At 69.8% G+C, this 111473-nt stretch carries 100 protein-coding genes (1 of these 100 running past the window's edge); 37 read left to right on the top strand and 63 right to left on the bottom strand.

From position 1 onward, the window contains the following. A protein-coding gene (locus RCO38_RS22615; protein WP_308330756.1) for an MFS transporter crosses the window boundary here: on the bottom strand, positions 1–576 show its 5' end (the start). It extends 651 nt beyond the left edge of the window; 576 of the gene's 1227 nt are visible here — the first part of the coding sequence; it begins with the start codon at positions 574–576; its stop codon lies beyond the left edge, outside the window. Between the two features lie 43 nt (positions 577–619). Here RCO38_RS22615 and RCO38_RS22610 point away from each other — a divergent pair, with 43 nt between their 5' ends. Beyond that, positions 620–1888, top strand: a complete 1269-nt coding sequence (locus RCO38_RS22610; RefSeq protein WP_308330755.1) for a patatin-like phospholipase family protein — start codon at positions 620–622, stop codon at positions 1886–1888. A 176-nt stretch (positions 1889–2064) separates the two neighbouring features. After that, entirely contained in the window at positions 2065–3051 is a 987-nt protein-coding gene (gene corA, locus RCO38_RS22605; RefSeq protein ID WP_308330754.1) for a magnesium/cobalt transporter CorA, read from the top strand. A 24-nt stretch (positions 3052–3075) separates the two neighbouring features. On the opposite strand, the gene RCO38_RS22600 is transcribed toward corA, so the two are convergent. From RCO38_RS22600 to RCO38_RS22575, 6 genes are all read right to left on the bottom strand, one after another. Next, positions 3076–3747 (bottom strand): dihydrodipicolinate reductase, encoded by a 672-nt coding sequence (locus RCO38_RS22600; RefSeq protein WP_308330753.1) that lies wholly within the window; start codon positions 3745–3747, stop codon positions 3076–3078. Then, the gene (locus tag RCO38_RS22595) at positions 3744–4493 is read right to left on the bottom strand and encodes a 5'-methylthioadenosine/adenosylhomocysteine nucleosidase (protein WP_308330752.1); all 750 of its coding nucleotides are present in this window, start codon (positions 4491–4493) and stop codon (positions 3744–3746) included. The genes RCO38_RS22600 and RCO38_RS22595 overlap by 4 nt, the downstream gene beginning before the upstream one ends. 64 nt (positions 4494–4557) lie before the next feature. After that, entirely contained in the window at positions 4558–6255 is a 1698-nt protein-coding gene (locus RCO38_RS22590) for a long-chain-fatty-acid--CoA ligase (RefSeq protein WP_308330751.1), read from the bottom strand. Positions 6256–6469: 214 nt separating this feature from the next. Next, entirely contained in the window at positions 6470–7888 is a 1419-nt protein-coding gene (gene pntB / locus RCO38_RS22585; protein WP_308330750.1) for a Re/Si-specific NAD(P)(+) transhydrogenase subunit beta, read from the bottom strand. A gap of 21 nt (positions 7889–7909) precedes the next feature. Next, positions 7910–9532 carry a Re/Si-specific NAD(P)(+) transhydrogenase subunit alpha gene (locus RCO38_RS22580; protein WP_308330749.1) on the bottom strand — a complete coding sequence of 541 codons (1623 nt, stop codon included), beginning with the start codon at positions 9530–9532 and terminating at the stop codon, positions 7910–7912. Positions 9533–9581: 49 nt separating this feature from the next. Further along, a complete protein-coding gene (locus RCO38_RS22575; protein ID WP_308330748.1) occupies positions 9582–10265 on the bottom strand; it encodes a hypothetical protein in 684 nt (227 codons plus the stop codon). Positions 10266–10607: 342 nt separating this feature from the next. Between RCO38_RS22575 and RCO38_RS22570 the strand changes: the two genes are divergently transcribed. From RCO38_RS22570 to RCO38_RS22560, 3 genes are all read left to right on the top strand, one after another. Then, complete coding sequence (locus RCO38_RS22570; RefSeq protein WP_308330747.1) at positions 10608–11090, top strand: NUDIX hydrolase; 483 nt, start codon at positions 10608–10610, stop codon at positions 11088–11090. Positions 11091–11178: 88 nt separating this feature from the next. Continuing rightward, positions 11179–11679 (top strand): hypothetical protein, encoded by a 501-nt coding sequence (locus tag RCO38_RS22565; protein WP_308330745.1) that lies wholly within the window; start codon positions 11179–11181, stop codon positions 11677–11679. Further along, the gene (locus RCO38_RS22560; RefSeq protein ID WP_308330744.1) at positions 11676–13031 is read left to right on the top strand and encodes a GAF domain-containing protein; all 1356 of its coding nucleotides are present in this window, start codon (positions 11676–11678) and stop codon (positions 13029–13031) included. The genes RCO38_RS22565 and RCO38_RS22560 overlap by 4 nt, the downstream gene beginning before the upstream one ends. A 15-nt stretch (positions 13032–13046) precedes the next feature. On the opposite strand, the gene RCO38_RS22555 is transcribed toward RCO38_RS22560, so the two are convergent. The 11 genes from RCO38_RS22555 to RCO38_RS22505 all read right to left on the bottom strand — a co-directional run bounded on the left by RCO38_RS22555 (position 13047) and on the right by RCO38_RS22505 (position 21343). After that, positions 13047–13790: a hemerythrin domain-containing protein gene (locus tag RCO38_RS22555; protein WP_308330743.1), complete on the bottom strand. Its 744-nt coding sequence runs from the start codon at positions 13788–13790 to the stop codon at positions 13047–13049. A 154-nt stretch (positions 13791–13944) separates the two neighbouring features. Next, positions 13945–14346 (bottom strand): alternative ribosome rescue aminoacyl-tRNA hydrolase ArfB, encoded by a 402-nt coding sequence (gene arfB, locus RCO38_RS22550; RefSeq protein WP_308330741.1) that lies wholly within the window; start codon positions 14344–14346, stop codon positions 13945–13947. A 29-nt stretch (positions 14347–14375) separates the two neighbouring features. Next, positions 14376–14915 carry a cytochrome b/b6 domain-containing protein gene (locus RCO38_RS22545; RefSeq protein WP_308330740.1) on the bottom strand — a complete coding sequence of 180 codons (540 nt, stop codon included), beginning with the start codon at positions 14913–14915 and terminating at the stop codon, positions 14376–14378. 13 nt (positions 14916–14928) lie between these two features. After that, positions 14929–15186, bottom strand: coding sequence for a PepSY domain-containing protein (locus RCO38_RS22540; RefSeq protein ID WP_308330739.1), 258 nt, complete (start codon positions 15184–15186; stop codon positions 14929–14931). Positions 15187–15326: 140 nt separating this feature from the next. Next, positions 15327–16196: an ABC transporter permease gene (locus tag RCO38_RS22535; protein WP_308330738.1), complete on the bottom strand. Its 870-nt coding sequence runs from the start codon at positions 16194–16196 to the stop codon at positions 15327–15329. 1 nt (position 16197) lies between these two features. After that, the gene (locus tag RCO38_RS22530) at positions 16198–17067 is read right to left on the bottom strand and encodes an ABC transporter permease (RefSeq protein ID WP_308330737.1); all 870 of its coding nucleotides are present in this window, start codon (positions 17065–17067) and stop codon (positions 16198–16200) included. 5 nt (positions 17068–17072) lie between these two features. Continuing rightward, positions 17073–18206, bottom strand: a complete 1134-nt coding sequence (locus tag RCO38_RS22525) for an ABC transporter ATP-binding protein (RefSeq protein ID WP_308330736.1) — start codon at positions 18204–18206, stop codon at positions 17073–17075. A 4-nt stretch (positions 18207–18210) separates the two neighbouring features. Continuing rightward, complete coding sequence (locus RCO38_RS22520; RefSeq protein ID WP_308330735.1) at positions 18211–19275, bottom strand: extracellular solute-binding protein; 1065 nt, start codon at positions 19273–19275, stop codon at positions 18211–18213. A 153-nt stretch (positions 19276–19428) separates the two neighbouring features. Next, the gene (locus tag RCO38_RS22515; RefSeq protein WP_308330734.1) at positions 19429–19893 is read right to left on the bottom strand and encodes a hypothetical protein; all 465 of its coding nucleotides are present in this window, start codon (positions 19891–19893) and stop codon (positions 19429–19431) included. Continuing rightward, positions 19890–20534 (bottom strand): esterase, encoded by a 645-nt coding sequence (gene ypfH, locus RCO38_RS22510; RefSeq protein WP_308330733.1) that lies wholly within the window; start codon positions 20532–20534, stop codon positions 19890–19892. The genes RCO38_RS22515 and ypfH overlap by 4 nt, the downstream gene beginning before the upstream one ends. Before the next feature lie 2 nt (positions 20535–20536). Continuing rightward, on the bottom strand, positions 20537–21343 hold the full coding sequence (locus RCO38_RS22505) for a dioxygenase family protein (protein WP_308330731.1): 807 nt from the start codon (positions 21341–21343) through the stop codon (positions 20537–20539). A gap of 150 nt (positions 21344–21493) precedes the next feature. Between RCO38_RS22505 and mnmA the strand changes: the two genes are divergently transcribed. Continuing rightward, positions 21494–22615, top strand: a complete 1122-nt coding sequence (gene mnmA, locus RCO38_RS22500) for a tRNA 2-thiouridine(34) synthase MnmA (protein WP_308330729.1) — start codon at positions 21494–21496, stop codon at positions 22613–22615. A gap of 18 nt (positions 22616–22633) precedes the next feature. On the opposite strand, the gene RCO38_RS22495 is transcribed toward mnmA, so the two are convergent. The 4 genes from RCO38_RS22495 to RCO38_RS22480 all read right to left on the bottom strand — a co-directional run bounded on the left by RCO38_RS22495 (position 22634) and on the right by RCO38_RS22480 (position 27348). Then, positions 22634–23623 carry a Bug family tripartite tricarboxylate transporter substrate binding protein gene (locus RCO38_RS22495; protein WP_308330728.1) on the bottom strand — a complete coding sequence of 330 codons (990 nt, stop codon included), beginning with the start codon at positions 23621–23623 and terminating at the stop codon, positions 22634–22636. 58 nt (positions 23624–23681) lie between these two features. Further along, positions 23682–24869 carry a tricarballylate utilization 4Fe-4S protein TcuB gene (gene tcuB, locus RCO38_RS22490; RefSeq protein WP_308330726.1) on the bottom strand — a complete coding sequence of 396 codons (1188 nt, stop codon included), beginning with the start codon at positions 24867–24869 and terminating at the stop codon, positions 23682–23684. Next, the gene (tcuA, locus tag RCO38_RS22485) at positions 24856–26268 is read right to left on the bottom strand and encodes an FAD-dependent tricarballylate dehydrogenase TcuA (RefSeq protein ID WP_308330725.1); all 1413 of its coding nucleotides are present in this window, start codon (positions 26266–26268) and stop codon (positions 24856–24858) included. Before tcuA ends, tcuB begins: the two co-directional genes overlap by 14 nt. Positions 26269–26373: 105 nt before the next feature. Further along, the gene (locus RCO38_RS22480; protein WP_308330723.1) at positions 26374–27348 is read right to left on the bottom strand and encodes a LysR family transcriptional regulator; all 975 of its coding nucleotides are present in this window, start codon (positions 27346–27348) and stop codon (positions 26374–26376) included. A gap of 114 nt (positions 27349–27462) precedes the next feature. Between RCO38_RS22480 and RCO38_RS22475 the strand changes: the two genes are divergently transcribed. From RCO38_RS22475 to pbpC, 4 genes are all read left to right on the top strand, one after another. Then, a complete protein-coding gene (locus tag RCO38_RS22475; RefSeq protein WP_308330721.1) occupies positions 27463–29211 on the top strand; it encodes a SulP family inorganic anion transporter in 1749 nt (582 codons plus the stop codon). 17 nt (positions 29212–29228) lie between these two features. Beyond that, the gene (locus tag RCO38_RS22470) at positions 29229–30539 is read left to right on the top strand and encodes a sigma-54 interaction domain-containing protein (RefSeq protein WP_308330720.1); all 1311 of its coding nucleotides are present in this window, start codon (positions 29229–29231) and stop codon (positions 30537–30539) included. Between the two features lie 86 nt (positions 30540–30625). Further along, the gene (locus RCO38_RS22465) at positions 30626–36601 is read left to right on the top strand and encodes an alpha-2-macroglobulin family protein (RefSeq protein ID WP_308330718.1); all 5976 of its coding nucleotides are present in this window, start codon (positions 30626–30628) and stop codon (positions 36599–36601) included. Then, positions 36598–38856 carry a penicillin-binding protein 1C gene (gene pbpC, locus RCO38_RS22460; protein WP_308330717.1) on the top strand — a complete coding sequence of 753 codons (2259 nt, stop codon included), beginning with the start codon at positions 36598–36600 and terminating at the stop codon, positions 38854–38856. Before RCO38_RS22465 ends, pbpC begins: the two co-directional genes overlap by 4 nt. Here the strand turns inward: pbpC and RCO38_RS22455 are convergent. Further along, the gene (locus tag RCO38_RS22455) at positions 38756–40072 is read right to left on the bottom strand and encodes a DUF3422 family protein (RefSeq protein ID WP_308330715.1); all 1317 of its coding nucleotides are present in this window, start codon (positions 40070–40072) and stop codon (positions 38756–38758) included. The genes pbpC and RCO38_RS22455 overlap by 101 nt on opposite strands. A 145-nt stretch (positions 40073–40217) precedes the next feature. Continuing rightward, positions 40218–40718, bottom strand: coding sequence for a single-stranded DNA-binding protein (gene ssb, locus RCO38_RS22450; RefSeq protein ID WP_308330714.1), 501 nt, complete (start codon positions 40716–40718; stop codon positions 40218–40220). Between the two features lie 141 nt (positions 40719–40859). On the opposite strand from ssb, the gene RCO38_RS22445 reads away from it, so the two are divergent. Next, complete coding sequence (locus tag RCO38_RS22445) at positions 40860–42179, top strand: chloride channel protein (RefSeq protein ID WP_308330713.1); 1320 nt, start codon at positions 40860–40862, stop codon at positions 42177–42179. Positions 42180–42257: 78 nt separating this feature from the next. Here the strand turns inward: RCO38_RS22445 and RCO38_RS22440 are convergent, their stop codons facing one another. Continuing rightward, positions 42258–43448 carry an MFS transporter gene (locus tag RCO38_RS22440; protein ID WP_308330863.1) on the bottom strand — a complete coding sequence of 397 codons (1191 nt, stop codon included), beginning with the start codon at positions 43446–43448 and terminating at the stop codon, positions 42258–42260. Between the two features lie 187 nt (positions 43449–43635). Here RCO38_RS22440 and uvrA point away from each other — a divergent pair, with 187 nt between their 5' ends. Beyond that, positions 43636–46680 (top strand): excinuclease ABC subunit UvrA, encoded by a 3045-nt coding sequence (gene uvrA, locus RCO38_RS22435; RefSeq protein WP_308330712.1) that lies wholly within the window; start codon positions 43636–43638, stop codon positions 46678–46680. A 3-nt stretch (positions 46681–46683) separates the two neighbouring features. Here the strand turns inward: uvrA and RCO38_RS22430 are convergent, their stop codons facing one another. From RCO38_RS22430 to RCO38_RS22405, 6 genes are all read right to left on the bottom strand, one after another. After that, entirely contained in the window at positions 46684–47523 is an 840-nt protein-coding gene (locus RCO38_RS22430; RefSeq protein WP_308330711.1) for a MipA/OmpV family protein, read from the bottom strand. A gap of 69 nt (positions 47524–47592) precedes the next feature. After that, on the bottom strand, positions 47593–48222 hold the full coding sequence (locus tag RCO38_RS22425) for a glutathione S-transferase family protein (protein ID WP_308330861.1): 630 nt from the start codon (positions 48220–48222) through the stop codon (positions 47593–47595). A gap of 11 nt (positions 48223–48233) precedes the next feature. Further along, the gene (gene pyrF / locus RCO38_RS22420) at positions 48234–49073 is read right to left on the bottom strand and encodes an orotidine-5'-phosphate decarboxylase (RefSeq protein ID WP_308330710.1); all 840 of its coding nucleotides are present in this window, start codon (positions 49071–49073) and stop codon (positions 48234–48236) included. Between the two features lie 9 nt (positions 49074–49082). Beyond that, a complete protein-coding gene (locus RCO38_RS22415) occupies positions 49083–51278 on the bottom strand; it encodes a CotH kinase family protein (protein ID WP_308330709.1) in 2196 nt (731 codons plus the stop codon). Next, positions 51266–52099 carry a polyphosphate polymerase domain-containing protein gene (locus RCO38_RS22410; protein ID WP_308330708.1) on the bottom strand — a complete coding sequence of 278 codons (834 nt, stop codon included), beginning with the start codon at positions 52097–52099 and terminating at the stop codon, positions 51266–51268. Before RCO38_RS22410 ends, RCO38_RS22415 begins: the two co-directional genes overlap by 13 nt. Next, the gene (locus RCO38_RS22405; protein ID WP_308330707.1) at positions 52089–52652 is read right to left on the bottom strand and encodes a DUF4956 domain-containing protein; all 564 of its coding nucleotides are present in this window, start codon (positions 52650–52652) and stop codon (positions 52089–52091) included. Before RCO38_RS22405 ends, RCO38_RS22410 begins: the two co-directional genes overlap by 11 nt. 227 nt (positions 52653–52879) lie before the next feature. Between RCO38_RS22405 and RCO38_RS22400 the strand changes: the two genes are divergently transcribed. Together RCO38_RS22400 and RCO38_RS22395 are read left to right on the top strand one after the other, a co-directional pair. Continuing rightward, the gene (locus RCO38_RS22400; protein ID WP_308330706.1) at positions 52880–53305 is read left to right on the top strand and encodes an Ig-like domain-containing protein; all 426 of its coding nucleotides are present in this window, start codon (positions 52880–52882) and stop codon (positions 53303–53305) included. 33 nt (positions 53306–53338) lie between these two features. After that, positions 53339–54226: a DMT family transporter gene (locus RCO38_RS22395; protein ID WP_308330704.1), complete on the top strand. Its 888-nt coding sequence runs from the start codon at positions 53339–53341 to the stop codon at positions 54224–54226. Position 54227: 1 nt separating this feature from the next. Here RCO38_RS22395 and RCO38_RS22390 read toward each other — a convergent pair whose 3' ends face one another. From RCO38_RS22390 to tsaB, 4 genes are all read right to left on the bottom strand, one after another. Beyond that, the gene (locus tag RCO38_RS22390; RefSeq protein ID WP_308330702.1) at positions 54228–54995 is read right to left on the bottom strand and encodes an alpha/beta fold hydrolase; all 768 of its coding nucleotides are present in this window, start codon (positions 54993–54995) and stop codon (positions 54228–54230) included. An 82-nt stretch (positions 54996–55077) separates the two neighbouring features. Next, positions 55078–55875: a uracil-DNA glycosylase gene (locus RCO38_RS22385; protein WP_445297935.1), complete on the bottom strand. Its 798-nt coding sequence runs from the start codon at positions 55873–55875 to the stop codon at positions 55078–55080. Between the two features lie 136 nt (positions 55876–56011). Next, positions 56012–56581, bottom strand: a complete 570-nt coding sequence (gene rimI / locus RCO38_RS22380; protein ID WP_308330700.1) for a ribosomal protein S18-alanine N-acetyltransferase — start codon at positions 56579–56581, stop codon at positions 56012–56014. Further along, positions 56578–57330, bottom strand: a complete 753-nt coding sequence (gene tsaB / locus RCO38_RS22375; protein WP_308330698.1) for a tRNA (adenosine(37)-N6)-threonylcarbamoyltransferase complex dimerization subunit type 1 TsaB — start codon at positions 57328–57330, stop codon at positions 56578–56580. Before tsaB ends, rimI begins: the two co-directional genes overlap by 4 nt. A 45-nt stretch (positions 57331–57375) precedes the next feature. Between tsaB and dacB the strand changes: the two genes are divergently transcribed. Next, positions 57376–58998 (top strand): D-alanyl-D-alanine carboxypeptidase/D-alanyl-D-alanine endopeptidase, encoded by a 1623-nt coding sequence (gene dacB, locus RCO38_RS22370; protein WP_308330696.1) that lies wholly within the window; start codon positions 57376–57378, stop codon positions 58996–58998. Between the two features lie 19 nt (positions 58999–59017). Here the strand turns inward: dacB and RCO38_RS22365 are convergent, their stop codons facing one another. From RCO38_RS22365 to purE, 4 genes are all read right to left on the bottom strand, one after another. Continuing rightward, the gene (locus tag RCO38_RS22365) at positions 59018–59263 is read right to left on the bottom strand and encodes a hypothetical protein (protein WP_308330694.1); all 246 of its coding nucleotides are present in this window, start codon (positions 59261–59263) and stop codon (positions 59018–59020) included. Between the two features lie 100 nt (positions 59264–59363). Beyond that, positions 59364–60368, bottom strand: coding sequence for an L-threonylcarbamoyladenylate synthase (locus RCO38_RS22360; RefSeq protein ID WP_308330858.1), 1005 nt, complete (start codon positions 60366–60368; stop codon positions 59364–59366). A gap of 10 nt (positions 60369–60378) precedes the next feature. Next, positions 60379–61623, bottom strand: a complete 1245-nt coding sequence (locus tag RCO38_RS22355) for a 5-(carboxyamino)imidazole ribonucleotide synthase (protein WP_308330692.1) — start codon at positions 61621–61623, stop codon at positions 60379–60381. Positions 61624–61627: 4 nt separating this feature from the next. Further along, positions 61628–62116 carry a 5-(carboxyamino)imidazole ribonucleotide mutase gene (purE, locus tag RCO38_RS22350; RefSeq protein WP_066259437.1) on the bottom strand — a complete coding sequence of 163 codons (489 nt, stop codon included), beginning with the start codon at positions 62114–62116 and terminating at the stop codon, positions 61628–61630. A 153-nt stretch (positions 62117–62269) separates the two neighbouring features. Here purE and trxA point away from each other — a divergent pair, with 153 nt between their 5' ends. After that, complete coding sequence (gene trxA, locus RCO38_RS22345) at positions 62270–63244, top strand: thioredoxin (protein WP_308330688.1); 975 nt, start codon at positions 62270–62272, stop codon at positions 63242–63244. Between the two features lie 112 nt (positions 63245–63356). Here the strand turns inward: trxA and RCO38_RS22340 are convergent, their stop codons facing one another. Next, positions 63357–64325: a Bug family tripartite tricarboxylate transporter substrate binding protein gene (locus RCO38_RS22340; protein ID WP_308330686.1), complete on the bottom strand. Its 969-nt coding sequence runs from the start codon at positions 64323–64325 to the stop codon at positions 63357–63359. 64 nt (positions 64326–64389) lie between these two features. After that, positions 64390–65313 carry a dihydrodipicolinate synthase family protein gene (locus RCO38_RS22335; protein WP_308330685.1) on the bottom strand — a complete coding sequence of 308 codons (924 nt, stop codon included), beginning with the start codon at positions 65311–65313 and terminating at the stop codon, positions 64390–64392. 179 nt (positions 65314–65492) lie between these two features. Here RCO38_RS22335 and RCO38_RS22330 point away from each other — a divergent pair, with 179 nt between their 5' ends. Next, positions 65493–66452 (top strand): LysR family transcriptional regulator, encoded by a 960-nt coding sequence (locus RCO38_RS22330; protein WP_308330684.1) that lies wholly within the window; start codon positions 65493–65495, stop codon positions 66450–66452. Here RCO38_RS22330 and mgrA read toward each other — a convergent pair. After that, positions 66412–67419 carry an L-glyceraldehyde 3-phosphate reductase gene (gene mgrA / locus RCO38_RS22325; RefSeq protein WP_308330857.1) on the bottom strand — a complete coding sequence of 336 codons (1008 nt, stop codon included), beginning with the start codon at positions 67417–67419 and terminating at the stop codon, positions 66412–66414. The two genes, RCO38_RS22330 and mgrA, sit on opposite strands and share 41 nt — an antisense overlap. 273 nt (positions 67420–67692) lie before the next feature. Between mgrA and RCO38_RS22320 the strand changes: the two genes are divergently transcribed. After that, positions 67693–68079: a DUF4189 domain-containing protein gene (locus RCO38_RS22320; RefSeq protein ID WP_308330682.1), complete on the top strand. Its 387-nt coding sequence runs from the start codon at positions 67693–67695 to the stop codon at positions 68077–68079. Positions 68080–68113: 34 nt separating this feature from the next. Here the strand turns inward: RCO38_RS22320 and RCO38_RS22315 are convergent, their stop codons facing one another. Continuing rightward, positions 68114–69022, bottom strand: a complete 909-nt coding sequence (locus RCO38_RS22315; protein WP_308330681.1) for a phosphoribosylaminoimidazolesuccinocarboxamide synthase — start codon at positions 69020–69022, stop codon at positions 68114–68116. 110 nt (positions 69023–69132) lie between these two features. Further along, positions 69133–70197: a class II fructose-bisphosphate aldolase gene (fba, locus tag RCO38_RS22310; protein WP_308330679.1), complete on the bottom strand. Its 1065-nt coding sequence runs from the start codon at positions 70195–70197 to the stop codon at positions 69133–69135. Between the two features lie 320 nt (positions 70198–70517). Here fba and RCO38_RS22305 point away from each other — a divergent pair, with 320 nt between their 5' ends. After that, on the top strand, positions 70518–72185 hold the full coding sequence (locus RCO38_RS22305; RefSeq protein WP_308330677.1) for an ethylbenzene dehydrogenase-related protein: 1668 nt from the start codon (positions 70518–70520) through the stop codon (positions 72183–72185). Between the two features lie 4 nt (positions 72186–72189). Next, complete coding sequence (locus RCO38_RS22300) at positions 72190–73290, top strand: 2Fe-2S iron-sulfur cluster-binding protein (protein WP_308330675.1); 1101 nt, start codon at positions 72190–72192, stop codon at positions 73288–73290. Between the two features lie 39 nt (positions 73291–73329). On the opposite strand, the gene pyk is transcribed toward RCO38_RS22300, so the two are convergent. The 7 genes from pyk to RCO38_RS22265 all read right to left on the bottom strand — a co-directional run bounded on the left by pyk (position 73330) and on the right by RCO38_RS22265 (position 84604). Continuing rightward, entirely contained in the window at positions 73330–74763 is a 1434-nt protein-coding gene (gene pyk / locus RCO38_RS22295; RefSeq protein WP_308330674.1) for a pyruvate kinase, read from the bottom strand. Positions 74764–74810: 47 nt separating this feature from the next. Continuing rightward, a complete protein-coding gene (locus tag RCO38_RS22290) occupies positions 74811–76031 on the bottom strand; it encodes a hypothetical protein (RefSeq protein WP_308330672.1) in 1221 nt (406 codons plus the stop codon). A 2-nt stretch (positions 76032–76033) separates the two neighbouring features. Beyond that, a complete protein-coding gene (locus RCO38_RS22285) occupies positions 76034–77437 on the bottom strand; it encodes an MBOAT family O-acyltransferase (protein WP_308330671.1) in 1404 nt (467 codons plus the stop codon). Next, complete coding sequence (locus RCO38_RS22280; RefSeq protein ID WP_308330670.1) at positions 77434–81861, bottom strand: class I SAM-dependent methyltransferase; 4428 nt, start codon at positions 81859–81861, stop codon at positions 77434–77436. Before RCO38_RS22280 ends, RCO38_RS22285 begins: the two co-directional genes overlap by 4 nt. A 31-nt stretch (positions 81862–81892) precedes the next feature. Continuing rightward, entirely contained in the window at positions 81893–83287 is a 1395-nt protein-coding gene (locus RCO38_RS22275) for a methyltransferase domain-containing protein (RefSeq protein ID WP_308330669.1), read from the bottom strand. A 4-nt stretch (positions 83288–83291) separates the two neighbouring features. Further along, on the bottom strand, positions 83292–84074 hold the full coding sequence (locus tag RCO38_RS22270) for a CmcI family methyltransferase (protein ID WP_308330667.1): 783 nt from the start codon (positions 84072–84074) through the stop codon (positions 83292–83294). A gap of 77 nt (positions 84075–84151) precedes the next feature. Beyond that, positions 84152–84604 carry a MarR family winged helix-turn-helix transcriptional regulator gene (locus RCO38_RS22265; RefSeq protein ID WP_308330665.1) on the bottom strand — a complete coding sequence of 151 codons (453 nt, stop codon included), beginning with the start codon at positions 84602–84604 and terminating at the stop codon, positions 84152–84154. A gap of 50 nt (positions 84605–84654) precedes the next feature. On the opposite strand from RCO38_RS22265, the gene RCO38_RS22260 reads away from it, so the two are divergent. Further along, positions 84655–85404 (top strand): siderophore-interacting protein, encoded by a 750-nt coding sequence (locus RCO38_RS22260; protein ID WP_308330664.1) that lies wholly within the window; start codon positions 84655–84657, stop codon positions 85402–85404. 15 nt (positions 85405–85419) lie between these two features. Here RCO38_RS22260 and RCO38_RS22255 read toward each other — a convergent pair whose 3' ends face one another. Beyond that, positions 85420–85893, bottom strand: a complete 474-nt coding sequence (locus RCO38_RS22255; RefSeq protein WP_308330662.1) for a MarR family winged helix-turn-helix transcriptional regulator — start codon at positions 85891–85893, stop codon at positions 85420–85422. Between the two features lie 125 nt (positions 85894–86018). On the opposite strand from RCO38_RS22255, the gene RCO38_RS22250 reads away from it, so the two are divergent. Next, complete coding sequence (locus RCO38_RS22250) at positions 86019–87056, top strand: cupin domain-containing protein (protein ID WP_308330660.1); 1038 nt, start codon at positions 86019–86021, stop codon at positions 87054–87056. A gap of 17 nt (positions 87057–87073) precedes the next feature. Next, positions 87074–87775 carry a fumarylacetoacetate hydrolase family protein gene (locus RCO38_RS22245; RefSeq protein ID WP_308330659.1) on the top strand — a complete coding sequence of 234 codons (702 nt, stop codon included), beginning with the start codon at positions 87074–87076 and terminating at the stop codon, positions 87773–87775. On the opposite strand, the gene RCO38_RS22240 is transcribed toward RCO38_RS22245, so the two are convergent. From RCO38_RS22240 to RCO38_RS22210, 7 genes are read right to left on the bottom strand one after another with little or no spacing between them, the layout of a single operon-like run. Continuing rightward, positions 87667–88206 (bottom strand): bacteriohemerythrin, encoded by a 540-nt coding sequence (locus tag RCO38_RS22240; protein ID WP_308330657.1) that lies wholly within the window; start codon positions 88204–88206, stop codon positions 87667–87669. The genes RCO38_RS22245 and RCO38_RS22240 overlap by 109 nt on opposite strands. A gap of 42 nt (positions 88207–88248) precedes the next feature. Then, positions 88249–88869: a hemerythrin domain-containing protein gene (locus RCO38_RS22235; RefSeq protein WP_308330656.1), complete on the bottom strand. Its 621-nt coding sequence runs from the start codon at positions 88867–88869 to the stop codon at positions 88249–88251. Positions 88870–88873: 4 nt separating this feature from the next. After that, positions 88874–89278, bottom strand: coding sequence for a ribonucleotide reductase subunit alpha (locus tag RCO38_RS22230; RefSeq protein ID WP_308330654.1), 405 nt, complete (start codon positions 89276–89278; stop codon positions 88874–88876). Between the two features lie 25 nt (positions 89279–89303). Beyond that, complete coding sequence (locus RCO38_RS22225; protein ID WP_308330653.1) at positions 89304–89930, bottom strand: nitroreductase family protein; 627 nt, start codon at positions 89928–89930, stop codon at positions 89304–89306. Between the two features lie 3 nt (positions 89931–89933). After that, the gene (locus RCO38_RS22220) at positions 89934–91226 is read right to left on the bottom strand and encodes an NnrS family protein (protein ID WP_308330652.1); all 1293 of its coding nucleotides are present in this window, start codon (positions 91224–91226) and stop codon (positions 89934–89936) included. Then, on the bottom strand, positions 91223–93670 hold the full coding sequence (locus tag RCO38_RS22215; RefSeq protein WP_308330651.1) for an adenosylcobalamin-dependent ribonucleoside-diphosphate reductase: 2448 nt from the start codon (positions 93668–93670) through the stop codon (positions 91223–91225). The genes RCO38_RS22220 and RCO38_RS22215 overlap by 4 nt, the downstream gene beginning before the upstream one ends. Continuing rightward, positions 93667–94863, bottom strand: a complete 1197-nt coding sequence (locus RCO38_RS22210) for an NAD(P)H-dependent flavin oxidoreductase (protein ID WP_308330856.1) — start codon at positions 94861–94863, stop codon at positions 93667–93669. The genes RCO38_RS22215 and RCO38_RS22210 overlap by 4 nt, the downstream gene beginning before the upstream one ends. A gap of 358 nt (positions 94864–95221) precedes the next feature. Here RCO38_RS22210 and ubiU point away from each other — a divergent pair, with 358 nt between their 5' ends. From ubiU to RCO38_RS22170, 8 genes are read left to right on the top strand one after another with little or no spacing between them, the layout of a single operon-like run. Further along, the gene (gene ubiU, locus RCO38_RS22205) at positions 95222–96220 is read left to right on the top strand and encodes a ubiquinone anaerobic biosynthesis protein UbiU (protein ID WP_308330650.1); all 999 of its coding nucleotides are present in this window, start codon (positions 95222–95224) and stop codon (positions 96218–96220) included. Between the two features lie 2 nt (positions 96221–96222). Next, entirely contained in the window at positions 96223–97146 is a 924-nt protein-coding gene (gene ubiV / locus RCO38_RS22200; protein WP_308330649.1) for a ubiquinone anaerobic biosynthesis protein UbiV, read from the top strand. After that, positions 97143–97661 (top strand): ubiquinone anaerobic biosynthesis accessory factor UbiT, encoded by a 519-nt coding sequence (ubiT, locus tag RCO38_RS22195; protein ID WP_308330648.1) that lies wholly within the window; start codon positions 97143–97145, stop codon positions 97659–97661. The genes ubiV and ubiT overlap by 4 nt, the downstream gene beginning before the upstream one ends. Then, complete coding sequence (locus RCO38_RS22190; protein ID WP_308330647.1) at positions 97648–98049, top strand: putative zinc-binding protein; 402 nt, start codon at positions 97648–97650, stop codon at positions 98047–98049. The genes ubiT and RCO38_RS22190 overlap by 14 nt, the downstream gene beginning before the upstream one ends. Continuing rightward, positions 98039–98629, top strand: a complete 591-nt coding sequence (locus tag RCO38_RS22185; protein WP_308330646.1) for a UbiX family flavin prenyltransferase — start codon at positions 98039–98041, stop codon at positions 98627–98629. Before RCO38_RS22190 ends, RCO38_RS22185 begins: the two co-directional genes overlap by 11 nt. Then, positions 98626–100110, top strand: a complete 1485-nt coding sequence (ubiD, locus tag RCO38_RS22180; protein WP_308330645.1) for a 4-hydroxy-3-polyprenylbenzoate decarboxylase — start codon at positions 98626–98628, stop codon at positions 100108–100110. Before RCO38_RS22185 ends, ubiD begins: the two co-directional genes overlap by 4 nt. Positions 100111–100146: 36 nt before the next feature. Continuing rightward, a complete protein-coding gene (locus tag RCO38_RS22175) occupies positions 100147–100950 on the top strand; it encodes a type IV pili methyl-accepting chemotaxis transducer N-terminal domain-containing protein (RefSeq protein WP_308330644.1) in 804 nt (267 codons plus the stop codon). Between the two features lie 49 nt (positions 100951–100999). Continuing rightward, on the top strand, positions 101000–102286 hold the full coding sequence (locus RCO38_RS22170; protein WP_308330643.1) for an acyl-CoA dehydrogenase family protein: 1287 nt from the start codon (positions 101000–101002) through the stop codon (positions 102284–102286). Here RCO38_RS22170 and RCO38_RS22165 read toward each other — a convergent pair. Beyond that, entirely contained in the window at positions 102274–103035 is a 762-nt protein-coding gene (locus RCO38_RS22165; protein ID WP_308330642.1) for a hypothetical protein, read from the bottom strand. The genes RCO38_RS22170 and RCO38_RS22165 overlap by 13 nt on opposite strands. A 130-nt stretch (positions 103036–103165) precedes the next feature. Between RCO38_RS22165 and RCO38_RS22160 the strand changes: the two genes are divergently transcribed. After that, complete coding sequence (locus tag RCO38_RS22160; RefSeq protein WP_308330641.1) at positions 103166–104059, top strand: AraC family transcriptional regulator; 894 nt, start codon at positions 103166–103168, stop codon at positions 104057–104059. Here RCO38_RS22160 and RCO38_RS22155 read toward each other — a convergent pair. Then, on the bottom strand, positions 104013–105056 hold the full coding sequence (locus RCO38_RS22155; protein WP_308330640.1) for an LLM class flavin-dependent oxidoreductase: 1044 nt from the start codon (positions 105054–105056) through the stop codon (positions 104013–104015). The genes RCO38_RS22160 and RCO38_RS22155 overlap by 47 nt on opposite strands. A 141-nt stretch (positions 105057–105197) precedes the next feature. On the opposite strand from RCO38_RS22155, the gene RCO38_RS22150 reads away from it, so the two are divergent. From RCO38_RS22150 to RCO38_RS22140, 3 genes are read left to right on the top strand one after another with little or no spacing between them, the layout of a single operon-like run. Then, the gene (locus tag RCO38_RS22150; protein ID WP_308330637.1) at positions 105198–106301 is read left to right on the top strand and encodes an alkene reductase; all 1104 of its coding nucleotides are present in this window, start codon (positions 105198–105200) and stop codon (positions 106299–106301) included. 35 nt (positions 106302–106336) lie between these two features. Continuing rightward, entirely contained in the window at positions 106337–106747 is a 411-nt protein-coding gene (locus RCO38_RS22145) for a SirB2 family protein (RefSeq protein ID WP_308330635.1), read from the top strand. After that, positions 106744–107154, top strand: coding sequence for a YbaN family protein (locus RCO38_RS22140; protein WP_308330634.1), 411 nt, complete (start codon positions 106744–106746; stop codon positions 107152–107154). Before RCO38_RS22145 ends, RCO38_RS22140 begins: the two co-directional genes overlap by 4 nt. Positions 107155–107160: 6 nt before the next feature. Here the strand turns inward: RCO38_RS22140 and RCO38_RS22135 are convergent, their stop codons facing one another. Beyond that, complete coding sequence (locus RCO38_RS22135) at positions 107161–108090, bottom strand: LysR family transcriptional regulator (protein WP_308330633.1); 930 nt, start codon at positions 108088–108090, stop codon at positions 107161–107163. 126 nt (positions 108091–108216) lie between these two features. On the opposite strand from RCO38_RS22135, the gene RCO38_RS22130 reads away from it, so the two are divergent. Continuing rightward, complete coding sequence (locus tag RCO38_RS22130) at positions 108217–109173, top strand: Bug family tripartite tricarboxylate transporter substrate binding protein (RefSeq protein ID WP_308330632.1); 957 nt, start codon at positions 108217–108219, stop codon at positions 109171–109173. Between the two features lie 34 nt (positions 109174–109207). Beyond that, entirely contained in the window at positions 109208–111244 is a 2037-nt protein-coding gene (locus RCO38_RS22125; RefSeq protein ID WP_308330631.1) for a 4-oxalomesaconate tautomerase, read from the top strand. 10 nt (positions 111245–111254) lie between these two features. Here the strand turns inward: RCO38_RS22125 and pgk are convergent. Further along, positions 111255–111473, bottom strand: a 219-nt coding sequence (pgk, locus tag RCO38_RS22120) for a phosphoglycerate kinase (protein WP_308330630.1), incomplete at its 5' end; no start/stop codon positions are given.

The raw sequence follows: 111473 nt of genomic DNA, 5'->3' as shown, positions 1-111473 counted from the left end.
GCGCAGTGGCGGCAACGTGAGCGCCGCTGCGACCGCCAGCACGCCGCTGAGGCCGGCAATGGCGAGGAAAGGCAGTTGCCAGCCCCAGTGCGAGGCCAGGAACAGGCCGATCGGCACACCGGCCACGGTGGAGAACGAGAACGACGACATCACGATGCCCATGGCGCGTCCGCGCCGCTCGAACGGCACCACGTCGGCCACGATGGTCTGCGACAGCGCCGAGAGCACACCACCGAACAGCCCCGCGGCCACACGCGCCGCCATCAGAAAGCCATAGCCCGGCGCCAGGCCACAGGCCAGCGTGGCCAGCGCGAACAGCGCATACAGCACCAGCAGCAGGCGCTTGCGGTCGAAGCGGTCGACGTAGGTCGCAGCCGCCAGCCCGGAAAACCCGGCCGAGAAGGTGTAGGCCGAGACCAGCAGGCCGAACTGGGCGTCGCTGATGCCGAACAGCCGCGTGAACTGCGGCCCAAGCGGCATCATGATCATGAAATCGAGGATATGCGTGAACTGGATGCCGGCAATGGTCAGCAGCAGCCAGCGCTCGCGGCCGGGGGCAAGGGAATGTTGTGTCATGATTTTCGAAACAGCCCGCCACTGTAAGCGCAGGCCCCTTTCTGTGTCCCTCGATACGCTCATCACCTACAACCTGCTGAGCCCGGCCCCTGCACCGGCAGACGACGGCGCCTGCGCACTGGTCCTGATGGGCGGCGGCGCGCGCACCGCCTACCAGGCCGGGGTGCTCAAGGCCATCGCCGTGATGCACGGCCATTGGCGCAGCGCCGGCACGGTGCCCGACCGTGGCTTTCCCTTCCGCTGGCTCTTCGGCACCTCGGCCGGCGCGCTCAACGCCGCCTTTCTGGCCAGCCGCGCGGCGCTCGACCTGCAGGCCTTCCACGAACTGGCCGCGTTCTGGAGCACTCTGCGTTCGGAACGTGTCTACCATCTGCAAGCGCCGACCTGGGTTCGCGCCAACCGCGTCGTCGCCGGACTCACGCTGGCGCGCCAGGTGCGCCGCCACCGCGCCCTGCTCGACACGCTTCCGCTGGTGGACACCCTGCACCGGGCCATCGATCTGCGCAGCCTGGAACTCGGGCTGGCCGACGGCCACCTGGAGGTCCTGGGCGTGACCGCCTCCAGCTACTCCACCGGCGAACACTGGACCTTCTGCCAGACCCGGCCGAAACATCCGGTATCGCCCTGGCACCGGCCCGGTCGGCGCGCCGACTTCCAGCCCGTCACGGTCGAACACCTGATGGCCTCCAGCGCCATCCCCTTCCTCTTCCCCGCGGTGCCGCTGTGGGTCGACGGTCACCGCGAGCACTTCGGCGACGGATCCATGCGGCAACTGTCTCCGCTGTCGCCTGCCATCCACTTCGGCGCACGGCGCATCCTGGCCATCGGTGCCGGCCAGCCGCAGCGTTCGGGACTGGCGGCCCGCGTGGCCGACGAGCCCACTGCGGGCACCATCGCCGGTCATGCCATGGCCAGCGTGTTCCACGACACCCTGCAGGCCGATGTCGAGCAGGCCCAGCGCGTGAGCCAGACCCTCGCGCAACTGCCCCAGGGACTCGCCGCGGCCCTGCCCTACCACCCGGTGCGCGTGCTCGCCCTGCAACCCAGCTTTTCGCTGGACGAGCTGACCCACAAACACATCGCCAGCCTGCCCGCGGCGACCCGCAACACGCTGATCGGCCTGGGCGCCCTGGACACCGGACGCGGCGCGGCCGGCAGCGCGGCCTCGCTGGCCAGCTACCTGATGTTCGAGCCATCCTTCGTCAATGCATTGATGGAGCTGGGCGAACACGATGCCTGGCGACGCCAGGCCGAAATCAAGGCCTTTTTCGCGCATTCCATCCACCCGTCGCCCGATGCGGCGATGCCATAATCCAGTCTTCCCGTTTCCGAAAGAGCCCCATGGAAAGCACACCGCCCAGTTGTGTGCTTTCAGCCCTCCCCGCGACCGTCTGATGCGCAGGCGGCCGGTCGGCTGAAAGCGCCGCCCCGAACCGCCCGCCGGCGCACCCGCGCCCGGCTTTGCCAGACATCCGCCCGGGAGCCCCCATGCTCAACGTCTTCACCCTGGCCAATGGCCGCCTGTTCCAGGAAGAAATCGAGTCGCTCGAAGAGCTGACCCGCTTCAAGCCGATCTGGGTCGACCTGGAGAACCCCACGCCCGAGGAGCGGCGCTGGGTCAAGCAGCACTTCGGCCTGTCCATCCCCGAAGACGCGATGGACGACGACATCGAGGAATCGGCCCGCTTCTTCGAGGAGGACAACGGCGAGCTGCACATCCGCTCCGACTTCCTGATCGACGACGAGGAGAACCCGCGCGCCATCCGTGTGGCCTTCATCCTGAACCAGCACAACGCCGAGCTCAAGAGCCAGGGCGTGCTGTTCTCTATCCACGACGAAGACGTGCCGGTGTTCCGCCTGCTGCGCATGCGCGCGCGCCGCATGCCCGGCCTGATCGAGGACGCCAAGGACGTGCTGCTGATGCTGTTCGACGCCGACGCCGAGTACTGCGCCGACACGCTCGAAGACATCTACGACGACCTCGAACAGGTCAGCCGCCAGGTGCTCGCCGGCGACGTGACGGACAACAAGGCCGGCGAAGTGCTGGCTGCCATCGCGCGCCACGAGGACATGAGCGGGCGCATCCGCCGCAACGTGATGGACACGCGCCGCGCGGTCAGCTTCCTGATGCGCAGCCGCATGCTCAACGCCGAGCAGTTCGAGGACGCGCGCCAGATCCTGCGAGACCTGGACTCGCTGGACGGCCACACCGCCTTCCTGTTCGACAAGATCAACTTCCTGATGGATGCGACCGTCGGTTTCATCAACATCAACCAGAACAAGATCATCAAGATCTTCTCGGTGGCCAGCGTCGCGCTGCTGCCGCCGACGCTGATCGCCAGCCTGTACGGCATGAACTTCCAGTACATGCCCGAGCTGAGCCAGAAGTGGGGCTACCCGTTCGCCCTGGGCCTGATGGTGCTGTCGGCGGTGGTGCCGATGCTGTACTTCCGCAAGCGCGGCTGGCTCAAGTGAGTCGGGGATGTGGGCCGGAGCGGCTCAGAGCCAGCCTTTGTCGATGAACTCGACCACGTCGTGGCAGCGCGGCTCCAGCGGATGGGCCAGCGCCGCGTCGACGATGCGCCGCACGCCCGCGGCGTAGGGCGCTTCGCCCGTCACCAGGGTCTCCAGCCGCAGCCGGCACTCGCCCTCGCCGATCTCGATGCGGTGGAAGGCATGGCGCCCCAGGTCGGCGCCCGGGATGCCCAGCCCGCCCGCCTGCTGTGCCGGGTCGCGCACCGAGGCGATGGCCTGCGGCGCCAGCCCCAGCGACGCGGCCAGGGCCACCGCCGTGCCCGGCACCGAGGTCTTGCCGGCCTGGTGCGATTCGGTCAGGCGAACGGACTCACCGCGGAACCAGGGCCCGCAACGGGCGAGCATCGCCATGAACTTGAGCATCAGCAGGTTGGCGTTGGCGCACACCACCACCGGCACGCCGTCCGCCAGGTCCGCAACCCCGGTACCCGTGGACAGCTCGATCAGCGGCACCGAGTGCTCGCGGCAGAAGCGCAGGATCTCCGGCAGTTCACGGCCCGAGCCGGCGTGCACCACGGCCCGCACCCGAGCGACGCCCGCCCGGTCGCACCAGGGCGCGGCGTCGGGCTCGAGGCCGGTGAGCAGTTCGCGCGCCAGCTTGCCGGAGCCGGCGATCAGGAGAGTGGGTGGGTTCATGTGCGCAGCAAGTGGTCGATCAGCGCGGCACTGTAACGGGACGCCACCTCGCGCAGGAAGCGCGGGAAGTCCACGTGGGCCGCGTCGTCGGCGCGGTCGGAGATGGTGCGCACCACGGCCAGCGGCACGCCGAAGTCGTGGCAGACCTGTGCAAAGGCCGCGCCCTCCATCTCCACCGCCAGCGCATCGGGCAGTTCACCTTGCAGCGCCTGGCTTTCGGCCGTGGTGGCCACGAAGCGGTCGCCGCTGATCAGCAGGCCCTGGTGCAGGTGCGGCGCCTGCAGGCCGAACGCCTCCGCCGTGGCGGCCCCCAGCTGCTGCGGCAGGCTGTGCAGCATGCGCTCGCAGGCCAGCTCCAGCGCGTCCGCCAGGGCGGCGTCGGTGTCGAAGCGGGCCCGGCCGTAGAACGGCACCTCGTGGCGCGGGAACAGCGGCGAGGCGTCCATGTCGTGCTGCAGGAAGGACCGCGCCAGCACCACGTCACCGACCTTCACGCCCGGCCCCAGGCCGCCGGCCACGCCGGTGAACACGATGCGCTGCACCTTGAAGCGGTCGATCAGCAGCGTGGCGGTCGTGGCCGCGGCCACCTTGCCGATGCCCGACAGCACAGCGACCACGTCCTGCCCGTGCAGGTGCCCGACCCAGAACTCGCGCCCGCCGACCACCTCCTTGTGCTCGTCGGGCATCAGCGCCAGCACGCTGGCAAGTTCGTCGTGCAGGGCGGCGACGATGGCGGTTCTGGTCATGCAGGGCCTCCGGAAATGACAAAGGCGGCCGAAGCCGCCCTGTGATTGTGTCGCAGGCGCTGCGTCACTTCTTGTCGCGCAACTCCCTGCGGAGGATCTTGCCCACCGGCGTCTTGGGCATCTCCGTGCGGAACTCGACCACCTTGGGCTGCTTGTAGCCGGTGAGGTTGGCCTTGCAGAACTCGCGCACCTGCGCCTCGGTCAGGGCCGGGTCTTTCCTGACGATCACCAGCTTGACGGCCTCGCCCGACTTCTCGTCGGGCACGCCGACCACGGCGCACTCCATCACGCCCGGCAGCTGGGCCACCACGTCCTCGACCTCGTTGGGATAGACGTTGAAACCGCTGACCAGCACCATGTCCTTCTTGCGGTCCACGATCTTGAAGTAGCCCTTGGCGTCCATGATGCCGACGTCGCCGGTCTTGAAGAAGCCGTCGGCGGTCATGACCTTGGCCGTCTCGTCGGGCCGCTGCCAGTAGCCCGCCATGACCTGCGGACCCTTGATCGCGATCTCGCCGGGCTGGCCCTGCGGCACCTCGTTCCCGTCGTCGTCCAGGCACTTGAGCCAGGTGTTGGGCAGGGGCACGCCGATGGTGCCGGTGAACTCGGTGTTGGTCACCGGGTTGCAGGTGGCCGAGGGGCTGGTCTCCGACAGGCCATAACCCTCGCAGATCGGACAGCCGGTCTTCTCCAGCCAGAGTTTGGCGACCGCGCCCTGCACCGCCATGCCGCCGCCGACCGAGACCTTGAGGCTGCGCCAGTTGACGGTGCTGAAGTCGGGGTGGTTGGCCAGGCCGTTGAACAGCGTGTTGACCGCCGGGAAGCTGTGGAAGGTGTGCTTGCCCAGTTCCTTGAGCACCGCCGGCAGGTCGCGCGGGTTGGGGATCAGGATCACTTTGCCGCCGGTGCGCATGCCCAGCATCATGTTCACGGTGAACGCGAAGATGTGGTACAGCGGCAGGGCGCAGACGCTGGTCGGTTGTTCGCCGGCGGGCACCTTGCTCATGACCGGCGCGTTCCAGGCCTCGGACTGCAGCACGTTGGCCAGCACGTTGCGGTGCAGCAGCACCGCACCCTTGGAAACGCCGGTGGTGCCGCCGGTGTACTGCAGCACCGCCACGTCGTCGGGGCGGATGTCGGGGCGCTTGAGCGTGCCGCGGGTGCCCCGCGCAATCGCCTCGTTGAAACGCACCGCCTGCGGCAGGTCGAAGGGTGGCACCATCTTCTTGACGTTGCGCACCACGTAGTTGACGATGCCGCCTTTGATCAGGCCCAACAGGTCGCCCATGGCCGCCAGCACCACGTGTTTGACCGGCGTGGCGGCAATGCACTGCTCCAGCGTGGCCGCAAAGTTCTCGATGATGACGATGGCCTTGGCGCCCGAGTCCTTGAGCTGGTGCTCCAGCTCGCGCGCGGTGTAGAGCGGGTTGACGTTGACCACCACGAAGCCCGCGCGCAGGATGCCGGCCACCGCCACCGGGTACTGCGGCACGTTGGGCATCATGATCGCCACCCGGTCACCCTTGACCAGCCCCAGGCCCTGCAGGTAGGCCGCGAACGCCTGCGACAGACTGTCGACCTGGGCATAACCCACGTCCTTGCCCATGAAGCTGTAAGCGGTGCTGGCGGCGTGTTTCTGGAAGCTCTCTTCCAGCAGATGCACCAGCGAGGGGTATTGCTCGACGTCGATGTCGGCCGGCACACCGTCCGGATACGCACCCAGCCAGGGGCGGGCGGCGGACGCCTGCGTCGGTTCAGTCATGAAAGGGTCTCCAGGATCGGTGTTGTTGTGCAGCATGCATTCTCCCGTTCCGGCCCGGAACCCCGAGCGCGTGTTTTCCCTGACGCGATTCTGACGCATCCCTCACGGGCGGCAGTTCCTGCGCAGTTCACGCTATCAAAAGTGAACGCCCGCCAGGCGCGCCCCCGGAAAGCACAAGGCCCGGACGCGCCGGGCCTTGGGGATGTGGGCGGGATCAGCCCCGCAGCGCAGCCAGCACCTCGTCCAGCATCTTCTTGGCGTCGCCGAACAGCATGCGGTTGTTGTCCTTGTAGAAGAGCGGGTTGTCCACGCCCGCGTAGCCACTGGCCATGGAGCGCTTCATCACGATGGAGGTGCGCGCCTTCCACACCTCCAGCACCGGCATGCCGGCAATGGGGCTGGTCGGGTCGTCCTGGGCGGCGGGGTTCACGATGTCGTTGGCACCGATGACCATGGTGACGTCGGTGTCGGGAAAGTCCTCGTTGATCTCGTCCATTTCCAGCACGATGTCGTAGGGCACCTTGGCCTCGGCCAGCAGCACGTTCATGTGGCCCGGCATGCGGCCGGCCACCGGGTGGATGCCGAAGCGCACGTTCACGCCCTTCTCGCGCAGCAGCTTGGTGATCTCGAACACCGTGTGCTGGGCCTGGGCCACCGCCATGCCGTAGCCGGGCACGATGATCACGTTCTTGGCTTCGCGCAGCAGCTCGGCGGTCTCGGTCGCACTGACCGGCGTCACCTCACCCTGCGGTACGGCCGCGGCACCGGCGGCGGCCTTGGGTGTGGGCGCTCCGCCACCGAAGCCCCCGGCGATCACACTGATGAAGTTGCGGTTCATCGCGCGGCACATGATGTAGCTGAGGATGGCACCCGAGGAGCCCACCAGCGCGCCGACCACGATCAGCAGGTCGTTGCTGAGCATGAAGCCGGTGGCCGCCGCCGCCCAGCCCGAATAGCTGTTGAGCATGGACACCACCACCGGCATGTCGGCACCGCCGATGGCCATCACCATGTGGATGCCGAACAGCAGCGCGATCACGGTCATCACCAGCAGCGGCGTCATGCCGGACTGGATGTCGTGTGCATTCAGGAAGGCGCGGCCGAACCAGATCACGACCAGCAGGCCGATCAGGTTGAGCCAGTGGCGGGCCGGCAGCAGCAGCGGCTTGCCACCGATGCGCCCGCTGAGCTTGCCGAAGGCGATCAGCGAACCCGAGAAGGTGATGGCACCGATCAGGATGCCGATGTAGATCTCCATCTCGTGGATGGCTTTTTCGGCCGGAGTGGCGAACACCGTGGACGTGTCCACGTAGCTGGCAAAGCCCACCAGGCAGGCCGCCAGGCCCACCAGGCTGTGCATGAGCGCGACCAACTCGGGCATCTGCGTCATCTGCACCTTCTTGGCGGCGATCAGGCCGATGGCACCGCCGACGACGAGCGCGCCAACGATGTATGGGATGCCGGCCGCGGTGACGCGCGGGCCGAGCACGGTGGCCAGCACGGCGATGGCCATGCCGACCATGCCGAACAGGTTGCCACGGCGCGCGGTCTCAGGATTTGACAGGCCACCCAGGCTGAGGATGAACAGGATGGTGGCGCCGATGTAGGCCATGGTGGCCAGACTGGAGGTCATGGGAGTCGTCCTCTTCTTTTCTTATTTGCGGAACATCGCCAGCATGCGGCGCGTGACGGCGAAACCGCCGAACATGTTGACGGCGGTGAGCACCAGCGCGAGCACGGCGCAGCCCAGGATCAGGGTGTTGGGCCGGTCGGCGGCACCGGCCGCGTCCAGCGGCGGCGCGACCTGGATCAGCGCGCCGATGGCGATGATCGAGCTGATGGCGTTGGTCACGCTCATCAGCGGCGTGTGCAGCGAAGGCGTGACGTTCCACACCACCATGTAGCCCACGAAGCAGGCCAGCACGAACACCGTGAAGTGCGACAGGAACGAGGCCGGCGCGTAAAGGCCGACCAGCGCGAACAGCACGGCGCCCAAGCCGAACACGATGGCCAGGGTCTGGGCCGACATCGGCTCGCCGGGGCCGTGGCCATGGGCCGGCGCCTTGGGCGCGGCCGCCGCGGGCTTGGCCGGCGGTTTGGGCGCCGCAGCGATGGGCGGCGCGGGCCAGGTGATCTCGCCCTCCTTGACCACGGTCAGGCCGCGGATCGCGTCGTCCTGCATGTTGACGTTGATCACGCCATCCTTGGTCTTGCACAGTTCCTCGGTCAGGCGGAACAGGTTGGTGCCGTACAGCGTGGAGGACTGGCGCGCCATGCGCGAGGCCAGGTCGGTGTAACCGACGATGGTCACGCCGTGCTTGACGACCGCCTTGCCGGGTTCGGTGAGTTCGCAGTTGCCGCCTTGCTCGGCCGCCATGTCCACGATCACGCTGCCGGGCTTCATGCTGCGCACCATCTCGGCCGTGATCAGGCGCGGCGCCGGTTTGCCCGGGATCAGCGCGGTGGTGATGATGATGTCGCACTCCTGGGCCTGCTGCGCGTACATGGCGCGCTGCGCGGCCTGGAAGCCCTCGCTCATGACCTTGGCGTAGCCGCCGCCGCCCGAGCCCTCTTCCTCGTAGTCCACCTTGACGAACTCGCCGCCCAGCGAAACCACCTGGTCGGCCACCTCGGCGCGCGTGTCGTTGGCGCGCACGATGGCGCCCAGGCTGGCGGCCGCGCCGATGGCGGCGAGACCCGCCACACCGGCGCCGGCGATGAACACCTTGGCCGGTGGCACCTTGCCTGCGGCGGTGATCTGGCCGTTGAAGAAGCGGCCGAAGGCGTTGGCCGCCTCGACCACCGCGCGATAGCCGCTGACGCCGGCCATGGAAGTCAGCGCATCCATCTTCTGCGCGCGGCTGAGCGTGCGCGGCAGGCAATCGATGGCCAGCACCGTCACCTTTTTCGCGGCCAGCTGCTGCATCAGATCCGGGTTCTGCGCCGGCCAGACGAAGCCGATCAGGGTCTGGCCCTCGCGCATCAGCGCCACCTCGTCGGGCGTGGGCGGACGCACCTTGAACACGATGTCGGCGCCGGCCCAGAGCTCGGCGGCCGAACCGGCGATGCCGGCGCCCGCTTCGCGGTAGGCGTCGTCGGACAGGTCGGCCAGCGCGCCCGCACCGGTTTCCACCACCACGCCGAAGCCCAGCTTGGCGAGCTTGGCGACGACGTCGGGCACGGTGGCCACGCGTTTTTCGCCAGGGAAGGTTTCACGGGGGATGCCGATGCGCTGCGGCGTGGCAGCGGCGGTGTCGGTCGGGGCGCCAGAAGTCATGGGCAGGTCCTCAATGCTGGGAGTTCAGAAAACAGTGCAGGGTGTGCGCTCAGCCGCCGTTGGCCACGGCGGGTGGGGGCGGCGGTGGCGCGACCACCTGGAGGGACGGCATGTCCAGTCGGCCGGAGAGCGAATAGACGCTGCTCTTGACCGCGTCCTTGAGCTGGCGCCCCCACGCCACGTGGGAGGGCGGCACGTCCTTGGGCAGTGCGTCCGCGGCGGCCGTGCCGTCGGCGCTGATCGGAAACACCGTGAAGACGCGCACGTCCACGAACGACCCCGTGGAGATCGCATGCCGGCTCCACACGGTGTAGAACGGTGGCAGCTTGGCGCCTTCTGTCAGCAGCTCGCCTTCCAGCTGGGGCGCCAGCGCCTTGATCACACTGGCGCCGTTGTACCGCGGCATCACGGTGAGGCACTGCGCGAAGCTGGCCCGGAAACCCTCGTTGCCTTCGCGGTAGTTGCGGTCGTCGGACTTGCAATTGGGCGAGTACGACATGTAGCCGCCCCGTCCACCGCCCATGCCGGCCGAGTTGGTGCTCACCAGGACCAGCAAAGGCGCTTCGCGGACGGACTCGGCGCGGACAAAGAGCTTGGCCTGCACCTCCAGCGCACCTGATTTTTCACCCCCGTAGGCCTGCGCCGCATCGGGCAGGGGCACTTCCTTCCAGCCCTCGTCGGTGAACCGGATGTCCACTCGCCCGACCGAGAACTCGGCCGCGTGGCCGGTCACCGCTGCCCACAGTGCGCACCCGACAACCGCTGACTTCCACATTCCTCTGGACATCTTGTTGCTTCCCCTCATGTGTGCCAGGCCCTCCGCCCGGTGTGTTGTTCGTCGTGCCGATCACGCGCCGTCCCTGGTCGGCGCCAGCGCCCGTCCCTGGGCACGTCCGGCAGCGCGCCAGCTTAACCGACGCGTTTCGGGTCTTCGCCGCCGGCAAGCCCTTGTCGCACAAGGGTTTGTACCAAGCGCCCGGGTCGCGCAGGTGCCCGAGCCCGCCGGGCATTTCATGATGCGGCAGAAGGTCCCGTTGAAAGGAACACCCGAACGGTCGGTCGGGATAATGCGGCCATGAACACCCGATGGAAACCCAGCGTCACCGTGGCCGCGATCATCGAGCGCGAGGGCCGCTACCTGCTGGTGGAGGAAGAGACGCCCGAAGGCCTTCGCCTGAACAACCCGGCCGGTCACCTGGACCCCGGCGAGAGCCCCGAACAGGGCGTGGCGCGCGAGGCGCTGGAGGAGACCGCCTTTGTCTTCCGGCCCACCGCCCTGGTCGGCATCTACCTCTCGCGCTTCCAGCGCGAGCGCACGGGCGAAGACATCACTTACCTGCGCTTTGCGTACTGCGGCGACCTGGGCGACTTCGATGCGCAACGCCCGCTCGACACCGGCATCGTGCGCTCCCTGTGGATGACGCCCGACGAGGTGCGCGCCAGCACGGACCGCCACCGCAGCCCGCTGGTGCTGCGCTGCATCGAGGACCACCGGGCGGGCCAGCGCTTCGCGCTGGAGGCGGTGCACACCGACCTGTCGGTGTTCAAGGCGCGCTGACCCCCGCACCGGCCTTGGCCGTCTGCGGACGGCTCACTATCATCAGCGGCTCCCACCCACGGTTTTCCCGACACCGGCGCTGCACCCCTTGGAAACCCCAGGCACCCCCCCGCTGCTGCCCCCTGAACTGCTGGCCATGATGGCGCGCGGCGTCTCGGTCATCGTGAGTTCCTGCGGGGCCGACCTCACCCCCAGCCTGATGCGCGCGGTGGGCAGCCAGGTGGCACCGCAGGGCGAGCAGATCACGGTGTTTCTCAACCGCCAGCAGTCGGCGCAGCTGCTGCGCGACGTGGCCCGCAGCGGTCGGGTCGCGGTGGTGTTCAGCGAACCCCACAGCCACCGGACGGTGCAACTCAAATCCAGTCGCGCGCGCCTGCGCGAGGTCACGCCCGACGACGTGCCCGCCCTGCAGCGCTACCTGCAGGCCATGCAGGGCGAGCTGGGCCGCATCGGCTTCGCCCCCGACTTCGCCGCCGCCATGCTGGCCCACCGGCTGGAGGACCTGAGCGCCGTCAGCTTCGCGCCGGAACAGGCCTTCGACCAGACCCCGGGCCCCCGGGCGGGGCAGCCGCTCCAGGGGCCGGCATGAACAGCCCGGTCACGCTGGGCGAGGTGCGGCCCTGCTTCGAAGGGGCCATCCCGGCCATCATGGCCACCACGGCGGCCGACGGCACGCCCAACGTGGCCTACATCTCGCAGGTGTTCCATGTGGACGAGCGGCATGTGGCGCTGTCCTTCCAGTTCTTCAACAAGACGCGCCGCAACATCCTGGAGCACCCGCTGGCCACGGTGTTGCTGCTGCACCCGGTGACGGCGCAGTTCTACCGGCTGCACCTGCGCTACCTGCGCACCGAAACCGGCGGCCCGGTGTTCGAGAGCATGAAGGCCCAGCTCGCCGGCATCGCCTCGCACAGCGGCATGGCCAGCGTCTTCGTGCTGCGCGGCTCCGACATCTACGAGGTGCTCGACACCGAACGGGTGGCCGGCGAGCCGCTGCCCGGCAGCGCGCCGCGCTGCAGCCTGCTGGGCGCGCTGCGCCGCGGCAGCGAGCGGCTGGCCCGCGCCACCACGCTGGACGAGGCGCTGGAGGCCACGCTGCAGACGCTGGAACACGACATGGACATCGCCCATGCGATGGTCCTGATCGCCGACCCCGTCACGCTGCGCCTCTACACCGTGGCCAGCCACGGCTACGCCACCTCGGGCGTGGGCTCCGAGATTGCGCTGGGCGACGGCGTGATCGGCGTGGCCGCCCGCGAAGGCACGCCGGTGCGCATCATGCACATGACCAGCGCCTACCTCTACAGCCAGGCGGTGCGCAGCGGCCTGCAGGACCGGGGCCTGGCGCCGGCCGACATGACCGAGATCCCCTACCCCGGACTGCCCGAGCCCCACAGCCAGCTGGCGGTGCCGCTGCGCGCGGGCGACCGGGTGCTGGGCGTGCTGTTCGTCGAGAGCCCGCAGGACCTGCGCTTCGGCTTCGAGGACGAAGACCTGCTGGTCACGCTGGCGGGCCAGCTGGCCGCGGCCATCGACCGGCTGCAGGAAACGCCGGAGCTGGGTGATCACCCCGGGGGCGGCGACCCCGCGCCAGCGGCGGCGCCCCCGCGGGGCCCCGCCCTGCAGGTGCGCTACTACCCGGCCAACCACAGCGTCTTCATCAACAACACCTACCTCATCAAGGGTGTGGCCGGCGCCATCCTCTGGAAGCTGCTGCAGGTGCACCGCCGCGAGGGCCGCCAGGAGTTCTGCAACCGCGAGCTGCGGCTCGACCCCGGGCTGGGTCTGCCCGACGTGGTGGACAACCTGGAGGCGCGGCTGCTGCTGCTCGCGCGCCGCCTGCAGGAGCAGTGTCCGGCGCTGCGCATCGAGAAGACCGGCCGCGGGCGCTTCCGCCTGCAGGTCGGCGCCGCGGTCGACCTGCAGGCCGTGCAGGCCTGAAGATCGGCCGGCGGCTCAGCCCGCGTCCACCAGCCCCGGCACGGCCGGCAGGCCCAGACCCCGGGTCAGCTTGGCCCAGTCGCGCGCCGCCAGATACGGCTGCACGACATCGAGCACCGCACGGAACACCGGCTCCGGCGCCTCCTGGCGCATGCCGCCCAGCACCGCCAGCCGCTCGGGCGCGTTCATCTGCGGCAGCATCCAGCGCATCACCAGCATCATCTCGCCCGGCGGGATGGTCGCCACCAGCGCGCCATGGATCGCGCGCAGCTCCTCGTCGGTGTAGGCGCACCACAGTGCGGCGTTGTGCTCGGTTTCCTCCACATGCATGTGCCGCAGGTTCTCGGCCACAAAGAGCGAAAGGTCCAGGTACAGCGTGTGCAGGGCACCCGCCAGTGCCGTGCCGTCCAGCGTGTCCAGTTGCCGCGCCGCCGCCCGCAGACGGGCGATCTGCTCCAGGTGGCCCAGGTGCTCGTGTGCCACGTCGGCGCTCAGGCCGGGCGTGCGCGCCTCGATGGCGGGGTGCACGAAGTTGTTCTCGTGGTGCACGTGGGACACGCACAGGTCCATCAGCGCGCAGACACGGGCCCCGGCGTCGGTCACGTCCTGCCGGTCGGTCGGATCGGCGCGGCCGACCGCCAGCAGGCACTCGGCCATGACGGCGCGCAGCGCCTTGTGGATGCCGGCGTACAGGTCCTCGCGACCGGCGGCCTGGCTGGCCTCGGCCAGCTGTTTCATTTCCTGTTGGGTGATTTTCATGAAGACTTCCTCGTGCGGAGCGGGTCCGCTTTTGCTGTCTGGCGACAGCGCCCCATGCGTTGCCTGCCATGGGAAGAAAGTCTAGGAATCGGTGTCCGGGCGCGCTGCTAAATAGCGCTTAAGAACATCCTAAAAACACCTTAAGCGCGCCGATTCACTCAGAACCGCTCACCCGGCCGCGCCCCTGCTTGATCTGGGACCGGCTGGCCTTGCCCGCCAGGCGGCGCTGCTTGGAGGCCAGCGTGGGCCGTGTGGCCTTGCGCGCCTTGGGCACATGGGCGGCGGCGTTCACCAGCGCCTGCAGCCGTGCCAGCGCGTCGGCCTTGTTCTGCTCCAGGCTGCGGCTGGTCTGGGCCTTGATGACGATCACGCCCTGCTCGCTGATGCGCTGGTCGCCGTGCGCCAGCAGCCGCGCCTTCACCGCTTCGGGCAGCGACGAAGCGGCCACGTCGAAGCGCAGGTGCACGGCGTTGGAGACCTTGTTGACGTTCTGCCCGCCCGCACCTTGCGCGCGGATGGCGGTGAACTCCACTTCGGAAGGATCGATGCGCAGCATGGTGCGTGGCAGTGTGCCACGCGCGGCCTTCAATAACGTTCTTTCACACCCGTCACCATGGCCTTGACCAGCCGCGTGCGTTCGACGCGCCCCATCACGATGGCCGAGGCGGCGTGCACGCCGGCCGACAGCAGCAGGGCGTGGGCCAGCAGCTCGTGCAGATCCTGCAGCCACTCCTCGGCCCAGAAAGCGTCCAGCCCCTGCATCCAGCCGGTGACGCCCAGGGCCAGCACCAGGCCCATGAGCAGGAACATCATCAGGGCGCCCAGCGGGTTGTGGCCCCAGTGGTGCTCCGGGTGTCCCGAACGCATGGCGCGGACATGCCGCAGCAGGCGCGCAGGCGTCGGGAAAAAGTCGGCGAAGCGCGCATGGCGCGAACCGATGAAGCCCCAGACGATGCGCGCCACCACGAGCGCGGCGGCCAGGTAGCCGGCCCACTCGTGGAGCGTTTCGCCCTCTTCGAGCACGAACTGGTTGAGCAGCACCGTGCCGACCAGCGTCCAGTGAAAGACTCGGACAAACAGGTCCCAGACCGGGCGGCTGGGCTCGGAGAGCGCAGGGGTCTTCATCGCGCCGCAGCGATCACTTGGTTTCGAGCACGGCGGCGGTCACGGGGTCGAAGTAGATCTCGACCTTCTTGCCGGCCTTGTCGAAGCCATAGATTTCGTAGCACTCACCCTTGGAGACCTTGAAGGTCTTGATCTGGTAGCCCTTCTCTTCCAGGCCCTTCTTGAACTGGGCTTCGGGCATCCACTTTTCCTTGGGTTGTTCGCACTTGGGACCGGCCAGAGCAACACCGGAAACGGCGACCAGGAGGGCGGCGACAGCAATCGATTTCATCGGGAACATCCTTTTCAATAGCACCCCAGCACGTGCTGGTATGGGTATTGAAGCGATGCCGGATTAGCCCGACCTTAAATGGGCTGTGTGATTGTGTGACCGTCTGTGTGACCGCTGTTGAGTGCGGTCACCGCCCCGTCTCAGGCGGATGCGGGGCGCTGCTCGCGGCCGCTGCGCCACATCAGCAGCACCGCCAGAAGCGCCGAGGCCACCATGAGGAACAGGCTGACGGCGTTGAGCACGGGCGTCGCGCCCTCGCGCATGCGGCCGTACATCAGCACGGTCAGTGGCGCGTCCGAGCCCACCAGCATCAGCGTGGTGTTGAAGTTCTCGAACGACATCAGGAAGGCCATGGCCGCGGCGCCGATCATGCTCGGGCGCAGGTAGGGCAGCGTGATGGTCCACAGCACCGCGGCGGGGCTGGCGCCGAGGTTGAGCGCGGCCTCTTCGAGCGTGCGGTCGAAGCGGCGCAGGCTGGCCGAGATGGTCAGCGTGGCGATGGTGACGATGTAGCTGAACTGGCCAAGGATCACCAGCGGCAGGCCCGGCCGCAGGAACTCCAGCTCGAGCCCCCAGGTGGCGTCGGCGAAGTTGGCGATGCGGCTGGCGAAGGCGAGGATGGAGATGCCCAGGATCACGCCCGGGATCACCAGCGGCACCATGGAAAGCAGCGCCACCGCGCTTTTGCCCGGAAACTCGAAGCGCTCCAGCAGGAAGGCGTTGCAGGTGCCCACCACCACCGACAGCACCGTCACCCACAGCGCCACCCAGGCGCTCACACCGATGGCCTTGAGCAGCTCGGCGTCGTGCAGCAGGCCGGTGCGGCGCTCGCTGTCGGCAAAGAACCAGTCCAGCGTGAAACCCATCCACGGGGGCGTCGGGTAGTCGGCGTTGTTGAACGCGAACACCGCCACCACCACCAGGGGCACGAACAGGAAGATGAAGAAGGCGCCGACGAAAGCGGCAAGGCCGAAGCGTTGGGATGCAGGGCGGGGCAGGCTCGGAATCATGTCAGCTGGCCTTCATCACGGCGCCAAACCGCTGACCCGTCAGTTTCAACCCGGCCCACACCAGCAGGCTGGAGAGGAACAGCAGCAGGAAACCGAAGGCCGCGCCCTGGTTCCAGTTGAAGCGGGTGATGAACTGGGTGTAGATCTGCTCGGTGAACCAGAGCGAGTCCTTGCCGCCCAGCAGCGTGGGCGTGAGGTAGTTGCCCAGGCAGAGCATGAAGACCACGATGGAGCCGGCGGCGATGCCCGGCGCAGCGTGCGGAATGACGATGCGGCGCACGATGTTGGCCGTGCTGCCGCCCAGGTCGTAGGCAGCCTCGATCAGGCTGTCGTCCAGGCTCTCCAGGCTGTTGACCAGCGGGATCACCATGAACAGCAGCGAGGCGTACACCAGGCCCACGAGGATGGTCGCGTCGTGGTAGAGCAGTTCCACCGGCTGGTTCGCCAGCCCCGTGGCCTGCAGCAGCCGCGAGACCACGCCGGTTTCGCGCAGCAGGATCAGCCAGCCCAGGGTGCGCACCATCTCGCTGACCCAGAACGGCAGCAGGCACAGCACCAGCAGCACCATCTTGAGCCGCCCCTGGGCGACCTTGGCGATGTACCAGGCGGCGGGAAAGGCCAGCAGCAGCGTGCACAGCGTCGCCAGCACCGACATCACCGCGGTGCGCACAAAGGTGTTCCAGTACAGCGGCTCGTCGACGAAGGTGCGGTACTGGGCCAGGCTGGGCGCGTACTCGCCCGGGCCCACGCGCGCCTGCAGCGACAGCAGGGCCAGCTCGACGTGCGGCAGCACCACCAGCCCGCCCAGCCAGAGCAGGGCCGGCGCGAGCAGGACGAGCAGCATCCAGCGGCGGTGCGTGGCGACGTCCATCGTGCTCAGGCCGCGAAGCACCAGGCCTGCGATGGCTGGTAGGAAAAATGGACCGTCTCGCCGGCGCGCAGGTCGGCCAGGCGGCCGGTCAGCGGCAGCGCGATCTGCAGCGGCGTGCCGGTGCGCGCTTCCTGCACCTGCACGGTCGAATTGCCACCGTCGAACAGCACGGCCATCACGGTCGCGCTCCACGCCGGCTCGCCGGCGGGCAGCTCGCGCGGGCTGCGGCCGATCTCGATGGCTTCGGGCCGGATGAACAGGCTGGCGGTCTGGCCCTGGTCCACCGCGCCCACGCGCTGCGCCCACAGCCCCAGGCCACCGCCGGTGCGCAGCAGCACCTGGTCGCCGTTGCGGGTTTCGATCTGGCCCTCGACGCGGTTGTTGTGGCCCACGAAGCCGGCGACGAAGGCCGTCTGCGGCTGGTAGTACAGGTCCTGCGGCGAACCGAGCTGCTCGAAGCGCCCGTGGTTCATCACCGCGACCTGGTCGGACATGACCAGGGCTTCGCTCTGGTCGTGCGTGATGTAGACGAAGGTGGTGCCGACTTCGGCCTGCAGCTGCTTGAGTTCGACCTTCATGTGCTCGCGCAGCTTGAGGTCCAGCGCGCCCAGCGGCTCGTCCAGCAGCAGCAGCGCGGGTTCGAGCACCAGCGATCGCGCGATGGCCACGCGCTGCTTCTGGCCGCCCGAGAGCTGGTCGATGCGCTTGCCCTCGCTGCCGGGCAGGCCGACGCGCCGCAGCATGTCGGTGACCTTGCCTTTGGCCACACCGCTGCGGACGCCGCGCCGCTCCAGCCCGTAGGCGATGTTCTCGCCCACCGTCATCATCGGGAACAGCGCCAGGTGCTGGAACACCATGTTCACCGGCCGCCGGTTGGGCGGCACGCCGTGCATGGACTGGCCCTTGATCACGATGTCGCCCGCGTCGGGGGCGATGAAGCCCGCGATCATGCGCAGCAGCGTGGTCTTGCCGCAGCCCGAGGGACCGAGGATGGAGAAGAAGGAACCGGAACGGACGCCGAAGCTCAGGTCGTCGACCGCCGCAAACGCGCCGTAGCGCTTGCGGACGGCCTGGATCTGAAGGTCGAAGGCGCCCGCGCGGTCCGCGGCGTGCGCGGTCACGGCGGGGGCGGCGGGCATCGGCTTACTTGGCGGCCTTGATGCGGTCGAGCACGCGGCCTTCGATGTCCTCGATGCCGGCGGGCACGGCGGGGTACCACCTGATGTTCTTCAGCGCGGCCTCGGGGAAGCTGTCGGCGAACTGCTTCTTGAGCACCGGGTCCATGCCGGCGTCGCCGCCCTTGGCGGCGGTGAAGTTGCCGGCCGAGGTGGCGACCTTGGCGGCGATCTCGGGGCGCATGTTGAAGTTGATCCAGGCGTAGGCGGCCTCGTCGTTCTTGCCCTTGGCCGGCAGGGCGAAGGTGTCGACCCAGCCCAGCGCGCCGGACTTGGGCGCAACGTACTTGATGTCGGGGTTGGTCTTGTTCAGGCCCCAGCCACCGGTGTCCCACATCATGGCGGTGGTCAGTTCGCCCGAGCGCATGCCGGCCAGCAGCTGGTCCTTGCCGTCCCAGAAGAATTTCACGTTCTTCTTGCACTCGGTCAGCGCCTTGCCCACATCGTCCATCAGCGCGCCGTAGGCCTTGGCGTCGCTGTAGAGCGCGAAGGGGTTCTTGCCGGACGCGAAGGCGAAGGCGATCAGCGTGGGGCGCTTCAGGCGCATGCTGACCTTGCCGGCGTTCTCGGCGGCGCACAGATCGGTGTAATCGGCGGCCTTGCTGATCTTGGTGTTGACCACGAGACCGTCGGTGCCCCAGATGTGCGGCACGGCGTAGACCTTGCCGCCCACGGTGGTGTTCAGGCGCGTGGCTTCGAGCATCGAGGGAATGAACTGCTCGGACTTGATCTTGGAGAGGTCCATCGGCTTGTAGATGCCGAACTCGGCCTGCGGGCCTGCGATGCGGTCCTGGCTGGGCTGGGCCAGGTCGAAGCCGGCACCGGCGGTGGCGCGCAGCTTGGAGATCATTTCCTCGTTGTTCGAGAGCGTGACCTCGACCTTGATGCCGGTCTCCTTGGTGAACTGCTCCATCACGTCCTTGGGCACGTAGTCGGCCCAGGTGATCAGGCGGAGGGTCTTGTCCTGGGCATGGGCGGCGCCAACGGTCAGCAGCAGCGCGGCCAGGGCCACGCGGGAGATCTTGCTCTTCATGGGTGTGCTTTCAGGGTGGATGACGACAACATGGACCGCCGCCGCGGGATTGCGGCGGGCGTGGCGGAAACAGCGCAACGCAGAATCCGGCAAAGCCCAGCGTATGTCAAGCACGTGAAAGTCCCGTGACAGCGCGCCACGGTGCGCGCCGGTTCAGCCCGGTCCGTGCAGCGACCGCAGCCCCAGGTGGTGCATCAGTTCGCGCAGGATCAGCAGCACCGCGTCTCCTGCCGCATCGTCGAAAGCCGTGCCACGCGCCGAGGGTGCGCCGACCGCCCGGGCCGCCAGCAACTGGTACTCGCGCTCAATGCCGTCCAGGCCAATGGACCCCTGCGCCAGCGCTGCAATGGCACCGCCGCGATGCAGCGGCGCCAGACTGCGCGCACTCAATACCATGTGCGCCCCGCGCGGAACCTCGGACGCCACGCGCTCGATCGCGTCCTCCACGGTCTGGATGCCGTTTTCCACCGCCAGCGCCGATGGCCCCGACGGCGTCAATGGCCACAGCGAGGCCGAACCCACGGGCAGGGTCCAGGTGGTGCCAGTGGGGGTGTTGATCACGGTCTCGCGTGCCCCGATGTCCAGCGCGAGCCGCGGGCCGGTGCCGCAGGTGTTCACGGCGCCACCTCGTCCAGCGCACGGGCCAGCAGCGCCAGGGCGCGCGGGTCGATGCCGTGCGCGAGGCCGGGCAGCAGGTCGGCCCGCGCATCGGCGCCCAGGGCCTGCAGCTGCTGCGCGCCCTGCACACTGAACGCCGCCGGAATCACCGGGTCCTGCTCGCCGTGGATGAAGCGGAAGGCCACGCCCGCCGGCGCGGTCTGCGGCGGCGCGGCGAAGCGCCCGGACATCGCCACCACCCGCGCGGCCAGCGGCTCGCCGGCCCGCGTCGATTCGAGCGACATGATCGCCCCCTGCGAGAAGCCCGCCAGCACGGTCTGTGCCGCGCCCAGCCCGGTGTGGGCCTGCCAGCGCCGCACGGTCTCGGCAAAGCGCGGCATCACCGCCGCGATGCGCTCGCTGCGGTTGGCCTCGGTCACGCCCTGCACGGAAAACCACTGCCAGCCGCCGCCCAGGTCGGACGCGAAGGGCGACCGCACCGCCACGACCCAACGGTCCTCGCGGGCCAGCGCGGAACCCAGCGGCTCGAAGCCTTCGGGGCTCGCGCCCACACCGTGGAACAGCAGCACCAGCTGGCGCGCGGGCGCCGTGGGACGGTGCAGGACAAGGTCGCCCGCGGGTGCTTCGGTTCGTGCGTCCATGTTCAGGCCTCCACCGACGCGGGCACGTCACCGAAGCGGAACGCGTCCATGACCAGCACGCCGTGCGTGACGCCCCCGTCGATGCGCGTGGCCGGCACCTCGGCGCCAGCGGCACCGGCGGCCACCATCAGCGGCCACAGGTGTTCGGCCGTGGGATGGGCGCGCTGGGCGTGCGGCGCCATCGCCATGGTCTGCTGCAGGCGCGCGTGGTCGCGGCCGGTCACGACACCGTTGATCCAGTGCGCGAACTCGACCGCGTAGGTTTCGGCCTTGGCGTCGGGCGCGTCGAAGCGCACCTCGTAGAGGTTGTGCGTCAGGCTGCCGGAGCCGATCACCAGCACGCCCTCCTCGGCCAGCGGCGCCAGCGCCTGGCCGTAGGCGTAGGCGCGCTCGCCGTCCAGCCGCGCGGGCAGCGAGACCTGGAACACCGGCACGTCGGCATCGGGCAGCAGGTGCATCAGTGGCACCCAGGCGCCGTGGTCCAGGCCCCACTGCGTGTCGGCCTCGGCCGCGTAGCCGGCGGCGCGCAGCAGCTCGATGGCGCGCTGCGCCACGTCGGGCGCGCCGGGCGCGGGGTACTGCAGCTGGTAGAGCGCGGGCGGGAAGCCGCCGAAGTCGTGGATGGTCTGCGGCCGCGGCGTGGTGGCCACACGCGGCTCGCGCGTGGTCCAGTGCGGCGAGACGACGAGGATGGCCCTGGGCCGCGGCAGGGTGTGGCCCAGCGCGGTGAGCGCAGGGCCGGCCTGGCCAGGATCGATGGCGAAGGTGGGCGAACCGTGGGAGATGAAGAGCGTGGGCAGGCGGGACATCGCGGATTCCTGGTGGGTGGCGCCGGGTGTGGCGGCATGGGACTCACTGTAGGACCGGCACCCGCCGCCATCGTTCGAAGCCCTCGCCGGTCACGTTCCAATTTTTTGAAGCCGGGGTCGGCCGGAACACCGGCTGGGATAATCCACCCCATGGCAAACAAGCAACGTGTGGTGGTCGGATTGAGCGGGGGCGTGGACTCCGCGGTGAGCGCGCACCTGCTCAAGGAGCAGGGCTACGAGGTCATCGGCATCTTCATGAAGAACTGGGAGGACGACGACAACAGCGAATACTGCTCGTCCAACATCGACTTCGTGGACGCCGCCTCGGTGGCCGACGTGCTGGGAATCGAGATCGAGCACGTCAACTTCGCGGCCGAGTACAAGGACCGGGTGTTCGCCGAGTTCCTGCGCGAGTACTCGGCCGGCCGCACGCCCAACCCCGACATCCTCTGCAACGCCGAGATCAAGTTCAAGGCCTTCCTGGACCACGCCATGCGCCTGGGGGCCGAGAAGATCGCCACCGGCCACTACGCCCGCGTGCGCCTGAACGAGCAGACCGGCAAACATGAGCTGCTCAAAGGCCTGGACCCGCTGAAGGACCAGAGCTACTTCCTGCACCGCCTCAACCAGGCGCAACTCTCCAAGACCCTGTTCCCGGTCGGCGAGCTGCCCAAGACCGAGGTGCGCCGCATCGCCGCCGAGATCGGCCTGCCCAACGCGAAGAAGAAGGACAGCACCGGCATCTGCTTCATCGGCGAACGGCCGTTCCGCGACTTCCTCAACCGCTACATCGCCAAAGAACCCGGGCCGATCAAGGACCCGACGGGCCGCACGATTGGCCAGCACGTGGGCCTGAGCTTCTACACCCTGGGCCAGCGCCAGGGCCTGGGCATCGGCGGCATCCGCGAGAAGGGTGCGCAGAAAGGCGGCAACGAACACGAGCCCTGGTTCGTCGCGCGCAAGGATGTGGAGAAAAACATCCTGTGGGTGGTGCAGGGCCACGACCACCCCTGGCTGCTGGCGCCCAGCCTGCGCGCCGAGGATCTGAGCTGGGTGGCGGGCGAGGCGCCGACGGTGTCGGCCATCGCCGCCAAGACGCGCTACCGCCAGAGCGACGCGGCCTGCTCGCTGGCCGTGGACGACACCGGCTTCACGCTGCGTTTTGCCGAGCCGCAGTGGGCGGTGACGCCGGGCCAGAGCGCCGTGCTGTACGACGGCGAGGTCTGCCTGGGTGGCGGCGTGATCCACACCGAGGCCGCGAACGCGCCCTGAGGCGCGCCGCCCGCGGAGTCATTCCGCCGTGATCTTGCGGGCCTGTATGGTGGCGGCCCACTGGGCCGATTCCTTCTTCATGAAGGCCGCGAAGTCGGCGCGCGTGGTGGGCTGGGGCGTCAGGCCGTGGTGCATCAGGGCCTCCTTCACGCCCGGGTCGTTCAGCACCTTCACGATCTCCTGGTTCCAGCGGTCCAGCAGCGGCACCGGTGTCTTGCCCGGGGCCACGAAGGCGTACCAGTTCAGCGCCTCGAAGCCCGGGTAGCCGGCTTCGGCCACGGTGGGGATGTGGGGCAGGTAGGCCGGGCGCGTGAGGCCGGTCGTGGCCAGGGGCACCAGCTTGCCGCTCTCGATGTGGGGCATGGCCGTGGGCGGCGCCGAGAAGTAGGCGGCGATGCGCTCGCCCAGCAGGTCCTGCAGCGCGGGCGCGCCGCCTTTGTAGGGTACGTGGACCATGTCGATGCCGGCGCGCTGGTTGAACAGCTCACCCGCCAGGTGCGAGGCCGAGCCGGGGCCGGTGGAAGCGAAGTCCAGGCTGCCGGGCTTCTTCTTTTCGCGCTGCACGAATTCGGCCAGGGTCTTCACGCCCACGCCCTTGTGCACCACCAGCACGTTGGGGAAGTTGACGCCGCCCGAAATGGGCGCCAGATCGGTGAAGGGGTCGTAGGCCAGCTTCATCAAATGGGGCGCGATGGTCAGCGGACCCACCGAGCCGAACAGCAGCACCGAACCGTCGGGCGCCGCCTTGGCGACGAACTGGTGCGCGATGTTGCCGCCCGCACCGCCCTTGTTCTCCACGATCACCGACTGTCCGATGTTCTCGCCCAGCTTCTTGGCGATCAGGCGCGCGGCCGAGTCGGCCGCGCCGCCGGCCGCGAAGCCCACCACCAGCGTGACCGGCTTCTTGGGCGGGAAGTCCTGGGCCTGGGCCGACGTGTGAACAAGGCCTGCCAGCGACAGGGTGGACAGGGCGAGCGCGGTGGCGCGCAGGAAGGCTCGTTTGGGCATGGCAAGGTCTCCTCGGTGAGGTTCGTGGGGGGGAACAAGGGATGCGGGCGCAGGCCGCTCAGTCGGCGCCCAGGCCGATGGGGTTGGGCTGGCGCTTCTCCACCGCGTGGCGCAGCAGGGCGGCGGTGCGGAAGATGCCGTGGCCGAACTTGCCGTAGGGCAGCGTGGCGAACAGGGCCATCACCGCGCCCAGGTGCAGGCACAGCGTGAGCGCCAGGGCGGGGGTGCCGCGCGCCGCCCACAGGGCCAGGCCGCTGGTGGCGGTGAGGAACAGCAGGGCGATGAAGCCGCGGTCCATGGGCTTCTGCGCGGCGTCGCCGTGCAGCGGGTGGCGCCGCAGGTTCAGCCGCCACAGGCCCGCGGTGCCGATGGCCAGGCTCACACCGCCCGCCGCGCCCAGCAGCTTGGGCAGGCTGGGCAGGTCGTAGGGCGCGGGCAGGTCCAGCAGGTAGTGGTAGAGCGTGGCCACGCTGGTGGCCGCGAAACACAGCAGGAAGCCGTAGAAGGTGAGGTGGTGGTAACGCCGGCGCGCCAGCGTGTGGGCGTCGTCCTCGTTGTGGCAGCCGTCGCCGTGGCCTCCGTCCAGGTACTTCAGGCGCAGCACGGCACCGGTCGCCTCGGTGGTGGCCGGGGCCGACAGCGGCGCGCCGCTGGTGGCGGGCGTGATCTCGCGCCAGAAGCGGCGCACGCCCAGGCCCAGCGCCAGCGTGGCGAACCCGAACACCGGCGCGAACAGGCCCACCAGCAGGTTGTGCGGGAACAGGCCGTAGAAGTCGCTGCCCGGCGCGCTCCACAGCGCGCCCAGGCCCTGCCCCTGCAGCACCACGGCCAGCACCAGCACCAGGAACAGCGCCAGCCCGGCGGCCAGCGCCAGCGACAGCGTGAGCCCCTGGCGCTGGTAGAGCCGGCCCAGCGCGGGCGGCCAGGCGTAGTCCGCATAGGTCTGGCCGCGCACCTGCGCCATGGCCTGCGGCACGTTCACCGCAAACTCGTGCGGCGGCGCGTACTGGCAGGCGTGCAGGCAGGCGCCGCAGTTGTGGCAGAGGTTGGCCAGGAAGTGGATGTCGGCCTGGCCGAAGGCGAGCCGGCGCGTCATGGCCGGGAACACGGCGCAGAAGCCTTCGCAGTAGCGGCAGGCGTTGCAGATCTGCATCTGGCGCGCGACCTCGGTTTCGGGCGCGGACAGCACGACCTCGCCGTTCGCCAGGGCGCGGGCGTCGCGGGCCAGGGCTTCAAGCGTGTGCATGGCGCGCTCCTTTCCGCACGGCCTGCGCGGCCTGGGTGCCCGCGATGCGGCCGAAGGCGGTGCCGATGCTCATGCCCACGCCCGCGGTGTAGCCCTGGCCCAGCACGTTGCCGGCCATCATTTCGCCGGCCACGAAGAGGTTGTCGCTCGGCCGGCCGCCGAAGTGCACCGCGGCGGTCTCGTCGGTCTTGAGTCCGAGGTAGGTGAAGGTGACACCGGGCTTGAGCATGTAGCCGTAGAAGGGCGCGGTGTCGATGGGCCGGGCCCAGTGGGTCTTGGCGGGCGCCACGCCTTCGGTGTGGCAGTCGTCCAGCGCGGTGTGGTCGAAGGTGCCGACGCGGCAGGCGGCGTTGTAGTGATTCAGGGTCTGCATGAAGGTGGCCTGATCGAGGCCGAGCTTCTGCGCCAGCTCGGGCAGGGTGTCGGCCTTCACGCCGTCGAACACCGGCGGCATGAAGCGGCCGATGGCCTTGGCGTCGATGATGGAAAAACCCACCTGACCGGGCTGCTGCGCCACCAGGCGGCCCCAGATGGCGTAGCGCTTGGGCCAGAAGTCCTCGCCCTCGTCGTAGAAGCGGCGCGCCTCGCGGTTGACCACCACGCCCAGCGACACGCAGTCGATGCGGGTGCAGATGCCGCCGTCGTAGAGCGGCGCGCGCGCGTCGATGGCCACCATGTGCGCCTGCGTCGGGTCACCGATGGCGTCGGCGCCGAGGGCCAGCAGCTGCCTGAGCAGCACGCCCTGGTTGAAGCGCGTGCCGCGGATCAGGAAGTTGTCCGACGGCCATTCGCCCCGGGCGTTCTGGCCCCAGGCCTCGCGCAGCCAGTCGCGGTTCGACTCGAAGCCGCCGGCCGCCAGCACGCAGCTGCGCGCGGTGATGCGCTCGCCCTTCACCCAGGCGGCCACGAAGCGGTCTCCGTCCAGCTCAATGCGGTCCACCGGCGACCCGTAGCGCACCTGCACGCCCAGGCGCTCGGCGCTGCGGAAGTAGGCGTTGACCAGGGCCTTGCCACCGCCCATGAAGAAGGCGTTGGTGCGCGCCGTGTGCAGCGCGCCCGAGAGCGAGGGCTGAAAGCGCACGCCGTGGCGCACCATCCAGGGCCGGCAGGAGGCCGAGGCGCGGATCACCAGCCGGGCCAGCGCTTCGTCGGTCTTGCCGCCGGTGACCTTGAGCAGGTCCTGCCAGAACTCTTCCTCGGGATAGGCGTCGACCAGCACGTCCTGCGGCGCGTCGTGCATGCAGCGCAGGTTGCGGGTGTGGGCGGAATTGCCGCCGCGCCATTCGCGCGGCGCGGCTTCGAGCAGCAGCACGCAGGCCCCGGCCTCGCGCGCCATCAGCGCGGCGCACAGGGCGGCGTTGCCGCCACCGATCACCAGGACATCGGGGTCCGTTGACATGGGTCTCCTTCGTGTTCTCTCGTGGGGCGCCGGACCACATCCGGCACACGAAGAACTGTAGGAAGACCGCCGCCCGCTGTGCAGCGGGCCTGGGTCATGGGGGTATCACGGGTTGTGATGGGTGTCGGGCAGTGCCGCCAGCGCCGTGGCGCCGGCCCAGCGGCCCTCGCCCAGTAGCGTGCGCACACAGTCCTTGAGCACCACGCGCGCGGCCAGCGCGGCCGGCGAGAGCTCGTCTTCCGACAGGCTGCACAGCAGGTTCACGCGGCGCGCCGGCGCGTCGGCGACGCGCGCGCACTGGAAGCGCTGCGCCGCGTCCGGGTAGCGGCCCAGCGCCGCCCAGGGCTGCAGCGTGGCGCCCAGGCCGGCATCCACCGCGGCCATCACCATGGCCAGCGAATCCACCTCCAGCACCACGCGCGGCGAAATCCCCGCGCCCGCGAAGGCCGTGTCCAGCGTGCTGCGCAGACCGTGCGGCCCGGTGGGCAGGATCAGCGGCACCTCGGCCAGTCCGGCGATGGCGATCTCGGCCGGCAGGCGCGGCGCGCCCGCGCGCTGCACCAGGAACAGGTCTTCCTCCAGCAGCGGCATCACGCTCCAGCCGCGCCCGCCGCCGTCCTGCCGGGTCTGGTGCAGGCGGGTGTCGAACAGCACCGCCAGATCGAGCTGGCGGGCATTGAGCATGGCCGTGAGGTGGCCCGACATGCTCTCGACCATGTGCAGGCGCACGTCGGGGTAGCGCTCGCGCATGGCCTGCATCAGCGGAAGGCCCAGCACGGCCGAGGTGGTGGGCGCCAGCCCCACCGACACCGAGCCCGACAGGCGCGCCTGCTGTGCGGCCCGCATCGCCTGCTCGGCGTGGCGCAGGGTCAGCTGGGCCTCGCGAAAGAACGCCACGCCCGCCTCGGTGGGCGCCACGCCGCGCGGTGTGCGATGCAGCAGGCGGGTGGCGAGTTCGCTCTCCAGCCGGGTGATCTGCTGGCTCAGCGCCGACTGCACCAGGTCCAGCTCGATCGCGGCGCGGCTCATCGAGCCCAGCTCGACGATGCGCACGAAGTACCGCAGCTGACGCAGTTCCATGGGGTGGCCTGTGGTGGTGGTCCGCCCGCCGTGGCGGCGCGGGGTTCGGGGTGGCCGCCAGTTTATCGGCCGTCCGTGAAAATACCGCCACCACCACCCGCAACGCCTGCCCGCATGCACCTGCCCCTGACCGACTGGTTTCCCATCCTGCGCTGGGCGCGCGGTTACGGCCGCGCCACCGCCGTGGGCGACCTGACCGCGGCGGCCGTGGTGACGCTGCTGCTGATTCCCCAGAGCCTGGCCTACGCCCTGCTGGCCGGCATGCCCGCCGTGACCGGCCTGTACGCCAGCATGCTGCCGCTGGTGGTCTACGCCCTCATGGGCACCAGCCCGGTGCTGGCCGCGGGTCCGGCCGCGCTGCGCTCGATCATGTCGCTCGCAGCGGTGGGGGCGGTGGCCAGCGCCGGCGGTGCCGACTTCATCGCCGCCTCGCTGCTGCTGGCGGTGCTGGTCGGTGCCATGCTGCTGGTGATGGGGGCGCTGCGCATGGGCTTCATCGCGGGCTTTCTCAGCGCGCCGGTGCTCTCGGGCTTCGTCACCGCGTCGGGCCTGCTGATCGCCATGAGCCAGCTGCCCCACATGCTGGGCACCCCGCTGCGCAGCAGCAACCTGCTGCTGTTCGGACAAAGCCTGTGGCAGCACGCGGGCGACCTGCACCCCCTGACGGTGGCGGTGGGCCTGGCGGCGCTGCTGGTCCTGGCGGCGGCACGGCGCTGGCTCAAGCCGGGCCTGCTGCGCGCCGGTCTGTCCGCCGGAGGCGCCGACCTCGCGGCCAAGGCCGCGCCGCTGCTCATCCTGGCCGGGTTCATCGCGCTGTCCTGGTGGCAGGACTGGTCGGCACGGGGCGTGGCCGTGGTGGGCGAGGTGCCGCGGGGACTGCCCTCGCTGAGCGCCGGGGTCTTGCTGGGCGTGGACCCGTCCGTCCTGCGCGCACTGTTCCTGCCCGCGCTGCTGATCGCCATGCTCACCTTCGTGGAACAGATTTCCATCACCCAGGCGTTTGCCGCGCGACGGCGCGAGCGGGTGGACAGCGACGCCGAGATGCGGGCCATGGGCGCCGCGAACATCGCCGCAGGCCTGACCGGCGCCCACGCGGTGGGCGCCAGCTTCTCACGCACGGCGGTGATGCACGAGGCCGGCGCGCGCACCCCGGCGGTGGGACTGATCACTGCGCTGCTGCTGGGCGTCACGGCCCTGTTTTTCACGCCCTGGCTGCACCACCTTCCGCTGTCGGTGCTGGCGGCCACCATCGTCATGGCGGTGGGCAGCCTCGTCGACGGGCGCAGCTTCGCGCGCACCTGGCGCTTCTCGCGCGCCGACTTCGCTGCCCAGGCGCTGACCTTCGCCGTCACGCTGCTGGTGGACCTGGTCAGCGGGCTGGCGGTGGGCGTGCTGGCCTCGCTCACGCTGCACATCTGGCGCAGCAGCCGCCCGCACATCGCCGTGGTGGGCCGGGTGCCCGGCACCGAGCACTACCGCAACGTGCTGCGACACGAGGTGGTGACGCAGCCGCACATCCTGGGCCTGAGGGTGGACGAGAGCCTGTTCTTTGCCAATGCGCGCTACCTGGAGGACCGGGTCTCGGCCGAACTGACCGCCCATCCCGACGTGCGCCACGTGGTGCTGCAGTGCACCGCGGTGAACGACATCGACGCGAGCGCGCTGGAGAGCCTGCGCAACATCCACCGGACCCTGCAGGACGCCGGCATCTGCCTGCACCTGAGCGAAGTCAAAGGCCCGGTGATGGACCGCCTGCGCCGCAGCGACTTCCTGGAGCGGCTGTCGGGGCGCGTGTTCCTCACGCACCACCAGGCCATCAGCGCGCTGGACGAGCCCGCGCAGGACCCCGCGGCCCAGATCTGAATCCCGCAGGTACCCCCATGAAACCCCTGCCCGAACTCACCGCCTTCCTCGAAGGCCTGCCCGAGCCGCACATCCTGTTCGACGCGCAGTACCGCATCCTGGCGGCCAACGCCGCCTACCGGCGCCAGTTCAGCCCCGAGCGCAGCGTGGTCGGCCGGCGCTGCTACGAGGTCTCGCACCACTTCGCCGTGCCCTGCGACCAGGCCGGCGAGTCCTGCCCGCTGGCGCAGTCGAAGCTCTCGGGCCAGCGCGAGCGCGTGCTGCACCTGCACCACACGCACCGCGGCGAGGAGTACGTGAACATCGAGCTCTCGCCCCTGCCGGGCGCGGACGGGCAGCCGGCCTTTTTCGTGGAGAAGATGGAGCCGCTGCGGGTGGCCCAGGGCCAGCCGGCGGCGCAGGGCCTGATCGGCCGCTCGCCCGCCTTCCAGCGCATGCTGGGCCTGGTGGCGCGCGTCGCGCCCGCGCCGGCCACCGTGCTGCTGCTGGGCGAATCGGGCACCGGCAAGGAGCTGGTGGCGCGCGCCATCCACGAGGCCAGCCCGCGCGCCAGCAAGCCGCTGGTGCCGGTGGACTGCTCCAGCCTGCCCGAGACCCTGTTCGAGTCCGAGCTCTTCGGCCACGAGCGCGGCGCCTTCACCGGCGCGACCACCGCCAGGGGCGGCCTGGTCGAGGCGGCCAGCGGCGGCACGCTGTTCCTCGACGAGGTGGGCGACATCCCGCTGGCGATGCAGGTCAAGCTGCTGCGCCTGCTGGAGACCGGCATGTACCGGCGCGTGGGCAGCACCGAGCCGCGGCACGCCGACATCCGCGTGGTCTCGGCCACCCACCGCGACCTCGACCGCATGATGGCCGAGGGGCGCTTCCGCGAAGACCTCTACTACCGGCTCTCGACTTTCCCGATTCCGCTGCCGCCGCTGCGCGAGCGCGCGGGCGACCTGGCCCTGCTGGCCGAGGCGCTGCTGGAGCGGGTGGCGGCCCCGCGCCGCCTGCGCCTCGCGCCGGCCGCCCTGCGGCTGCTGGAGGCCCAGCCCTTCCCGGGCAACGTGCGCGAGCTGCGCAACCTGCTGGAGCGCACCGCCCTGCTGTGCGACGGCGAGGTGATCGAGGCGGCGCATGTCGAGGAGGCCATCGCGACCGGCCGGCGGCCGGGCCGAGCCACGACCGGGCCGTCGGCACCGGCCACGGCCGGCGACACGGTGCTTGCCGCGAGTCGCGAGACGCTGCGCGCCATCGTCGCTGGGCACCGGGGCAACCGCGCCGCGCTGGCGGCCAAGCTGGGCATCAGCGAACGCTCGCTCTACCGCAAGCTCAAGTCCCTCGAATGAGCGCCGAGGGTGGTCCATCGAGACTGCCCACGCCGGGGCATCTGCGTTAGGCTCCCACCCATTCCAACAAGGGTCGGGGTGGCAGCATGGTGTTCCGTGTGCGTGGTGCGCTGGTGGGTCTGGGTCTGGCGGCGGCCGGCGGTGCGTGGGCGGTGCAGATCACCGGCCTGAGCCCGCAGGGGGAGGTGTCCCGGGTGCGGCAGGTGGTGGCGAATTTCGACGCGCCCGCGGTGGCCTTCGGCAACCCGAACGCGGCGGCGCCGCTGCAGCTCAGTTGCAACGAGCCCCAGGCCTCGGCGGGCACCGGCCGCTGGGTCAACGAGCGCCGCTGGGTGTACGACTTCCAGCAGATGCTGCCGCCGGGCGTGAAGTGCACGCTGCAGGTGGCGCCGGGCTTCGCGGCGCTGGGTGGCCAGCCGCTGTCCGGCCCGCAGCGCTTCGCCTTCGAGACCGGCGGCCCCGTGGTGCGCCAGAGCGCGCCATCCGACGGCCAGACCATCGAAGAAGGCCAGTACTTTCTGCTGCGCTTCAACGGCGCGGTGTCGCCCGAGAGCGTGCAGGCGCACGCCTGGTGCGGTATGGACGGACTGGGCGAGCGCATTGCGGTGAAGCTGATCACCGGCGCCGAGCGCGAGCAGCTGGTGCAGGCGCGCGGCTGGAACCGCCAGGACATCCCCGCCGACCAGGTGGTGGCCCTGGCCTGCCAGCGCCAGCTCACGCCCGCCGCCAAGGTGAAGCTGGTGCTGGGCAAGGGCGTGGCCACGCCGGGCGGTGTCGCGACCCGGCAGGACCAGCGCCTGAACTTCGCCGTACGCGAACCGTTCAGGGTGACGTTCAGCTGCGAGCGCGAGAACGCGCAGTCGCCCTGCCTGCCACTGCGCGGCATGTCGCTGCGCTTCAACGCGCCGGTCACGGCGCAGCAGGCGCTGGAGATCCGGCTGCGGCCTGCGGCAGGCGGCGAGGCGCTGCAACCCAAGCTGGAAGACGGCGCGCAGGGCGACGACGCGGTCGACGGCGTGGACTTCGCGCCCACGCTGACCGAGAAGGCCAGCTACACGGTCGAGCTGCCCCAGGGCCTGGTCGACGCCTCGGGCCGCGCGCCCGCCAACGCGAACCAGTTCCCGCTCAAGGTGTCGACCGGCCTGATGCCACCGCTGGTGAAGTTCGCGGCCGCGCCCTTTGGCGTGGTCGAGCGTCTGGCCGAACCCGGCGGCGCGGCGCTGCTGCCGATCACGGTGCGCAACGTCGAGCCCGAGCTCAAAGCGCTGGGCCTGAGCGTGAGCGGCAGCCAGGTCAGCGACCTCAGGCTGTCCACCGACGCGGAGATCATTGCCTGGTACCAGCGGGTCGCCACCTTCCACGAAGGCTCGGTCGAACGCCAGCTGGCGGCCCAATGGGCGAAGACGCCGCTGCCCAAGGTGATCGACAAGGACAACGGGGACTGGGTCGAGTCGCGCATGCTCGGCCTGCTGCAGGGCCTGCAAGGCGTGAAGCCGCTGGGCCTGCCCCGGGCGGCGGCGGGCGACCCGCGCCCGATGGAGGTGGTGGGCATTCCGCTGCAGCCGGGTTTCCACGTGGTCGAGATTGCCTCGCCGCGACTGGGCCGCTCGCTGCTGGACGAGCGCCATGGCGAGGGCCGCACGATGTACGTGCGCAGCTCGGCCCTGGTGACCAACCTGGGCGTGCACTTCAAGCTCGGGCGCGAGAACGCGCTGGCCTGGGTGACGACGCTCGACAAGGGAAAGCCGGTGGCGGGCGCGGCGGTGCAGGTCTCCGACTGTCGCGGCAAGCCGGTCGCCAAAGGCCAGACCGATGCGCAGGGCGTGGTGAAGCTCGACGGCATCCCGGGCCGTGCGCCGGTGTGCCAGAACGGCGAGGCCGAGGACGGCGACTACGGCGGCGCCTGGTTCGTCAGCGCGCGCGCGAAGTCGGCCGACGGCGTGGACGACCTGGCCTTCACCTGGAGCGACTGGAACCGCGGCATCGAGGCCTGGCGCTTCGACCTGCCCACCGGCGACCTCGCCAGCGCCACGCAGCGCGCCCACACCGTGCTGGATCGCGCCCTGCTGCGCGCGGGCGAAACGCTGTCGATGAAGCACTTCCTGCGCACCGAGGACATGAAGGGCTTCCACGTGCCCGACCTGAAAAGCGGCGAACTCATCATCACCCACCAGGGCAGCGGCCAGGAGTTCCGCCAGCCCGTGGCCTGGCGCAAGACACCGACCGGCGGCCTGAGCGCCACCAGCGAATTCGCCATTCCGCCCTCGGCGCGGCTGGGCGTCTACACGGTGCAGCTTGCGCAGTCGCTGGGCCGCCAGGGCACCGAGATCCTGGACAGCGCGCAGTTCCGCGTCGAGGAATTCCGCCTGCCGGTGTTGCAGGGCCAGCTCAGCGCCAACGACAAGAAGCCCCTGGTGGCGGCCATCAGCACGCCGGTGGACCTGCAGGTGAGCTACCTCTCGGGTGGCGGCGCGGGCCACCTCGCGACCCAGGTCTCGGCGCTGATGCGCCGCAAGTCGCTGTCGTTCCCCGGCTACGAGGGTTTCAGCTTCGAGCCGCCGCGCGCGGCCGGCCGCGCGCAGGGCAGTCCCGACGAGGGTGAAGACGGCGCCGACGCGGCGCAGAAGCTGGTGGCGGACAAGCTGCCGCTGACGCTGGACAGGAACGGCCGCGGCCGCACCGACCTCAAGGACCTGCCGGCGGTGACATCGCCGCAGCAGCTGCTGATCGAGGCCAGCTACGCCGACCCCAACGGCGAGACCCAGACCCTGCGCCACGTCACCACGCTCTGGCCCGCCGCCGTGGTCGCCGGCATCAGGACCGAAGGCTGGGTCTCGACCCGCCAGCAGGCGCGTTTCCAGGCGCTGGCGCTCACGCTGGAGGGCAAGCCGGCGGCCAATGTGGCGCTGGAGGTGCGCGCTTCGGTCAAGACCACGACCACCACACGCAAGCGCATGGTCGGCGGCTTCTACACCTACGACAACAAGACCGAGTCGAAAGACCTGGGCAGCATCTGCTCGGGCCAGAGCGATGCGCGCGGCCTGCTGCTGTGCGAAGCGAAACTCGACGACGCGGGCGAGGTCGAACTGACCGTGTTCGCCAAAGACAGCGAGGGCCACACGCACCAGAGCGCCGCCTCGGTCTACGTCACGCGCCAGGGTGAACTCTGGTTCGGCGGCGAGGACCACGACCGCATGGACGTGGTGCCCGAGAAGAAGCGTTACGAGCCCGGCGAAACCGCGCGGCTGCAGGTGCGCATGCCGTTCCGCTTCGCGACCGCGCTGGTCAGCATCGAGCGCGAAGGCATCATCGACACGCGCGTGGTCCAACTCAACGGCGAAGACCCGACCATCGACCTCCAGGTGGAGCCCGGCTGGGGGCCGAACGTGTACGTGAGCGTCATGGCCCTGCGCGGTCGGCTGCGCGAGGTGCCCTGGTACAGCTTCTTCACCTGGGGCTACCAGGCGCCGCGCGAGTGGTGGACGGCGTTCTGGTACGAGGGCAAGGAATACGTGGCGCCGACCGCGATGGTCGACCTGAGCAAGCCGGCCTACCGGCTGGGCGTGGCAGAACTCAAGGTCGGCACCGCCGCCCACGAGATCCAGGTCAGCGTGAGCACCGACCGCGAGGCCTACCCGGTGCGCGGCCAGGCGCAGGTCACGATCCTGGCCAAGCTGCCCAACGGGCAGCCCGCGGCCAACGCCGAGGTGGCGCTCGCCGTCGTCGACCAGGCCCTGCTCGAACTCGGCCCCAACCCGACCTGGGACCTGCTGGCCGGCCTATGGCAGCGGCGGAACTGGAGCGTCGAGACGGCGACCGCGCAGATGGAGATCATCGGCCGGCGCCACTACGGCCGCAAGGCGATCTCGGCCGGCGGTGGTGGCGGCCACAGCCCGACGCGCGAACTGTTCGACACCCTGCTGCTGTGGAAGCCGTCGGTGGTGCTGGATGCCCAGGGCCGCGCCACGGTGAGCGTGCCGCTGAACGACGCGATCAGCAGCTTCCAGGTGGTCGCCGTGGCCGACTCGGGCCCGGGCCTGTTCGGCAGCGGCCAGACCAAGTTCCGCGCCACCCAGGACCTGCAGATCATCAGCGGCCTGCCGCCGCTGGTGCGCGAGGGCGACCGCTTCATGGCGCAGTTCAGCCTGCGCAACACGACGGCGCAGCCAATGAAGGTCAACGTCAGCGCACGCGCGACCCTGGTCGAGACGCCGGCGCAGACGGTCGAGATTCCCGCCGGTGAAACCCGCGAGGTGAGCTGGGACGTGACCGCCCCAGTGCCGCTGGGCCTGGGCCGCTTCGAGGCGCTGCTGTGGGAGGTGACGGCGCAGGACCAGAACGGCCAGGCGCGCGACGCGGTCAAGCTCAGCCAGCGCGTGCTGCCGGCCGTGCCGCTGACCGTGCGGCAGGCCACGCTGGCGCAGATCGACGGACCGCTGACGGTGCCGGTGGCCGCCCCGGCGGACGCCCTGACCGACGCCCAGGGCACGCTGCGCGGCGGCGTCCGCATGAGCCTGCAACCCACGCTGACCGAGGGCCTGCCGGCGGTGCGCGAGTGGTTCGTGAACTACCCGTTTGCCTGCCTGGAACAGAAAACCTCCAAGGCCATCGGCCTGCGCGATCCCAGGCTCTGGCAGACCGTGCTGGCGCAGTTGCCGACCTACCTCGACAGCGACGGCCTGGCGAACTACTTCCCGCCGCGCGACGGCGACCGCCCCGCGGGCAGCGACACCCTGACCGCCCACCTGCTCGCGGCCACGCACGAGGCGGCGTCGCTCGACCCGGCCTGGGCCCTGCCCGACGCATCACGCGCGGCCATGCTGCGCGGGCTGGAGAACTTCGTCACCGGCAAGATCGAACGCAGCGTCTGGAGCCCGCGCCAGGACCTGGACCTGCGCAAGCTCGCCGCGGTGGAAGCGCTCTCGCGCCACGGCCGGGCGAATCCGCGCCTGCTGCAGAGCATCGAGATCGCGCCCAACCAGTGGCCCACCCACGCCGTGATCGACTGGCTCCATGTGCTGCGCCGCGTGAGCGACATCCCGAAGCGGGACGAGAGGCTGGCCGAAGCGAACCAGATCCTGCGCGCGCGGCTGTCGTACCAGGGCAGCAAGCTGGTCTTCAGCACCGAGGCCGACGACCAGTGGTGGTGGCTGATGCAGAACGGCGACGTCAACACCGCGCGCCTGCTGCTGGCCGTCATGGACGACCCGGCCTGGAAGGACGACATGGGCCGCCTCGCCAGCGGCTTCATCGGCCGCCAGCAGCGCGGCACCTGGCAGACCACCACCGCCAACCTCTGGGGCGGCCTGGCGCTGCAGAAGTTCTCGGCCCGCTTCGAGGCTGTGCCGGTGACCGGCAGCACCCGCGCCACGCTGGGCGCCGCCAGCGCCGCGGTCGACTGGAGCAAGGTCACCCGCGCCGACCCCAAGGCCCCCGTGGCCGCGGGCTTCGCCACCGTCGGCCCCACCAAGGCCGACCCCAACGGGCCGACCGGGCCGTGGCGCCACAACAGCGCGACCCTCGCCTGGCCCAAGGACGGCGCCGCGTCGCTGGTGGTGCAGCACCAGGGCAGCGGCAAGCCCTGGGTCACGCTGCAGGCGCTGGCGGCCACGCCGCTGAAGGCGCCGGTCTCGGCCGGCTACACGGTGACCAAGACCATCACCCCGGTCGAGCAGGCCGTGGCCGGGCGCTACAGCAAAGGCGACGTGCTGCGCGTCACCATCGAGGTCAACGCCAGCACGGACATGACCTGGGTCGTGCTCAGCGACCCGATCCCGGGCGGCGCGACCTTGCTGGGCAGCGGCCTGGGCCGCGACTCGGCCATCGCCACCGCAGGCGAGAAGCGCTCGGGCAGCGGCTGGCCGGTGTTCGAAGAGCGCAGTTTCGAGGCCTTCCGCAGCTACTACGACCACCTGCCGGCCGGCCGCTTCAAGACCGAGTACACGGTGCGGCTGAACAATGTGGGCCAGTTCGCGCTGCCGCCCACACGCATCGAGGCGATGTACGCGCCCGAGGTCTTCGGCGAGCTGCCCAATGCGCCGGTGAAGGTGGAGGCGAAGTGAAGCGCCGGGCGCTGCTGGTGGGGGTGCTGGCCGGCGGCATCGCGCTGCCGGCGGCGGCCCTGCCCGGCTTCGCCGAGGTCAAGGCCGCGCACCCCACGTCCGAGACCCGGTTCATCGACCGCCACGGCGAGCTGCTGCAGCGCCTGCGCACCGATCCGACGGTGCGCCAGGGCGCCTGGGTGGCGCTGCCCCAGGTCTCGCCCGCGCTGCGCAGCGCCCTGGTCTACAGCGAGGACCGGCGCTTCTACGAACACAGCGGGGTCGACTGGCAGGCTGTCGCAGCCGCCGCCTGGGGCAACCTCTGGAACACGCGCACGCGCGGCGCCTCCACCCTCACCATGCAGCTGGCCGGCCTGCTGGAGGGCGACCTCAAGGCCGGCGCCGAGGGCCGCCGCTGGACGCAGAAAGCCGGCCAGGCGGTCTGGGCGAAAGGGCTGGAGACGCGCTGGCGCAAGGACCAGATCCTGGAGGCCTACCTCAACCGCGTGCCGTTTCGCGGCGAGCTGGTCGGCATCGACGCGCTCTCGCGCAGCCTGTTTGCCAAGGCGCCGCACGGCCTGAACAACGACGAGGCCGCGATCACGGCCGCCCTGGTGCGCGCACCCAATGCGACGCCCGAGCGCGTGGCCGCCCGCGCCTGCGAGGTCCAGCAGGCGATGGCACGCGCACAGGGCGCCCAGGCCGACTGCCTGTCGGTGCGGCTGCTGACCGGCAGCGTGCTGCGCGAGCGGCGCTGGGCTGCCAGCGAGGGCGATGCACCCCATGCGGCGCGCCGCGCGCTGGCCGAGTGGCGCCAGCAGGCCGGCGGCCGCGCGGTGCCGCCGCAGGTCCGCACCACGCTCTGGGCGCCGCTGCAGCGCGAGGCCCAGACCCTGCTGCAGCGGCAATTGCGCTCGCTGCAGGGCCGGCGCGTGGAAGACGGTGCGGTGGTGGTGCTGGACAATGCCAGCGGCGAGGTGCTGGCCTGGGTCGGGTCGTCGGGCCTGTTGAGCCAGGCGGCCGAGGTCGACGGTGTGACCGCGCTGCGCCAGCCCGGCTCCACGCTCAAGCCCTTCCTCTACGCGCAGGCCATCGCGGAGAAACGCCTGAGCGCGGCCTCGCTGATCGAGGATGCGCCCACCCACATCCCGACCGCCGCCGGCCTGTACATCCCGCAGAACTACGACCGGAACTTCCGCGGCTGGGTGTCTGTGCGCACGGCCCTGGCCTCGTCGCTGAACATCCCGGCCGTGCGCACTCTGGCCATGGTCTCGCCCGAAGACTTCGCGGCCCAGCTGCTGCGCCTGGGCCTGCCGCTGCGCGAAAGCGGCGACTACTACGGCCTCGGCCTCGCGCTGGGCAGCCCCGAGGTTGGCCTGCTCTCGCTGGCCAACGCCTACCGCACGTTGGCCAACCAGGGCCGTCACAGCCCGGTCGCGCCCCTGCTGGCCGGCCCGCGCGGCGCGGTGCGCAGCGAGCCGGTGCTCAACCCCGGCGCGGCCTTCATCGTGGGCGACATCCTGTCGGACGCCAACGCCCGCGCCGCCACCTTCGGCACCGACAGCCTGCTGGCCACGCGCGTCTGGACCGCGGTCAAGACCGGCACGAGCAAGGACATGCGCGACAACTGGGCCGTGGGCTGGTCGCAGCGCTACACGGTGGGCGTCTGGGTCGGCAACGCCAGCGGCGCGCCCATGGGCGAGGTCAGCGGCACCACGGGCGCAGCGCCGGTCTGGGCCGGCCTGATGCGCTGGCTGCACGAACGCCAGCCCAGCCGCGCGCCCTCCCCACCGGCCGGCGTGGTGGCGCAGGCCGTGCGTTTCGGCCAGCAGCTGGAACCGTCCCGACGCGAGTGGTTCATCGCCGGCACCGAGCAGCCGCTGTTTGCGCTCGGCACCGACAGCGACAGCGGCGCGCCGGAACAACGTCCGCGCATCCTCAGCCCCACCACCGGCACCATCCTCGCCCTCGACCCCGACATCCCGCCCAGGCACCAGCGCCTGACGCTCAAGGCCGAGGCGGGCCACGTGCGCTGGCGCCTCAACGGCCAACCGCTCGGACGGGGCCAGGAACTGCAGTGGATGCCCTGGCCGGGCCGGCACCGGATCGAGCTGGTCAACGCCCGCGGCGAGGTGCTGGACCGCGTGCGCATCGAGGTGCGCGGGGCGGGGGTCGTCAGTGCTCCGCGTGCAGCTTCTCGTGGATCTTCTTCGTCGTCCACCAGACCGACCACAGCACCAGCGGAATCGCCGCGCCGGCCAGCAGCTCCGGCTTGACCGGCAGGCCCATCTCCTTGCCGGCCTTGCCCAGGTAGAGGATCAGGCTGATCACGTAGTACGAGATGGCCGCGATAGACAGGCCTTCCACCGTGCTCTGCAGGCGCAGCTGCAGTTCCTGCCCTTTGGTCAGCTTGGCCAGCAGCTGCTGGTTCTGCTCTTCGGTGGCGATGTCCACCCGCGTGCGCAGCAGGGCACTGGTGCGCGTCACGCGGTCGGACAGCGAGGCCAGGCGCTGCGCGGTCGACTGCACCGTCGCCATGGCCGGCGACATGCGCCGCTGCATGAACTCGCCCAGCGTGCGGGTGCCGTGGATCGGCTGCTCGCGCAGCTCGGCGATGCGCTCGCGCACCAGGGTGTCGTAGGCGCGCGTGGCCGAGAAGCGGTAGCTGTGCTCGGCGGTCGCGCGCTCGACGCCAGCGGCCAGGCCGATCAGCGTGTCCAGCAGGGCCTGGTCGGTGTTGCTCTTGTTCTCCAGCTGCGCCGTGATGTCGGCCAGCGCGCCTTCGCTGTGCGAGAGCAGCGGCCCCAGCGCCTTGGCCGCGGGCAGGCCGCGCAGCGCCATCAGGCGGTAGGTCTCCAGCTCCAGCAGGCGCGCGGCAATGCGCCCGGCGCGCGTCTCGGAGGTGCCGGGCGGGCCGATCACCAGCACGCGCTCGAAGCCGTCGGGGCGCAGCCAGAAGTCGGTCACCGCGACCGAGTGGCCCCGGTTGCCCATGAGCGAGGCGACCACCGTGTGGTCGCCCAGCCAGTGGCGCGCCTGCGCCAGGGTGTCGTGGGGCGAGCTGATCGCGCCCTCGACCATCACGAGGTGGATCGCTGCGATGGTCCGCCCCGGCAGGCCGGCCAGCCAGCCCGGCGGCGTCGCCAGCGCGCCCAGCAGGTCGGGATCGGTCGCGCCCAGGCCCGCACCCGCGGGCAGCGGCTGCACGATGGAATAGCGGGTGAACTCGGTGTGGCGCTCCCACTTGAGCGTGTAGCCCGGCAGGCGCAGGCGCAGGAAGCTGGCCTTGAGCTGCTCGACCGACAGGCCCTCCTGACCGGGCAGGCGCCGCAGGTGCTCGCACTCCTGTTCGCGTGAGACATCCCCGTTGGTCAGGGCCACGTAGGTCACGAGCGCCGGCAGCCGGATGCGGGCCGGCGGCCGGGCATGCACCTCGTTGTGCAGCAGCTCGCGCTGCGGGTCGTTGGCGGGCAGCAGGGGGGTCGGATTCATCAGACCGATTGTGCCGAGGCTTTGCCCGCAACGGGCTGTCACGGTAGACGGAACAGGCCGCCAGAGTGGCGCAAAAAAAGAAAACCCGCCAGGCTCGCACCGGGCGGGTTTCAAGACCACGCCGCAGGGGCGTGGTGTCAGGGATTCAGAACGGGATGTCGTCGTCCATGTCGTCGAAGCCGCTGGCCGGACGGGCGGAGGCCGGCGCGGGTGCCGGTGCCGGACGGGCGGCGGGGGCTTGGCGCGGTGCGGCGGCCGGGCGGCTGTAGCCACCGCCACCACCGCCCTCGTCACCACCGCCCATGCCTTCGCGGCCGCCGAGCAGCTGCAGTTCGGTGGCGATGATGTCCACCGTGTTCTTTTCAACGCCGGTGGCCTTGTCGGTGTAGGTGCCGTACTTCAGGCGGCCTTCGACGTAGATCGGGCGGCCCTTCTTGACGTATTCGCCGGCGATCTCGGCCAGGCGGTCGTAGAAGGTGACGCGGTGCCACTGGGTGTCTTCAATGGTCTCGCCGCTGTTGCGGTCCTTGCGGCGGCTGGAGGTGGCCACGCTCACATTGGCCACGGCCTGGCCCGAAGGCAGGTAACGGATTTCGGGGTCGCGGCCGCAATTGCCGACGAGGATGACTTTGTTGACGGATGCCATGAGATGTGCCCTGAGAAATGGGGGGCGGCGCGGGAGGACCGGCCGCCGGTCGGTCGACCATTGTGCCGCAATCCCATCGGTCGACCAATGCGCTGTCTGGCGCAGCGTGGAACGGGCGGACGGCCTCTACACTCGGGCGCAATGAGACGAGAGCCGGACTTCCTGCAGAACCTGCGTGCGGAATTCGCCGACGGCCGGCAATGGATGGACCGCGTCATCGTGATGGTGTTCGCGGTGCTGGCCGGCCTGTCCATCGTGGGCTTCACCCTGCTGTCCGATGCCACCTTCGGCCTCTACAAATCCGGACGCGAGGTGTTCTGGTGGGCGCCGCTGGTCTGGACGCCGGCCCTCACGGCGCTGATCGTCTGGGCCGTGCGGCGCTGGGCCCCGGGCGCCTCCGGCTCTGGTGTGCCGCAGGTGCTGGTGGCTCTGGCACCCGACACGCCGCTGGCAGACCGTGGCCGCTTCGCCTCACTGCGGCTGTCGCTGTTCAAGATCCTCGGCGTGTCCGCCAGCCTGCTGGCCGGGCTGTCGGTCGGCCGCCAGGGGCCGTCGGTGCAGATCGGGGCCGGCGTGATGCTGGCCGCCCGGCGCTGGCTGTCGCCGAACAGCGGCATCAGCACCCGCGAACTGCTGGTGGCCGGCGGCGCGGTCGGCCTGGCCGCGGCGTTCAACACGCCGCTGGGCGGCATCGTGTTCGCGATCGAGGAGCTCTCGCGCAAGCTGCAGGACCGCAGCAGCGGCCTGATGCTCGCGGCCATCGTGGTCGGCGGCCTGGTCTCCGTATCGGCCTTCGGCAGCCTCTCCTACTTCGGGCGGGTGAAGGCGGAGGACCTGACCTGGTGGAACCTGATCGGACCGGCTCTGGTGGTGTCGGTGTTCGCCGGTCTGCTGGGTGGCCTCATGTCGCGCCTGCTGCTGGCCTCCTTCACCGGTCTGCCCGACCGCTTCTGCGCCTACCGCCGCAAGCGGCCGGTGGCCTTCGCGGCGGCCTGCGGCTTCGTGGTGGCGGTGATCGCGGTGGTCACCAACGGCGAAACGGCCGGCATGGGCCACCAGCACACCCACGCGCTGCTGGCCGCCGGCAGCACCGAAGGGCAGACCCCGCTGGTCTTCACCGGGCTGAAGTTCCTGGCCTCCTGGATCTCGTCCTGGGCCGGCGTGCCCGCGGGCATGTTCGGCCCCGCGCTGTCGATCGGCGCCGGCCTGGGTGCGGACGTGGCGTGGCTGTTCAACTCGCCTCACACCGCGGCCCTGATCGCGCTGGGCATGTGCGGGTTTCTGGCCGGCGTCACCCAGACCCCGATCACCGCCATGATCATCGTGATGGAGATGACCGACGGTCACAGCATGGTGCTCAGCCTGATCACCTGTGCGCTGCTGGCCAGCGGCATCTCGCGCATGATCAGCCGGCCGCTCTATTCGTCCATGGCCACGACCATGGCAGAAAGACTGAAGTAGCACCCTGTGGCCCGGCCCAGCCGGTTCCACGGGTGCCCTGGATCAGGCACGCGCGCCGGGAAACGGGCCTGGCATGAGTTACTTTTTGGGTGCGACGGCGGGCGCCTGCATCGGCCAGGCCACCACGAACCAGACCAGCGTCGCCACCGCACAGGCGGCGAACAGGCCCTGCGGGCCGTGGGCACGGGCCAGCCAGCCCCCCACCGCCCCGCCGACAAAGAAGCCGACCGACTGCAGGGTGTTGTAGACGCCCAGCGCCGCGCCACGCGCATGGGCCGGGGCCAGCCTGGACACCAGGCTGGGCTGGCTGGCTTCCATCATGTTGAAGCCGATGAAGAACACGAACAGCAGGCCGCCCAGGGTCCACAGGCCCGGCGCCGCACCGGCCACAGCCCACAGGCCGACCTGCACCACCAGGATCAGGCCGATGGAGATCAGGAAAGCCGCGCGCAGCCGGCCCTTGCGCTCCATGGGAAACAGCACCCCGCCCATGACCAGCAGCGAGGCCGCCACCGCCGGCAGGTAGACCTGCCAGTGCTCCGCCTTCGGCAACCCGGCCGCCACCAGCAGCGCCGGTAGCGCCATCCACATGGCCAGCTGCACCGCGTGCAGCACGAACACGCCCAGGTTCAGGCGCAGCAGGCCGGGGTGGCGCAGTACCTCGGCCAGGCCGCCGCGCACCTGCTGCATGTCGGACGGCTTGTGCACCAGCGGTTCGGGCGGCGCCACCCACAGCACGACGGCGATGCCCAGCAGGGCCAGCGCGCAGGTCATGAGGAAGATGCCCGACAGGCCGACCCAGCCGGCCAGCAGCGGCGCGAGGACCAGCGAGAGCGCGAACATGAGGGCGATGCTGGCGCCCACCATGGCCATGGCCTTGGTGCGCACGGCGTCGCGCGTGACGTCGGCCAGGAACGCCGTGACCGCCGCCGAGATGGCGCCCGCGCCCTGCACCGCCCGGCCGATGGCCAGCCAGGTGAGGTCGGGCGCCCAGGCGGCGATGGCGCTGCCCGCCGCGAACAGCAGCAGGCCGGTCACGATGGTGCGCTTGCGGCCGAAGCGGTCGGAGGCGATGCCGAACGGGATCTGAAGAAACGCCTGCGTCAGGCCGTACAGGCCCATGGCGAAACCCACACGGGCCGGGTCGTCTCCCCCAGGCAGGCGCGCGGCTTCCAGCGCGAACACCGGCAGCACGATGAACAGGCCGAGCATGCGCAGCGCGAACACCAGGGCCAGCGAGGCGCTGGCGCGGCGCTCGGCGGGCGTCATGCGGTGGGGGTCTGTCGAATCCGGGGTGGCGGGGGTCGGGGACACGGCGGGATGGGCGATCGGGGCAAAGGCGTGATTGTCGGGCATGGCAGCGAACAGGATTCGGCGCCGGGCCGCCCCAAGCCGAATCGCGCCCCCTCGGGGGGCAGCGACCCGCACTAGCGGTGGAGCGTGGGGGCGGCTTATCATGCTGGGTTGCCCTTTTGACGCCCTGCCCGTGGACTCCAAGCCCCCCCTTCCCGCCGCCCACCCCACCGCCACCACCCTGTCGGTCCGCGGCGCGCGCACCCACAACCTCAAGAACATCGACCTGGACATCCCCAAACAGTCGCTGGTGGTCATCACGGGGCTGTCGGGTTCGGGCAAGTCCAGCCTGGCCTTCGACACGCTGTACGCCGAAGGCCAGCGCCGCTACGTGGAGAGCCTCAGCGCCTACGCGCGCCAGTTCCTGCAGCTGATGGACAAGCCCGACGTGGACCTGATCGAGGGCCTGTCGCCCGCGATCGCCATCGAGCAGAAGGCCACCAGCCACAACCCGCGTTCCACCGTGGGCACGGTGACCGAGATCCACGATTACCTGCGCCTCCTGTACGCCCGCGCCGGCACGCCCTACTGCCCCGACCACGACCTGCCGCTGGCGTCGCAGAGCGTGGCGCAGATGGTGGACACGGTGCTGGCCCTGCCGGAGGGCACGAAGCTCATGATCCTGGCACCGGTGGCGCGCGAGAAGAAGGGCGAGTTCACCGAGCTGTTCGCCGAGATGCAGGCCCAGGGTTATGTGCGCTTCCGGCTCAACGGCGAGGTGGTCGAGGCCGAAGCCCTGCCGGCGCTGAAAAAGACCGAGAAGCACAACATCGACGTGGTGATCGACCGCATCAAGGTGCGCTCGGCCGCCGAAGAGGGGACCAATCCCCAGCGACAGCGACTGGCCGAGAGCTTTGAGGCCGCGCTGCGCCTCGCCGAGGGCCGCGCGCTGACGGTGGACATGGACACCGGCGCCGAACAGGCGTTTTCGGCCAAGTTCGCCTGTCCGGCCTGCACCCACACCGTGGGCGAGCTGGAGCCGCGCCTGTTCTCGTTCAACTCGCCCATGGGCGCGTGCCCGGCCTGCGACGGTATCGGCAGCACCGAGGTGTTCGACGCCGAGCGCGTGGTCGCCTTCCCTTCGCTGAGCCTGGCCAGCGGCGCCATCAAGGGCTGGGACCGGCGCAACGGCTACTACTTCGCGATGATCGAGAGCCTGGCGGCGCACTACGGCTTCGACGCCGAGGCGCCATGGGAAAGCCTGCCGCAAAAGGTGCAGCAGGTGCTGCTCTACGGCTCGGGCGAAGAAGAAATCAGGTTCAGCTACGCGCTGGAGTCGGGCGAGCGTGCGGGCAAGAAGATCGCGAAGAAGCACCCCTTCGAAGGCATCATCCGCAACTTCGAGCGCCGCTACCGCGAAACCGACAGCGTGGCGGTGCGCGAGGAGCTCGCGCGCTACCGCAGCACGCAGCCGTGCCCCGAATGCGGCGGCACGCGACTGCGCAAGGAAGCGCGGCACGTCTTCGTCGGCGAAGGCGAACAGCGCCAGCCGATCTACAAGGTCAGTCACATCACGCTGGGCGAGGCGCTGCACTACTTCCACAGGCTCGAATTGCAGGGGGCCAAGGCCGACATCGCTGCGCGGGTGGTGAACGAGATCCGCCAGCGCCTGAAATTCCTCAACGACGTGGGCCTGAACTACCTGAGCCTGGACCGCAGCGCCGACACGCTCAGCGGTGGCGAGGCGCAGCGTATCCGGCTGGCGAGCCAGATCGGCTCGGGCCTGTCGGGCGTGATGTATGTGCTGGACGAGCCCAGCATCGGCCTGCACCAGCGCGACAACGACCGCTTGATCGGCACGCTGCAGCACCTGCGCGACCTGGGCAACACCGTGCTGGTGGTGGAGCACGACGAGGACATGATCCGCACCGCCGACCACGTGATCGACATCGGCCCCGGTGCCGGTGTGCATGGCGGGCGGGTGATGTCGCAGGGCACGCCGGCCGCGGTGATGGCCGACCCGAACTCGCTCACCGGCCAGTACCTGAGCGGCGTGAAAGAGATCGCCGTGCCCGCGCGGCGCACACCCTGGCTGCCGGTCATCAAGCCCGAGGTGAAGGCCGCGCCGGTCAAGTCGAAATTCCCCATGAGCCCGGCGGCCGAGCGCCGCGCCGAACGGCAGGCCGCCCACGAGGCCACGCTGGGCGAGCTGCAGGAAATCCGCGTGCGCGGCGCCAGGGGCCACAACCTCAAGGACGTGAGCGTGGCCTTCCCGGTGGGCCTGCTGACCTGCGTCACCGGTGTCTCCGGCTCGGGCAAATCCACGCTCGTCAACGACACCCTCTACGCCGCGGTGGCGCGCACGCTGTACCGCTCGCACGACGAGCCGGCCGAGCACGAGGCCGTCGAAGGCATCGAGCACTTCGACAAGGTCATCAACGTCGACCAGAGCCCCATCGGCCGCACGCCGCGCAGCAACCCGGCCACCTACACCGGCCTGTTCACCGGCATCCGCGAGCTGATGGCGGAGGTGCCGACGGCGCGCGAACGCGGCTATGGGCCGGGGCGCTTCAGCTTCAACGTGGCCGGTGGCCGCTGCGAGGCCTGCCAGGGCGACGGGGTGGTCAAGGTGGAGATGCACTTCCTGCCCGACGTCTACGTGCCCTGCGAGGTCTGCCACGGCCAGCGCTACAACCGCGAGACGCTGGAGGTCCAGTACAAGGGCCGCAACATCGCGCAGATCCTGGACATGACGGTGGAGCACGCGGCCGATTTCTTCAGCGCCGTGCCCACGCTGCACCGCAAGCTGCAGACCCTGCTGGACGTGGGCCTGTCCTATGTGCGCCTGGGCCAGAGCGCCACCACGCTCTCCGGCGGCGAGGCGCAGCGGGTCAAGCTGGCACAGGAACTGAGCAAACGCGACACCGGCCGCACGCTCTACATCCTCGACGAACCCACCACCGGCCTGCACTTCGCCGACATCGAGCTGCTGCTCAAGGTGCTGCACCAGTTGCGCGACGCGGGCAACACCATCGTGGTCATCGAACACAACCTCGACGTGATCAAGACCGCCGACTGGCTGATCGACATGGGCCCCGAAGGCGGCTCAGGCGGCGGCACGGTGGTGGTGCAAGGCACGCCGGAAACCGTGGCCGCCTGCGAGGCCAGCCACACCGGGCGCTACCTGGCGCGGCTGCTGCGGCGCTGAGGATCAGCGCTTCCCGCGAAACGCAATGCCCGCGCTGATCGAGTGCGTGGTCTTGCGCCCCACCAGCGGGCTGCGCGAGGGCGACGACAGCATGCGCGAGAGGTCCAGGCCACCGAACAGCACCCAGTGTTCGCTCAGCACGTGGGTGTACTGGGCGCTGGCGCGCACGTTCTCCCAGCCGCTGCTCAGCGTGTACGGCGAACGCCCGACGCGCTCGGCCGTCTCGGGCGTGATGCCGTAATGGGTCTGCAGGTAGGTCTTGTCGCCGTAGGTCGCGCCCAGGCCGAAATCCCAGTAGCTGTGTTCGGTCAGAGGGTGGCGGTAGTTGAGGCCGGCGGCCAGCCGCGACCCGCCGCGACGTCCGAGCAGGTCCTTGTCGATGCTGGTGGTCCAGCTCCAGTGTTCGCCCAGCGCCGAGCCGGTGGAGATGCGGGCGCGCAGGGTGGACGGGATGTCGGGCAGCCCGCTGAACCGCGGGTCGTCCCCGGAGTCGCGCCCGTTGTCCATGCGCAGCGACGCGCCCAGACGCCAGTCGTTGAAGATGCCGAAATCGGCGCTCACGCCGGTTTCCAGTTCTTCCCGGCCCGCCTTGAGCAGGCTGGACGCCCGGGAACGCGAGACCCGGAACGGCCCCAGCTGGAAGGCCCACATGGGCTTGAAGTCGTAGCGCACCGGCGCATCGCCGACGTGGCCGTTGCCGGACACGACCGATGCACCGATCAGGTAGTCGCCTTCAATGGTGAGCCAGTCACCGTCGGCAGCCGACGCAGCGGCGGCCGACGCAGCGGCGGCCGACGCCCCCAGAACCAGACCCAGACCCCAGCGGTGAGAGATGGACAGCATGGGCGCAGATCATAGCCACCCAATATGAAGGCGCCCCGGATGCCCCCGCCCGGGCATCCGGCATTGGTTTCAGGTCCGGGCCGCAGGGCGCTGCGAGACCCGGTCGCGCCAGGCCTGCAAGGCAGACAAACCCTGCTCGCCCGCGTGGAAGCGCATCAGTTTCGCGAACTCGATGGCGCAGAAGGCGGTGATGTCGGCGATGGTGAAGCGCTCACCGGCGATCCAGGGCTGGCGCTGCAGCTCGGCATCGAGCCAGACCGCGGTCTCGCGCAGCTTCTCGCCCTGCGAACGGCCGAAGTCGGGAAACTGCGGCTGCTCCAGCGGCGCCAGGCCCGGGTGGGTGTGGCGCACGCAGTTGGCGATGGGCAGCAGGAAATACCACTCGATGCGCCGGTCGGCCATCTCGATGAAGGCCCGCTCCGTGGCGTCCGCGCCCATCAGATTGGGCTCGGGGTGCTGCCCTTCGATCCAGGTGCAGATGGCCCGGGTCTCGGTCAGCACGCGCCCGTCGTCGAACTCCAGCGCGGGAATGCGCGCCAGCGGGCTCTTGGCGCGGAAGGCGGGGCTCTTGTGTTCCTGGGCGTTGAGGTCGACATTCACCAGCTCGATGCCGTGGGCCACCGGGTCGATGCCCTTCTCGGCCAGGAACATCTGCACCCGGCGCGGGTTGGGGGCGCGGGGCGACACGTAGAGCTTCATGGTGAGCCCGCTCACGCCTTGGCAGCGTTCAGGACCTCGCGTGTGCGCAGGGCCTCGGCGCGCGCGGCGGCCGCAAAGTCGGCGCCACCCGAGGCGTAGAGCACCGCGCGCGAGCTGTTGACGATCACCGGGCCGGTGGTGGCGCCGCCCTGGGTGCGGTAACCGGCGCGGATCGTGGCCACGGCGTCGCCACCCTGCGCGCCCACGCCGGGGATCAGCAGCGGCAGCGTCGGCGCCAGTTCGCGCACCCGTTCGATTTCGGCCGGGTAGGTGGCACCGACCACCAGGCCGAGCTGGCCGTTGAGGTTCCACGGGCCCTGTGCGAGCTTCGCGACGTGTTCGTAGACGCGCGGCTGGCCGTCGACCGAGGCCAGCCTCTGGTTCTGCAGGTCGTCACCGCCGGGGTTGGAGGTGCGGCACAGCAGGAAGGCGCCTTTGCCCTCGTATTTCAGATAGGGCTGGACCGAGTCCCAGCCCATGAAGGGCGAGAGGGTCACGGCGTCGGCGCCGTAGCGCTCGAAGGCCTCGATGGCGTACTGCTCGGCGGTGCTGCCGATGTCGCCGCGCTTGGCGTCCAGGATCACCGGCACCTGCGGCGCCACCGCCTTCATGTGCCGCATCAGCTTTTCAAGCTGGTCTTCGGCGCGGTGCGCGGCAAAGTAGGCGATCTGCGGCTTGAAGGCGATCACGGCGTCGGCCGTGGCCTCGACGATGGCGGCGCAGAAGTCGTAGATTTTCGAGGCGTCGCCCTTCAGGCCGGCCGGGAATTTCGCGGGGTCGGGGTCGAGGCCGACGCAGAGCAGGGACTGGTTCTGGCGCTCTGCCGCGCCCAGCATGTCGAGGAAGGTCATCCCCGAATTTTACGAACCCTGCGCCCGCGCGGCAGCGGGGCCACAGGCCGGCCCCCACTGCGGCGTGAGCGCCAGCGGCCGGTCCACCACCAGTTCGAGCGACGCTGCCCGGGAGGCCTGCCCCTGCCAGCCCTGGAAGCGGCGGCAAGGGCCTTCGACGACCTCGATCTTCAGCGGCGTGCCTGGTGTGTACAGCACCTGCGCCGGCCGCCCGGCGCCACTCTCCAGCGCCTCGCCATTGATGCGCAACGACGCCCCGGGCTCCATCGGACCCAACTCGATCTTCACCGGCGGCGGCACCGCGAGGTACCGCTCCATCTGCTGCCGGACGTGGGCCGGGCGGCGCTCGATGAAGACGCCCAGGTGCCTCACCGACCGCTCCCAGATCGCCACGCTGGCGGGCACCTGCCACCGGTTGACATGGTGCGGCACCTCGGCGGCGATTTCGCCGCGGTAGTGCGCAACGAACTGGGCCATCCGCTCGGAGGAGAAGCGGGTGTTGAGCAGGTCCTGGAGCCGCGTCGCGAACCGCTGCTGGAAACGCGGGTCTTTCATCAGCACCCGGAACAGCCGGGTGCTCCGGGCCAGCTCGGGGCGTCCCCGCGGGCCGTTCGGCGTGAGCAGTTCGTGCAGCGTGTCGACATTGGGTGCGCGGAACGCCATGTCCATGTCGCTGACCGCCCAGTGCCACTTGCGGTAGGGGCTGTTGCGAGCCAACCCCGCGGTGAACGGCCGCACCCGCCATGCCAACACGTTGTTGGCCGGCCAGTCGGTGTTGCCGACCAGCACCTCGGCCGCATGCAGGTCGATGAAGCTCGGAATGTCGATCTCGGCCTCGGCCAGTGGCAGCACCTCCCGGCCTTCGGCCTGCGCGGTCTCCAGGCGCTCGACCAGGGCCAGCCAGGGCTCGGCCATCTCGGGCTGGTCGGGGGTCACGCCGTAGTTGCGGCTCAGCTCGATGTCCGAGTCCTTCACCTTGGCCTGGGCCGCAAAGTGATCGTCGCCCAGGCGTTCGCGCAGGTGGTACAGCCCCCAATACTCGCCGTTCAGGAACACCGCCACCGGCTGGCTGCGCGAGACCGTGGCCTGCAGGCCGTCCACCACGCGCTGCGCCACCGCATCGCGCATGAGCGCCTCGCGGCGGTCGTTGCTGGATGACCGCAGGATGACCTGCTTGGGCAGGAAAGAGCGCTGGAAGTCGCCGAATACCTCGACCTCGTCGGCGCCGTAGCGCTTGCGCGCGTGCAGGCGCATGGACTTTTCGGCGGATGCGCGGCTGAACGCGCCGTGGATGCGCAGGCCCGCGGACTGGCCGGAAACCCGGGTGCCCGAGGGTGCGGCCGAATCGCGCAGCAGGTACTCGACGTGCACGGCCCGCTCCGCGCTGTCGCCCTCATCGCGCCAGTTGGCATCGGCGACCCCGGCCGTGGCGGTGAACGCCGGGTTGCGCTCCCGCCACGCATCAAACCGGCGACCGGCGACCATCACGCCCCGGTCGTACCCGAACAGGTCCTCCGGATCGGCCGTGACCGCCACGATGGGCAGCGAAAACCGGTCGGCGCTGCCAAAGAAATAGGTGCGCGTGACCACTTCGCTGCGCTCCCCGCGGGGGCCGACCGCCACCGCACGCACCACCACGGCACGGTCCACCCATCCATCGGCCGCCCTGGCGTGCCGGGCGGGCTGGACGGGTCCGGCAGACAGAACCCCGCCCAGTCGGTCACCCGAATACTCCAGAAACTCGTCCCACGCCCGGTGCAGGTCCTGCGACGCGCTCGCGCCCGTCATCGGCCGCAGGTAGCCCACCGGCTGGTCGTCGTAGGTCGTCAGCATGCGCGCCCAGCGGCCCGGCCCGGTCATCACGCGCGCGAGCTTGATCGGCCCGCGGTAGGGCAGCGTCACCAGCCGAGCCTTCTCCAGCACGCCGTCGGCGCTGCGCGAGGTGCGGCGGTAGGCGGTCTTGTGGTCGAAGCTGCGCTCGTAGGGGAACTGCACGTAGGGCGTCGAGCCGTCCAGCGTGTAGAAGATCGAGACCCCGGCGTCGGGGTGGTAGAGCTTGAGCTTGAAGGTGTAAGGATGGAAGCCCGCCGCGTGCGAGAACTGGGGCGGGCTGATGACGCTGTTCGCCTGCGCCGGTGCCCAGGCGACCGCCAGCAGCAGCACCAGCCCGCGCAGGGCCAGGCCCAGGCGGTTCAGGACGCACATGCCGGGGCCTCCGCCGGGGCCATCGACCGCCCCACTTCCTCCACCGGGCGGCAACCCAGCCGCCGGTGGTTGGCACCGAACCGGCTGGAACCGGTCCAGAGTCCGCAGGCCAGCAGGCCGATGCAGTACTTGGACATCTGGGCCTGAGGCCGCAGGCCCGCGTCGCGCAGCAGACGGTCGGTCAGCGACATCGGCCGCGCCGACTTGACCTCGACGATGACGCTGGCCGTGCCCTGGTGGACCCCGGGATCGCTGGCGTGGCCGAACGACAGGCCGGAGTCGATGGTGACCCGGGTCTGGTCGCGCGCGTCGAAGAGGGTGATGCGCCGGTAGCCCACGTCCAGCGTCGGCAGGAACCGATGGTCGGCCGCCGCGCCGGCGATCTGCCGGATGCGACCGAGCAGGCCGCCGAAGTCGTCGCCCAGGTCCGCCGGGTCGCTCAGGGGCACCCTCGACTTCGCGGTCGCCGCCACCCGGGTCTTCTCCTTGAGCTCGCAGAAGGCCAGGCCACTGTCTTCGTAGCGCCGCACGCGCAGCTTGAACCGGTTGGCGCGGCCCTGGTTGTGGGCCCGGAAGCACAGCAGGTCGGGCGTGTCGTAGTAGCGGCTCTGGTAGCCGTGCGAGCGCAGGCCGTCGATTTCCAGCACCGCGTGGCTGAAGCGCAGCACGTCGAACAGGCCGTCCAGCGACGCCGGGTCCAGCACGTATTTGCGTTCCAGCCGCTTGAGCAGGGCGGCCTGCCCGTTCAGTTCGGCCAGGCCGATGGCGGTGAAGCCAGCCAGCCGGGACGCGGGGACGGCGCCCGGACGATCAGTACTCAACCTGCAGCTCCACGGTCTCGGTGATGCCGCACACGCGCACCAGCTGGACGCGCCGGGGCCTGAGTCCGGTCTGGCGCCCCACGGCCTCGACCACCGAGGCGTCGTCGCCCACGTCGAAGCTGCGGTCCATGTCCAGCTTGATCCGGGTGCTGCGCAGCGGGCGGCTGAGCTTCGGGTGATCCACCACATAGACCGAGGCCAGCATGACCAGGATGATGATGACCATCAGGCCACGGTCGATCGCGTTGATGGCGAACAGCACCGCCATCGAGGCGCTGCCGAAGAAGTAGGCGATGTCCACCCGGGACAGCTGCTCGGAGCGCAGCGTGAACAGCGCCAGGATGGCGAACAGACCAAAGCCCGCCGCCAGCGAGAACTGCACGTCGGCCAGCACCGTGAGCACGGCGAACACGAACACGTTGAGCAGCAGGGCGGAGACCGCCGTGTCGCGGTTGCGGTGCCTGCGGTGGTAGAGGCCGAACATCAGCACACTGGCCGCGCCCAGGTTGAGCGAGAACCGTGCGATGAACTCAAGGTACCAGACAATTTCCATGGGCCGGCCAGCGGGAGAGGGGTGGGACAACAATCACGACCGACCGGGGGCGTCGGATTTCGGCAAAGCCGACCATTTTAGTGAGTCTTCTTAAGGTCCACTTAAGGTTTCTCCTGCGACCCCACGGCGGTGCCAGCGACGCGGGCCGGCTCACCTGCGTCAGACGGTTTACCGACCGGACACAAAGACACCACCCAGGCCGGGACGGGGCTTCCTACCATCCGGCCATGAACACCACACTCTCCGCTCCCGCGGCCGTCATCCCCATTCCGCCCGCCCCGCTGCGGCGCCACCGGCTGCGCCCGGGCCTGGCCGCCGCGCTGCTGTCGCTCGCCCTGACCGCCTGCGGCGGCGGCACCACCGGCGATGCGCCCACCGTCACGCTGGCGAGCACGGCCACCAGCGCCTCGGCCGGAGAGTCGGTCACGCTGATCGCCGTGGCCAGTTCCGACCTCGGCATTGCCGCCGTGCGCTTCTACCGTGTGGACACCAGCACCACCACACTCCTGGGCACCCTCAACGCCACGCCCTACCAGTTCACCACCACAGTCCCGTCGACCGCCACGGACACCGTCTCCTATTTCGCCCGCGCCGTCGACGCCGATGGCAACACCGGCGACAGCGAAGACGTCGAGATCGCCATCACCGACTGACGCGCCCGCAGGCCAGCCGATAACATCGGCGGCATGCGCCTGTCCCGCCAGCAATTCGTTCTGCTCGTCCTGCTCACGCTGGTCTGGGGCCTCAACTGGCCGATCATGAAGTTCGGGGTCACCGGCTTTCCGCCGCTGACCTTCCGCACGCTGTGCATGTGGCTGGGGCTGCCGCTGCTGGCCGGGTTCCTGTGGCTGCGCCGGGTGCCGTTCACCATCGGCCGCGCACACTGGCGCGAGCTGGCGGTGCTCACGGTGTTCAACATGTTCTTCTGGCACACGCTGGCGATCCTGGCGATCCAGTCGCTCTCCAGCGGGCGCGCCGCCATCCTGGGCTACACCATGCCGGTGTTCTCTGCCGTGATCGGCGCGCTGTGGTTCGGCCAGCGGCTGGTACCGCGCGCCTGGGCCGGTGTGGCGGCCGCCGCGCTGGGCGTGGTGCTGCTGCTCTGGCACGAGATCACCACCCTCTCGGGCCGGCCGCTGGGCGTGGCGATGATGCTGGTGGCCGCCGCCACCTGGGCCATCGGCACGCAGCAGATGCGCCGCACCCGCATCGCCGCGCCCACACTGGCGATCAGCTTCTGGATGACGGTGGCGACCACGCTGTGGATGTCGCTGCTGGCGGTGGTGTTCGAGCGCGGCCAGTGGATGGCCCCCAACCCCGCACAGTGGGGGGCCATCGCCTACAACGCGGTCGGCGTGTTCGCCTTTGCCCAGGTGGCCTGGCTGGTGCTGGCGCGCGAGCTGCCGCCCATCGCCTCCACGCTGTCGGTGATGTTCATTCCGGTTCTGGGCGTGTTCAGCGGCGCCTGGTGGCTGGGCGAGGTGCTGCACTGGCAGGACTGGGCCGCCGTGGCGCTGGTGATGGTCTCGATCGCTACGGTGCTGTGGCCCGCCCGCTCCACCGCGGCCAGCTGACTCACATCACCTTCATCAGGAAGCGTTCGATGGAGGTCGCCAGCGCGATCGGGGTCTCGTCCATCGGATAGTGGCCCGCATTGGCCATCATCTCCAGCGACGCGTTCGGGTAGTGCTGCAGCCAGGTGGCCTTGCAGGTGTCGGCGCCCAGCGCCGGGTCGTGTTCGCCCGCGATCACCAGCACCGGCAGGGTCTGGCCCTGCACGCGGTCGAGCACCGAGGTCTTGGCCCAGGCCACCAGGTAGTCGGCCACCGCGGTTTCATCCGAGTGTTGCAGCGAGCGCCGCGCCATGCCGTCGAGCCACACACCCGAGAGCCGGTTGCCGGTGGTCAGGTCGATGATGGCGCGGCGCGTGCCCACATCTTTCGCAGCCGCCGAAAAGAAGGCCCAGCCGGCGTCGTCGAACGGCACGCCCGTGGCGGGCACCGGGGTCACCCCCACCAGGGCCTGCACCCGCTGCGGCGCGTCGGCCAGCACCTGCTGGATCGCCAGCCCGCCCATCGAGTGCCCGACCAGCGCGAACCGGTCCCAGCCCAACGAATCGGCCAGCGCCAGCGCGTCCTGCGCGATCTGGGCCATGGTGTAGGGGCCGCCGCTGTCCTTGCGGTGGCCGTAGCCGCGCTGGTCGAGGAAGGCGTAGCTGAAGGCGTCCTTGTCCAGGTGCTGGACCATGGGCCCCCAGCCGCGGGCGTGGCCGAACCAGCCATGCAGGCAGATCACCTTGCGCGGACCGGTGCCGATGAGGGGGGCGTCGAAGAGCTGGGTCATGGGGGTCTCCTGTCGGTGGTGATGACCGCAGGATCGCGCGGCCGGCGGTGGCCGCCAACCCGGGGAACCCCTGCCCCGCCGCTCAGAGTCCCTCGGCCGTCTCCATCGCCAGGCAGAGGTCTTCCCAGGCCTTGGCCTTGTCGGCCGGGGTGCGCAGCAGGTAGGCCGGGTGGTAGGTCACGATCACCGGCACCCCCTCGTAGCGGTGCACGCGCCCGCGCAGGCGGCCGATGGGCTCCTCGGTGTGCAACAGCGACTGCACGGCAAAGCGCCCCATGGCCACGATGATCTTCGGCCGCACCAGCGCCACCTGGCGCGCCAGGTAGGGCTCGCACTGAGCGACCTCCTGCGGCTGCGGGTTGCGGTTGGCCGGCGGGCGGCACTTGAGCACATTGGCGATGTAGGCGCCCTTGGCCCCCTCGCCAGCGCGGCTGCGGCCCACGGCGCGCAGCATGTTGTCCAGCAGTTGGCCGGCCGCGCCCACGAAGGGCTCTCCCTGCAGGTCCTCGTTCTCGCCCGGCGCCTCGCCGACGATCATCCAGTCGGTCTGCGTGTCGCCGACGCCGAACACCGTGTTGCGCCGTGTCTTGCACAGGCCGCAGGCCTCGCAGCCGGCCACCGCCGCCTGCAGCGCCGGCCAGTCCATCTGGGCCACACCGGCCGGGCGCAGGCGCTCCGCGGCGGCAAGCGGGGACGAGGGGGCCTCCGGAACTGCGACCGGGCGCTCCGGCGCAGCGCTCGGCGTGGCCCTCGCCGCCGGGGCGGCGGGTGCACGGGCCTCGGCCGGCGGGTGGGCGGGGGCTGGCGCCTCCGGCACCGGGGCGGGCACCTCGGCCACCGCCGAAGCCTCGGCGCGTGGCGCCCAGACGCGCACGCCCATCTCGGCCAGCATCGCGCGCTGGCGCGCGTCCAGCTGCGGCACGAACGAGGTGGCGTCGTCGTCGAATTCGCTCACTGGACGACCCTCCGTGCTGCGCACTGCGGGGCTGAGCGCCTTGGGAACGGCCCGGCGGCGCTCATGACTCCGCTCCTGCAGACGGCACCGCCAGGTCCAGGCTCATCACCACCGCGTCCTCGCGCTGCAGCCCGCCGGCCGGGTAGTAGGCGCGGCGCAGACCCACCTGCTGGAATCCGTAGCGGGTGTAGAGCGCGCGCGCCGGTTCGTTGCCTGCGCGCACCTCGAGCCACAACCACTGCGCGCCCTGTCCGCGCGACCACAGCACCAGGGCGTCCAGCAGGAAGCGCCCCCAGCCCTGACGCTGCTGCGCGGGCGCGACCGTGATGTTGAGCAGGTGCACCTCCTCCACGCCGGGCATGGCCACGAGGTAACCCAGCAGCACCCGGCCGTCGGCGCGCGGCGGATTCGGCACCTCGCCGGGCAGGGGCTCGGCCAGCAGCATCACGGCGGGATAGCCGCTGGCCAGCGAATCGGCGAAATGGCGCCGCGACCAGGGGTGGGCGTAGGCCGTTTTCTCGACCTCGCAGACGGCGGCCAGGTCGGCGTCCGTCATCGGCTCGAAGGCCAAGCGGCGGCCGCGCTGGGGGTCGGCGGCCGCCGCGGGCCAGGGCGCAGCCAGGGCGCTCATGCCCGCCCCTCCCGTTCCAGCGTGGTGCGCGCGACCTTGTCGCGCACGTACAGCGGCAGCGCCTCGCGCGCGTCCACCGCATGGCCTGCGGCCAGCAGCGCCGGCGCCAGCGACAGCAGGGCCTGGGCCGTGGGCAGCGCCGGCTGCTGCGGTGCCGCCGGCAGCTCCAGCCGGTCGCGGTACACCTCGAACACATTGCCGGCCAGCAGGGCGTCGCGACCCTCGTCCGGCGCGCTGGCGCGCAGCCACGCGCCCAGGTCCTGCGAGGCACACAGGCGCGGCGCCTGCAACGGCTGGGTCTGCAAGCCCTGTGGGCCGCAGGCGTACAGGGCGACGTACATCTCGTCCATGCGCGCGTCCAGCAGCGCGGCGATCACCGAGTGCACCGGCAGGCCGTCCGCGACCCGCTGCAACCGCGCCGACTCGGCCAGCGCCAGCAGGGTGTCCACCGGCAGCACCGGCCGACCACCCGCCCCGTAGGCCAGGCCCTGCGCGACCGAGCAGGCGGTGCGCAGGCCGGTGAACGAGCCCGGGCCGCGCCCGAACACGATCGCGTCCAGCGACGCCAGCGACCAGCCGGCCTGCGCCAGCAGCGACTGCACCGCCGGCAGCAGCGTGGCCGAGGCCTGGGCCGCGCCCGGACCGGTGAACACGCGCGGCGTCTCGCCGGGCGCGCCCGAGCCCAGCGCCACCGACAAGGTGTCGGTGCTGGAGTCAATCGCCAGAAAACGCAGGTCGGAAACGGGCATTCGGGGGATTATCCGTGAGGGGCGCGGACCCATAATCGGCGCTCCATGCGCCCCCACCTGCCCGCCGCCCTGTCGACCGCCCTGCTGCTGCTCCTCGCCAGCGGCGGCGCGCAGGCGCAGGAACACGAGCTCAGCGCCGGCGAGCTGCGGCTCACCCCGGAGGTCGGCCTGCTCGCCCCCGGCGCTCCGTCCGCCTCCGTCCCGGCCACCGGGGCCCCCGCGGGCCCACGTGCTGCGGCGCCGCTGCCTCCGGTGCAGACCGGCCTGCCCCCGTCGGTGCTGGCGGCCCTGCAGCGCGCCCAGGTGCCGGCGGCGGCGATGTCGGCCCTGGTGCTGCCGGTCGGTGGCGCCGGTGCCGCCCGGGTGCGCTTCAACACCGAGCAGCCGGTCAACCCGGCGTCGGTGATGAAGCTGGTGACCACCTACGCGGCGATGGACCTGCTCGGCCCCGACTTCACCTGGTCGACCCGCTTCTACACCGACGGGGTGGTGGACAAAGGCACGCTGCGCGGCAACCTCTACATCCGGGGCGGCGGCGACCCCAAGCTGGTGCTCGAACGCATACAGGGCGCCTTCCAGGCCCTGCAGAACCTGGGCGTGGTGGTCGTGCTGGGCGACATGGTGCTGGACAACAGCGCCTTCGATCTGCCGCCCCGCGATCCCGGCGCCTTCGACGGCGAGGCGCTGCGGCCCTACAACACCGGCCCGGACGCGCTGCTGGTGAACTTCAAGTCGGTGGTGCTGAGGTTCTTCCCGGACCCCGCCGCCGGTGTGGCGCGCGTGGTCAGCGAACCGCCCATGGCGGGCCTGGCGGTGGACGCCACGCTGCCGCTCTCGCGCGGCGGCGGCTGCGGCGACTGGCGCGGCGCCATTGGTGCCCGCTTCGACGACGTCAACGCCATCCGCTTCACCGGCCGCTACCCGGCGGGCTGCGGCGACAAGGAATGGCCGGTGGCCTACCAGGACCCGGCCAGCTACGCGGCGCGCGCCCTCGAAGGTCTGTGGCGCAACAGCGGCGGCGCGCTCACGGGCCAGGTGGTCATGGGGTCCACCCCGGCCCGGGCCCGCCTGCTGCACGAGGCGAAGTCGCTGCCGCTGTCGGACATCATTGCCGACGTCAACCAGTGGAGCAACAACGTGATGGCGCAGCAGCTGTTCCTCACGCTGGGACAGCTGGCGCCCGCGCGGTTGGACTCGATGACCGTGCCGCGCGGCCGGCTCACGCCCGAGCGCCAGGGCCGGCTGGAGCGCTCGCGCGAGATCGTCGCGCGCTGGTGGAAAACCACGTTCGGCATCCGCCACACCGTGCCGGTGATGGAAAACGGCTCCGGACTCTCGCGCATCGAGCGCATCACGCCCGAGGCCCTGGGCGACCTGCTGCAGCACGCGGCCCGCCACCCGCGCGGCGCGACCTTCGTCCAGTCGCTGTCGGTGGCCGGGGTCAAGGGCACGGCGGCCCGGGTCGGCCGCGAGCCCGGCAGCCTGGCCTACGGCAACGCCTGGCTCAAGACCGGCACGCTGCGCGACGTGACCGGCATCGCCGGTTATGTGAATGCGGGCAACGGTGGCCGCTACGTGGTGGTCGGTTTCATCAACCACCCGAACGCCATGGCGGCGCGCCCGGCGCTCGACACCCTGGTCGAGTGGACCGCGGCCCTGCCCGACTGAAGCGGCCGCGGCGGGCGGCTCAGCCCAGGAACCAGGCCAGTGCGGCCACGGCAAGCACCGCCAGCACGCCCAGCGCCATGCCCAGCCGGCGGTGGTCGCGGCGGGCGATCAGCGCGCGCGCCTTGCGGCGGTTGAGCGCGGCCAGCAGCATGTCGTCGTCGCAGGTGTCGGCCTGCATGGTGCTGTAGTACTGGTGCCGCGTGGCGTCGTTGATGGCCAGGCGGTCGTCGCTGACGCTCTGGAAAGCGAAGTGGGTGCGGTTCACGGCGGGCTCGCAGGTGGTTCGGAAACGGTGGGAGGGCCACCCTCGCGGGCCTCCTGTGGGGGCTATCGGCCGGCCGTCGCCGAACTTGAGAGCAACCGTCTCAGGCCGCGGCGCGCTGCAGCCGGTCCCGCACGCCGTCCCACTCGGCGCCCTCGGGCGGTGTCTCGACCCAGATCAGCTTGACGCCAGTGGCGTCGAGTTCGCGCAGCGCGGCGAACAGCTCCTGCGCGCAGGCGGCGGCGTCGCCCGGCATGCGGCGCTGCAGCACCGCGCGCGCGGCCCGCTGCGTGGTGCGGGTGTAGACCGCGATGTGTTTGGCGTCCGGGCCCAGCACGTCCAGCGCGGCCTGGATCTGCTCGCCCGACATCAGCCGCACCCTGGCCCGCGGCGCGTAGTGCGACTCCAGCGTGCCCGAGGCGCGCGGGGCCGTCCCGTCGCGTTCGCGCAGCGGCTGGCCGGCGACAGCTTCGATCTGCGCCGGTGTGAGCATGCCGGGGCGCAGCAGCACCGGGAAGCCGCGCGAGCAGTCGACGATGGTCGACTCGATGCCCACCGGGCAGGCGCCGCCGTCCAGGATCAGCAACTGCGCATCACCCAGATCCGCGAACTCCTCGGCCACATGCGCCGCCGTGGTCGGGCTGACGCGGCCGAAGCGGTTGGCGCTGGGCGCTGCCACGCCCAGCACGCCGTGGGCGCGCGCGGCTTTGAGCAGCGACTGCGCCACCGGGTGCGCCGGGCAGCGCACGCCCACCGAGTCCTGGCCGCCGGCCGCCACTGCCGCCACCTCGGGCCTGCGCGGCAGGATCAGCGTCAGCGGACCGGGCCAGAACGCCTGCATCAGGCCCACGGCAAAGTCCGGCACGCTGTGCGCCAGCGGCGCCACGGCGGCGCGCCAGTCGCCGCCATCGGCGGGCGGGATGTGCACGATCAGCGGGTGGTCGCTGGGCCGGCCCTTGGCGGTGAAGATGCCGCTCACCGCGCTGGCGTTGCCGGCGTCGGCCGCCAGGCCGTAGACGGTTTCGGTCGGCATGCCGACCAGGCCGCCCGCGGCCAGGCGCAACGCGGCCTGCTCGATGGCGGCCGGGTCGCGGGCGTTCAGGGTCAGGGGCACGGGCTCAGTCCAGCGCGGGCAGACCCAGCAGGGCCAGGACTTTGGCCGCGGTCGCGCGCACCGCGGCCACGCTCGCGCCGGTGATGTTCAGGTGGCCCATCTTGCGACCCGGACGGGCGCTGAGCTTGCCGTACAGGTGCAGATGGGTGCCGGACAGGGCCAGCACCTGCGCCCAGGGCGGTGCCACCGGCTGTTCGCTGGCGGCGCTGCGCACACCGTTGGGGTTGAACCAGAGGTCGCCCAGCAGGTTCACCATGATGGCCGGGCTGTGCTGGCGCGGCGTGGGCAGCGGCAGCCCCGCCAGCGCACGCACCTGCGCCTCGAACTGGGACATGTCGCAAGCGTTCTGGGTGTAGTGGCCGCTGTTGTGCGGCCGCGGCGCCATCTCGTTGACGATCAGGTCGCTGCCGCCCTGGCCGTTGTCGACCACGAAGTACTCGACACAGAGCACGCCGACGTAATTCAGGTGGTTCGCGATGGCGACCGTAGAGGCCTGGGCGCGCGCCGCCAGATCGGCCGGCACCGCGCCGTCGTAGACCTCGGTGAAGGCCAGGATGCCGTCGTGGTGGGTGTTCTTCTGCACCGGGAAAGCGACCACCTGGCCGTCGGCGCCGCGCGCCACGATGACCGAGCACTCGCTCTGCAGCGGCATGAGCTTTTCCAGCACGCAGGGCACTTTACCGAGCTTGTCCCAGGCGGCGGCGAGTTCGGCGCGGTCTTTCACACGGATCTGGCCCTTGCCGTCGTAACCCAGGCGCGCGGTCTTGAGGATGCCGGGCAGCAGGTCGGCCGGCACAGCGGCCAGCAGTTCGGGCGTCTCGATGGCCGCGTAGGGCGCCGGGTAGACGCTGAGAGGGCCGCCTTCCGACGCGGTTTTGACGAAGTGCGCCTTCTCCTGGATGCGGTCCTGCGCCACGGCGACGCAGTTCGCCGACGGCGCGACCGGGCGGTGCGCCCCCAGGGTGATCAGCGCCGGCGCGGGCACGTTCTCGAACTCGGTGGTGATGGCGTCGCAGCGCTGCATCAGCTGGGCCAGACCCTGCTCGTCGTCGTAGGCGGTGTCGATGTGCCAGTGCGCCACCAGGCCGGCCGGGCTGGCCGGATCGGGGTCGAGCACGGCCGTGAAGTAGCCCATGGCCTGCGCGGCCTGCACGAACATGCGGCCGAGCTGGCCGCCACCCATGACGCCCAAGGTCATCTGCTGGCCGCGGTCGGACAGGGCGCCGGGCAGGAGGGGTTTGAGGCTCATGGGGTCAGACGGGCAGGGTCATGTTGCGGGCCGCTTCGGTCTGTTCGGCGCGGAAGGCGAGCAGCCACTGGCGCAGGGCCGGGTCTTCGTTGGCCAGCAGGGCGACGGCGAACAGCGCCGCGTTGGCGGCACCGGCGGGGCCGATGGCGAAGGTTGCGACCGGCACGCCCTTGGGCATCTGGACGATGGAGTGCAGCGAGTCGACGCCCGACAGCGCCTTGGACATCACGGGCACGCCCAGCACCGGCACCACCGTCTTGGCGGCGATCATGCCGGGCAGGTGGGCGGCGCCGCCGGCCCCGGCGATGATGGCCTTCAGACCCCGGCCGGCGGCGGCTTCGGCGTAGGCGAACATGTCGTCGGGCATGCGGTGGGCCGAGACCACGCGCGCCTCGTGCGCGACGCCGAAGTCTTTGAGAATCTGCACGGCGTGCTGCATGGTGTCCCAGTCGCTGCTGGAACCCATGACGACGCCAACCAGGGGGGTGCTCATGGGGTGGGCTCTCGTGCGCGCCGGACGGGCGCTGTTGGAAGGAGACTCGGGTGAGGCCGGAGCGCGCGGGCGGGCGGCTCCGGTAAAGTGCGGATTTTACGTTTCGCGCCACGCCGGCCGCCTCGTCCCGCCCCCACACCACCGCTGCACGCCATGATCAACGTCACCGTCGCCAACTTCGAAGCCGAGGTCATCGAAGCCTCCATGCACACCCCGGTGCTGGTCGATTTCTGGGCCACCTGGTGCGGCCCCTGCAAGGTCATCGGCCCCATCCTGGAGAAAGTCGAGGCCGAGTACGGCGGCCGTTTCAAGCTGGTCAAGATCGACTCCGACCAGGAGCAACAGCTCGCCGCCGCCTTCGGCATCCGCAGCATCCCGACCTGCGTGCTGCTCATCGGCGGCCAGCCGGTGGACGGGTTCATGGGCGCCCTGCCCGAGGGCCAGATCAAGGCCTTCCTTGACAAGCACCTGCCCAGCGAGGACGAGCTGGCGGCTCTGGCCGAGGCCGACGAGGCGCAGCAGATGCTGGCCCAGGGCGGCGAAGGCGAAGCGGCCGATCCCGCCTCGGCGCTGGAGAAACTGGCCCGCGCCGTGGAGCAGGCCCCCGACAACGACGACCTGCGCTTCGAGCTGGTCCGCCAGTGCATCAGCCATGGCCTCTTCGAGCAGGCGGCGGGCGCGCTCGCGCCGGCGCTCTCGCGCATTCCCGTGCCCCTGCGCTTTGACGCGCTGGCCCAGTGGCTCAACGCGCTGGAGTTCGTCGGCACCGACCCGCGCGGGCAGTGGCCGCTGGAGAAATTCGACGAGCTGATCGGCCAGAACAAGCGCGACTTCGAGACCCGCTTCGCCAAGAGCCGCGTGCTGATCGCGATGGGCGAATGGCCCGCCGCGCTCGAAGAGCTGCTGGAGATCATCATGCGCGACAAGAAGTGGGACGACGAGGCCCCGCGCAAGACCTATGTCGGCCTGCTCGAACTCATGACGCCGCCCAAGCCCAAGGCGGACCCGGCGGCGGCGGGCAAGAGTGCCGGCGGCATCGAGCTGGCCGGCAAGGCGGCGGTGGCCGAAGACCCGCAATCCCAGATGGTGTCCCAGTACCGCCGCAAGCTGAGCATGGCGCTCAATTAAAGTCCACCCCCGCGCCGCCTGCGGCGTCACCCCCTCAAGGGGGCGATGCGAGTGGCCCGGCGAAGCCGGTTCCACCGCATCTCTCGACGCAGGCACATCGCTCCGGCTTGGCTTATTCGGGCTTGAAGCCGGCCTCCTTGAGCAGCTCGGCGCTGCGTGCCACGTCGGCGGCCACGAACTGGCGGAACTGGTCCGTCGTCTCCAGCACCGGCAGGATGCCCAGCGCGGTGAACGATCCGGCGCGGGCCAGGCCGGCCGTGGCCTTGTTGATGGCCTTGTTCAGGGCCTGCACGCGGTCGGACGGCGTGCCCTTGGGCGCCCAGACGCCGTACCAGGAGTTGTAGACCATGCCCGGAAAACCGCTTTCCACCGCGGTGGGCACCTCGGGAGCGACACCGCTGCGCTGGGTGGACGTGACCGCGATCGGCTTGACCTTGCCGCTGCGGGCCATGCCCTGCAGGGAGATGATCGAGTCCATCAGCAATTGCACGTGACCACCGGCCACGTCGGCCAATGCGGGCGCCGTACCCTTGTACGGCGTCGTGGTCAGCCGGAGCCTGCCCTGCTGGGCCAGCAGCAGCGTTGCCAGATGGCTGGGCGCGCCCAGGGCCGGCACGGCGGCGGTCCATTTGTCGGGCTGGGCCTGGGCAGCCTCCAGCACCTCCTTGAGGTTCTTCTGCGGTGCGGTCGGAGGGATCACCAGCAGCAGGGGCGCCTCGCCCACGCGCGCCACCGGCGCGAAATCGGTCTGAGGGTCGTAGGGCGGACTGGCCAGCACCTGTTTGGCCAGCACGTGGGTGGCGGCCGAGAACAACAGGGTCATGCCATCGGGCGCGGCGGTCTGCACGGACTTGCCGCCGATGGTGCCGCTGGCACCGGCCTTGTTCTCCACGACCACCGTCACGCCCAGGTCGGTCTGCAGCTGCCGACCCAGCAGGCGCGCGGCCTGGTCCACGCCCCCACCGGCGGCAAAGGGAACGACCAGCCGGAGCGTGCCTTCAGGGAACTTGCCTTGCGCGTAGGCAGGCGCCACCAACGACAGGCCCCACGCGAGGGCCACGATCCATGTCTTGCTCTTCATCGCTCTTGTCTCCACGGGTGGATGGTAGGCGCGCCGGTGGTCCGACCGGCAGCGCCCGGGGGGCTCACTCAGCCAGGCCGGCCGCACGCATCGCGGCCGCGATCTCCTTCTCCGCCCCTTCGGCCAGCGGCCGCAGCGGGCTGCGCACCGTGGCGTGCTCCAGGATGCCGCGCGCCACCAGCGCCCACTTCAGTGCCACGGTGCCTTCCATGTGTGAACCGCGGTGGTAGACGTTGGCGGTGACCGGCAGCAGGCGGTCGTGCAGTTCACGCGCCTTCCTGTAGTCCTTGGCCTTGCCGGCCTTGATCATCTCGACCAGCGGCTCAGGGGCGATGCAGCCATAGCCCACCAGCGCACCGTCCACATCGAACATGGTGTGCAGCAGGTACTCGTCGTGACAGGTCAGGATCTGCAGGTCCGGGCGCTCTTTGCGGATGACCGGGATCTCGCGGTCCCAGCGCTTCATGTTGCGCACACCGTTCTTCATCGCGAACACGCCGGGCAGCGCGGCGATGTCCAGCTGCGTTTCCAGGTCGTAGGTGCACTTGGTCGCGTCGGGGTACTGGAACAGGATCAGCGGCAGGCCGCTGGCCTCGTAGATGGCCTTGTACTTGTCCTGCGGCGCGCCCTTCTGGTAACCGAAGCGCAGCCAGCCGTGCGAGGGGTAGACCAGACCGGCCGAGGCACCGGCAGCGACGGCGCGCTTGGCTTCCTCGGCCGCCACCTGCGTGCCTTCGAGCGTGATGCCCGCCACGATGGGCAGCTTGTCGTCCACCGCCTTGCGGAAGGCTTCGATGACCTTGAACTGCTCGTCGCGTTCGAGGAAGGTGCCTTCGCCGGCGTGGCCGAGCACGGTCAGGCTCTTGACGCCGTCCACGCTGGCGAGCCAGCTGCCCAGCCGCTGGATGGCCGCGTAGTCGACGGCGCCGTCGCGGGTGAAGGGGGTCACGGGGGCGGGGTTCAGACCGCGCATGTCGAAGGCTTGCATGTCAGTTCCTCTGAAAGGGGTTGTTCGGTGCGGTCGCCACGCTGTCTGCCTGGTGACCACCTGGGCGGCGGGGCCTTGCAGGTCCGCCGTCGTGGAACGGACTGTCGGCCAATGCCGGCCATAGCGGAACTGTCTGACGCTACATTTCAGACATACTCATCACACATATCTTTGGACGCATGAACCTCCACCTCTGGCGCCTGTTCCTTGACGCAGCCGACCACGGCAGCCTGAGCAAGGTCGCGGTGCTGCACGGCACCAGCCAGCCGCACGTGAGCCGACAGATCGCCGAGCTGGAACAGCAGTGCGGCGGCCGGCTGTTCGAGCGCACGGGACGCGGCGTCGCCCTCACCGCGCTGGGCCAGCGCATCGCGCCGCGCGTGCGCGTGTGGCTGAGCAGCACCGAGCAGCTGGAGCAGGAGATCCGCAGCACCGCAGGCCAGACCATGGGCCGTGTGCGCCTGGGCACCCTGCCCTCGCTGGCCCACCCCTTCACCAGCACCCTGTTCACGCGCCTGCGCCAGCGCCACCCGCTGGTGCAGCTGAGCGTGCGCGAGGGCCAGGGCGCGCAGCTGGAGACCGGGCTGGAAGACGGCAGCCTGGACCTGGCGCTGCTGTTCCGCCACGGCCAGCCCAACGGCAGCGACGCGCTGTCGCTGGCCGAAGCGGAAACCTTCCTCGTCGGCCCCGAAGGCGACCCGGTGACCGCAAAGCCGACGGTGAAGTTCAAGGCGCTGGACGGCCTGCCGCTGGTGAGCTTCTGCCGCCCCAGCAGCTGGCGCGACCAGCTGGAACAGGTCGCGCGCCAGCGCGGCGTGCAGCTCAACGTGGTGCTCGAAGCCGATTCGCTGGCGCTGCAGCTGGGCATCGCCTCCCATGGCGGCGCCTACGCGCTGCTCGGTTCCTACGCGATCGACGTCGCGCGCAGCCAGCACCGCTTCCAGGCTGCGCGGCTGGTGGACCCGCCCATCGTGCGCCACATCGCACTGGCCCTGGCCCGCAGCGGCCAGCTCAGCCCCGCCACGCGCGCGGTGATGCAGGAGGCACTGGCGCTGGCGAAGGAGATGTCCCTGGACACCACGCGCCCAGCGCCTGCGGTCACAGCCGCTGGTCGGTCGAAGGCTTCTTCCAGAGGTTGATGCCGCCGTCCACCGCGTGCTGGTCGATGGCGGCGAGTTCTTCTGCGCTGAAGCTCAGTTTGTCCAGCGCCCCCACCAGTTCGGTGATCTGCTCGGGCCGGCTGGCGCCGATGAGCGCCGAACTCATGCCCGGGTGGCGCAGCACCCAGGCCACCGCCATCTGCGCCAGGCTCTGGCCGCGCGCCTGCGCCATGTCGTTGAGCGCGCGCACATGGGCCAGGTTCTGTTCGCTCAGGTGCTCGGGCCTGAACGAGCCACCGCCCGGACGGTGGATGCGTGCGTCCTGCGGCACGCCGTTGAGGTACTTGTTCGTCAGCAGGCCCTGCGCCAGCGGGCTGAAGGCGATGCAACCCACGCCCTCGGTCTGCAGGGTGTCGAGCAGGTCCTCTTCCACCCAGCGGTTGAGCAGGCTGTAGGACGGCTGGTGGATCAGCAACGGCACACCCATCTGCCGCAGGATGGCCGCGGCCTCGCGCGTCTTGCCGGCCGAGTAGCTGGAAATGCCCACGTACAGCGCCTTGCCCTGCTGCACCGCGGTGGCCAGCGCGCCCATGGTTTCTTCCAGCGGCGTGTCGGGGTCGAAGCGGTGGGAATAGAAGATGTCGACGTAGTCCAGCCCCATGCGTTTCAGGCTCTGGTCCAGGCTGGCCAGCACGTACTTGCGCGAGCCGCCACCCTGACCGTAGGGCCCGGGCCACATGTCGTAGCCGGCCTTGCTGGAGATGATGAGTTCGTCGCGGTAGGGCCGGAAGTCGCGCCGCAGATGCTCGCCGAAGTTGGTCTCGGCGCTGCCGTAGGGGGGGCCGTAGTTGTTGGCCAGGTCGAAATGGGTGATGCCGGCATCGAAGGCGGTGCGCAGCATGGCGCGCTGCGTGGCCATCGGCGTCGTGTCGCCGAAGTTGTGCCAGAGGCCGAGGGTGATGCTGGGCAGCCTGAGGCCGCTTTTGCCGACGGTGCGGTAGGGCATGCGCTCGTAGCGCTGGGGGTGGGCGGTGTACACGGGGCGTCTCCTGGTGATCGGTGACCAGCACTCTACCCAGTAACTTTTCGGTAACCGGCGCCTCCGGCCGAACAACCCTTCGCGCCCATCCGGGGCGCCTTCCTGCGCTTTCAACCGCGGTGCCGGCAGCTCCGGGTTGTCACCGAACTGCCGCGTCTTCTCCCGATCAGGCAAGGCTCCTGCCATCGCTACAATGACTTTGTTACGCGTTGTTTCAAGTCACCCCCAAGGGAGGAATCCATGTTCACCAAACGCCTTGGCCTGCCTGCGCTGGCCTTCACCGCTCTGTTCCTGTCCGCCTGTGGAGGCGGTGGTGGCGATGGCCCGACCACCCGTGGCGCTATCGCGATCAGCGACACCACCGGAATGGCAGCGATGATCTGGAATGCGGCGGATCAGAATGTCGCCAATGACCAGGCCCGATCGAAATGCGGCGGCGGCGACTGCAAAGTGATCCTTCAGTTTTCGGAGTGCGGTGCCCTGTCCGTTGCCGCGAACAAGTTCATTTACGGCGTGGCGGAAGGCCAATCCGCTGCCGCAGCCCAGCAAGCCGCCGACAGCAGCTGCACCGCCAAGGGTGGCACTGCCTGCGCCGCAGTGGCTGGCCTGCCGGCCCAGTGCAACTGAGTGTGCGGGGATGACGCGGGGCAGCGCCCCTGCCTCACCCCATCAGGCGGGTCAGCGCTTCCTGGTACTTGGCCGAGGTCTTCTCGATCACCTCGCGCGGCAGGCGCGGCGCGGGTGGTGCCTTGTCCCAGGGCTGGCCATTGACCTTGGCGGTTTCCAGCCAGTCGCGCAGGAACTGCTTGTCGTAGCTGGGCGGGTTGCTGCCCACCGCGTACTGGTCGGCCGGCCAGTAGCGCGAGCTGTCGGGAGTGAGCACCTCGTCCATCAGCACCACGGTGCCGTTCTTGTCCAGGCCGAACTCGAACTTGGTGTCCGCGATGATGATGCCCTTCTTGAGCGCGATCTCGGCCGCGGCCTTGTACAGCGCAATCGCCTTGTCGCGGATCTGCGCGGCGATGTCGGGCCCGACCATGGCCACCGTCTGCTCAAAAGTGATGTTCTCGTCGTGCTCGCCCATCTCGGCCTTGGCCGCCGGGGTGTAGATCGGCTCGGGCAGCTTGGACGCGTTCTGCAGGCCCTCGGGCAGCGGCACGCCACAGACTGAGCGGCTGTCCTGGTACTCCTTCCAACCGCTGCCGGCCAGATAACCGCGCACCACGGCCTCCACCGGAATCGGCTTGAGGCGCTGCACCAGCATCGAACGGCCCGTGACCAGGTCCGCCTCTTCGGCCGAGACCACGCTTTCGGGCGCGTCACCGGTGAGGTGGATGGGGCAGATGTTCAAACCCTTGGGGCCGAGCTGGTCGAACCAGAACAGACTGAGCCGGGTCAGCAACTCGCCCTTGCCTGGAATCGGCTCGCCCATGATCACGTCGAAGGCGCTGATGCGGTCGGAAGCCACCATCAGGATGCGGTCCTCGCCCACGGCGTAGTTGTCGCGCACCTTGCCGCGCGCCAGCAGCGGCAGGGACTTGAGGGCGGAGGTGTGCAGGGCGGTGCTCATGATCGGTCGCAGGGAAAAGGACAGACAAGAAAAAAGCCCGCAGACCGAACAGTCAGCGGGCTGTGAACCATTCCCGCGGATTATCGCAGGTCGTCGGTCCGGCGGCAGACTCAGCGGACCTGCTGTGCCAGCTCGCCCTGGGCGTACTTGGCGGCCATCACGCTCAGGGTCTCGCCCTTGATCTTGCCACCCTGGCCTTCGCAGCCGAACTCGATGTAGCGCTGCTTGCAGATGGCCTTGGCGGCCTCGCGGGCCGGCTTCATCCATTCGCGCATGTCGAACTTGTCCGGGTTCTCGGCCATGAACTTGCGCACCGCGCCGGTCATGGCCATGCGGATGTCGGTGTCGATGTTGATCTTGCGCACGCCGTGCTTGATGGCTTCCTGGATCTCGGCCACCGGCACGCCGTAGGTCTGCTTCATCTTGCCGCCGAACTGGTTGATGATCGCCAGCAGGTCCTGCGGCACGGACGAGGAGCCGTGCATCACCAGATGGGTGTTGGGGATGCGGGCGTGGATTTCCTTGACGCGGCTGATGGCCAGGATGTCGCCGGTGGGCGGGCGGCTGAACTTGTAGGCGCCGTGGCTGGTGCCGATGGCGATCGCCAGCGCATCCAGCTGGGTGGCCTTGACGAACTGGGCGGCTTCTTCGGGGTCGGTCAGCATCTGGCTGTGGTCCAGCTTGCCTTCGGCGCCAATGCCGTCTTCCTCGCCGGCGTCACCGGTTTCCAGGTTGCCCAGGCAGCCCAGCTCGCCTTCCACCGTCACGCCGACCTTGTGTGCCATCTCGACCACCGTGCGGGTGACATCGACGTTGTAGTCGAAGCTGGACGGGGTCTTGCCGTCTTCCTTGAGCGAGCCGTCCATCATGACCGAGCCGAAGCCCAGGTCGATGGCGCCGGCGCAGACCTTGGGGCTGGTGCCGTGGTCCTGGTGCATGACCAGGGGGATGTGCGGGAAGGCCTCGGTGGCGGCCTGGATCAGGTGCTTGATGAAGCTCTCGCCCGCGTACTTGCGTGCGCCGGCCGAGGCCTGCAGGATCACCGGCGCGCCGACCTCATCGGCCGCGGCCATCACGGCCTGCACCTGCTCCAGGTTGTTGACGTTGAACGCCGGGATGCCGTAGCCGTTGGCCGCAGCGTGGTCGAGCAGTTCGCGCATGGAAACGAGCGCCATGAGAATCCCCTAGTCAAAGTTGGTAACCGGTCTGTAACTGCGGTGATTTTAGCGGTCGCCGTCGGTGCCATGCGACGGTGCGGGCCCCGGAACCGCCCAAACACACGTCCCTTTCCTGTCGTTACAACGAGACACTTCTTAATAATCTCAACAAGAATCACTCTCATTATTGTTATGATTTTTTACGAATGCCGCTGTGCAGGATGGCAGCTGTCTTTTCGCATTAAAAAAACAGGATGCAAGTGAGCTCGAATGTCCAAGAGGGCGTGTCCCCGCGGTTCCCTACCCATCAGGCCTCATACGCCCCGCCCCGCCCCGTCATGCGCAAGGCGGATTTTCCGACCATGCTGTGGCACACCCTTCTGCTGGTCTCCCTGGTTTTTGCCTTGCTGACCGGTCTGCGCATTGCTGCCGACAACGCCAAGGGAGGGTGGCGGACCCTGCTCGAACCGGTGATGATGCAGGGGGATGTCATTCGATGGCACGCGTGGGCGGCCTTGGCGCTCGGAAGCCTTGTGGCAGGTTACGTCGCCTTTCTCTTGCATGCACGGTTGACCGCGCGGTGGAAAGTCAACCGCATGATGCTGAAGGCGCCGCACCGTCAGGCGCGGTGGCAGGCCCTCAACCGCGCGCTGTACTGGCTGGGGCTGCTGACTTTTCTGGTCGCGCTGATCAGCGGTGGGTGGCTTTACTTCACTCCCTTCTTTGGCTTCATTGACCTGGTGTCCCTGGTCCATGAAATCGCCTCCTGGGCGCTGGTGGCCTACATGGTGGTGCATGTGGTGGCCCAGTTCATGCTGGGTGGACTCCGCCAACTGCTCAAGGTCTTCATTCCCCGGTTCGATCTGTTGCGCTCCGCGACGGTGCTCGGTGTTGCTGCACTGGCGGCCGGAGTGGCCACAGCCACACTGGACTGGCAGGCCACAGGGGAATTGCGGGCCGCACCGGCTGCCGTGGCACCCGTGCTGGACGGCAAGCTGGACGACGAGGTGTGGCAGCGTGCAGACAAGGTGACGGTGATCACAGCCCACGGATGGAACGTGGGCGACCGGGAAACCCCCATCGAAGTGCGCGCCGCGGTGCATGGTGACAGGGTCTATGTCGCCACATCCTGGCCCGACGACTCCCGCAGCTACATGCGCCTGCCGCTGAAGAAGACAGCACAGGGCTGGGTGCGGATGATCGGAGACGATGGCGTGCACACTTACGACGGCGCCGACACAATCGACTACTACGAAGACAAGTTCGCCATCGCCATCAGCCCCAGGAACAACCCGTTTGGCGGAGGCTGGCAGTTCGGCACGGCCCCATTGCCGGGCGTGAAAAAGCCGCTGCAGGGCCGCGGGTACCACTTCACGAAGGACGGTAGCGTGATCGACTTGTGGCACTGGAAAGCCAGCCGAACCGGCGCCACCGGCCAAGCGGAGGACTCCTGGTTCGGAGACCCGGTGAAATACGACCCGGTCAAGCACGAAGTGCGGTACCCCGCCGGCTACGGCAGCGACAAGAAGGAAAAAGGCAGCGGATACCAGGACAACTTCGATAGAGGAGAAAACGGCTGGGCTGTCGCGTGGCCGAGCCGGGCAGTCACTCCGAAATACCTTCCCAAAGACCTCGCGAAGTTGCAGGCGCGCCTGGGCCCCAGCCAGTCGGCGTATGAATCGCACGGCTCCGAGTTCAACCTCGGGCCGGACGAGGTGGTGCCGTATTCCAAGGAGCTTGATGACAGGATTCCGGTCGGCACGATGATCCCGGCCTTGTACTGGGACAAGCCCATCAGGGGCCCGGCGGGCGACGTGGCCAGCCGTGGTCACTGGCAGGACGGCCGCTGGACACTGGAGTTTTCGAGACAGCTGCAAGCACCCGATGCGCAGGATGTGTCGATCACCGACGGCGTCTATCTGTGGTTCGCCGCCTTCAACCACAACCAGACCCGCCACAGCTGGCACGTCGTGCCGCTGCGTCTCCGTCTGCCGCAGGGGGGATAAGCACATGGCACGCATCGAACTGGTCGACTGGCCGCACACACTGGAGAACTCCGGCGAGACTGTGCTGGACACGATGATGATCAACGGCGTCCCGTTTCCGTTCTCCTGCGGAGCAGGCGACTGCGGAGCCTGCAAGGGTCACGTTCTGCAGGGCAAGGTGGAGCACCTGCCCTGCCCGGAAAGCACACTGAGCAAGGAGGAGCGAGACCAGGGACTGGTCCTTGCCTGCCGGTGTACGCCCAAGTCCGACATCCGCCTGCAAACCTTGGGTGAGCTGGTGCACATGCCACCCGTCGTCCAGCAGTTCGGGCGTGTGGTCCACCAGGAAGTCCGGGGTGGCGGCGTGGCCGTGATTCGTGTGGCCTTGCGCAAGGCGGTGGAATTCCGCCCAGGGCAGTACTTCATGCTGAAGTTCGGAGCCCTGCCGGCGCGGGCCTACTCGGTGGCCAGCGTCCCCGGCAGCACCGAGCTTGAGTTCCACATCCGCCGAGTGGAAGGCGGCAAAACCTCCACCCTGGTGACGCAACCCGGGCTGACAGGACAGTACGCCCGTGTCGAAGGCCCTTACGGGCACGGATACTGGCGCGAACAACATGCGGGCCCGATCGTCGCCATCGGCGGAGGCACCGGCCTGGCCCCCATGTGGTCCATTGTTCTTTCCGCACTCTCTGGCTCCGCCCGGCGTGAAGTCCATCTCTACTACGCGGCGCGCACGGCGGATGACTGCTATTGGGAGCAGGAACTGGTCGAACTGGCGCGCAGGCATCCGCACGTTCGCCTGCACAACACGCTCTCCCGTCTTCAGACACCTGATGCGCGGGCGCCGATCCCCCAGCGCGCGCAGCGTGTGACCGACGCGCTGAGGGAGGATTTCAAATCGCTCGCCGGTGCAAAGCTCTACATCGCGGGCCCGCCAGCCCAGGTGGCTGCGGTGTCCGCAGTGGCCAGGGAGCTCGGACTGGACAACCGCGATCTGCACACGGATCCGTTCTCGGACAACCCGGAGCACCACCAGGACAGCTGGTTCAAGCGCACCATGCACCGCTGGCACATCCGGCGCGAGGCCCGCCATTGGCGGCACCACCCGGAGCCGGCGCAGCGGTAGCGGACCGTGGGCCTGCAGGATCACCCTGCAGGCGCCGCTTCAGGCCGCCCGGCAGATCTTCAGGGTGTTGGTGCCGCCCGGCGTGCCCATCGGCTCGCCCACGGTGATCGCGTAGACATCGCCCTTCTGCATCACCCCGCGTGCCTTCAGGTCGGCCTCGGCCTCGGCCAGCGCGGTGTCCCGGTCCGCGCTGGTATCGACCAGCAGCGGCCGCACATTGCGGAAAAGCGTCATCTTGCGCTGCGAAGACAGCTTGGAGGTGACCGCGAAGATGGGCATGCGCACGCTGTGGCGGCTCATCCAGAGCGCGGTTGAACCCGACTCGGTCAGCGCCACGATGGCCTTGGCCTTGAGGTGGTGCGCGGTGAACAGCGCGCCCATGGCGATGGCCTGGTCGATGCGGGTGAAGGTCGCGCCCACGAAATCGTCTTCCAGCGGGTCGTGGTCGGTCTTCTCGGCCTCCTGGCAGATGGCGGCCATCTGCTGCACGGTCTCCAGCGGGTACTTGCCGGCCGCGGTCTCGGCGCTGAGCATCACGGCGTCGGTGCCGTCGAGCACGGCGTTGGCCACGTCGGACACCTCGGCGCGCGTGGGCACCGGGTTGACGATCATGGACTCCATCATCTGCGTGGCGGTGATCACCACCTTGTCCATCTTGCGGGCCATCAGGATCATGCGCTTCTGCAGGCCCGGCACGGCCGCATTGCCCACCTCCACCGCCAGGTCGCCGCGCGCCACCATGATGCCGTCGGACACCCTGAGGATGTTCTCCAGTTCCGGGATGGCCTCGGCGCGCTCGATCTTGGCGATCAGGCCGGGCTTGTGGTTGTAGGGGGCCGCGGCCATGTTGCACAGCTGGCGCGCCAGCTCCATGTCGGTCGCGTTCTTGGGGAAGCTGACGGCCACGTAGTCGGCCATCAGGCTCATGGCGGTCTTGATGTCCTCCATGTCCTTGGCGGTCAGCGCAGGCGCGGTCAGACCGCCACCTTGCTTGTTGATGCCCTTGTTGTTGGACAGCTCGCCGCCGAGCCTGACGGTGGTGTGCACCGCGTCACCGACGACCTTGTCCACCGTCATCACGATCAGGCCGTCGTTGAGCAGCAGCACGTCGCCGGCCTTCACATCGCGCGGCAGCTCCTTGTAGTCCAGACCCACCCCGTGGATGTCACCCGGCTCGGTGCGCGAGGCGTCCAGCACGAAGGGCTGGCCCGGTTCGAGCATGACCTTGCCTTCGGCGAACTTGCCGACGCGGATCTTGGGGCCCTGCAGGTCGGCCATGATGCCCACCTCGCGGCCGGCGCGGCGCGCAGCCTCGCGCACGAGGTTGGCGCGGTCAATGTGGTCCTGCGCCTTGCCGTGCGAGAAGTTCAGCCGAACGACGTTCACGCCGGCGCGGATCATGGCTTCAAGCAGGGCGGGGTCGCTGGACGCAGGACCAAGGGTGGCGACGATTTTGGTGGCGCGCTGGGGCATATGAGGTGTCTCCGTTGTAACTTGGTTTCAATTGTCCATGAAACGGGTTACTGGGTGGGTACAGGTTCCAGCAGCGCCCGGGCCAGTCCGAGGTACCGGGCCTGGTCGACCAGCACCGTGCCTTCGTTGTACACGTGCAGCAACACGTCGGGCCGGAACTGGTCGATCACGACCGACCGCACATGCCGGCGCTGCTCCGGACTGAGCCGGGACAGGTGGTTCATCGACAGGTACCAGACCTCGGCGAAGTAGCGCGCCAGGGGTTCGGTGATGTTGTCACCGAAGGAGTCGCCGATGATGACCAGCGTGGGCCGGCGCTGTCCCGCGGGCAGTTGCCAGGCCGAGCGCACACGGGCGACCTGGAACAGCAGTGCGGCCTCGGCGGCGAACTCGGGGAAGCAGGCCGGGTCGTTGTGGCACACCAGCACCTGCCCATCCGGATACACCGGCACGAGGGTGGTGTCGCGGTGCTCCACGCCGGGCGCCAAGCCCTGGAGGTCGAATGCGGTCTCCCGCGGCTCAAGCGCGACCTCGTAGCGACGGGGCATGCCCCACTGGCCTTGTGCCAGCCAGTCGGCGGCGACGGCAGCACCATGAAAGTCCCAATGCAGGTTCCAGGGACGGTAGACCGGGTCCACCCCATCGACCTGGCGCATCGCATCGATGGGGTAGAACAGCCGGTCCGCGATCTCGGGCTGCTGCGCCAGTCGGCCAACCAAGGATTCGGCCGGCGGCTGGCCACTGGCGCATTCCACCTGCAGCCAGCGGGGCAACAACCGAGGCCGCAGGCGCGACTTGTCGGGGGCGATCATCAGGTAGCTCCGGGGCAGCTCGGCACGGGTCGCTGCCAGCAGGTCCGCGACCCGCTGGCCGACCACCGGCAGCTTGATGCGTTCGGCCCCGCACATCACCCGCAGCGAGCTGCCCGCGGTGTCGCCGAACACGTTGTAGAACACTTCGCCCGCCTGACCGGGGACCAGATCGGCGGACAGAAAATCGCCGAACAACCGGTGGCGCCAGCGGTGGCTGGCCTCCAGCAGTTCGCCACGCAGACCGAAATGGTCGCGCATCCAGGCCTGCGTCCTCACCGGCAAGGTGCTGCCCTCGGCCGGGGTGCGGGGCCAGCCCGGCGCCGGTGCGAGTGTCCGGTTTTCCAGCGGCGCCTCGTGCGGCGGCCGGAACAGGTGCACCAGCAGCGGCGTCAGCAGCAGGGCGCACCACAGGGCCAGCACCAGGGCATTTGCGCGGCGGGTCGGCAGGGCCTTCATGCTCAGAAGCGGAAGTAGAGGAAGGGGTTGTGGCTGCCGGACGCCAGGCTCATCGCACCGAGGACCAGCACCAGCGTGAGGAAAACCCAGCGCACCGGAGCCCAGCGCGGGCGCACGAAGTGCCCGCCGCCGAGCCAGCGCGACAGGGGCAGCATCGATGAGAAGGCCAGCAGCAGCACCAGCACCGTGTATACGTCCAGAAAGCGGCCTGGATGCAGGGCGCCGGCCGCGGCGGATGACCCGCCGGCCATGGCGGCATAGACCGTTCCGACCTGCGCGAAGTCCACGGCGCGGAACATGACCATGCCGATGACGAAGGCCAGCCAGGCGTAGAGCTGCTGGCACACGCGGGGCCAGCGCGCCGTGATCCTGCCCAGCCCCAGCCGCTCCAGCACGATGAGTCCGCCGTTGTAGAGCCCCCAGCAGACGAAATTCCAGCCGGCCCCGTGCCACAGGCCGCAAAGCCCGAACACGATGAGGATGTTGGCGATGGTGCGGCCCCCGCCGCGGCGGCTGCCCCCCAGCGGGGTGTACACGTAGTCGCGCAGCCAGGACGAGAGGCTGATGTGCCAGCGGCGCCAGAACTCGCGCACCGACAGGGCGTGGAACGGGAAACGGAAATTGCGGGGAAACGAGAACCCCAGCAGCAGCGCCAGTCCGAGCGCCATGTGGGAATAGCCCGAGAAGTCCAGGTACACCTGGAACGCGTAGGCGATTGCGCCCAGCCAGGCCATGGCGGTGGTCAGCGCATGGCTGTCGATCTGGTAGATCGCGTCGACCACGCTGCCCAACGGGTTGGCCAGCAGCAGCTTCTGCCCCAGACCGATGATGAGCAGTTCCATGCCGAAGCGAAGGCGGGCCATGGTCGGGTGGCGCCGGATCAGTTGCCGCCGGATGGCGGCGTACCGGACGATGGGACCGGCCAGCAGATGGGGAAACAGCAGGATGTAGTTGGTCAGGCGGGAGAGCTTGTGCTCGACGGGCAACTGGCCGCGGTAAATGTCGACCAGGTAGGACATGGCGTGGAACGTGAAGAACGAGATGCCCACCGGCAGCACGGGCATCGACCCGGGCTCGATGGACACCTGCCAGCCCAGGTCGTGCAGGGTCTCGGCCAGGAAACCGATGTACTTGAAGGCCACGAGCAGCGAGAGCTGGAACAGCAGCGACGCCACCAGCACCCAGCGCTGGCGGTCCCGGCGGTCCGCCACGCGGTCCAGCGCGAGGCCGCCGAGGTAGCACCCGGCCAGCGACGCCGCCAGCACCCATGCGTTCCGGAGTTCACCCCAGGCGTAGAACACGGCGCTGCCCACCAGCAACACGGCGTTGTGGCGGCCCGAGACCTGGTAAATCAGCAGGAATATCGGCAGGAAGTAGAAGAGGAACTCGACGGAACTGAAGATCATTCGTCGTGCGGGCGAACAGCCGTCAGCACGGCGAAGTCGGAGCCGATCTGACCTTCGGCCATCAACCGGTCCTCCAGCGCGAAGAAGCGGTCAAGATGGGCCACGTCTTCGGCACTGGACTCACTGAAGTTCTGCGCGATGTCGCTCAGCCCGATGTGCAGCAGGGCCCCTCCAAGGTCGCGCCGGTCCAGCACGCGGAAATGCCTCTGCAGCGTGGGAATGATCTGCGAGGAACGGATCGCCTCGGACGGGTCGCAGGCGATCACGTCGGCTGCGCGCGGACGCTCCCGCGGCCCCCGCAACACGCCATTGGGCAAGCGGTGGTAGCGCTCGGGAAGGGTCTGCAGGAAGGCGTTCATGTGGGTCAGCTGGGCGTCGGTCCACTGGAAGCGGTCGGGTCCGACGTACTCGTGCAGATGGAAGATGCCACCCGGGCGCAGCGCCCGCCTGACCATGCCGAACAGACGGTCCAGGTCGTTGACGTGATGGATCGACTGAAAGCCGACCACCAGGTCGCAGGACGCTTCGGGCAGTTCCAGCCGCTCCAGATCGGCCACGTGGTAGTGCAGCTGGTCCAACCCCATCTCGGCGGCACAGGTGCGCGCGCCGGCAATGGCGCCCTCGGCGATGTCGTAGCCATCGATCCGGCTGGCCAGCCCGATCTGCGCGAACCCGCGCTCCAGGGCGCCGAACCCGCAGCCCAGGCTGACCATGCGAGGCACGGGAAGCTGCCAGCCCAGACGGGTCAGCGTGTCCTTCAGATGGATGTACACATCCATGCCTTCTTTGCCGGTGGCCTTTTGGTGGAGGCGTGCCATGACCCGCGGATGCGCCATCCAGTTCATGCCCTGGATCTCCTGGCGCTGCGACGGTGAAACGCTCCAGGCCTCCGACACGCGCGCCCGGTCGCTCCCGGGCGCCGGATCGACCTGCCGGCCCGACTGCTCACACGCTTCGCGCAACACCGCCCGCACCGTCGCCTCAAACGCCTGTGGGGCGCAGTCCCGCTCCACAGCCGCCAGCGCCGCCTGGCGGGTCTTCTGCCACAGCGCGGCATCGAAGTAGAGCCGCGCGCAGGCCTGGGCAAAGTCCTCGGCACTGTCCGCACTCAGCAGGCCACCTTGCCCGGCCCAGCCGAGCTGCGCCGCCACCAGTGCACTGGCCACCACCGGCACCCCGTGCGCCGCAGCCTCCTGGACCTTGAGGGGGATGCCGGCCGCAAAGCGGGTGGGCGCGATGAACACGCGGGCCTGCTCGTAGAAGTGCCGGATGTCCTCGACACGGCCGTGGAACACCACCCGTGGTCCGTCCAGCGCCTGCTGGAGGCTCTCGCACGGGCTGCCCACGAGGTGGAGCACATAGCCTTCGCCGATCAGCTGGTCCAGCCGGGGCATGACCTCGCGCACGAACCAGCACACCGAGTCGGCGTTGGGCGAGCCTTCCTCCGCCAGCCGGCCGACAAACAGCAGGTGGCGCCGCTCGCTGTGGCCCTGGGGCGTGGGCTGCGCGGCAATGCCGTTGCCGAGCACCCGCACGTCCTGGCAGCCCGCCTGGCGGAACCGATCCGCTTCGGCATTGCTCACGGCGAAGACATGGTGGGCCGCCTCGGCCAGCTGCAGTTCGCGGGTCAGCGCCGTCGCGCCCTCCTCCTCCGGCGAGGGCTCGCCCAGCACCTGTGCACGCAGTGTTTCGCGGGTCGCGAAAATCGCTTCGGCGTCGTAGATCAATGCAGTGCCGGGCAGAAAGGCAGGCACCTCCCTGCAGGCGTGGAGAAAGCGGTCCATGTTGTGCGGCCGGCTGACGATCACCGCGTCGTAGTACCCGCAGCGCTCGCGCAGGAAGTCGGCCAGTCCGGTGATGCCGCGGCCGGCCACGATCTCCACCTCGCGCGGCAGCACCCCATAGGCCTCCGCCAGGTCCACCTGGGGACAGGTCAGCGGGTAATGACTGACGAAGGCACCGGCTGCATGCAGGCTGTGGACGAGCTGGCGCGCACGCGGAAAACCAGAGCCCAGCGACGGGACGGGGATGCGGTCGTCGATCAGCAGCACGCGCGGCTGCGTGGCCGGGCGCTGGCGTACCTCGATGGCGCGTGTTCCGTGGGGCCGGTGCTCCCTGGCCAGCACCTGGGCGTGGCGGGCGACGAAGACCTCCCGATGCGCCTGCATGAGCCCCACCGCGGTCTGTTCGCTCTCAGAGCTGCCAAACTCGTAGTGCAGGATCTCGACCTGCGGTTCGTACACCACCGAATACCCGGCCTGGTGCAGGCGCATGCAGAAATCGGTCTCTTCGTAGTAGGCCGGTGCGTACGCTGGATCGAATCCGCCCAGCCCCTCGAAAAGCGCGCGCCGCACCATGAGGAAGGCCCCCGAGCAGTAGTCCACCTCGCGCCGGAACTGAAACACGGCGTCGTCCGGGTCCTCGCCCCGGCCGTATCCCGAGCAACTGCCGTCGGCCCAGACGATGCTGCCCGCCTCCTGGAGACGGCCGTTCATCAGCACCACCTTGCCGCCCACCGCACCGACGTGCTCACGGCCGTCGAGCAGGGCCAGCGCCGCCAGGATCGATCCGGGTTTCAGCTGGGCATCGTTGTTGAGGAACAGCAGATGCTCACCCCGGGCGTGGGTAGCCCCCAGGTTGGCGGCACGCAGGAAATGCAGGTTCTCGCTCTGCGGCAGCACCCGGGCGCCGCGCACCCTGGCCAGCAGGGCGGCGGTGGCATCGGTGGATGCGTTGTCGATCAGCAGCACCTCGCAGGGTGCATCGATCGCTTCCACCAGCGACGCCAGACACTTGAAGGTCAGCTCGGCCTGGTTGTGCAGCACGATGACGATGGACACGCGCGGCGCCTCCGCGGTGGGCAGCCGCAGCTCGTGCCCATCCTTCAGAAACCGCGCGAGCTCTTCCTGGCTGCGTTGGCGGAACGCCAGCTTGGCATCCTGCGCAGACGCGGACGGCTCGATGACCGGGACGGGGGAAGGTGTGGCCGGCAGCGGCAGGCCGAGCGGCCTGAGAGGAAAGCCGCGGCCTTCGTGTCGGCCGTGGAACTCGAAGTGGTAGAGCGCATTGAGTCCGTCCTGCGCCACATCGGGGTGGGCCTCCAGATAGGCCAGTGTGGAGAACCAGGGACCGGGGTCCCGGCCTTCCGAGACGCCGCCGAACAGCGCGTAGTGCACGGCGGGGTCGACCCCGGCCTGCGCCACATCGGCATGGGCCGCCAGGTACCAGGCGGCATCGAAGAACACCGAGCGGCGCACGGCGTCGATGACCGGCTGCCGGGGATCCGGCGCCCCCCGCCGGCCCAGCCGCCACTGCAGCCGCTGCAGGACGCCCGGTCTGTCGGCGACAGGGCTTTGCTCCCTCGGCGCGAGCAGTGTGGACAACAGCTGACGCAAGGCGGGCTCGGTCGTCTGCAGGGTGTGGGTGAGCGTTTGCTGCGCCTGCGCCAGGGTGGCGATGGTCTGGCTGGCTTCGGTCAGGCCATGCTCCGCCAGCGCACGCTCCTGGCGCGCGGCTCTCATCTCCGCATCCAGCCGGGCCAGCTTGCGCAGTGCGGCATCCCGCTCCAGCGCGAGTTCCGCATTCAGGCGGGCCACGGCCGCCTGCGCCTGGTCGCGCTCGCTGCCCACCTGGGCGCGCGCGGCGACGAGGGCCTCGACCTGCAGCGCGAAGGAACGCTCCATCTCACGTTCGTTGGCGTGGCCGATCCAGCGGGCGCCCGCCGCGGCGAAGCGTTCCCGGATAGCCCCACCTTGTGCCGTCGATGCGGCGTTGCACAGCTGCTCGACGGCTGGCGGCACGGCGTGCCCGTGCGCAATCACGCCCAGGCCATTGCCGTGCAGGAACTCGAAGTGGGGATGGCGCCCCGCAAGCTCAGCAAAGAAGCGGTGCACGCCAAAGTCGTCGCGGCGCACATTGGTGTCGTGGAACAGGACCACCGCCTGTTCGGACAGCTTGGGCCGCCAGGTTTCGTAGTCGTGCCGGACGGCTTCGTAGGTGTGGAAGCCGTCGATGTGCAGCAGGTCGATCGAGCCGTCAGCGAAGTGCCCGACGGCGGTGCCGAAATCGGCCCGGATGAGTTCGGAGAAGCCGCCGTAGTGGGCCTCGTTGAAAGCGTGTACATCCCGGTAGACCGCTTCGTCGAAGAACCCGGCATGGGCGTCGCCCTGCCAGTTGTCCACCGCAAAGCAACGCGTGGGCAGCCGCAGCTGCTGCACGGCATCGCAGAACGCGGCGTAGGACACACCATGGTGGGTGCCCAGTTCCACCAGCAGGCGCGGTTCGGTCGCCTGGACGAGCCAGAACGCAAACGGCACATGGCCCCACCACCCACTGGGCTTGCCCAGGCGCTGGGGTGTGCGGAAAAGGCTGTCCAGCGCGGGCGAGAGCAGTGGCTCCAGCAGGCTGCCGTCTGAATCGTGCATCGAGGCTCCTGGGTGTCGGGGGCAGCGGCGGCTAGGCGCGCCGCGCCACGACGGTGAACATGGGAATCAGGGCGCCGTCGGCATCCCGCTTCTGGTGGTGGATGCTGAGCTGCGCGTGTGGGAAACCCAGCAGGCCCAGCGACTGGGTGACAAAGGCGGGCGTCAGCGCCCACCAGGTGTGCACCTGCGGGATGGCCGGGTCTGCCAGCAGGCGGCAGACCGGCAGATCTCCGAGGTTGGCGTCGTACACCTCAGTGACGATGAGGGTGTCGCTGACCCGGCGCGCCAGCTGTTCCATGACCGAGAACGGCGAACGGCAGTGCAGCAGCACCGAGGCCAGCAGGCCGATGTCGAACGGCCCCTCCGATTCGGGGAGGGCGTCCAGATGCGCCACGATGACCCGGACCCGGGAGGCACGGGCTTGGTGCAGGTACTGGAACGACTGGCGCACCCCCGTGATGACGTGGACAAACTCCTGGCGCCAGCCGGCGACGTCAAAACCAGGCACGGGAGCCACGTCCCAGAGGTGTTCCATGGGCGGCTCCAGCGCGGTGACCTGGGCACCCGCGGCCTCCATGTGAAAGCTCAGGAAGCCGCTGGCCGGCCCCACTTCGAGCACCGAGCGCCCTGCGAAGTCGACCCCGCCGAGATATGCATCCACGGTCGGGCGCAGGTCCCATTCGCCTTTCACCGACTCGCCGTTGGGAAGGTCCACCGAGTGGTAGAAGCGGCACTGCGCCAGCTCGGGCGGTTCCGCTGCCGCGGGTGTCGCCGGCATGGCCGCGCGCGGCGCCGGCGCTTCGGGCAGAGGCGCCGGATCGGACAGGCCCTGGACCAGGCTGCGGTGCTGCAGCCACCGCTTGAGCGCGCTCTTGAGGTTCCACCACGTTCCATGGTCGGGCTTGCGGCAGACCAGCACGGAGTCGTGCCAGGCATCGCTGCCGTCGCCATGGCCCTCGTCCTGCCACTGTGTCCTCACCTGAACGAGATCGAGCTGGGCAAAGCGGGCCAGGGACTCCATGCCGTCGGGATAGAACCGCCAGCAGTCCACCGGGTAGCGGTGCTCCGGCCCGCTGGAGGGCGCAATGACAATGCACAGGCCACCCGGCTTGAGCACACGGGCCACCTCGAGCATGGTGATCCACACGTAGCGGATGTGTTCGAAGGCCTGCCCGGAGACCAGCACATCGACCGAGCCGCTGGCCACCTCCCGCCACGCGTAGGGCGTCTTGAGCACCAGGTCCACGTTGTTGCCGGGCACCATGTCCAGCCCGGTGTAGAGCCAGTTCGGGGCATCGAACAGCGCGCGGTACGAACCATTCACATCCTGACTGCCCAGGTCGTGGATGACCAGCGGCTCGCCACGGCGTGCGCCCAGGTACTGGTCTACAAAGGTGCGCATCTTGTCGTAGGAACTGGCGTGCATGGATTCAGGCTGAGAGAGGGGGGAGTCGGTACAGCCAGGCGTCGGGCCAGTAGGTGAGCGCCTCTTCAACAAAAGCCTCGTTGTAGAGCGCTGCGGGGCGGCGGAGCGCGAATTCGGGGTGCTCAGCCGCGTACGCCCGGGCCGCCGAGGCGGGATGGTCCTCAAGCCAGTGCGCCTGGCCCCCGGGCGTGTCCGCGAGCTGCGCCATGACACCGTCGGTCGCGACGATGTAGGAACCCGGGGTGACCAGCGGGCCGTAGGCGTCCAGCTCCCGGCGCACATGCGCCTTGCTGTGGTCACTGTCGAGAAACACGAACACCTTCTGGCCCGGGCCCACGGAACGGCGCACCCGGTCCACCACCTCCGGTGAAGCAGAGTCGCCCTCGATCAGGGTGATGAGGTCCCCCAGTGGACAGGCGTCCACCGCCTCGCGCAGCTCCGGGGGGATGTGGATGTCGATCGAGATCACTCGCCCACGCCCCAGCGCCCGGCACAGCGAGGCGAAGAAGACGGCGCTGCCGCCGCGGTTGACGCCGGTTTCGATGATCACATCGGGACGCACAAGGGTGATCACCTCCTGCAACCGCAGCACATCTTCCGGCAACTGCCAGAGCTGGAAGCCCAGCCAGGAGAACGACTGCCAGTGCTGCTGGTTCCACTCCTGCTTGAGCCAGACCCGGGACACCACCCGGAAGGCCTCGGGCGAGTACAGCGGCAGCCGCGTTGGGTTTTCATCGCCGGCCTGGTACTCCAGGGACTGGGCGTTGGTGTCGATGGTGATCTTCATGCCGGATTTTTCCGCGGGCAGTGTACCCGTCGCCCCCCGGCCTGCAGCCCCCCACACTGCGCTTGCGCGCAACCAGGCTACCGACCGCCGTCGCGCAGGTTGTCCTGCATGTGCCGCAGCAGACGCAACAGCTCCTGCCGTTCCGGCGCCTCCAGTCCGCGCGCGGCCAGCGCCGCCACCTGGCGGCGGTGTCGCACGACGGACTCGTGGCGTTGCTGCGCCGCCTCGGTGGGGTAAAGGCGGATCACCCGGCGGTCGTGCTCGTCAGGACGGGCCTGGAGCAGGCCCTTGTCCTTGAGCACCGCGATCAGGCGCGCCAGCTGGCCCTTGTCCCGCCCGGCGTGCTGCACGAGGTCGGACTGCGTGCTGCCCGGGTGGCGGACGAAGAAGCCCAGCGCCCGGCCCTCCATCGGCCCCAGGCCGTCGTCGGGCATGTGGCGCAGCAGCTGCGAGCGCGCCAGGTGCATCAGGTCGTGCACCGCCTCCATCAGGTCGTCGTCGGACAGCTTGACCATTTTGGTTGACTCCATCAACTTGTTTCGACAGAATAGATGACATTATCAATCAATTCACCGGTCACATGTCCAACCCCATTCTCCCTTTGCACCCGCCCGGGCCCACGCGCCGCGTGCGTCACGAGCTGCTGCGCCGCGACGTGCAAGTGCGCCATGTCCGCCCACTGGGCTCCGGCCTGCTGGCCGTGACCTTCGGCGGACCGGCGCTGGCCGGCTTCGTCTCTCTCTCCTTCGACGACCACGTCAAGTTCTTCTTCACCGACGCCGACGGGCGGGAGCAGCGGCGCGACTACACACCGCGTCATTTCGACACGGACCGCCAGGAGTTGACGCTGGTGTTCGCGCTGCACGACGGCGGCGCGGCCAGCGCCTGGGCGCAAGGCGCCCAGGTGGGCGACACCGCGGAGATCGGCGGCCCCCGCGGCTCCATCATCATTGCGGACGACCTGCCCTGGTACCTGCTGGCGGGCGATGCGACGGCGCTGCCCGCCATCGCCCGGCGACTTGAAGAACTGCCGGCGGGCACTCCCACCACGGTGCTGCTGCACACCCCGCACGAGCAGGACCATAAGGCGCTGCCCGAACGCCCTGGTCTGAACCTGCGCTGGTTGCCGTCCGGCGAAGCGCTGTGCGACGCGGTGCGCAACCTGGACCTGCCGGCGGGCGACGGTTTCATCTGGTGCGCGGGAGAGGCGGCCTGCATGGCGCGCCTCAGGGACATCCTGCTGCTCGAACACGGGCGGCCGCGCAGCCACGTCAAGGTCTCGGCCTACTGGAAGGCCGGCGCCACCGACTTCCACGAAGACCTGGCCTGAGCAGGCGGCCGTCGGCTAGCGCGCTTCGGCCGGCGCGCGGCTCAGGTCGTTGTTCTGCGTCACCAGCACCTGCAGCAGGCGCATGAACTCGGTGCGCTGGCGCGGGGTCAGCGGCGCCAGGATCTGTTCCTGCGCGCGCAGCATGGCGGGCACGGTGTCGGCCAGACCCTGTTCTCCCGCCGGGGTCAGGAACAGCTGGCGCGCACGGCGGTCCTGCGGCGACAGGCGCCGCTCCAGCCAGCCACGGGCCTCCAGCCGGTCCACCACCCCCCCCGTGGTCGAGGTGTCCAGTGCGATGCTGCGGGCCAGCGTGCGCTGGTCGATGCCGGGCTGGTTGCCCACCACCTGCAGCGCGGCGTACTGCACCGGCGTCACACCCAGCTCGCCCGCCTCCTGCAGAAAGATGCCGACCGAGATCTGGTGCAGGCGCCGGATCGCGTAGCCGGGCTGCAGGTCGATCTGAATCCCGGTGGTGTCTGGGGTGTCCATGGCAAACAAGGCAGGGTGGCTGGCAACGGATGGTCGGTGGTTGACCCAGTCTAACCGCCCCCTTATCATCAGTACACTGATTATTGGCATGCGGCCGAACGAGGCCCATCGCACGGAGACACGCCATGAGCCACGCACTCGGCCGACTGGAAGACCTGCCGCAGGACTACCGCGACGACCTCAAGGACCTGAACCTGGTGCCGCTGTGGCCCAGCCTGCGCGCGGTGCTGCCGCCGGGCGTGCCCACGCGCGCCACACAGGCCGTGCACTGGCCATACGCCACGCTCAAGCCGCTGCTGCTCAAGGCCGGCGAGCTCACGCCCATCGAGAAGGCTGAACGCCGCGTGCTGGTGCTGGCCAACCCGGGCCACGGGCTGGAGAACATGAAGGCCAGCCCGGCCATCTACCTGGGCATGCAGCTGCTGCTGCCGGGCGAGTGGGCGCCCAGCCACCGCCACACGCCCAACGCGGTGCGCATGGTGGTCGAGGGCGAAGGCGCCTGGACCACCGTCGATGGCGAGAAGTGCCCGATGCGCCGCGGCGACCTGATCCTCACGCCCACCGGCCTGTGGCACGAACACGGCCACGACGGCAGCGACCCGGTGGTGTGGCTGGACGTGCTGGACCTGCCGCTGGTCTATTACATGGAGGCGAGTTACCACATCAACGGCGCGCGCCAGACCGTGAAGCCCGGCAGCGGCGACCGCGCCTGGACCCGCGCCGGCGTGGTGCCGACGCAGGTGTTCGCCCGCAGCGACCGGCGCTACCCCATGCTGCGCTACCCCTGGGTGGACACGCGCGCCGCGCTGGTGGCGACGGCCGACAACCAGCCCGACCTGGACTGCGTGCAGCTGACCTACGTGAACCCCGAGACCGGCGACGACGCCGAGAACATCCTGGGCTTCTACGCACTCATGCTCCGGCCCGGCCAGACGCTCGCGCTGCCGGCACGCTCGCCGGCGCAGGTGTTCCACCTGATCGAAGGCGGTGTTCAGGTCGCCACCTGCGGCAAGACCTTCGGCCTGGTCGAGGCCGACACCTGCTGCACACCCGGGTACGAGCCCGTGACGCTGAGCAACCGTTCGGCCGACCAGCCCGCCTTCGTCTTCATCGCCGACGAATCCCCGCTGCACCGAAAGCTCGGTGTGTACGAGACCCGATGACTCTTCAGAGACAACCGATGACCCAGTACCTCTTCGCCCCGCCCGCCGTCCCCTCTCTGCCCATTCGCGGCAAAACCGAACGTTTCCCGATCAACCGCATCTTCTGCGTCGGTCGCAACTACCACGCGCACGCCGTCGAGATGGGCAGGCCGGTCGACAAAAGCGCCGAGCGGCCGTTCTATTTCACCAAGTCGCCGCAAACCCTCACGCCCTCGGGCACGACCGTGGCCTACCCGCCCGGAACGAACAACTACCACTTCGAGATGGAGCTGGTGCTGGCCGTGGGCAAGGCCGGTTTCCGTGTCAAGGCCGAAGACGCACATGAAGTGATCTACGGCTACGCCGCCGGCCTGGACATGACGCGCCGCGACCTGCAGCTGGTCGCGCGCGACAAGGGCCGCCCCTGGGACCTGGGCAAGGACATCGAACAAGGCTCGGTCTGCAGCGAGATCGTGCCGATGCCCGGCGTGGTGGTCGAGAAGGGCTCCATCGCTCTGGAGGTCAACGGCGCAACGAAGCAGTCGTCCGACGTGGACCAGCTGATCTGGAACATCCGCGAGATCATCGCGGACCTGTCCCGGTTCTATCACCTGCAACCCGGTGACCTGGTCTACACCGGCACCCCCGAGGGCGTGGGGGCCGTGGTGCCCGGCGACACGATCACCGGCCGCGTGGAAGGCGTGGCCGAGGTCGCACTGACGGTCGGCGCACCGGACTGATCCGCACGGCCGTGGCCCCGTGCGAGGCCGCGGATCAAGGGCACATCCTGCCGGGCGATGTGGTCCAGCAGCCAGTCGCGCAGGAAGCCCAGCACCGGCTGAACATGCAGCCGGCCTTCGTCCAGATGCTGCTGCAGCCGGTCGAGCTGCGCCTGGAAACCCGCGTGCAGCCGGGCGTGGGCGGTGTCCTCGGTGTCACCGTGCTGCCGGATCCAGTCTTCCTCATGGCGGAAGTGGCAGTCCGCATACGAACGCAGCTGCGGCAGCAGCCCGCCCAGATCGACCAGGTGTCCACGCGCACTCGCCTCCTGGGTGCGCAGCAGCAGATCGAACAGCACCTTGTGCTGCAGGTCGATGGTGGCCACGCCGGTTTCCAGCGCTTCGTTCCAGGTCGGGGGCAGCCGCCCGGGGTTCTCCGTGTGGTCGTTCATTCCGTGGTTCGCTGAAGTGGTCAGGCCAGCAGGCGGCGGTGCTCACCCACCCGTCTGTTCCGTCTTCATATCGGCACGCACGGGCTGAAGTGAAGCCCCGTCCGGCACACCCCGCCGCGCCATCATGTCTGCGCTCATCGCCTGCAGCGCATCGCCCCGGATGACCGAGCGCGCCGCCGGGTACACCACGCCGTTCTCGTCCAGCAGATGCCGTCGGTACAGCGCGTCGTAGGTGTCGAAGAGCTGTTCTTCTTCCGCTGAAAACCCTGCCCAGCCCTCGCCCGCCCCGACCAGCGCCGTCAACGCCGCGCGCACCTGGGCCCACATCACAGCCATCTCCCGGTGGTCCTGCTTGAGGCGGATGACCACCGCCACCACCGCCGGCTCGCGCTGCGCGAGCAGCGCCGGGAACACGTGGCGCTCCTCATCCTCGTGGTGGTGCGGGCCGGCCTGGTCGAAGTAGCGCATCACGTCGCGCGCGGCGTCGCGTGCCTGGGCGTCGGCGCCGTGGGTCCTGACGTGTTCGCGCAGCTTGCACAGCAGGCGCAGCATGCGTTCGACGCGCTCGTGGCAGGCGTCCAGCATCTCGAACGGCTGCTCGAAGCCCACGCCCGCCGCCTGCTGCCCGGGCTGGGTGATCTGGTGCAGGTGGATGCCGGCCATGGGCTCAGTCCAGCAGCACCGCGCGGCCCTGCGGGTCGAACGGGATGAAGTTCTGGATGCGGCCCCGGCGGATGGACTCCACCATCTTCTGCAGCGGCGCGTCGGCATCGGCGCTGGTGGGCGGCTTGCCGGCGCTGCCCGACATGGCGGCCGCGAAGACCATGCCCCAGGGCTGGCCGAAGCCGGCGGCCTCCTGCTTGAGCTGCTCGAACGAGGCCAGCTCGTCGGGGCTTTTGTCCACGCACATCTGCGGCACCAGCGCGCCGCCCTGGCCTTTTTCGAAGGCCGCGCGTTCGGCAGGCGAAGCGTCGTCGGGCAGTTCGACGGCGGCGAACACCATCAGCAGGCGCTGGGGCAGGGGCTGGGCGCGCGCGGCGGCGAGCAGGTCGTCAAAGGTGCTGATGTCCATGAAAAATCCGGTTCGGAAGAAGGCGTCAGCACGGGCCGACGGGGTTCAGGGTGCTGACGTAATCGGCCACCGCGGGGCGCACGCCGGTCTTGCCGTGCGAGAGGGCGGTGCCGATGCTCAGGAAACACACGGCCTGCTCGCTCTCGCGCAGGCCGAAGAAACGGTGCAGCGCGGCCGAACGCACGGACTGCCCGGCGGTGAGCGCCGAGCCGTAGCCCAGGGCGGTGGCCATGAGCAGCATGTTCTGCGCGGCGCAGCCGGCGGAGATCAGCCGCTCGGCCAGACCGATGTCGGCGTCGCCCTTGGTTTCGTCGACCACCAGCAAGGCCAGGAAGGGCGAGCGGAAACCCTTCTCGCGCGCCTTGGCGATGTCGTGCGGTTCGGCCCCCGGGTCGCGCTCCAGCAGGGCCTGCACAAACACCTCGGCCAGTGCTTCACGCTGGTCGGCCGGCACGGTGATGAAGCGCCAGGGCAGCAGGTTCCGGTGGTCGGGCGCCGAGGCGGCGGCGGACAGGATGGCCTGCAGCTGCGCGGCGTCGGGGCCCGGCTCGCCGAGGCGGAACGGCAGCACCGTGCGGCGCGCGGACATCAGCTCGGCCGCCAGTTCGGCCCAGTCGGCGGTGCCGACACCGTCGGTTGCCCAAGACTCCATGGCTCACCCCGGCCGGCCGTCGGCACGCGGCCGGCCGAACCAGTTCGCCAGCCGCCCGCCCCAGACCAGCACCACGCCCGCCCAGGTCAGCGCGGCCGCGGCCAGCCAGAGGCCACTGGCGCCCGGCAGCGTGCCCGCGATGCGCAGCAGCACCGCCACCTGCAGCACCCAGAACAGGGTCCACACCGTGGCGTCCGCCACCAGCGCACGGCCGCTGTGGCCGCAGGCCACGCGCGTGACCATGGCCAGCAGGATGGAGCCGAGGAAACCCATGGTCAGCGCATGCAGCGCGCCCAGGCCCAGCGTCGGCACACCGCCGGCGGCCAGCAGCCACTGCGACAGGCCGGAGAGCAGCAGCGCCAGTCCGAACCAGACGAAGCCCACATGCAGCATGGCCAGCAGGCGGAACTTCAGGCTCTGCACCAGGCCCCAGACCCAGGCCAGCCAGACCAGCACGCCGCCGATGCCCAGTTCCAGCGCGCCGCGCAGCAGGCGCCACGCCGTGCCCTCGCCCCAGCCGGCGAGCATCAGCCACACCGACACGATCTCCAGCACGATGGCCGCGAGCATCAGCCACAGCACCCAGAACGGGCGCCAGACCTCGATCATCGGCAGCACGCCGGAAGTGAAGAAGGGAATCATGCGGTGGGCCACGGCCACGTAGGTGGCGACGATGAAGCCCCACAGCGCGGTGTGCACCAGGGCCAGGGCCACCGACCACTCACCGAGCAGCAGCGCAGCGCCCATGCCCGCGGCGCACAGCGCGCCCAGTGCGCCACCCACGGCCACCACGGTGGCGTGCACCCGGTCGGGCACGCGGCTGGCGCGCCACAGGCGCCAGAACATCCCGTTCTGCATCGCAAGGCCGGCCGCCGCGATGAAGGCGCCGGCCACCGCCAGGTCCTGGTGCAGGTGCGCGCCCGCCAGCCACAACAGCCAGCCGCCCACCTGCAGGGCCAGCGCGGGCGTGATGGCGCGGACGTCCGGCGCGTCCACCCCCAGCCACTTGGGACCGGCGGTGAACAGGAAGCCGGCGAAGAACAGCGGCATGAAGCCCAAGGTCATGACCGCGGCGTGGGTCAGCGTCGGAGAGACCGCGTAGGACAGGCCGAACACACCGCTCACGCGGTCGACCAGCACCGCCGCCCACCAGGCGGCCGAGGCCACCAGCAGCAGCACCCCCGAAAAAAAGGCCAGCCGGTGTGGCGCGCGCCACAGGCTGGCCCATTGCCAGGGCGCGGAGACCGGCGACCCGTTGGGGCGCACCGGCGACACCCGCGGCCCGGCGGCGCTCATCCGCAGGAGCCCAGGTGCCCGCAGGAGGTGCAGTAGTCGCAGCCGTCCTTGCGGATCATGGCGTGCGCGCCGCACTCGGGGCACTTCTTGCCGGCCATGACACCGGAGGACATGCCCACCAGCTCCGGCGCGGCCGGGGCGTGGGGCGTGGCGACCGCGGCGGTGTCGGTCTGCTGGTTGCGGCGGGCGATGATGTTCTGCAGCGCGAACGCGATGGCGGCCACCTCGGAGTCGTGCCACATCGGCACGTGGGTGCCGTCGGCCTTTTCGTAGGTGCCCAGGCGCACCGGGCCGCGGTCCCAGGCGACCTTGCGCATGTCGGACAGCGCACGGCCCAGGAAGCCGCCGCGCGCGGCCAGCGAGAGCATGCGCATGGTGGAGGTAATCCACTGCTGCGACTCACCGTTCTGGCCCACCGGCATGAAGAACTCGATGGCGCGTTCGACCGTGCCCTTGCCGTCGGCGGCAGGCACCGGCAGGAAGGAGACCACGATGTACAGCGTCTTGTGGCCTTCCTGCGTCCAGTACTCGATCTTGTCGGCCACGGCCGACAGCGCGCCCTTGGGACGGCTCTCGATCACGGTGCGCATCGGGTCAACCGGCGCCGCCACGGGCGCGGGCGCCGGCTTGGCCTCGACGACGGGCGCGCCGGTGTCGAGCACCGATCCCAGGATGTTGTTGGGCCGGTAGGTGGCCATGCCCTTGAGGCTGGCGCGCCAGGCCTGGAGGTACAGGTTCTTGAAGTCTTCGTAGGGGTAGTCGCCCGGCACGTTGACCGTCTTGGAGATGGCGGTGTCCACGAAAGGCTGCACCGCTTCCATCATGGCGATGTGCTCGCCGGCCGTCATGGCCAGCGCGTTGACGAAGTACTCCGGCAGATGGTCCACGTCACCGCCGAGCTCGCGGTAGAGGCGCCAGGCGTGATCTTCCACCGCGTACTCGCGGGTGGAGCCGTCGTGCTCGCGCTTCTTGCGGCGGTACATCCAGGAAAAGGGCGGCTCGATGCCGTTGGAGGCGTTGTCGGCGAAGGCCAGGCTCACGGTGCCGGTGGGGGCGATCGAGAGCAGGTGGCTGTTGCGGATGCCGTGTTTGCGGATGGCCTGGCGGATGGGTTCGGGCAGGCGGCTGGCGAAGGTGCCGCGCTCCAGGTACCCGTTGGCGTCGAACTTGGGGAAGGCGCCCTTTTCCTTGGCCAGCTCGATCGAGGCGCGGTAGGCCGCGTCGCGCATGCGCTCGGCGATCTGGGCGGCGACCTTGCGGCCGTCCTCGCGGTCGTAGCGCACGCACAGCATGGCCAGGGTGTTGCCCATGCCGGTGAAACCGACACCGATGCGGCGCTTGTCCTGCGCTTCCTTGCGCTGCTGCTCCAGCGGCCAGAAGGTCACGTCCAGCACGTTGTCCAGCGCGCGCACCTGGGTCGCCACGGCCTGCTCGAAGGCGCCGAAGTCGAACGCCGGCACGCCGCCGAAACCGAAGGCGTTGCGCACGAAGTTCGTGAGGATGATCGGGCCGAGGTCGCAGCAGCCGTAGGACGGCAGCGGCTGCTCGCCGCAGGGGTTGGTGGCGGCGATGCCCTCGCAGTAGCGCAGGTTGTTGTCCTGGTTGATCTTGTCCAGGAACAGGATGCCCGGCTCGGCGAAGTCGTAGGCCGACTTCATGATGGTGTCCCACAGCTCGCGCGCGGACACGCTCTGGTAGACCCAGAGGCCGTCGGCGCGCTGGTAGGCGCCCTTGTCCATCACCTTGCTGCCGGGCTTCGATTTGTGCACCAGCTCCCAGGGCTGGTCACCGGCCACGGCCTCCATGAAGGCGTCGCTCACGCCCACGGAGACGTTGAAGTTGTTCCAGCGGCCGGGTGTGCGCTTGGCGGTGATGAAGTCCAGCACGTCCGGATGGTCGATGCGCAGCACGCCCATCTGGGCGCCACGGCGCGCACCGGCGCTCTCGACCGTCGAGCACGACTGGTCGAACACGTTGATGTAACTGCAGGGGCCCGAGGCCATCGAGTGCGTGCCCTTGACCTCGGCGCCGCGCGGGCGGATGCGCGAGAAGTCGTAGCCCACACCGCCGCCGCGGCGCATGGTTTCGGCGGCCTCGCGCAGGGCTTCGTAAATGCCGGGGAAGCCTTCGTCGTCGAAACCCTGGATGCAGTCGCCCACGGGCTGCACGAAGCAGTTGATCAGGGTCGCCTGGATGTCGGTGCCGGCGGCGCTCATGATGCGGCCGGCGCCGATGGCGCCCGCGTACAGGTTGTCGAGGAATTTGGCTTCCCACTCGGCGCGGATCGGCTCTTTTTCCACCGAGGCCAGGGCGCGGGCCACGCGGCGGTAGAGGTCGTCGAGGCCGGTCTCCCCGGGCTTCAGGTATTTTTCTTCCAGCACGTCGAGGCTGATCGGCTGGGGTTCCCGGAGATTCTGGGCTCCGGGTTGGGGGTCACGCTTCATGCAAGGGCTCCGGTTTTGAAGGCGTCGGATGGTACAGGCTCTGCCGGCCGGTTGCCGGCCACCATCCAGGACATCAGATCATGGACCGAACGGATGTCCTTGCCAAACGGAAGACTACCCGCACCGCGGAAGAACAGCCCCCTCTGCTGATCCCCTTCCCAGGCGTGGGCCAGCTGCTGGTCGATGCAGAACTGGCCCATGTCCGACTTGCCATCCCGCAATCCGCAATGGGCCAGGCAGTCGAAGGCCATGTTGCAGCGGTCCTTCACATGCGCCACGGCCTTGAGCTTGGGCTCCACGCGCAGGTATTTGTTCAGCCAATGTGTGCGCACACCTCGCGCAGGGAGCCCGGCCACGCTGATGAACTCCACCACATCTTCCGGCGTGGCGTTGGCCAGCACCTGCTTGAAAGCGGGGTCGGCATCGCACTCCAGCGTCACCGCGAAGGCCGTGCCCATCTGCACCGCGCTGGCGCCCAGGCCCTGCAGGCGAATGATGTCGTCGCGGCTTGAAATGCCGCCGGCGGCGATCAATGGAATCTTTCCTTCGAGCCCGGCCGATTTGAAAAATTCCAGCGACTGGGGGATCACGTTCTCGAAATTGAAACGCGGATCCTGCAGGTCGGCGACCTTGGCGGCGCCCAGGTGCCCGCCGGCCAGCCGGGGGTGCTCGATCACGATGGCGTCGGGCAGGCGGCCCTTTTTCTCCCATTTCTTGACGATCAGCTGCACACCGCGCGCGTCCGACAGGATGGGGATCAGCGCCGTGTCCGGGTGGTCCTTGGCCAGTTCCGGCAGGTCCAGCGGCAGGCCGGCGCCCACCACCACCGCGTCGGCGCCGCTTTCCAGCGACTGGCGTACATAGATCTCGTAGGCCGACAGGGCTTTCATGATGTTCACCGCCACCATGCCGCGCCCGCCCGAGATCAGGCGCGCGCGCTGGATCTCGCGGTCCAGCGCGACCAGGTTGGCCGCGTTGATGCGCTCGCGCGCGTCGGGTTCCTTGCCGCTCTCCAGGTGGCTGGTCTGGGCCATCAGGTCGGGGTGCAGGCGGCGCAGGTCGACCGAGGACACCGTGCCCACACCGCCCAGCGCGGCCACGGCGCCGGCCAGGCCTCCGGCCGACACGCCCACGCCCATGCCGCCTTGCACGACCGGCAGCAGCTCGCGGCCCTTGAGCCGCCAGGGGTGCATGCCGTTGTCGCCCGCCTGGCGCAGCAGCACCCGCGCGCGTTCGGCGGTTTCGCCGTCTCCAGGCGCCACCGCCCCCATCACATCTCGTGCATTCATCGTCTGATTTCCCATTGGGCGGCGCAAAAAAACCGCTGGAGGAGCCTACCGGCGACGGCGTCGCGCCGCCTTGTTCTGGGTCAAGAATTCCTGCGACGACCTGGGGAAAAACCCAGTCACTCACAGGGTGATCCGGGGCCTTCGGATTGCGCCAGATCAAGCCATGACGCCCTTGACGCGGGTCAAGCGCCGGCTGTCGGGCCGGGGCTATGGTCGCGCCTTTCTTTTCCGCCGCCCGCCGGCACCAACCCGTTTACCGCCCATGGATCTCGTCTGCCCCGCCGGCAGTCTGCCCGCCCTCAAGGCCGCCATCGACCACGGCGCCAGCTGCGTCTACCTCGGCCTGCGCGACGCCACCAACGCGCGCAACTTTGCCGGCCTGAACTTCGACGACGCGGGCATTGCCAGCGGCATCGCCTACGCCCACGCCCGCGGCCGCCAGGTGTTCATGGCCATCAACACCTACCCGCAGGCCGGCCAGCCGCAGCGCTGGCAGCAGGCGCTGGACAAGGCTGTCACGCTGGGGGTGGACGCCGTCATCCTGGCCGACCCCGGCCTCATGGCCTACGCGGTGCAGCGCCACCCACGGCTGCGGCTGCACCTGTCGGTGCAGGGCTCGGCCACCAACCACGAGGCCATCAACTTCTACCACCGCCAGTTCGGCATCTCGCGCGCCGTGTTGCCGCGCGTGCTCTCGCTTGAACAGGTGCGGCTGCTGGTGCAGAAGACGCCGGTGGAGATCGAGGTGTTCGGCTTCGGCAGCCTCTGCGTGATGGTCGAAGGCCGCTGCGCGCTCTCGTCCTATGTGACCGGCGAATCGCCCAACACGCACGGCGTGTGTTCGCCGGCCAAGGCGGTGCGCTGGCAGGAAACCCCGAAGGGGCTGGAGTCGCGCCTGAACGGCGTGCTGATCGACCGCTATGCGCCGGGCGAGAGCGCCGGCTACCCGACGCTGTGCAAGGGCCGCTTCGACGTGGAGGACGACCACAGCTACTACGCGATCGAGGAGCCCACCAGCCTGAACACCCTGTCGCTGCTGCCGCAGCTGGCGCAGATGGGTGTGCGCGCCATCAAGATCGAAGGGCGCCAGCGCAGCCCGGCCTATGTGGCGCAGGTCACCAAGGTCTGGCGCGAGGCCATCGACAGCTGCGCGGCCCAGCCCCAGCACTACACGCCCAAGGGCGCATGGATGAACGCCCTGGATCAGGTCGCCGAAGGCCAGCAACACACGCTGGGCGCCTACCACCGCCCCTGGAAATGACCATGAAACTTTCTCTGGGTCCGCTGCAGTACTACTGGCCACGCAGCACGGTGTTCGATTTCTACGAGGCCATGGCCGCGACGGCGGTGGACATCGTCTACCTCGGCGAGGTCACCTGCTCGCGCCGGCACGAGCTGCGGCTCTCGGACTGGCTGGACGTGGCGCGGCTGCTGCAGGACGCCGGCAAGACCGCCGTGCTGTCCACCCTGGTGCTGCTGGAGTCAGGCTCGGACGCGGGCGCGATGCAGAAGATCGCCGCGAACGGGGACTTCCCAGTCGAGGCCAACGACATGGGCGCGGTCGGCGCACTCGCGGGGCGCAAGCCCTTCGTCGCCGGGCCGCACCTGAACCTCTACAACACGCCCGCGCTGCACTGGATGGCCGGGCAGGGCGCGACGCGCTGGGTCGCGCCGCTGGAAATGAAGCGCGACGACCTGGACCTGCTGCAGCGCGAGCGCCCCGCCGGCCTGCAGACCGAGGTGTTCGTGCACGGCCGGCTGCCGCTGGCGTTTTCGGCGCGCTGCTTCACCGCACGCCACCGCAACCTGCCCAAGGACGACTGTCGCTTCAGCTGCCTCGACCACCCCGACGGCCTGATGCTGCAGACGCGCGAGCAGGCCGACTTCCTGGTGCTCAACGGCATCCAGACCCAGTCGGCCCGGGTGCACAGCCTGATCGACGCCTGGGACGATCTCACCGCGCTCGGCGTGGATGTGGCGCGCATCAGCCCGCAGGCACAGCACACGGCCGACGTCGTGGCGCTGTACGACGCGCTGCGCCGCGGCGCTCTCACAACGGCCGCCGCGCGCGAGGCCCTGCGGCCGCTGCTGCCCGCATCGGGCGACGGCCAGGCCGACTGCAACGGCTACTGGCACGGCCGCCCGGGTCTCGAACGCGTCGACGCCCCCACCGGAGTGACCCTATGAACCACCCCACAACGAACACGACCGGGGGCGAGCGCCGCTTCACCGTGCCGCCCCCGCTGGCCCGCCTGCTCACGCAGCTGCCGCCCTACCCCGGCTCGCTGCTGCTGGTCACCGGCCTGAACCTGGTGCTGGCGCGCCAGCTGCCGGCCGACGTGGGCGCGCACCTGAACGGCCGGCGCATCCGCATCCAGGTGCGCGACGCCGGCCTGCGTTTTGACTTCCGCTGGCAGGACGGCCAGTTCCGCGCCTGCCCGCCGCAGCAGGCCACCGACCTGACGCTCAGCGCGAACGCGCACGACTTTCTGCGCCTGGCCCGGCGACTGGACGACCCCGACACCCTGTTCTTCAACCGCCGCCTGTCCATGGAAGGCGACACCGAGCTGGGTCTGGTGGTGAAGAACGCGCTCGATGCGCTGGAGCTGCCGGTGTTCGACCCGGCGCAGTGGGCCCCCTCGGCCGTCTTCGCGCGGCTGCAGCGCCTGCGCCCCTTCGGCCCGCCCCATGGACCGCGCTGAGCGCCGCGCGCTGCCCCTCGTCTACGCCTGCTCGGGCTGCTCCAGCGCGGCCCAGCTGGCCAACCACGTCGCCGTGCGGCTGGACCGCATGGGCGCCGCCGAGATGTCGTGCATCGCCGGCGTGGGCGGCGACGTGCCGCAGCTGCTCAAGCCCGCGCAATCGGGCCGTGCCATCGTGGTGCTCGACGGCTGCCCGCTCGAATGCGCGCGCCACTGCCTGCAGCGCCACGGCATCACCCCCACCCAGCACCACCAGCTCCAGCTCTACGGCGTGCGCAAGCGCCTGCACGAAGACTTCGACCCCGAGCAGGCCGAGGCCGTGCTGTTCCGCGTGCGCTGCGACCTGCAGAAGCTGCCCATCCTACCGGAGCCGACCGATGCGCCCTGAACCCCGCCGCCTGTTGGTGGCGATCACCGGCGCCAGCGGCGCGGTTTACGGCCTGCGCCTCTTGCAGGCGCTGTCCACCGTGCCGGCCGTCGAGACGCACGCGGTGGTCTCCGACGCCGGCTGGCAGACCCTGCGCCACGAACTGCACGCCGGCCCGCACACGCTGCGCCCGCTGGTGCACACGCTGCACGACGCAGCACACATCGGCGCCGGCCCGGCCAGCGGGTCGTTCCGCTGCAGCGCCATGGCGGTGGCGCCCTGTTCCATGCGCACGCTCGCGGCCATCGCGCACGGCCTCTCGGACAACCTCGTCACCCGCGCCGCCGACGTGATGCTCAAGGAACGCCGCCGCCTGGTGCTGATGGCGCGCGAGACACCGCTGCACCTGGTCCATCTACGCAACATGACCGCCGTCACCGAGATGGGCGCCATCGTCTGCCCGCCGGTGCCGGCCTTCTACCTGCGGCCGCAGTCGGTCGACGACATCGTCAACGCCAGCGTGGCGCGCGTGCTCGACCTGCTCGATGTGCCGCACGCGCTGAGCGAACGCTGGCAGGGGCTGGAGACCGCGCCCGCATGACTTACAAGGACCTGCGCGACTTCATCGCACAACTGGAAGCCGCGGGCGAGTTGAAGCGCGTGCGCGAACCGGTCTCGCCGCATCTGGAGATGACCGCGCTGTGCGACCGCGTGCTGCGCGCGGGCGGCCCGGCGCTGCTGTTTGAACACCCCGCCGGCCACACCATGCCGGTGCTGGCCAACCTGTTCGGCACCACCGCGCGGGTGGCGCGCGCCATGGGCGTGGCCGACGTGGGCGAACTGCGCCGCTTCGGCGAAGTGCTGGCGCGACTGAAGGAGCCCGAGGCGCCGCGCGGCCTGCGCGAGATGGCCGGCCTGGGCGACCTGGTGAAGTCGCTCTGGCACATGAGCCCGCGCGAAGTGCGGCATGCGCCCTGCCAGGCCCAGGTCGTCGAGGGCGAAGACGTGGACCTGGCGCAGTTGCCGATCCAGCACTGCTGGCCCGGCGACGTGGCGCCGCTGATCACCTGGGGCCTGGTCATCACGCAGGGGCCGCACAAGCCGCGGCAGAACCTGGGCATCTACCGCCAGCAGCTGCTCTCGCGCAACCAGCTCATCATGCGCTGGCTGGCGCACCGCGGCGGCGCGCAGGACTTTCGCGAACACGGCCGCCTGTTGCCCGGCCAGCCCTACCCGGTGGCGGTTGCCATCGGCGCCGACCCGGCCACGATTCTGGGCGCCGTCACGCCGGTGCCGGACAGCCTGAGCGAGTACCAGTTCGCCGGCCTGCTGCGCGGCGCGCGCACCGAGGTGGCACCCGCCATCGGCGTGCCGCTGCGCGTGCCGGCCACCGCCGAGATCGTGCTCGAAGGCCACATCCACCCCGACCCGGCCCACCCCAGCGGGTACCAGCACGCGCTCGAAGGGCCGTACGGCGACCACACCGGCTACTACAACGAACGCGCCGAGTTCCCGGTGTTCACGGTCGAGCGCATCACGCGCCGGCGCGACGCCATCTACCACTCCACCTACACCGGCAAGCCGCCGGACGAACCGGCCGTGCTGGGCGTGGCGATGAACGAGCTGTTCATCCCGCTGTTGCAGCGCCAGTTCCCCGAAATCGTGGACTTTCACCTGCCGCCCGAAGCCTGCAGTTACCGCATGGCCGTGGTGAGCATCCGCAAGGCCTACGCCGGTCACGCGCGGCGCGTGATGATGGGCGTCTGGAGCCACCTGCGCCAGTTCATGTACACCAAGTTCATCGTCGTGGTGGACGAGGACATCGATGTGCGCGACTGGAAGGAGGTGGTCTGGGCCCTGAGCACGCGCATGGACCCGGCGCGCGACACGCTCACCATCGAACACACGCCCATCGACTACCTCGACTTCGCCTCGCCCGTCAGCGGCCTGGGCAGCAAGATGGGGCTGGACGCCACGAACAAATGGCCCGGCGAGACCAGCCGCGAATGGGGCCGCACCATGGCCATGGACCCCGACGTGAAGGTCCGCATGGACGCGCTGGCCGAAGGTCTGGGGCTCTGAGGTCTTCAGTTCATCTCCCAACCACCTGAACGATCCATGCAACGCCGTCATCTTCTGGCCCTGCTGGGCACTTCGCTGCTCGCCCGAACCGGCCACACCAGGACCACCCCTTCGAGCCCCGCGCTGCCGCTGGGCACCGCCATCAACCGCGCCGGCCGCCTGCGCGCCCTCTCGCAGCGCGTGGCCAAGCTGCACGTCCAGTCGGCCCTCGGCGTGCTGCCCGAGCGCGCCAGCGACCTGATGCGCCAGTGCCGCCAGCTGATCGAGGGCAGCATGGAAGAGCTGGGCCGCCAGCCGCTGAACGCCGACACCCAGCCGCTGATGCCGCGCCTGCAGGGCCACGTCGACCGGCTGCTGGTGATCACGGTGGGCGGCGGGGCAGCGTTCCGCACCGACGACGTGGTGCGCGCGGCCGACGACATGCTGCAGTCGGCCGACGCGCTCACCACCGCGTTCGAAAAACAGGCCCGGCAGAACGGTGCGCGTGTGGTCAACGTGGCCGGCCGCCAGCGCATGCTGTCCCAGCGCGCGGCCCGCGCCCATTTCCTTCAGGCCGCCGGCGGCACCGCGGCGGCCGGCCAGGCGCAGCAACTGGAGACGGCCCGGCGCGAGTTCGACGAAGGCCTGGGCTATCTGGCCAGTGCCCCGCTGTCCACACCGGCGATCCGCCAGCAGCTGGAACTGGCGCGCGGCCAGTGGCTGTTTTTCGACCAGGCCCTGCGACGGCCCGGGCAGGGCGACGCGCTGCAGACCGTGGCGACCACCAGCGAACGCATGTACGAGGTCATGGATCAGTTGACCGGTCTGTACGAGCAGGCGATCCAGGAGCTGTACCGCTGATGTCGCGCGTGCGCTGACAAGCGCGACGGCGCTGCCCAGAATCGGTCGCATGGAGTTCGAACACAGCCCCCGCGCCCAGGCGCTGTTGCGCCAGCTGGACACCTTTCTGCAAACCTATGTGCTGCCGCACAACGCGGCCTGGCACCAGGCGGTGCAGGACGGGCAGTACCCGCCGCCCTTCCTGGAAGACCTCAAGACGCTGGCGAAGGAAGAAGGGCTGTGGAACCTGTTCCTGCCCGGCCTGCGCGAGGACGAGCCGGGCACACGCCTGTCCAACCTGGACTACGCGCCGCTGGCCGAGTCCATGGGCCGGCTGAGCTGGGCGGCCGAGGTGTTCAACTGCAGCGCGCCCGACACCGGCAACATGGAGCTGCTGCACCGCTTCGCCACCCCGGCGCAGCGCGAGCGCTGGCTGCTGCCGCTGCTGCGGGGCGAGATCCGCTCGGCCTTTGCGATGTCCGAGCCCGACGTGGCCTCGTCGGACCCGACCAACCTGCAGACCACCGTGCGGCGCGAGGGCGATGCGCTGGTGCTCAGCGGCCGCAAGTGGTTCATTACCGGCGTGGCACATCCGCATTGCCGCGTGCTGATCGTGATGGCGCGCAACGACGGCGACGAAGGCGGCGACCCGCACCACCGGCACAGCATGGTGCTGGTGCCGATGGACACGCCGGGGCTGGAGGTGGTGCGCAACATCCCGGTGGTGCACCACCACGCGCCCGAAGGGCATTGCGAGATCGTGCTGCGCGGCGTGCGCGTGCCGGCCGACCATCTGCTCGGCGACTGGGGCCACGGCTTTGCGATGGCGCAGGCGCGACTGGGGCCGGGCCGGGTGCACCACTGCATGCGCACCATCGGCCAGTGCGAGCTGGCGCTGGCCCTGGCCACCGAACGCGCGCTGGAGCGCCGCAGCTTCGGCCACCACCTGGCGGACTACGCCAATGTGCAGGAGTGGATCGCGCACGCGCGCATCGAGATCGACCAGGCGCGTCTGCTGGTGCTGCGCTGCGCGTGGCTGCTGGACCACCCAGAGCAGGCCGAACCGGCCGCCGTGCGCGCGCAGGTTGCGGCCATCAAGGTGGTGGCCGCGGGCCTGCAGACCCGGGTGGTGGACCGCGCCATGCAGATCTTCGGCGCCATGGGCCTCTCGCCCGACACGCCGCTGGCTCAGTTCTGGACCTGGGGCCGCGCGCTGCACCTGCTCGACGGCCCGGACGAGGTGCACCTGCGCAGCGTGGCGCGGCACGAGTTCGCGCTGGCACGCGAGCGGCTGGGCTCACTGTCCGCCTACTTCACGACGCCGGAGCAGATGCGCACGCCGCCTCACCTGAACTGACCCGGCAGCGACAGGTCGCCCGAGGCCACCTTGAACACCTTCGCCACGCACAGCAGCGGCGCGTGCAGGCTGGCGTTCACGCGCAGCGCCGCGGTGACGCCGTCGAATTGGGCGGACGGCAGCGCCGGCACGTTGTCGAAGGGCACGCGCACGCTCACACGGCCGCGCTCGAACGAGGGGCTCCAGCCCGGGCTGTCGATCAGCAGCGGCAGACCGGGCCAGGTCCTGGGCAGGCGCGGCCGGCTGCCCTCGGGAATGTCGACCACCTTCAGCGCGCCTTTGCCGCAGGCTTCGTCCGGCTGCAGCACCACCCAGTGCGAGTGCCACACGCCGCCGTCGTTCTTGAGCTGGCCGTCGCCGTTCTCGTCGAACAGCGGCGTGTCGTCGAAGTCGGGGTGGGCCGTGACGGCGAAGGCCAGGATGCCGGCCTTGGGCTCGAAGCCCACCTCGGCCGGGTCCAGGCTGGTGGGCCAGACGTAGGAGAACACCCAGCTGCCGGCCAGCTGGCCGGATTTCGTGGGCCGCGTGCGCCCGGCCTTGCCCGAGACCTGCATCTCGAACACCAGGGCCCGGTCTTCGGTGTGGATGCGGGTGTGCACCACGTCGAAAGGCGCGTGCACCGCCCGGGCCGGCGCGGTGGCGATGCCGCCGGGGCCGTGGTCACCGTCGGCCAGGGCGGGGCCGGCGGCAGCGATGGCGGCGGCCAGCAGGGCGGCCTGGAGGGGGGTGGACAGACAGAACGAACGCATCGGAAACTCCTGGGTGGGGGGTGTAAAGCGGACCGCCCGGCGGCGATCCGTGGCACCCAGTGTCCGGCCGCGCCCTGTTCAGATGGGAACATTTCGTACAAAATTCATACCCTTTCGTACATCCCCCGGCATGACCACCCCACCCCCGTCCGTCGACCGACTGTCCGGCCTGCTGGAACGGTTTCCCGTGCGCGCCGAGCTGTCGTTCACCGGCACGCTCTGCGGCGTGCAGAGCTTCACGCCGCCGCCGGGCATGGGTTACCTCCACCTGCTGCGCCGGGGCACGCTCGATGTCACGCACCCGCCACGGGAGGCCGTGCCACTGCGCCTGCACCTGCGCGCACCCGCGCTGCTGTTCTACCCGCGCGCCATCACCCACCACTTCCACAACCCGCCCATCGAAGGCTCCGACTTCACCTGTGCGCAACTGTGGTTCGACGGCGGCCCGGCCCACCCACTGGTGCGCACCCTGCCGGGCGCCATCGCGCTGTCGCTGGACGAGGTCGAGGGGCTGGGTGCTTCGCTGGAGCTGCTGTTCGCCGAGACGGCCCGCGTGCGCTGTGGCCACCGGCTGCTGGCCGACCGGCTGTTCGAAGTGGTGCTGATCCAGACGCTGCGCTGGCTGCTGGACCACCCGCGCGAGGCCGGCGTGCCGCCCGGGCTGGTCACGGGCCTGTCCGAGCCCCGGCTGGCGCGCGCCATCGTGGCCATGCACGACGAGCCCGGCGAGCCCTGGAGCATCGAGCAGCTGGCCGCGGTGGCCGGCATGTCGCGCACCGGCTTCACCAGCCTGTTCCGGCAGCTGGTGGGCCAGACGCCGGCGGACTACCTGAGCGACTGGCGCATCGGGCTGGCGCAGACCGGTCTGGCGCGGGGCAGCTCGATCAAGCAGCTGGCGAGCGAGCTGGGCTACGCCAACCCCTCGGCCCTCAGCCGCGCCTTCGCCACCAAGGTCGGGCACTCGCCGCGCGAATGGCTCAGGGGAGCGTTGCCGCCGGCACCACCGGCGCCGCCGCTGCGCTGAGCCCCATCGCCTGCGCCGCGAGGTCCAGCGAGCGCAGCCGCAGCGCCGGGTCGAACACGTCGCTCACCAGCATGAACTCGTCGGCCTGGGTGGCGTCGGCCAGCTGCTGCAGACCGGCGCGCACCGTCTCCGGCCCGCCCACCACGGCGCAGGCCAGAAAATCGGCGATGGCCGCGCGCGCCTGCGCGTCCAGCCGGTCCATGAAGCCCTCGACCGGCGCCGGCAGCTGGCCGCGTTGGCCGGTCAGGATGCCCAGCACGCGCTGGTAGGTGCTGCTGGCGAGGTACTCGGCCTCGTCGTCGGTGGGCGCGGCGATCAGCGGCACGCCCACCACCGCATAGGGCTTGTCCAGCACCTTGGACGGCCTGAAGTTCTGGCGGTACAGCTGCAGCGCCTGCAGCAGGTAGCGCGGCGCGAAGTGCGAGGCAAAGGCGTAGGGGAGGCCGCGCTCGGCCGCGAGCTGGGCCGAGAACAGGCTGGAACCGAGCAGCCACACCGGCACCTTGGTGCCCGCGCCGGGCATGGCGATCAGGCGCTGGCCTGGCTGCGGGTCGTCCAGCAGGCGCTGCAGCTCGGCCACGTCGCGCGGGAAGTCCTCTTCGGTCTCCACGCGGTCGCGGCGCAGCGCGCGCATGGTCAGCGGGTCGGTGCCGGGCGCACGGCCCAGGCCCAGGTCGATGCGCCCGGGATGCAGCTCGGCCAGCGTGCCGAAGGCCTCGGCCACCACCAGTGGCGCGTGGTTGGGCAGCATCACGCCGCCCGAACCGACGCGGATGCGCTGCGTGCCACCCGCGATGTGGCCCACCAGCACGGCCGTGGCCGAACTGGCGATGCCGCTCATGTTGTGGTGCTCGGCCAGCCAGTAGCGGGTGAAGCCCAGGCGCTCGGCGTGCTGCGCGGTGCGCAGCGCGATGGCCAGCGCGTCGGCCACGGTGCCGCCGTCGCGCACGGCAACGAGGTCGAGCATGGACAGGCGGATGGAGGACAGGGATTTCATGCGCCCGATTGTGGTCCGTGGGGCATCCACGCGCTGCCGATCCAATCAAACCCTGACACCAAGCAAGCCCTGTCCGGAACGTGATGGCAAGGCCACGCCGGTCGGCGTAGGCTGTACCGACCGTTTCACTTCCAACCGACCATGACCACCCTCTTCGACCCCGTCACCGCCGGCGACCTGCACCTGGCCAACCGCATCGTCATGGCGCCGCTGACGCGCAACCGCGCGCCCGACGCCATTCCCACGCCGCTGATGGCCGAGTACTACGCGCAGCGCGCCAGCGCCGGCCTGCTGATCACCGAGGCCACCGCGATCTGCCACCAGGGCCAGGGCTACGCCGACGTGCCCGGCCTGTACGGCATCGAGCAGCTGGACGGCTGGAAGCGCGTGACCAAGGCGGTGCACGACCTCGGCGGCCAGATCGTCACCCAGCTCTGGCACGTGGGCCGCGTCTCGCATGTGGAGCTGCAGCCGCACTACCAGAAGCCGGTCGCGCCCTCGGCGATCCGCGCCCACACCAAGACCGTGCTGCTCAAGGACGGCGTGCCGACCTTCGTCGACACCTCCGAGCCGCGCGCGCTGGACGCCGAGGAGATTCCCGGCATCGTGCAGGCCTACCGGCATGCGGCCCAGAACGCCATCAGCGCCGGCTTCGACGGCGTCGAGATCCACGCAGCCAACGGCTACCTGATCGACCAGTTCCTCAAGACCGGCGCCAACCAGCGCACCGACGACTACGGCGGCGGCATCGCCAACCGCGCGCGCCTGCTGCTGGAAGTGGTGGCTGCGGTGACGGAGGCCGTCGGCGGTGGCCGCACCGGCATCCGCCTCTCGCCCGTGACGCCCGCCAACGACATCGTCGACGCCGACCCGCAGCCGCTGTTCGAGTATGTGGCGCGCAAGCTGGCGCCGCATGGGCTGGCCTATGTGCACGTGATCGAAGGCGCCACCGGTGGCCCGCGCGAACTGCCCGACCGGCCGTTCGACTACGCCGCGTTCAAGACCGCGTACCGGCACGCCGGTGGCCAGGGCGCCTGGATGGTCAACAACGGCTACGACCTCGAGCTGGCGCAGCAGGCCCTGGCCGATGGCGCCGACCTGGTGGCCTTCGGCAAGGCCTACATCGCCAACCCCGACCTGGTGGCCCGCCTGCGCCGCGGCGGCCCGTTCAACAAGCCGGACAAGATGACCTTCTACGGTGGTGGGGCCGAGGGCTACACGGACTACCCCTTTCTTGAAGACTGATCGTCCTCCGCGCGGCGACCTATGATGCGCGGACCATGCCCACACCCGAACTGGTCGCTGCGATCTACCCCTGGCTGCGGCCGCTGCACATCACCCTGGTGACGCTCAGCGTCGCGCTGTTCGCCGTGCGCGGTCTGGGCGTGCTGGCGGGGCAGGCCTGGCCCATGGCGGGCTGGGCGCGCGGCCTGGCGCCGGTCATCGATTCGCTGCTGCTGCTGGCCGGCGGCACGCTGTGGTGGCTGCTGCAACTCAACCCCACGCAGAACCACTGGCTGCTGGCCAAGCTGGTGCTGCTGATCGTCTACATCGTGCTCGGCACGCTGGCACTCAAGCGGGCACCCACGCGCGGAGCCAAGGCGCTCTGTTTTGTGGCCGCACTGGCCGTGGTCGGCTTCATGGTCAGCATCGCCGTGGCCCACCACCCGCTGGGCCTGTTCGCCCCATGAGCCGAGGCGACCAGGGCGCAGAGACGGTCCACCACTCGCGCCTGGTGCGTGGTCTGCTCTGGGTCGCCGGCTCGGTGTCGCTGGTGCTCGGGCTCATCGGTGTGGTGGTGCCGGGTCTGCCCACCACCCCCTTCATCCTGCTGGCCGCGGCCTGTTATGCCAAGGCCTCGCCACGCCTGCACGCCTGGCTGCTGAACCACCGCCTCACCGGCCCGATGCTGCGCGACTGGGAGGCGAACCGCAGCCTCACGCGGCGCACCAAGACCATCGCCGTGGTCTCGATGCTGGTGATGGTGAGCTTTTCGATCTGGAGCTTCCGCCACCGCTGGATCGCGCAGGTGGTGCTGGTGGTGCTGGGCGTGATCGGCGCGTGGGTGGTGCTGCGCATCCCGACGCGCAAGTCCTGAGACGGGTCAGGCCGCGGCCTTGCGCGCGCGCCGGCGCGGCTGGCCGGTCTGCATCTCGGCACAGAGGTTGTAGAACTCCTGCGCCGCCGGCGTGAGCACGGTCGAGCGGCGCTTGATCAGGCCCACCATGCGTTTGACCACCGGGTCCACCAGCGGCACGCTGGCCAGCAGCGGGTGGTCCTTGGCCGGCATGGCCATCGAAGGCACCACCGCCACACCCAGCCCCGCCTCCACCAGTCCGATCATGGTCGTGCCGTGCCGCGTTTCGTACAGGCTGTGCGGCTGCTCGGCCATGCCGGCCAGAGCCTGGTCCAGCAGCAGGCGGTTGCCCGAGACCTTGTCGGCGGCGATGTAGTCGTACTGCGCGAGTTCGGCCCAGCGCACCTGGCGCTTCTTCGCCAGCGGGTGGTCGCGCCGGCAGGCCGCCACGAACTGCTCCTCCACCAGCGGCTTGAACTCCACATCGCCCTCCTGCGAGCCGACGAAGTTCAGGCCGAAGTCGGCCTCGCCGCGCGCCACCGCCAGCAGCACCGTGTTGGCGCTCTCGTCGATGATCTTCACGCGCACCCGCGGGTAGCGCTCGTGGTAGCGCGCGATCACACTGGAGAGGAAGTAGTTCACCGCCGAGGGCACGGCCGCGATGGTGACCTCGCCCATGCGCGTGGCCGCCACGCCGCGGATGCCGAGCAGCGTGGTGTCCAGCGCGTCGAGGATCTGGCGCAGCTGGCGGTCGAAGTCGCGCCCGACCACCGTGAGGCTGACGCGCCGCGTGCTGCGCTCCAGCAGGCGCACGCCCAGCGCCTGCTCCAGCTTGTCGATGCGGCGGCTGAAGGCCGGCTGCGAGATGTGGACCGACTCGGCCGCTTTGCGGAAGTTGCCGAGCTCGGCCACCGCGCGGAAGGCCATGAGATCGTTGAGGTCGAAATGGGCGGACATGCGGTGCTGGACACGGTGTTTCTGATTGATGCACATTGTGGATCAATCGATCCCAACTATGCAATTCACAGACATCTTCCGGCATCGGATGATTCGCCCACTTTCCCAAACACCGGAGACAAACCGATGAAATCCACCCTCACCGCGATCGCACTCGCCCTCACCGCCCTCACCAGCGCGGCGCAAGGTTTCCCCAGCAAAAACGTCACCATCGTCGTGCCCACCGCGGCCGGTGGCGGCAACGACCTGATGGCCCGCACCATCGCGCAGAAGCTGGCGCCCATGCTCGGCCAGAGCGTGATCGTGGAGAACAAGGCCGGCGCCAACGGCGCCATCGCCAGCGAGTTCGTGGCCCGCGCCACGCCCGACGGCCACACGCTGATGCTGGGCTACATCGCCACCCACGCCATGAACCCCGCGCTGCAGAAACTGCGCTACGACCCGGTGACCGACTTCGAGCCGGTGGCTCTGGTGGGCTACTCTGGCACGCTGATGGTGGCCAACGCGGCCGTGGGCGTGAAGGACGTGAAGGACCTGGTGGCCCAGCTCAAGGCCAAGCCCGAGCGCTACGTCTATGCCACCGCGGGCAACGGCACCGCGCCGCACTTCGCGGGCGAGCTGTTCAAGATGAACGCGGGCGTGGAGATGATCGGCGTGCCCTACAAGGGTTCGTCGCCTGCGATCAACGACACCCTGGGCGGCCAGACGCAGTTCATGTTCCCCAGCCTGTTCACCGCGCTGCCGCACGTCAAGGGCGGCAAGCTCAAGGCGCTGGCCATCGCCGGACCCAAGCGCTCGCCCCTGCTGCCCGACGTGCCCACGATGAAGGAAGCCGGTGTGGACGGCGTCGAAGTGCAGCAGTGGTACGCGATCTTCGCGCCCGCCAAGACGCCGAAGGACGTGGTGGCCAAGCTCAACAAGTCCATCAACGAAGTGCTGGCCGACAAGGAAGTGATCAAGCGCATGGAAGACCATGGCGCGGATGTCGAGACCAGCACGCCCGAGCAGCTCGGCGGCCTGGTGAAGTCAGAGCTGGCCAAGTGGAAGAACGTGGTGGTCAAGGCCAAGATCACGGCGGATTGATCGTACCGACCGCCGGCCCCTCGGAGCAGCATCCATGTCCCTCTCCATTCCCTGCGTCCTGATGCGCGCCGGCACATCGCGCGGTCCGTTCTTCCTGCGCGACTGGCTGCCTGAAGGCGACGAGGCGCGCGACCAGGCGCTGATCGGCGCCATCGGCGCCTCCGACCCGCTGCAGCTGGACGGCCTGGGCGGCGGCAGCACGCTCAACAGCAAGGTCGCCATCGTCTCGCGCTCCACGGTGCCGGGCTGTGATCTGGACTACCTGTTCGCCCAGGTGGGCGTGGGCCACCGCTCGGTGGACACGCGGCCCAACTGCGGCAACATGCTCTCGGGCGTGGCACCGTTCGCCATCGAACAAGGGCTGATCGCCGCGCAGGACGGCAGCACCACGGTCCGCATCCACAACGTCAACACCGGCTCGCAGATCGAGGCCACGGTCTGCACGCCGGGCGGCAAAGTGAGCTACGACGGCGATGCGCGCATCGACGGCGTGGCCGGTACCTCGGCGCCCATCCTGCTGAACTTTCTCGATGCGTGGGGTGCGGTCACCGGCCAGGTGTTCCCGACCGGCCAGCGCATCGACCTGATCGACGGCCTGGAGGTGACCTGCATCGACGCGGCCATGCCGCTGATGGTGCTGCGCGCCATCGACCTCGGCCTCACCGGCCGCGAACGGCCGGCCGAGCTGGACGCCAACAAGCCGCTGCTGGCGCGCATCGAAGCCCTGCGGCTGGAAGCCGGCCGGCGCATGGGGCTGGGCGATGTCTCGAACAGCGTGGTGCCCAAGCCGGTGCTGGTGAGCGCGGGCGACACGCTGGACAGCATCACCTCGCGCTATTTCACGCCGCACAAATGCCACGCCTCGCACGCCGTCACCGGCGCCATCGGCGTGGCCACGGCCTTCGCCCTGCCGGGCACGGTGGCCAGCGGCCTCGCGCGCCGGGCCGGCCGCCATGCGCTGGTGGTGCTGCACCCGGCGGGACAGATCGACGTGGCCGTGGACATCGAAGGCGAAGGCGAGGCCATCGAGGTCAAGAGCGCCGCCCTGGTGCGCACCGCCCGCAAAATCATGCAGGGCATGCTGCACCTGCCAGGCTATGTGTTTCCGCCCGCGGCGCCGGTGCCGGGCAGCGCGGCGCCTTCGGCGTCCAGCACGGTGCGGAACTTTCCGCAGCACGAGCTGCACATCATCGTGCCAACCAGCGCGGGGGGCGGCAACGACACCATGGCGCGCACGCTCACGCGCAAGCTGGGGCCGCTGCTGGGCCAGCCGCTGGTGGTGGACAACCGCGCGGGCGCCAACGGCAGCATCGCCGCCGAATACGTGGCCGCGGCCGAACCCGACGGCCACACCCTGCTGTTCGGCTACATCGCCACGCACGGCATCAACCCGGCGCTGCAGAAGCTGCGCTACGACCCGGTGGCGGACTTTTCGCCGGTGGGCCTGATCGGCTATTCGCCCACGCTGCTGGTGGTGCCGGCGGCATTGCCGGTGGACGATGTGGCCTCGCTGGTGCGGCTGCTGCGCGACGCGCCGGCGCCCATGGCCTACGCCTCGGCCGGAGAAGGCACGGTGCCGCACCTGGCGGCCGAGCTGTTCCAGCTGCAGACCGGCACGCGCCTGACCCGCGCCGACTTCTCGGGCGCCGGACCGGCGATCGCGGATGTGGCCAATGGCCTGGTGCAGCTGATGTTCCCGAGCCTGTTCACGGCCCTGCCATATTTGCGCAGCAAGCGGCTGAAAGCCCTGGCGGTGGCGGGCACGGAGCGCCTGGCGGCCTGCCCCGATGTGCCGACGCTGTCGGAAGCGGGGGTGCCGGGTGTGGCGATGACGCAGTGGTACGCGCTGTTCGCGCCAGCCAAGACGCCGCACAGCGTCACGCGCCAGCTCAACACCGCGCTCAACACGGTGCTGCGCGACCCGGAGGTGGCGGCCCGCATGCAGGCCGAAGGTGCGCAGGTGCAGACCTCGACGCCGGGTGAGCTGCACGACCTGCTGCTCGCCGAGGGCGAGCGCTGGCAGGACGTGGTGCGTCAGACCGGCCTGCGGCTGAACATGGCCGGCGACTGAGCGCGGCCGGTCAGGCGGCGCGGCGCGCCAGCACCTCGAACGCCGGCAGCGTCTTGCCTTCCAGCACTTCGAGGAAAGCGCCGCCACCGGTGGAGATGTAGCCCACGTCCTTCTCGATGCCGTACTTGGCAATGGCGGCCAGCGTGTCGCCACCACCGGCGATGCTGAAGGCGCTGGACTCGGCGATGGCCTGCGCGATCACCCTGGTGCCGTTCTCGAACGCCGCGAA

Source organism: Hydrogenophaga pseudoflava, from assembly GCF_031020795.1.
GTDB classification, from domain to species: Bacteria; Pseudomonadota; Gammaproteobacteria; order Burkholderiales; family Burkholderiaceae_C; genus Hydrogenophaga; species Hydrogenophaga pseudoflava_A.
The sequence above is the reverse complement of the archived record's forward strand: the minus strand, read 5'-3'. Positions and strand labels throughout refer to the sequence as shown.

What these genes read in the sequence shown, in the direction of transcription:
- corA (WP_308330754.1), top strand. Translation starts at nt 2,065, where the DNA reads ATGCTCAACGTCTTCACCCTGGCCAATGGCCGCCTGTTCCAGGAAGAA.
- RCO38_RS22600 (WP_308330753.1), bottom strand. Translation starts at nt 3,747, where the DNA reads ATGAACCCACCCACTCTCCTGATCGCCGGCTCCGGCAAGCTGGCGCGC.
- RCO38_RS22595 (WP_308330752.1), bottom strand. Translation starts at nt 4,493, where the DNA reads ATGACCAGAACCGCCATCGTCGCCGCCCTGCACGACGAACTTGCCAGC.
- RCO38_RS22590 (WP_308330751.1), bottom strand. Translation starts at nt 6,255, where the DNA reads ATGACTGAACCGACGCAGGCGTCCGCCGCCCGCCCCTGGCTGGGTGCG.
- pntB (WP_308330750.1), bottom strand. Translation starts at nt 7,888, where the DNA reads ATGACCTCCAGTCTGGCCACCATGGCCTACATCGGCGCCACCATCCTG.
- RCO38_RS22580 (WP_308330749.1), bottom strand. Translation starts at nt 9,532, where the DNA reads ATGACTTCTGGCGCCCCGACCGACACCGCCGCTGCCACGCCGCAGCGC.
- RCO38_RS22570 (WP_308330747.1), top strand. Translation starts at nt 10,608, where the DNA reads ATGAACACCCGATGGAAACCCAGCGTCACCGTGGCCGCGATCATCGAG.
- RCO38_RS22560 (WP_308330744.1), top strand. Translation starts at nt 11,676, where the DNA reads ATGAACAGCCCGGTCACGCTGGGCGAGGTGCGGCCCTGCTTCGAAGGG.
- RCO38_RS22555 (WP_308330743.1), bottom strand. Translation starts at nt 13,790, where the DNA reads ATGAAAATCACCCAACAGGAAATGAAACAGCTGGCCGAGGCCAGCCAG.
- arfB (WP_308330741.1), bottom strand. Translation starts at nt 14,346, where the DNA reads ATGCTGCGCATCGATCCTTCCGAAGTGGAGTTCACCGCCATCCGCGCG.
- RCO38_RS22545 (WP_308330740.1), bottom strand. Translation starts at nt 14,915, where the DNA reads ATGAAGACCCCTGCGCTCTCCGAGCCCAGCCGCCCGGTCTGGGACCTG.
- RCO38_RS22540 (WP_308330739.1), bottom strand. Translation starts at nt 15,186, where the DNA reads ATGAAATCGATTGCTGTCGCCGCCCTCCTGGTCGCCGTTTCCGGTGTT.
- RCO38_RS22535 (WP_308330738.1), bottom strand. Translation starts at nt 16,196, where the DNA reads ATGATTCCGAGCCTGCCCCGCCCTGCATCCCAACGCTTCGGCCTTGCC.
- RCO38_RS22530 (WP_308330737.1), bottom strand. Translation starts at nt 17,067, where the DNA reads ATGGACGTCGCCACGCACCGCCGCTGGATGCTGCTCGTCCTGCTCGCG.
- RCO38_RS22525 (WP_308330736.1), bottom strand. Translation starts at nt 18,206, where the DNA reads ATGCCCGCCGCCCCCGCCGTGACCGCGCACGCCGCGGACCGCGCGGGC.
- RCO38_RS22520 (WP_308330735.1), bottom strand. Translation starts at nt 19,275, where the DNA reads ATGAAGAGCAAGATCTCCCGCGTGGCCCTGGCCGCGCTGCTGCTGACC.
- ypfH (WP_308330733.1), bottom strand. Translation starts at nt 20,534, where the DNA reads ATGGACGCACGAACCGAAGCACCCGCGGGCGACCTTGTCCTGCACCGT.
- RCO38_RS22505 (WP_308330731.1), bottom strand. Translation starts at nt 21,343, where the DNA reads ATGTCCCGCCTGCCCACGCTCTTCATCTCCCACGGTTCGCCCACCTTC.
- mnmA (WP_308330729.1), top strand. Translation starts at nt 21,494, where the DNA reads ATGGCAAACAAGCAACGTGTGGTGGTCGGATTGAGCGGGGGCGTGGAC.
- RCO38_RS22495 (WP_308330728.1), bottom strand. Translation starts at nt 23,623, where the DNA reads ATGCCCAAACGAGCCTTCCTGCGCGCCACCGCGCTCGCCCTGTCCACC.
- tcuB (WP_308330726.1), bottom strand. Translation starts at nt 24,869, where the DNA reads ATGCACACGCTTGAAGCCCTGGCCCGCGACGCCCGCGCCCTGGCGAAC.
- tcuA (WP_308330725.1), bottom strand. Translation starts at nt 26,268, where the DNA reads ATGTCAACGGACCCCGATGTCCTGGTGATCGGTGGCGGCAACGCCGCC.
- RCO38_RS22480 (WP_308330723.1), bottom strand. Translation starts at nt 27,348, where the DNA reads ATGGAACTGCGTCAGCTGCGGTACTTCGTGCGCATCGTCGAGCTGGGC.
- RCO38_RS22475 (WP_308330721.1), top strand. Translation starts at nt 27,463, where the DNA reads ATGCACCTGCCCCTGACCGACTGGTTTCCCATCCTGCGCTGGGCGCGC.
- RCO38_RS22470 (WP_308330720.1), top strand. Translation starts at nt 29,229, where the DNA reads ATGAAACCCCTGCCCGAACTCACCGCCTTCCTCGAAGGCCTGCCCGAG.
- RCO38_RS22465 (WP_308330718.1), top strand. Translation starts at nt 30,626, where the DNA reads ATGGTGTTCCGTGTGCGTGGTGCGCTGGTGGGTCTGGGTCTGGCGGCG.
- RCO38_RS22455 (WP_308330715.1), bottom strand. Translation starts at nt 40,072, where the DNA reads ATGAATCCGACCCCCCTGCTGCCCGCCAACGACCCGCAGCGCGAGCTG.
- ssb (WP_308330714.1), bottom strand. Translation starts at nt 40,718, where the DNA reads ATGGCATCCGTCAACAAAGTCATCCTCGTCGGCAATTGCGGCCGCGAC.
- RCO38_RS22445 (WP_308330713.1), top strand. Translation starts at nt 40,860, where the DNA reads ATGAGACGAGAGCCGGACTTCCTGCAGAACCTGCGTGCGGAATTCGCC.
- RCO38_RS22440 (WP_308330863.1), bottom strand. Translation starts at nt 43,448, where the DNA reads ATGACGCCCGCCGAGCGCCGCGCCAGCGCCTCGCTGGCCCTGGTGTTC.
- uvrA (WP_308330712.1), top strand. Translation starts at nt 43,636, where the DNA reads ATGCTGGGTTGCCCTTTTGACGCCCTGCCCGTGGACTCCAAGCCCCCC.
- RCO38_RS22430 (WP_308330711.1), bottom strand. Translation starts at nt 47,523, where the DNA reads ATGCTGTCCATCTCTCACCGCTGGGGTCTGGGTCTGGTTCTGGGGGCG.
- RCO38_RS22425 (WP_308330861.1), bottom strand. Translation starts at nt 48,222, where the DNA reads ATGAAGCTCTACGTGTCGCCCCGCGCCCCCAACCCGCGCCGGGTGCAG.
- pyrF (WP_308330710.1), bottom strand. Translation starts at nt 49,073, where the DNA reads ATGACCTTCCTCGACATGCTGGGCGCGGCAGAGCGCCAGAACCAGTCC.
- RCO38_RS22415 (WP_308330709.1), bottom strand. Translation starts at nt 51,278, where the DNA reads ATGTGCGTCCTGAACCGCCTGGGCCTGGCCCTGCGCGGGCTGGTGCTG.
- RCO38_RS22405 (WP_308330707.1), bottom strand. Translation starts at nt 52,652, where the DNA reads ATGGAAATTGTCTGGTACCTTGAGTTCATCGCACGGTTCTCGCTCAAC.
- RCO38_RS22400 (WP_308330706.1), top strand. Translation starts at nt 52,880, where the DNA reads ATGAACACCACACTCTCCGCTCCCGCGGCCGTCATCCCCATTCCGCCC.
- RCO38_RS22395 (WP_308330704.1), top strand. Translation starts at nt 53,339, where the DNA reads ATGCGCCTGTCCCGCCAGCAATTCGTTCTGCTCGTCCTGCTCACGCTG.
- RCO38_RS22390 (WP_308330702.1), bottom strand. Translation starts at nt 54,995, where the DNA reads ATGACCCAGCTCTTCGACGCCCCCCTCATCGGCACCGGTCCGCGCAAG.
- RCO38_RS22385 (WP_445297935.1), bottom strand. Translation starts at nt 55,875, where the DNA reads ATGGGCGTGCGCGTCTGGGCGCCACGCGCCGAGGCTTCGGCGGTGGCC.
- rimI (WP_308330700.1), bottom strand. Translation starts at nt 56,581, where the DNA reads ATGAGCGCCCTGGCTGCGCCCTGGCCCGCGGCGGCCGCCGACCCCCAG.
- tsaB (WP_308330698.1), bottom strand. Translation starts at nt 57,330, where the DNA reads ATGCCCGTTTCCGACCTGCGTTTTCTGGCGATTGACTCCAGCACCGAC.
- dacB (WP_308330696.1), top strand. Translation starts at nt 57,376, where the DNA reads ATGCGCCCCCACCTGCCCGCCGCCCTGTCGACCGCCCTGCTGCTGCTC.
- RCO38_RS22355 (WP_308330692.1), bottom strand. Translation starts at nt 61,623, where the DNA reads ATGAGCCTCAAACCCCTCCTGCCCGGCGCCCTGTCCGACCGCGGCCAG.
- purE (WP_066259437.1), bottom strand. Translation starts at nt 62,116, where the DNA reads ATGAGCACCCCCCTGGTTGGCGTCGTCATGGGTTCCAGCAGCGACTGG.
- trxA (WP_308330688.1), top strand. Translation starts at nt 62,270, where the DNA reads ATGATCAACGTCACCGTCGCCAACTTCGAAGCCGAGGTCATCGAAGCC.
- RCO38_RS22340 (WP_308330686.1), bottom strand. Translation starts at nt 64,325, where the DNA reads ATGAAGAGCAAGACATGGATCGTGGCCCTCGCGTGGGGCCTGTCGTTG.
- RCO38_RS22335 (WP_308330685.1), bottom strand. Translation starts at nt 65,313, where the DNA reads ATGCAAGCCTTCGACATGCGCGGTCTGAACCCCGCCCCCGTGACCCCC.
- RCO38_RS22330 (WP_308330684.1), top strand. Translation starts at nt 65,493, where the DNA reads ATGAACCTCCACCTCTGGCGCCTGTTCCTTGACGCAGCCGACCACGGC.
- mgrA (WP_308330857.1), bottom strand. Translation starts at nt 67,419, where the DNA reads ATGCCCTACCGCACCGTCGGCAAAAGCGGCCTCAGGCTGCCCAGCATC.
- RCO38_RS22320 (WP_308330682.1), top strand. Translation starts at nt 67,693, where the DNA reads ATGTTCACCAAACGCCTTGGCCTGCCTGCGCTGGCCTTCACCGCTCTG.
- RCO38_RS22315 (WP_308330681.1), bottom strand. Translation starts at nt 69,022, where the DNA reads ATGAGCACCGCCCTGCACACCTCCGCCCTCAAGTCCCTGCCGCTGCTG.
- fba (WP_308330679.1), bottom strand. Translation starts at nt 70,197, where the DNA reads ATGGCGCTCGTTTCCATGCGCGAACTGCTCGACCACGCTGCGGCCAAC.
- RCO38_RS22305 (WP_308330677.1), top strand. Translation starts at nt 70,518, where the DNA reads ATGCGCAAGGCGGATTTTCCGACCATGCTGTGGCACACCCTTCTGCTG.
- RCO38_RS22300 (WP_308330675.1), top strand. Translation starts at nt 72,190, where the DNA reads ATGGCACGCATCGAACTGGTCGACTGGCCGCACACACTGGAGAACTCC.
- pyk (WP_308330674.1), bottom strand. Translation starts at nt 74,763, where the DNA reads ATGCCCCAGCGCGCCACCAAAATCGTCGCCACCCTTGGTCCTGCGTCC.
- RCO38_RS22290 (WP_308330672.1), bottom strand. Translation starts at nt 76,031, where the DNA reads ATGAAGGCCCTGCCGACCCGCCGCGCAAATGCCCTGGTGCTGGCCCTG.
- RCO38_RS22285 (WP_308330671.1), bottom strand. Translation starts at nt 77,437, where the DNA reads ATGATCTTCAGTTCCGTCGAGTTCCTCTTCTACTTCCTGCCGATATTC.
- RCO38_RS22280 (WP_308330670.1), bottom strand. Translation starts at nt 81,861, where the DNA reads ATGCACGATTCAGACGGCAGCCTGCTGGAGCCACTGCTCTCGCCCGCG.
- RCO38_RS22275 (WP_308330669.1), bottom strand. Translation starts at nt 83,287, where the DNA reads ATGCACGCCAGTTCCTACGACAAGATGCGCACCTTTGTAGACCAGTAC.
- RCO38_RS22270 (WP_308330667.1), bottom strand. Translation starts at nt 84,074, where the DNA reads ATGAAGATCACCATCGACACCAACGCCCAGTCCCTGGAGTACCAGGCC.
- RCO38_RS22265 (WP_308330665.1), bottom strand. Translation starts at nt 84,604, where the DNA reads ATGGAGTCAACCAAAATGGTCAAGCTGTCCGACGACGACCTGATGGAG.
- RCO38_RS22260 (WP_308330664.1), top strand. Translation starts at nt 84,655, where the DNA reads ATGTCCAACCCCATTCTCCCTTTGCACCCGCCCGGGCCCACGCGCCGC.
- RCO38_RS22255 (WP_308330662.1), bottom strand. Translation starts at nt 85,893, where the DNA reads ATGGACACCCCAGACACCACCGGGATTCAGATCGACCTGCAGCCCGGC.
- RCO38_RS22250 (WP_308330660.1), top strand. Translation starts at nt 86,019, where the DNA reads ATGAGCCACGCACTCGGCCGACTGGAAGACCTGCCGCAGGACTACCGC.
- RCO38_RS22245 (WP_308330659.1), top strand. Translation starts at nt 87,074, where the DNA reads ATGACCCAGTACCTCTTCGCCCCGCCCGCCGTCCCCTCTCTGCCCATT.
- RCO38_RS22240 (WP_308330657.1), bottom strand. Translation starts at nt 88,206, where the DNA reads ATGAACGACCACACGGAGAACCCCGGGCGGCTGCCCCCGACCTGGAAC.
- RCO38_RS22235 (WP_308330656.1), bottom strand. Translation starts at nt 88,869, where the DNA reads ATGGCCGGCATCCACCTGCACCAGATCACCCAGCCCGGGCAGCAGGCG.
- RCO38_RS22230 (WP_308330654.1), bottom strand. Translation starts at nt 89,278, where the DNA reads ATGGACATCAGCACCTTTGACGACCTGCTCGCCGCCGCGCGCGCCCAG.
- RCO38_RS22225 (WP_308330653.1), bottom strand. Translation starts at nt 89,930, where the DNA reads ATGGAGTCTTGGGCAACCGACGGTGTCGGCACCGCCGACTGGGCCGAA.
- RCO38_RS22220 (WP_308330652.1), bottom strand. Translation starts at nt 91,226, where the DNA reads ATGAGCGCCGCCGGGCCGCGGGTGTCGCCGGTGCGCCCCAACGGGTCG.
- RCO38_RS22215 (WP_308330651.1), bottom strand. Translation starts at nt 93,670, where the DNA reads ATGAAGCGTGACCCCCAACCCGGAGCCCAGAATCTCCGGGAACCCCAG.
- RCO38_RS22210 (WP_308330856.1), bottom strand. Translation starts at nt 94,863, where the DNA reads ATGCACCCCTGGCGGCTCAAGGGCCGCGAGCTGCTGCCGGTCGTGCAA.
- ubiU (WP_308330650.1), top strand. Translation starts at nt 95,222, where the DNA reads ATGGATCTCGTCTGCCCCGCCGGCAGTCTGCCCGCCCTCAAGGCCGCC.
- ubiV (WP_308330649.1), top strand. Translation starts at nt 96,223, where the DNA reads ATGAAACTTTCTCTGGGTCCGCTGCAGTACTACTGGCCACGCAGCACG.
- ubiT (WP_308330648.1), top strand. Translation starts at nt 97,143, where the DNA reads ATGAACCACCCCACAACGAACACGACCGGGGGCGAGCGCCGCTTCACC.
- RCO38_RS22190 (WP_308330647.1), top strand. Translation starts at nt 97,648, where the DNA reads ATGGACCGCGCTGAGCGCCGCGCGCTGCCCCTCGTCTACGCCTGCTCG.
- RCO38_RS22185 (WP_308330646.1), top strand. Translation starts at nt 98,039, where the DNA reads ATGCGCCCTGAACCCCGCCGCCTGTTGGTGGCGATCACCGGCGCCAGC.
- ubiD (WP_308330645.1), top strand. Translation starts at nt 98,626, where the DNA reads ATGACTTACAAGGACCTGCGCGACTTCATCGCACAACTGGAAGCCGCG.
- RCO38_RS22175 (WP_308330644.1), top strand. Translation starts at nt 100,147, where the DNA reads ATGCAACGCCGTCATCTTCTGGCCCTGCTGGGCACTTCGCTGCTCGCC.
- RCO38_RS22170 (WP_308330643.1), top strand. Translation starts at nt 101,000, where the DNA reads ATGGAGTTCGAACACAGCCCCCGCGCCCAGGCGCTGTTGCGCCAGCTG.
- RCO38_RS22165 (WP_308330642.1), bottom strand. Translation starts at nt 103,035, where the DNA reads ATGCGTTCGTTCTGTCTGTCCACCCCCCTCCAGGCCGCCCTGCTGGCC.
- RCO38_RS22160 (WP_308330641.1), top strand. Translation starts at nt 103,166, where the DNA reads ATGACCACCCCACCCCCGTCCGTCGACCGACTGTCCGGCCTGCTGGAA.
- RCO38_RS22155 (WP_308330640.1), bottom strand. Translation starts at nt 105,056, where the DNA reads ATGAAATCCCTGTCCTCCATCCGCCTGTCCATGCTCGACCTCGTTGCC.
- RCO38_RS22150 (WP_308330637.1), top strand. Translation starts at nt 105,198, where the DNA reads ATGACCACCCTCTTCGACCCCGTCACCGCCGGCGACCTGCACCTGGCC.
- RCO38_RS22145 (WP_308330635.1), top strand. Translation starts at nt 106,337, where the DNA reads ATGCCCACACCCGAACTGGTCGCTGCGATCTACCCCTGGCTGCGGCCG.
- RCO38_RS22140 (WP_308330634.1), top strand. Translation starts at nt 106,744, where the DNA reads ATGAGCCGAGGCGACCAGGGCGCAGAGACGGTCCACCACTCGCGCCTG.
- RCO38_RS22135 (WP_308330633.1), bottom strand. Translation starts at nt 108,090, where the DNA reads ATGTCCGCCCATTTCGACCTCAACGATCTCATGGCCTTCCGCGCGGTG.
- RCO38_RS22130 (WP_308330632.1), top strand. Translation starts at nt 108,217, where the DNA reads ATGAAATCCACCCTCACCGCGATCGCACTCGCCCTCACCGCCCTCACC.
- RCO38_RS22125 (WP_308330631.1), top strand. Translation starts at nt 109,208, where the DNA reads ATGTCCCTCTCCATTCCCTGCGTCCTGATGCGCGCCGGCACATCGCGC.